Consider the following 115343-nt stretch of genomic DNA (forward strand, 5'->3'; position numbering starts at 1 on the left):
TTCAAACCGGAGATATTGCGGTTCAGTGTTTCCATCTGGTGCACGTAGCCGCGTGAGTTCTGGCTGATACCGTCCGAGTTGTCGGTGATGCTCTTATAAGAGTTAAGCAGCGTGTCCGAAACGTCGGTCAGTGAGTTGGTTACATGACTGAAACGTTCCATGTTTTCCGACATGCCCGACAGTTGTTCCAGGTATTTCTGGGTGGCTTCGGTCAGTTCCGCCATCTTCGAGATCTGTTCGGCTGCACCGCTCAGTTTCTTGATGCTTTCTGAGAGGTTCTTAGTGTCTTCTTCGCTGACGTCGAGGTTGCTCAGGACGGAAGCTCCGCCGAGGTCGCCTGCGATACCTGCTTTTTTGACGCCGCCGACGTTGATGTTGATGCCTGTCGCAGTATTATCGTCTTCCTGGTTTTCAGGAGAATTGATCAGATTGCTCATGCCTGTTCCTGCAAAGTCGGGACGATCCATCGGGTTCTTCGATTTCAGAACCGGGAATACTTCTTCCCAGTGATATTCGTTTGAAGGATGTTCGAACGCAGAGATAAAGAATACCAGTGCTTCCACAGTCATGGCGATAAACAGGATCTGGTTACCATAAGGCAAGTGCAGCAATTTGAACATTGCACCGATGATAACGATAGATGCTCCCCAGCTGTAACAGAAATTCAGTACTCTCTTTCCCATATCGCTGGAAAGGAACATCTCAATTCTGTTTTTATATCTTCTATATTTTCCCATAATGTTGTATGTTTCTTATATTATTTTTTACCTTTTGAACGGGAGAACCCTACTTGTGTACGTGCGCAACGGAAACCGATATATGAACGTGTTTCGTTCTGGAATTCGAACGTACGCATATCCGAACGGATGAACTGTGCGACATCTTTCCATGAACCGCCGCGTACCACTTTCTTCTTCATGGCATAGGGGTCTTCCTTCGCCGCATTGTAACGGAGGTCGGGGTTCATATCGCTCATCTGGCTCGGACCTGATTCCGAATACATGGTAGACGTCCATTCCGCCACGTTACCGGCCATGTCGAACAGGCCGAATTCATTCGGGGCGAAGGAACCTACCCGTGAAGGGATCAGGTGGCCGTCTTCCGTATAGTTTCCTTTTCCGGGTTTGAAGTTGGCCATGAAACAACCTTTGGAGTTTTGCAGCTCGTCGGTCGACCAGGGATATTTGTTCTCGTTCTTACCGGCACGTGCGGCATATTCCCATTCACCCTCTGTGGGCAGGCGGAACGGCTCGATGGCTTGTCCGGACGGGAAGTTCAACGACTGTTTGAACATATCGGTGCGCCATACGCAGAATGCGGTAGCCTGTTCCCAGGAAACACCTACTACAGGATAATCGTCATATCCCGGGTGCTGGAAGTACATGCGCATATAGGGCTCGTTGTAAGCATTGTTGAAGTCGTTTACCCAGCAGGTTTCATCCGGGTAGACATTGACGAAGCGGGTGTGAAGGAAATCCCACGGGCCGCTCAGCGGACGGGTGAGGGTTTCGTTGATGATATTGCCGTCGTCGTCGATGTAGGCCGTATCCTTCGAGATCATGATCACCTCGTTCGGGTTGACCTGGATATCGGTGTTACGCACGCGTTCGCCCGGATCGAGACGGTTCTTGCGGAGGGCGGCTGATGTGTAGTCGTACCACTCATACTTGTAGACCATCTGCTTTTCGTCCAGACGTTTCTCGCCGGTGATCGGGTGCACATAGTAAACGCTCTCGATGGCGCGTAGCTCGTCTTCGTTGGCCCGTTTCCAGGGGATCGGACGGCTCCAGTCCAGATGCGGAGTCACAGGTTCGCCATATCTGTCTTCGGTGATCTTGAACAGATCGTTGCCACCGAAAGCAGGGTCGGCCAGGCGTTCGCGGATGATAGAATCGCGTACCCAGTAGACGAACTGACGGTATTTGGCGTTGGTTATTTCTGTTTCGTCCATCCAGAAAGCGTCAAACGAAACTCCCTTTGTTTCGGGATTGATCCCCCACAACGAGTCTTTGTCTGCCGGGCCCATTTCGAACGAACCTCTTTTGATCAGAACCATGCCATAAGGCGAGGGTTCATTAAAAGCCACTGACCGTACCCCGGTAACTTCTCCTCCCGCTCCGGAAAGGGATTTACCACATGAGGTAAGCAAGGCTACTGCCATAAGTACTAATAATACTTTTTTCATATACTATAATATACGTACACTTTTATGTCTGTTCTTTCCTGTTTTTGTCTTCTTCAACTTCAACTGGTACCGTACTACTACTTCGTGGCTACCGGTACTTGCCTTTAATATCGCCGTGGTAGGGAAATCGTAAGCATATCCAACCTGAAATCTGCCGAATGTGGCTCCCAATAATACTACTACCGATTCATTCACACGCCAGGAAAGACCTCCGTTAAACATTTTATTATATACCATTCGGGCGGTAATGTCCGCCTGAAACGTCTGCATGTCCGTTTTTAGAAATACAGAAGGCTGTAATTCATACAACGGATTATTAAATTGAATATTGTATCCACCTGTCAAATTTAATCCTGTAGACAGGTAGGTATAGGCATTTTCTTCAAATTGCATTTCAGGGGCGGTCAGGTGGGTTGCTCCGAAACCGACGTAGAAATGCTTGTGGGTATAGTAAACGCCGGCATTCACATCGAGTGCCATAGCCTGTACGGATGTACGGGGAATGGCTTCGTCTTCCAGTTGGTGGTAGTCGCTTTCGGGAATATATACCTTTGTCCCGTCGAAAGTTTTATTGAAGATGCCTCCCTGCAGTCCGACACTTAATGTCCCACCGAAAAGTTTCTGCTTATAGGCATACTGAAAGGCGACCTTCGTGTTTTGGTAAAGCCCGATACTTTCCGTGTTGACTACCAGTCCGATACCGTGGTTTGTCTTTCCGAATGTCAGGGGCATATCGGCGATCACAAAGAAGGAAGTTCCGGCCTGGGGCATCCCGATCCATTGCTGGCGGAAGAAGCCGAGCATGTTCAAATCTCCTGTCGTTCCGGCATAGGCGGGGTTGTAATACCCCATACCCAGGAAGTATTGGCTTAACTGCACATCATCCTGTGCCCGCACGCTGACCGTGCAGGTAATCAATGCAATAATAAACAGGAAGACTCTCTTCATTTAACTATAACTAACGAGGTGAAAGAAGTTTCACCCCTACAATAACGCGGCGAAAAGGCATAAATTGTATTTCGCACAAAAAAACAAACGAGGCAGGGAACCGTTAGAGCCCACCACCTCGCTTTTATTTCAATACGTTGTGTTTACAGCACATCAATATTCTTCTTCATTGAAGAAAAAGTCTTCTTTACTTGGATAGTCAGGCCAAATGTCTTCCATACATTCGTAAATCTCGCCTTCGTCTTCCATTTCCTGCAAGTTTTCAATTACTTCCAGTGGCGCACCGGAGCGTTGTGCATAGTCAATCAATTCGTCCTTGGTTGCAGGCCAGGGTGCGTCTTCCAGTTTTGAAGCTAACTCTAATGTCCAATACATAGTTGTCTAGTATTAACAACTGCCTCGAAGGCAGTTTGGTTCTCAAATTTTCCGCAAAAATAAAACAATATTTCTTAGATGCAAGTATAATCCCAAATAATTTCTTTGCCATTATTCTTTATACACTCTTTCCGGGCCAGAACAAACAGATAATCAGAGAGTCTGTTGATAAAAATAAGTACAGGCTCTTCTACCGGATTTGTTTCGGCCAGGCGGTAGATCTGGCGCTCTGCACGACGGCAGACTGTGCGGCAGACATGTGCCAGTGAGGCGGAACGGCTTCCTCCGGGAAGGATAAAGTTTTTCATCTGGGGCAGTTCGCTGTCGATACGGTCTATTTCGCGTTCGATGCGTGTGATGCTCTCGGGGGTGACTTTGCTTTCTATCTTCAGCTCGGTTGTTTCCTGATCGGTAGCCAGGTAGGAACCGATTGTGAATAACTTATGCTGGATGAAAGAGAGGAAGTCGATATCCGCCTGGTCGTCGAGGGCAGTGATAAGCAACCCGATGAATGAATTCAGTTCATCGATCGTTCCGTAACTTTCTATGCGCTGGTGCGCTTTCGATACCCGCTGGCCTCCTACGAGAGAGGTTTTACCCTTGTCTCCGCCTCCGGTGTAAATAATACTTTTCTTCATATACTTCTTTTTTTAATTTTCAACACTCTCTTTTCTGTTCCCGCCGTCAGAAGTAGACGATATAATTCCGTTTATGCAGTTTCTTATTAAAGAATACGATCCCCATTGAATAGAGGTCGATCGTTACCGTTACTTCCGGACGCGCACAGATTTCCTTCCAGAACTCCCTCATTTTCTGATTGGCCTTGATTCCCTCAAAAACAAAGAGAGAGCCGTCGTGTGCATACTTCGTACATTCATTAAACAACCAAACGTTATCAGGTTGTTCATATAAGGTATTAAAAAATACAAAATCCACTTGTTTAAGGTCTTCCAGTGCTTGTGGAAGCAGTTCCTTATTAGACCCGATGCGCAGGTCGACCGGGTTGTGGCCTCCTTTTTCGTAGGCGATCCGGGCGATAGGTGCAAACTCCGGTACGTTTTCGAGGGCGATACATTTCAGTCCGGGGGCATACGAGGTCAGGTAGAGGGTGGATAATCCCATCGACGAACCCAGTTGCAGTATGTTTCGCGATTTGAAATAGTTTGCCAGCCGGAAGAGCAAAGCCCCGTGTTTAGGCTTGATCGCTTCGCGCTCCACTATCTCTCCGACCGTACGGTGGCGCAACTTCCCTTTCTGCTGCCTGTCGGGATAGGCAATGACATCGTCGCGGAAAAGAAGCTGTTTCCGGATCAGCTCTATATCGTAAAAGCTATAATACGAGCAACGTTCCTCAATCACCTTCGTTATCAGGTTGAATACGAATGGTGAATGAACTCCGTAACCGCGGCGGTACCGTATGCCCCGGTATAAGAGTACGCTTTTGCGCAAGGTATTAGCTTTGGGTATTATCTGCATTTCACATTTTGTATTTGCCACACAAAAGTAAGATATTCTTGTTTATTGGCAATAATTAGCATCTAATGATTACGGACAGAAAGAGAATATCTATATATTTGTCGCGGCAATAAGGTTATTTATCATTCTAGTGGAACCATTTGTGAAGGCAGAAAGAAGAAAACAAGTATTCCTGGCGTGGGTATTGCTTTTGGTCATGCTTCCGTTCTTCGTCGTGAAGATCGCGCACCGGCATGAACTGAAAGAGACGACCTGCTGCACTGCTTCACATACCGAAAAAGGGGATACCCATTCGCAGCATCCCGACCACTGTCTGATCTGTAATTTCTTCCTGTCCCCTTTCCTTGAGTCGCATTCACTTGATTTACATTTTATACTGACGCTCAGTCCTGTCGAGCGCATGACTACCCCGAATGGGAAGGCTTTCCAGCTTTCTTATTCTCCTAACCTCCGTGCTCCGCCGGTAGCCTGATACATATTAAATCCATTATTTTCTAAATTAAACAGATTGTATTTATGCGTATCGGAATAATTCCGGGTATGCTTGCGGTATGTCATGTATGTACCCTTCATGCCCAAGATCCCGATTCACTCCGCAATGTGTCGCTTTCCGAGATCGTGGTTACTGAAAATTTCCAGTATCTGCGGAATAAGAATACGACGCTTCATCTGGATGTGGTTGGGAAAGAGTTTCTAAAAGAGCATTTCTCCGGCAATCTGATGCAGACTCTGGAACAACTTCCCGGGGTTCATTCTATGGATATCGGTTCCGGCTTTTCCAAGCCGGTGATTCGTGGTATGGGTTTCAACAGGGTATCGGTTACGGAGAACGGCATCAAGCAGGAGGGGCAGCAATGGGGTGCCGATCACGGGCTCGAAATAGATGCTTTCAATGTGGAGCAGGTTAATATAAGGAAAGGGCCGGCTTCGCTCTTGTACGGGAGCGATGCGATGGGCGGCGTGGTGGAGATCACACAGGCGGCTCCTCCGTTCGACGATCAGGTGTTCGGCGAAGTCGATCTGCTGGGCAAGTCGGTCAACGGCTTGTTCGGTGGTTCTCTCATGCTCGGTGTAAAGAAAGACCGCTGGTATACGAAGCTGCGCTATTCGGAGCAGCATTTCGGCGATTACCGTATCCCGACGGATACGATCAGTTACCTGACACAGAAGATTCCCGTCTATAACCGCCGGCTGAAGAATACCGCCGGGTTTGAGCGCGACGCAAGTCTCTTCACTCAGTACCGGAAGGAGCGTTATATGGGCAACTATGCAGTCAGCAATGCTTATCAGAAGGTGGGTTTTTTTCCGGGGGCTCATGGTATTCCTGATCCGTCGCGGGTGCAGGACGACGGCAGTTCACGGAATATAGAGTTGCCGTATAGTTTTGTAAACCACCTGAAAGCGACTACCCACCAGGAGTATGCGTGGGAGAAGCTGTTGCTTCAGTGGGATCTGGGTTACCAGAATAACCACCGGGAGGAATGGAGCCAGTTCCATACCCATTACGGCACGCAGCCTGTGCCTGACAAAGATCCGGATAAGGAGCTGGCTTTTACCCTGAATACGTTTAGTTCGGGAGTGAAGGTGCGGTTTACGGGATCTCAGGTGTGGGATCATAGTACCGGATGGGATTTACAGTATCAGCGGAATACCATTTCGGGTTATTCGTTCCTGCTGCCGGAATATACCCGTTTTACAACAGGCCTTTCATGGCTGACTACCTATAAGCCGACGGATGTATTTTCGGTCAGCGGCGGGTTGCGTTATGATATTGGGAAAACCGATATCAGTCCTTTTACGGACGCTTATCTCGCCACTTATCTTCAGGAACAAGGATATAGCCAGGAAGTCATAGATATGAATAAGGTTCGCAGCCATGCCGTAGACAGGAGCTTCGGCGATTACTCCGGTTCATTGGGTATCGTCTGGTCGCCGGCAAAGGAGCATCTTCTGAAAGTGAATGTCGGTCACAGTTTCCGTTTGCCGGGAGCGAATGAGCTGGCATCCAATGGCGTGCATCACGGTACTTTCCGCCATGAGCAGGGTGATCCCGACCTCGACTCCGAGCGGGGCTGGCAACTGGATATGGCTTACTCCTTTTTCGGGAAGTTCTTTTCGGTAACTATATCGCCCTTTGCCAGTTGGTTCAGCAACTATATCTATCTGAAACCGACCGGTGAATGGTCTGTGCTTCCTCATGCGGGACAGATCTACCGCTATACGGGAGCCGAAGCCCTGTTTGCCGGGGGAGAAATCTCGGCGAAGGTGGACTTACCGTTGCATTTCACTTACGAGTTGGGTGGCGAATATGTCTATACCTACAACTGCGACGAGCATATACCGCTTAGTTTCTCCCCTCCGGGTTCTTTACGGAACACGCTTTCGTGGGAAAAGAAACGTTTGCGTTTCTATGCGGAGCATCAGTATATAGCCGATCAGAACCGGGTAGCCCGGAATGAAGACCCTACGCCGGGTGCGCAATTATTGCATCTGGGTGCCGGTTTCCGTATTCCTGTGGGAAGCACGGATGTAGAGGTAACCTTGTCTGCCCGGAATTTACTGAATACGAAATATTACAATCACCTCAGTTTTTACCGGAAGGTAGAGATCCCGGAACCGGGACGTAACTTCCAGATTTTAATAAAGATTCCATTTAAAAAATTACTCAAATGAAAACAGCATTTTATCTATCGATAGTAAGTATTCTGGCAGTATCTGCCTTGTTTGTATCATGTTCGGACGATGAAAAAGATGGCGACACGACGAAGCCGGTCATCAACCTGATCGAACCGGAAGAGGGAGCGATGTTGAAGCCCGGTTCTACCATCCATTTTGAAATGGATCTGTCGGACGATGTGATGCTCGGTTCCTATAAGGTGGAGATACATAACAACTTCGACGGACACGACCATACGAAGGCGGCAGCAGATGAAACGGTCGCTTTCGCATTCAACAGGTCATGGGACGTATCAGGCCAGAAGAATACGCATATCCACCATCACGAGATCGAGATACCGGCCAACGCAAAGGAAGGAAATTACCACCTGATGGTCTATTGCACCGATGCAGCCGGCAATGAATCGTATGTGGCAAGGAATATCGTGTTGAGCAAAGATGGTGCGACAGGGGAGCATTGATCTTTAACACAGAAGAGAAAGAGACTGTCCGGTAATGTGGGGGCAGTCTCTTCCTTAATTCATCTATTCGATAACCGGTTATTCGTCTTTTGTAAAAGTAATGCCAGGAAGAGGTATTTCAAACTTTTTCAAGTCTACATTGACCAGCGCAATTTCTTCTGGCAACGTATTCAGTGGTGAAGAAATTATTTGTTCCCAGGTATATCTTTTTCCTGAATAGGCTGATTCACGTGCCATGACAGCGGTTAGGGCAGACGTAGCGGCTGTTTCTGCTATATCCAGTACTTTCCCTTCCCGAATATGGTTTATCAGCATGATATGTTCGAGCGTGTACATATCATGTACTTTGAACTTTGCTTTTGCTTCTTCACGGTCGTATTGCCAGATCACTTCTCCGTTCCTGTTTCGGATGGAAAAGTCACTGCTGTGCCAGGAGCCTTTCTCTCCGTGGATGATGATACCGGCTCCGTTGTCGCAACCATCGATTCTCCGTACCATGCCATCTAATGTGACCCCATTCTCGTATTCAAAATGCATGCTGAAGTTATCGTATACATTCCCGATATTTTTACGTATCCTGGAGCCATAAGCTATGACGTTTATCGGTTTAGACATAGAGAACCAGTTAAATACATCGATCCAATGAACCAGCATATTACTGATCTGGTCACCATTTACCCAGTTCCAGTTGAAATGGGCGCGAATCATGTATTCCATATCTGTCCATTTGGGATGGCGTACGATGTACTGGTCGCGTCCCGTGTGGTAATAGACATATCCAGATATGATCCGTCCGATCATTCCTTCCTGCACTTTCCGGAAGGAAGCGACAAATGGGCGGTCGAAATGGTACTGTGTGCCGGGTAAGATACTGAGACCTACGTTTACAGCTTGTTTAGCTGCTGCCAGAAAGGTACGGTAACCCACCGGATCGATAGCTGCCGGTTTTTCGACAAAGACGTGTTTCCCTTTTTCTATGGCATATTTCATCTGTTCGGGGTGAAAACAGTTGGGAGAAGCTATCAATACAAGATCGACAGGTAGCTCGCAGACCTTCTGATAGGCATCGAAGCCTGTAAAACATAATTCGTCAGGGATATCCACGTTTTTCCCTGTTTTTAGTCGTTGCCGTCCTGCTTCCAGTTTATCCGGGAAAAGATCCGCCAAAGCCATTATTGACAGATCATCTCCTGCCTCTAAAAAGTTGAAAGCTGCTCCGATACCTCTCCCTCCGCAACCTATTAATGCCGCTTTTATCGGTTTTCCGTCAATTGCTTTGTCCGGAAGTTCCGGTATATATAGCTCGTCGACGGGATGCAAAGGAATCTGTTTTTCCTTATCCGAACAGGAGGTGAGCAGTAAACCGGAGCCAATACTGCTGCCCAGGCCCATAGTCGCTATGCCAGCCAAGAAATTACGTCTGGTTAATCCATCTTCTGAAGCCATAGGAAATAAGGTTTAATTTACGATTCTATTCAGTGTTTCGTACACCGTATATAATTTCTCATTGCGTGTACGGTTTATTTCTGCGATCTCTTCGTCGTGTAGAAATCCTTTGTTCAAGGTGAGGAAACGTTTGTCCAGCATCTTTGCTTCCCGGATTAGCGGTTCCAGTTCTTTCAAGAATGTTCTAGCACTCCCCCTTTCAAACCGATCTGACTGGTATCTGTTTTCTATCTCCTTAAAACTTAGGTATTGTACGCGTATATCGTTCATCAGACGCAGATGCTCGAATTCTGTATTGTTTTTTTTCGGTTGCAGTGCAGATAATTGTCTTTGCACGGCAATGGCATCAGTTTTCATCTCTTGGACAGATTTCCCTTTGGGATCTTTTCCTCGAATGACAGTTTCCTGTGGTGCTTTCAGTGCTTGCCACAGTATTTCGCTTTCTTGTGGCGTAAAACCAAAACGTTCCTGCCCGTATTTAACGACAAATGTTTGCGGGTCGATAGGTGTGTTGTTTTTTAGAGATTCTCCGTAGGCTGCAACCAGGATTCGGAAGCCTGATAACGGATATACATATCTGACAGGAAACATTTCGATGACTTCCCAGCCGGTATCGTAACTGAACCCATAAGTTCCGGATGTGGACCAGGAAGTCATGACCATTCCCTGATAGCCGACTTGACGGGCATAAGGTATAAATGTTTTCTGGTTGTTGAAATGCTTTTCCCATTGTGTCAGATAGATATTATCCGGATGGCTTCGGATGGATGGGGCTCCCCAGAAAGTCACTCCGGCATTGAACAGGTTGTCCAGATTCCCGAAATGATTACGGTCCCAGCCGTAATTCCAGTCGACATAGATAATATCTTTAGGCAATTCATTCAGTGCTTCTGGGTATTTCAGGATGATATCTGCCCAAAGGACAGGTTGCTTTCCCATTGATTTGACAATTTCGCACATTGCCTTTACGTAATCGACAAAGAGCTTCGACTTGCCTTCTTTCTGTACTTTTTCAGCACATGCTTTGCAACTGCCTAACAAGTAGGTTTCGTCACATCCGATATGGAAATAACGGGAAGGATGAAGTTCGGCCATATCCTTGAATATTTCTGTGAATATGGGTTTGCATTCGTTTATTTTTAAAGGGCATACCTGTGATACCTCTTTCCTGTCTTCTCTCAGGTGAGTATATCGGTCGTGGCGGAGAATGTATTCGGAATGGCTAAAACAGTTTTGCAGTGGGATTACATCGATACCGAGGGAAGTACAGTAGGTGATAAACGACTTTACCTCTTCACGTGTATAGGCATATTTGTTGGAGATGGTCGCATGTTTGTCGTAAGGAAAGGAACCTTCCCATTCCATAATGATTGTGTTGATGCCGAAGCCAGCTAGTTCTTTAGCAAAGTTTTTCAGAGCAGGCATGGTCATTACCTCGCAACGGAGATCAATGTGGAAACCTTTGACAGTGAAATCCTGTTTATTCATCGCCTTAGGCGATGAATAAACAGATGGACATAACGCGAAGGTAAGCAGTATCAGTATACATATGTACTTCAGGCTATGTATAGGACTTGTTGATATGTTTTTCATATTCATGATTGTTTATAATTTGATATTTATAGAGTAGATAAGCCGGTTTCCGGAACTTCCGCCAATGGTGTTATATTCAACTCCGCTCCTGTATATCCGGGGTTTTGATTGATTCGCCCGGATGAATTACCGTCGATATCGTTCTGTGGTATCGGCCACCAGATATGGTAAGGACTCATTTTAAATTCTGCCCCATTCAATGCTTTCACCCCTTTGTTATAGAAGTTCCCTCTATCCATAATCCGGTCGTAAAAGTAGTTATTTTGTGACAATGTGGCCATACTGTAGGTCCTTCCTTTGTAATCGGACTTTCCTGTTCTTGCATATAACAATGCAATACGGGTTAACTCGATCTTGCGATTTTCTTCGTATAGCAGTTCGCGGGTACGTTCGTCCAACAGGGTTTCCATATTTATTTCTCCAACATTTAACGGAGCAGCACCAGCACGGGTACGTACTGCATTTATATCGCGGGCTGCCGAAGTGGGGTCGTCTTTCCATAGATAAGCCTCTGCACGTAATAGGTAAGTTTCAGCCAGACGGATGATGTACATATCCGAATAACCTCCGTTATATTGGGCGGCTGTGGCTGCGTCAGGTTCTTCAATGTATAATTTGTAATGAGCCCATTCGCCCCAGTTTCTTAGCGTGTCGATACATAATAGCTGTCCGTCGTCGCTCCATAAACGTATCGGTTGGTGGTAATACGGAGTTCCTTTGAGATCCGGATTGTTATAGACGAGATCGGTCATTTTCATCCAGTTACCGGGAGTATGACGCAGGTCGTTGCCATCGTCCCATACTCCATTCGAACTATACCAGGTCAGGCGACAACGTCCGATTCCACGGCCATAAATACCGTTATAATCCAGCTCGGGTTCCTTTAAACGTTTGTCGGACATACCTGGTTTCCCGTCGGGAGTTTGTATACGGTTGGTCGTATTGGCCCAGAATGGAACGAAGTTACGCATTGACAATGTTTTTTGGGAGGATTTGGCTGTTTGATATTCGTAGCGGTCGAGTGTAGCCAATAATACCTCCTTGTTTTCCGTACTGTTTTTGTTCAGTGGGCGGTGTAAGTCCCAAAGAACATTTTTGGAATTATCAGAGGCATCGATACCGAAACGGTTGGTCATTAGGCTATAGCGTCCGTCATCGATAATGGAACTGGTAGCTTTTATTGCTTCATCGAACTCACCCAGCGTCAGGCATATCTTTGCCAGAAGGTGGTAGCAGGCTCCTTTGGAGACACGTCCCCTGTCATTGTTTTCCGCAACCCATTGAGCTGCGAACTCCATATCCGACTTGATCTTCTTCAGTATGCCGTCGCGTTCAACAGAGCAGAGGTTGGTGACTGGTGTTTCCACTTCTGTGAAGATAGCCGGTATATCATTGAATAACATGCAGAGACGGTAATACCGGAAGGCTCTGTGCCATAAAGCCATACCCAGAATGTTGTTGCGTTCGGCTTCGGAACTGTATATTGCATCGTTTATTCGGGTTATAACGGTATTGGCATAACGTATTCCCAGATAATCGTTCGTCCAGTACCAGTACATACGATTTGTCTGGTCCCAGTTATTGTTGGCTGTCGGTAGAATTTTCTCATTCAGGTTCTGAGCAGGTCCGGAGATATCTGTTGTTCCTAATACACATTGTTCCGAAAAAATCATAGCGGTAAGTATAGGGGAGTGCTGCCCCACAAACTCTTCACGCAACAGACGGTCGCAGGAGGTGATAGAACTCAGCATACCTTCTTTATTGATCAACGTATTGCCCGGTGAATAGAATGACAGTGGATCCGGTTCCAACCAGGATTCGCTACAACTTGTAGCCAGAAGTATTGTTGTCAGTGCTGCATATATTATTTTTTTCATGACTGAATAGTGTTATTGAGTTAAATATTAGAATGTTACATTAATGCCCAGTGTATAAGTACGGTTGGTACTGCTTACTGTGTTCGGGTTCTCCGGATCATAGGCTTCGGGATCATAATATTCCCAGTCAGGGGTCCAGCATGCTACATTCTTGATCGTACCATATATGTTCATACCTTCGATATGGAATTTATTCAGGAATGATTTGGGTACGGTATAGCCGACCGAAATATTGTCCAGGCGGATGAATGACAGAGAACGATAGAAATTAGCACCGATATTTTTATCATCCGAATACAGGCGGGCATATTCGTTTGTCGGGTTCTCGGCAGTCCAGTATGGAATTTTGAAGTAGTTTGTTTTTGTCAGTGTACCTGCTTCAAAATGTTTTGCACGCTGGTAAGGAGCCTTATGTCCCCAATATGAATAGAGCATAAAAGAGAGGTTCCAGTTTTTGAACAGGGTGAACTCATTACGGAGGGTCCAACGGAAACGTGGGGTCTTGTAGCCAATGAATTCCTTGTCATTGTTATCGTAAATTTTATTACCGTCCACATCCTTGATCTTCATGTCGCCAGGTCGGAGACCGTACTCTGCGGCTTGTTCAGCTTCGTTTTCCTGCCATACACCGGTTACATTATATGTCCAGATAGAACTGATATCCTTCCCGATAAACCATTCGTTTTTGATATCGTCCATCTCTTTCCGGCCGACTACATTTCCGTTGTCATCCAGAATGTTTTCGTAATCACCGTATAGATGGTTTACTTTGTTCCTGTTCAGGGAAAAGTTGAAGGTGGTATTCCACTGGAAGTTCCTGTTATCGATATTGAGCGTTCTCAAAGCGATCTCGAACCCGGTGTTTTGTACTTCACCCAGGTTGGCCATTACTTCGCCGAAGCCGATCGTTTCTGTCAGACTGCGGTTAATCAGTAAGTCGGAGGTCGTCATTTTGTATACATCGATATTTCCTGAAATGCGGCTGTCGAGAAAACCGAAGTCGAGACCGAAGTTAAAGGAGCTCGTCGTTTCCCATTTCAGGTTTTTATTTGCCATTGTTTTTACATATACAGAGTTCGATAAATTAATATTACCGTTTAGCGTCTGGTATAGATACTGGTCGGTATTCATTTCTGCCAAAGCTGCATACATACCGATATCCCTGTTCCCGTTCTTACCCCATGAGACACGGAGTTTACCGAAATCCATTGCAGAAAATTTGAAAAACGGTTCTTCTGTAAACACCCATCCTAGGGCAACGGAAGGGAAGGTGGCATGTGGGTTGGATACACCGAATGCAGAGTAACCATCACGTCTGACGGAGGCTGTAAGCATGTATTTCTTGTCGAATGAGTAAAACACACGGCCCATCAGGGCATCTCCCGTATTTCTGGTGTCGTTGGATGAAATGGCGGGGACTGTACCTGCCTGCATCCGATGATATCCCAATACGTCACTGGGTGCGAATTGCTGGGTAGTCTGTATCTCCTGCCAGGCTTGGTTTTCCTCGGCATTCTGTAATAAAGTGACTTCCACCTGATGTTTTTTTGCAAAGGTATGTTCCCAACGAATAAGGTTGTCCACCTGCCAGTTATATGCCATTTCACTTCTTCGTTCGGCATCTCCCCCGAAAGATTTCCATACGGGATGCTGTGACGAACGGTGGTTCCTGTAATTGTACAGTAACAGGCGCGGAGAGAAATTCACTTGGTATGAGATACCGAATGGCAATTTGATCTTTGCATACATTGTCCCGGTAAAGGAATTACGTATGGCAGAACGGTCGATAAATGAATCATTGTAGGCTGAGTTGATGGAACTTGCGTTGTCAATTCCTGTCGGATAAAGCATTGGATTACCATCCAGATCAGTAGGAGTGGAGTAAGGAGTGTTTGCCCATATCTGGTTTACACTACGTGGAATGGCTCCCTGGTCGCGGTAAGAATATTGCACGTTCACTCCGGCAGAGAACCAGCTGGTGACATCGAAATCTAGTTTCAGGCGGCTTCTGTAGGATTTGTATTTATCACCGATAACGATACCCTCATTATTAAGATATCCTAATGACCAGTAGTAACTTACTTTATCTTTCTTTCCAGAGATATTGACATTGTAGTCCTGGCGAAATGCTTTCTGGTAAGTCTCATCGTACCAGTCGAATGTTCTTCCGGCGAAATAATTATCGATTTCCGGTTCGAACAGTCCCAGTCGAACCAGCCAATCGTATTCATAATTGCCGGTGGTGGGGCGGTAGGAGATCCAATCTTCCAGGGTTACTCCTGCCGGAAGATTGTTCGGGTTCGAGAACTCGCCAGGTTTATGATCTTCGAAAATACTTTCCTGTACATTTTCCCTCCAGGCCAGGTATTCCTGGGGACTGTAAACGTCCATCTTCTTTGCCAGAGTTGCGATACCTACGCTGGCATTGAATTGAACGGTGGGTTTTTCGGCTGCTCCTTTTTTCGTTGTAATCAGCACGACACCGGCGGCTGATTTCGCTCCGTATACGGCAGCCGAACTGGCATCTTTCAAGACGTCGATCTGGGCGATATCATTGGGGTTGATCTCATCGAGACTGCCGTAGTAAATAATACCGTCTACAACCAATAAGGGTTCGTTGCTGGCTTTGATGGAGCGTTTTCCGCGAATTTCCATACTACCGCCTCCTTTGGCTGAGTTGTCGAGTCCGATATTCAACCCTGCAACATTTGCTCTCAATATGTCTTGTACGGTAGCCGGACGTTCCTTTTCCAGTGAAGTAGCCTTTACCTGGGTCACTGCACCTGTCAGGTCTCTTTTCTTTTGGACACCATAGCCCACAACGACTACTTCTTCCAGATTTAATACTTCCTCCGCTAGGGAGATATTAATGGTCTTTTGTTTTTTTACAGGAACTTCTTTGGTGACGTATCCGATGAAGGAGAAAGCCAGTATCGAATTTCCATTCGTTACGCTTATGGTGTATTGGCCATTGACATCGGTTATCACTCCGTTGGTAGTCCCTTTTTCCATTACATTTACGCCAGGTATTGCATCACCATTGTTATCGGTGACGGTTCCAGTTACTGTTTGCTTTTGCTCGATAGCAGAAGTGTTGTTCGTTGTTTCTTCTGCGAAAACCGGTACTATGGTCATAAATAGGAAGGCCATAATTAATAGATTTAATACCAGTCTTTTTGCATTGTTGATTTTTTTCATACCATCGTACTTTTAAGATTAATAAACTTCCTAATCCTTTGCTGAGGATAATGCTTTTTCATAAATGTCTTTTGTATTCACAGGCTTACCGCCTTGTCGGATACTTTCATTGGCTGTTTCCATGAATGTGTATATCTCGATCGTCTCCTCTTTACTGACAGGTGCTATGCCCGTGCGGAAAAAAGTAAGGATGGACTTCAACAGCCCTTCGTAACCTTCATATCCTCCTGCGGGTACAACTTTCTTTGTACAGATTGCCGTACCACCGTATGTATGTGCACTGTTCCGTAGCCCGCGAAAGGTTCCTATTCTTCCGTCGTTCCATAGTCCGACAGCCAGGCCCGCGCTTTCGTCCGAGATGCAGGAGACAGATTTACATCCGGTCCCCATTAGTGTATACAATATTTCTACTCCATGAATTCCATACCAGAAAAATCCGGCGTGTGAGGGTTCGTTCGTGCAGGGAGAGTAGCAGTCTGCACCGGCGACTTTCCCTTCCGGGCCGTTTCCGGCTCTTAATTCCAGGTTCCGGGGGGAAAAGCGCAATGCCGATGATGAAAAAATGGGAACCTGTTTCTTTTCTGCCATTCCGTAGATACTCAGTACATCGGACAACCGTGCAGCAACCGGTTTGTCGATGAATAGGGGTTTACCATTATTTATCACTTCCTTTGCCTGTTCGAGGTGCAAAGTCCCGTCATTTGTTTCCAGCAATACACAGTCTACCTCTTTCAGAAGCTCCGCGATCGATGAAGTTATACGGACTCCGTGTTGCCGGGCTGCTTCCGTATATTGGGGAATGCGTCTATAACTGGATTCGATGGTCCTGGAGCCGTATGGATAGGCGGCTACTATTTTGAAACCCGTATAATCCGGTTGTGGGTTCTCTCCGTTTATTAATTTGATAAAAGCTTCGGAGTGAGAGGTGTCCAGTCCGATAATGCCTAACCGGATGATCTCTTGCGAGTGAAGTGAAGTTATGGCAAGAAACTGAATAATGAGCAGTAATAATACATTACGTTTCATAAGCTGTTCTTTTTAGGGATTCGTTAATTATTTTCTTGTATTTCTACAGGTAGAAGCGAAGCGCTGTCCATATCCAGATATAACCGGGCGTTTTCTTTATCGCGCAGGATTGTAGAGGGATACTTTTCGCATAGAGGAGCATATAAGGTATTGTAAACAGCCTCTGCCTTTGTGGGGGCTGGAACGATACAGAATGTATATGCGGCAGACATCAGGATCGGGATGGTGAGCGTGAATGCCTGTGTGGGAACTTCGTCGAGAGATTGAAAACAGCCGTCGTGCACTTGCTGTTCCCTACATTGGGGGGCAAGATCGACTACCTTCATCCAGTCTTTGTCGTTGAAATCGGCTACATGCGGATCGTTGAAGGCGAGATGTCCGTTTTCTCCTATTCCCATACAAACGATATCGATCGCTCGTTCTGACAGCAGGCGGGTATAGCGTTCGCATTCGGCTTCAAAACCGTCTTTCTTCATTTGTATATAATAGACCTGTTTGAAGGCTACTTTCGTGAATATATGCTCACTCAGGAAATTACCGAATCCCTGCGAAGCATTGGGTTTCAATCCGATATATTCATCCATGTGGAAAGCATTGATACGGTTCCATTCGATCGATTTATCGGCAATGAGTGCTGCCAAGAAATCATTTTGCGAGGGGGCGGCAGCAAAGATCATATTGATCTCTTCCTTTTCTTTTAATAATTTGCATATAGCTTGCGCAACATCCGATGCCGCACTCTTTCCCATAGATTGCCTGTCAGAGAATACCTGTACAGTAAGCTTGTTCTTTTTTAAATTTATCATATTGATTATTTTTGATTTATACTGTTAGCTAACGTGATCTTTCCGTTTGTTTCATTTGTTTCATACTGGTGAAACATTTGTTCCTCTTAGGTGAAACATAAGTTTCATTAGGAAGAAACTGTTATTAGGCTATAGGAAGTTGGTGTTTGTATTTATACTTTTGATGACCAACTTACGATGCGATATCCCCAGACGGCATACCATATTAGATATAAATAGCAAGGTATCAATACCCAATATCCGGTTTGCAAAGAAGTTATGTCTGCCAGTTTGCCGTAAACAAGGGGAAGGATGGCATTTCCGCACAATGCCATAACTAGCATGGATGAACCAATTTTGGTGAAACGCCCTAGATTCCGGATGGCGTGGGGCCAGATACCTGCATATATCAAAGAGTTCGGTAAACCGAGGGAAGCCAGAAACCAGATGGATAAACCTGCATTGTGTCCCAATAGGGAAATATTCGTATGGGCGAGAATTACTCCTAGAGAGAGGATTAACCCTAAAACTGTACAAACGATCAATGCATTTTTCTGGGATATAAAACGCGGGATTAACAGGATTCCCAGCAAGTAACCCAGAATTGTCGCTCCAAGCGTATAGGAAGGAAAGAACTTGGCGTCCAAAAGTCCTACGCCCATAGAACCTGCATAACTGATGATCGTATCTATAGCCACGACTTGTGTCCCAACATGCAGGAACAGGGCCAATACGCCGAGTAGCAGGTAGGGGAATTGAAAGACGGAGGTTTTTCCGCAATTGGCGGTTGCTACCTCTTCATTCTCCTCTTCAGGGTTGATATCCGGTAATTTTGATTTATAGATAAACAATCCGATTGTGAGAAGGATGAGGCTAAGTATGCTGTAAGGAAGTATTACTCCACGTATAAGTTCATCGAGTGCTGCTTCCTTTTCTATGCCGTTGAGGAGCCCGGATTCGACGGATGTCAGGATATTCTGGCTTTTCCCCAACACGACTGCAGCAAAGATAATAGGTGAAACGATTCCGGCGAACTTGTTGCATACACCCATTATGCTGATGCGCCGGGCTGCTGTTTCAATAGGACCGATGATCGTGATATATGGATTTGCGGCAGCTTGCAGAACCGACAATCCTGTACCCATCGTGAACAGACCGATAAGGAATATCCAGTATGTTCTGTCCAGCGCAGCGGGTACAAATAGCAATGCGCCTGCGGCCAGACAAAAGAAGCCGTACATCATCCCTTTTTTGTATCCCGTCTTTTTTAATAGATAGGCAACCGGAATCGACATGACGAGATAGGCTATATAGAAAGCGAATGTGACAAAATATGATTGATAATTTGTCAATTCGCAAGCAATCCTGAAGTAAGGGATCAGTATTGAGTTAACCCATGATACAAAGCCGATGATAAAGAATACAATTCCGATGATAATGATTCCTGTTATGACTTGCCTTTTTTCTGTTGTATGATGATTGTTTGTCATAATTTTACCTCCCATCCTTCCTGATAAGTTCTTCCCCAGTATTTATCTGCAATTTGTTTGTTTCTGATATGTCCGTTAGCCGGACCTGTTTCCAGTTTTTCTCCTGAACGCTGGGCTATATTCCCTAACTGGACGAGTAATGTACTTATGTGTCCGGACTCTATTCCCGCATTCAGCTTTTCTCCTTTTTTGATTGCATCGAAGAAGTTTTGGATATGGATTGCATCCAATTGCTGCGCCGGATCCATCCGGTTGCGGGGATCGGTTTGTATTTTACTTTCCACCTCGCGGATGATTTGGTTTTTATGGTCCATGATTTTGTAATAATTACCTCCTCCGATCAGCAGGTTGGCTTTCTCCCCGTAGAAAAGTGCACCGACGGAATTGTCTTCTATTTTAAAAGCATTACAACAGTGTCCTTCCCAGATCATTGACTTTTTGTCTCCGAAATTCAGACTGATCACTTGTGTGTCAGGAGTTTCCCAGTCGTCTTGATAATAGTAACGTCCACCCGTGGATTGCACGGAAGTCGGGTAGTCCACTTCCATACCCCATCGTAGCAGGTCTATCATATGGGTTCCGTTGTTTAAGGCTTCACCGGTGCCCCATCGCCAGAACCAGTGCCAGTTATAATGAACGATATTATCCTTGTAGGTTGTCCGTGGAGCCGGTCCCTGCCACAAGTCCCAATCGAGCCAGTCGGGGACGGGAACTTCTTTTCCTCTGCCTATAGGGGCACGGTTGTTCGTATACCATGATTTGCCGAAATAAACTTTTCCTATTGTTCCGGCTTTGATCTCATTGATCGCTTCCACAACATTGGGCCATGAACGGCGTTGGTTTCCCATTTGTACGACCTTGTCGTATTTTTGTGCGGCTTGGATCAGTATTTCGCCTTCTTCTGGAGAGTGGCTGCATGGTTTTTCAAGGTAAACATGCTTTCCGGCTTTCATTGCCAGTAAGGCTGCCGGGGCGTGCCAATGATCCGGAGTTGCTATTACTACAGCATCCAAGTCTTTCTTTTCAAGCATAAGACGCAGGTCTTTATATCCTTTCGGAGTTGTGTCGCTGATGTTTGTAACTTCTGCGATACACTTGTCTAAAGCCCTGGAGTCAACATCGCAAATGTGTTTTACGATGCAGTTTTCTTGCTTGGCAAAATTCCGGGCTAAAGCGGCTCCACGGGAGTTTACTCCTATGCAACCAATCAGGATCCGGTCGTTTGCTCCTACTATGTTTGCATAACTTTTTGCACTGAACCCAGGCAACACGCCACCGAATGATAACATAGCCGTACCGGTTACTGCTTTTTTTATAAAACTGCGTCTCGTTGTCATACTGATTAATTTTTAATGGATCTCAATACGACAAAAGTAAAAGGATGAATTATTCATTTTCTCCCATCTTGCGAAATAAAATCCTCAAAATGCGTCAGAATGGAGAGGCCGGAAATAATGTCTGGAAAGAAGTTATGCCTGGTAAACCGTCTGTCCGTTTATGATGGTACGTGATATCCTGATCTGATTGTCGAATAAAAGAATATCTGCCGTTTTTCCTACTTCTAAAGAACCGATTCTATTTTCCATATGAAGAATACGGGCAGGCGTTGCCGTCATCATTTTTACTGCATCTGTTAAGGATACTTCTGCCAATTGAACCATTGTCTGGACCAGACGGTCTGCAGTTGCCACGCTGCCGGCAAAAGCACTTCGGTCGAGTAGTTTGGCTACTCCCTCTTCTACCATTACAGTTTGTCCTTCCTTTAAACTTCCTAATTTATATACCCCTTCCGGCATTCCGGCGCCGCGCATGGAATCGGTAACCAATGCTATTCTGTCTGCTCCTTTGAATTTATGTATAAGTTGAAGCAGGCTTTTGGGGAGGTGAATGCCGTCGGCAATGATTTCTACATCCATATCTTCCAGTAAGAAAGCGGCTTCTACAGCGCCCGCATAACGGAGTGCATTCCGGCGGGTAACGGTCTGCATACCTGAGTAGAGGTGCGTCATCAGGGAGTATCCGGCCTTATGGGCTTCCATGACCTCTTCGCAAATGGCATCCGTATGTCCGACGGATGGAATTATTTGTTTTTCTTTCAATAGTTTACCCAGGTAGAGGGCACCGTCGAGTTCGGGTGCTATACTCCAACGAATGATATCGTCAGTGGCATTCAATATGCTGGTATAATGTTCGGGAGTCGGTGCCTTCAGATTGGCGGGATCTTGCGCACCACGTTGGCTATAGGCGAAGTACGGACCTTCCAGATGAATGCCCAGAAACTTTGCACCTTTCGTGTTTTGTTTTTTTGCTTGACGGTAGATTTCAAATGTGTGGAAGAGCTCTTCGTCAGGACAGGTCAGCGTGGTGGGTAAAAGGGCGGTTGTACCGTAGCGGGCATGTGTGTTGGCTACGGTCAGGTAAGCATCTACCGTACCGTCCATGAAATCGGCACCTCCGGCTCCATGTGTATGAAGGTCAATAAACCCGGGAGATATATACTGCTGGTCAGCATCGATGATTTCATCGATATCATCCGATGACGGATGGCCTGTGCCGATAGCAGTTATCTTATCATTTTCAATGATGATATAACCATCTTCCAGAATCTTGTCGATCTGGATTAATTTTCCGTTGGTGATGAGCCTGCGGACTACTTTTTTTTCGTGTGATGCTGATATTGTATTCATATGGCACTGTTTTTATTGTTCAAACAGTACAAAGTAAGTAGAATGAATCTTCTTTTTATGTGCTGATTGCGAAATAAAATCCTCAAAAAACGAACGGACCGGATAGAAAGTCGGTACATCTTTTATTTGTTTTTAGAAGTAAATCGTTTCCGATATTGAAAGGGGGTCATTTCCTTTACCTTTGTAAATGTTCGGGAAATGTTCTTGTAATCCGTAAAACCGACTTTAGCAGCGGCTTCTACCAATGGTAGATCAGTTGTAACCAATAAATCGGCAAATTTTTCTATACGCAGTTCCTGAATATACTGGCAGACAGATGTACCTGTTTCCCTTTTGAACTTTTTCTCCAGAACACGTCTTGAAAAGGGGACCATCCGGATAAGGTCGTCTATAGATAGGGGATCCCGGTGGTTGTTATCTATATAATGCAACAGTTGTTCGATATATTTGTCGGAAACGGCAAAGCGTTCGGTGGAAGCGCGAGGGACGATTCGTACTGGCTTTATGATTATATCGACGGGGGTAACGATCTTTTTTTCGATGAATTGGTGAATCAGTTTCCCTGCTTCATAACCTCCGTTCTTGATATCCAGTTCTATGGATGACAATTGGGGGTCGGAAATATTACACAGCAGTTTGTCATTATCTACTCCCAGGACTGCAATTTCCTCCGGAATGCTTATATCATACATTTTACAGACTTCGGTGATTTGCAATGCATAATAATCGTCACAAGCGAAAAGAGCTACCGGTTTTGGCAGGCTTTGTAGCCATTTGCTTACGAGTTCAACATCAAAACTCCACTTTTCACTGGGTATCCGTTTCCGGTTACTGAACTCATAAACGTCATAGCCCTGATTGCTGACAGCTTTCTTAAAGCCTTCGCCTCGTTCACGTCCCCATACTGTATCCGTCAGCCCATAATAGGCAAACGATTTATATCCTTTGTGCAGGAAAAAGTTTGCTGCTATTACACCGGTTCCGAAATAGTCACCAGTCAGGTTAGAGATACCGGGGCTTCGTTCTTTGTAATTTTGGACAATGATCGGTATGTGCAACTGGTTCAGTACAGACAGGTCTATATCTGTGAATTGGGCGATGATGGCATCCGCTCCCCATTTCTTTGCCCACTCCACGACTCCTTCATCACCGTAAAGCTCCCTGAAATACAAGGGCATCCGGTAAAAAGCCCAGGGACCTACTTCCTTTGCATATCTGACTACATTTTCCAGAAGTGATCTGCTATAGCCACTGGAAAAATCGGTTAACAGTAATATCTTTATCATGTCATGGTGTTCATTACGCAGTGCTATCTTGTTCCAAAATTATAGAAATATTTTTTGCTTTAGGTAAGTATTCTCAAATATTTTTATGAATAGTACTTGGTTGTATGTCTGTGATGGCAAGCTTATCTCTCGCCTTAAGGCTTTTTGGCATATTCTTATTTTTTTAAGATCCTTTGATTTTGCTTGTGTATTAAAAGATTTATAAAGATATTTGCCCCTTGATTTTCGGTTTAAACAAGAAAATGATTGAGGGGGTATGTTAAAGCGATTTATTTTAATCATCGGATGTCTCATCTGTATGTTTCAGGTAGTAACGGGGCAAGTCACTACCTCCGGTTTGTCCGGGCGGGTAATTTCTGAAGGGGAAGCACTGGCCGGTGCTACGGTTTTGGCTGTTCATCAGCCGACAGGTACCCGTTATGGGACGATAACTAACCTGGAAGGGCAATACTTTCTTCAGGGCTTGTATACAGGCGGGCCTTATAAGGTGGAAGTTTCCTATGTAGGATGCCAGCCGGTCTGCTATACCGATTTGCGGCTTGTTCTGGGCGAGACGTATGTGCTAAATGTATCCCTTGAAGAATCGACCGAACTGTCGGAGGTGGTTGTTACTGCCAGCCGACGTCCTTTTGCCAGTACGAAGACAGGTGCTTCCAACCATATCAACTCCCGCCAGATCGCGCAGACTCCTAATATCGGACAGACATTGGACGGACTGGTCAAATACTCTGCTTATGCCAATGGGGGAACTTATGCTTTCGGTGGACGCGACCAGCGTCAGAACAGTTTTACTGTCGACGGAGCCAGCTTCAACAATAATATGGGATTGGGAAATTTCCTGTTAGGCAGTAAACCGATCTCTACTGAAGCGCTCGAAGAGGTACAGATCAATATCGCACCTTTCGATGTGCGCCAGAGCAACTTTGTGGGCGGTAGTATTAATGCTGTCACTAAAAGCGGAACCAACCAGTTCAAAGGCAGTGGTTATACCTATATAAGGAATGAGAAATTGAGGGGGAATACGGTAGACGGGTTCGATCTCGGCGAACGTGCGGAAGAAGCCGCTTATATTTATGGGGTGACGCTGGGCGGCCCTATTATTAAGAACAAACTTTTCGTCTTCATCAATGGTGAGATGGATAATTCCCCTAAGCCGATGACCAAGTACACCTATTCGACGGATGGGGTCAGGGATGATGCCAACCTTATTTCGCGGGTAACAGAAGCTGATATGGCAGCCTTTTCCTCCGTCTTGAAGAACCGTTACGGCTATAATACCGGTTCATGGACAGATTTTTCCGGTGGTGAGAAAGCCTACCGGGCTCTTGTGCGCCTCGACTGGAGCATTAATCAGGCTCATAAACTGATGTTTCGCTATAATTATACACAAAACAGCGTTTATAATCCTGTCTACAGCAATGGCCGCGGAGGTGAAGTAGCCATGAACGGTGCCCGTATCGGTCCGTACAGTATGTCTTTCCGCAACTCCTGTTACACGGTCGATAATAATCTCTTTTCTCTCACGGCTGAACTTAACAGTACGCTGGGAAGAAATAAATATAACAAGTTCTCCATTTCCTATACTTCTGTCGAGAATAATCGCCGGAAAGCGATCGACGGAGGGCCTTTCCCTACTATCGATATCATGAAACCTATCGAGGGCGGAAGCCTTTATACCTTTATGAATGCAGGTTACGACCAGTATGCCTGGAATAATGGTGTGCTCGATAAGACCCTTTCGATAAGCGATAACTTTTCCTACAATTTGGGACGTCACAGCCTGACTGCCGGACTTTCGTTCGATCTGATCAATGTATCCAACTCTTATATGAGGAGCGGACTCGGTTATTACCGTTACAATAGTTATGAAGATTTTGTGAATGAGGCAGCTCCCTCTGTTTATACGCTAACCTACTCACTTACCGGCGGTGACAGTCCTACCGCCGAGGTCAAAATGGGGCAGTTTGCCGCCTATCTGCAGGACGAGCATAATGTGAGCGACCGCCTGAAGCTGATCTACGGCCTCCGTATCGACCTGCCGATCTACCTCAGTGATAAGCTGCTTAACCCGGCCGTAGCCGGACTCGACTTTGACGGCCGCCGTCTTTATGCCGATGCATGGCCTGCAACCCAGGTGCTATTCTCTCCCCGCGTAGGTTTTAACTGGGATATCCTGGGCGACCAGTCGCTTAAGCTACGCGGAGGAACAGGCATTTTTACGGGACGCATGCCGCTCGTATTTCTTACCAATATACAGAGTAACAGCGGTATGATACAAAATACCGTTACTTATACCGAAAAGGATAACCAGGCTGCACTCGATAAGCTGGCCGGTGGTATCCGTTCCGCTTCCGAGGTGATCCAATTGCTCGATCTCCCCACAGAGCCCGGTACTGTTAACTCACTAGCTACGCTCGACAAAGATTTCAAGCTCCCTCAGGTATGGAAAACGTCTGTTGCTGCCGATTACCGGTTGGCACTCCCGTTCGATGCCAACTTCACATTCGAAGGCATCTTTATAAAGGATATCAATGCGATTGTGCAGAGTAATTATAATGTGATCTCGCTGGATAACGGGAAGATGCAGCGTTTCAACGGCCCTGACAACCGTTATTTCTATCCGGGCGGTGCTGATAATAAGGTATTGGCGAAAAACAGCGATGCGTTGTTGATGAGCAATACCTCCAAAGGATACAGCTACACCTTGAATACCTCCTTGCAGGCCAGCCCTGTGCGGAACCTGGATCTTCTTGTGTCGTACACGTATACCGGCTCCAAGAGCCTGTTCTATAACCAAGGCAATGACCCTATATCTTCCTGGAAGAACCAGATGTCTGTCGACGGCCCTAATAACCTCTTCCTTCAGAACCCGTCTTTCTTGGCTTCGCCCAGCCGTGTGGTTGCTTCTGTCAACTATACGATACCTTATGCCCGCAAGCATATGGCTACTTCGGTGGCTCTGATCTATACGGGTGAACGTACCGGCAGTTACACCTATTGCTATACCGGCGATATGAATAACGACGGAGTGAGCAATGATCTTCTCTATGTTCCCAAGACAAAGGATGAGTTGACTTTTACGGATAAAAAGGATAAGGACAAAGTAATTTTTACCGCAGCAGAGCAGGCGGATGCTTTCTGGAACTTCGTGAACCAGGATCCATATCTCAGCAAACATAAAGGGGAATATGCCGAGGCTTTCTCTGCTTTTAATCCCTGGGCGCATCGTTTTGACCTGCGTATCCTGCAAAACTTCAGTGTGCAGGCCGGCAAACAGAACAATACATTGCAGATCAGCCTTGATATTCTGAATGTGGGTAACCTGCTTAATAATTCATGGGGACTTTATAAGTCGGCGGCCAAGTCCGGTGGCGGTCGTATCCTGGAACGTAAAGGCGTAACGGCCGATAACGTTCCCCTCTACAATATGACCCACTATGTGGAAGACGGGCAGTTACTGCTTCCCACTCAAACTTTTAGTGCTGTTCAGAGTAGCAGTAACTGCTGGCAGATGCAGATCGGCATACGTTATATGTTCAATTGATACCGGTGGATCATTCGCTGGCTTTCTCCGGATCGGGAGCCACGTAGGTCAGTATCTGGCCGCTCAGTTGCAGCAGGGATACTTCGCAAAGTTTGGTAGAGTATTCCGCGATAGACTGGCGTTCTTCTGCTTCCAGCAAACTGTTCTGTGCTTCACGCAGTTCGATACCCGACAGCTCACCCAGCTTATAGCGGTCGATAGCGATACGGTAGTTCTCCTGTGCGACAACCAGGTTCTCTTTTTCCAGGCTCCACAGGTCGAGGTTGTTCTGGTAAGCCATCCACAGGTTACTCATATCGGCACGTAAGGCGAGTTCCAGTTCCTGCATGCGCAGTTCCTTGTTCTCGATCTCGATACGGGCGTTCCGGCGTTCGCGGCGGCGGTTCAATCCATCGAACAGGCTCAGTCCGACGGTTACACCGTAATTCAGACCCAAACGTTGCTGCAGGTCGGTGGTGCCTACTTCATACCAGTTGGCGGTGTAGCCATAGCCGGCATTCAGTTTGACGTAAGGGTAATTGCGGCTTTTCACCTTTTTATAATCCAGTTCGGAAAGCGTCTTGTTCTTCTGGGCGATCAGCAGGGAAGCGTTCGACTCGATCGTGCTTTTCCATAGCTCCACTTCATCCAGGAAGATATTCGGATAGATCACCGAGTCTTTGACTGCGATATTCTCCTCTACATTCTCGAGTGCCATCAGTTCGTTGAGCCGGATGCGTGAGGTGTTGACTACTTCCAACTGGTTCAGCACCTTCGAACTGTCGGAGTTGAAATCGACTTGTGCCTGCTGCAAGTCCATACGCGAACCGGAACCGATATGGTAGCGTTCTTCTGCAATACGGACACGTTCGCGGGAAAGATCGAGGGACGAACGCAGGTTACGCAGGCGGATATTCTGGCGTATCCGGTTGTAATATTCGGTAGACAGGTCGGCCACGAAATCCTCTATCGTCATGCGCGTATTCAGTTCGCCCATCCGTTGCAATTCCTTCAGGCGGGAGTATTCGGCCTGTATGCCGAAACCGTCGAACACAGTCCAGTTCACGTTCAGGCCGATATTGCCAGTTTCACTGTTTACGCCGTTTTGTTTTTCCGTAGTGCCGTCCATCAGCTTGTTGCGGTTGTTGTTGACCGATCCGCTGAAACCGCCGCTCATATCTACGGTAGGCAGATAACCGGCATTGCCCGGTGTGGCGTTATTATCGCTTATCTGTTGTTCGTTACGTATAATCCGGATGGAGTAGTTGCGTTCCAGTCCGGTTTCGATACATTCTCTGAGGCTGTATACATCCTGCGCCTGTACGCCCAGGTAGCTGGAAACAGCCAATATGATCATTGCTACTCTTTTCATTTTTTCTTTGCTCTGTCTGTTGAGATAAAACTATACATTGCCGGGACGATGAATAAGGTAAGGAAGGTAGATACCAACATACCGCCTACAACGGCAATACCCATCGCGATACGTCCCTGTGCCCCTTCGCCTGTTGCATATACCAGCGGAACCAGGCCGAGGATCGTGGATACACTGGTCATCAGGATCGGACGCAAACGTTGTGTGGAAGCCGAACGGATCGCTTCCGCCATGCTTAGTCCCGCCTCCTGGCGCTGGTTGGCAAATTCCACGATCAGGATACCGTTCTTTGCCACCAGCCCGATCAGCATAATGATACCGATCTGACTGAATATATTCATCGTGATACCCGAATAACTCATAAACATCAATGCCCCCGCAATGGCCAACGGCACGGTGAACATCACCACCAACGGGTCTTTGAAGCTCTCGAACTGGGCGGCAAGCACCAGATAGATCATCAGCAATGCCAGGATCATGGCGAACATCAGGCTGGAAGAACTCTCGCGGAACTCCTTCGACTCGCCCGACAAGGCTGTACGGAAGCTGTTATCCAATGTCTCTGATGCGATACGATCCATTTCGTCCAGACCGTCGCCGATCGTATAGCCTTTGTTCAGACCGCTGGAAACGGTTGCCGAAACGAAACGGTTGTAGCGGTACAACTGTGGCGGGGCCACGTCTTCATGCAGTGCTACCAGGTTGTCCAGCTGGATCATCTCCCCGTTATCGCTGCGTACATAGATGGATTTCAGGTCGAGCGGCGTGTTACGCTGCTGGCGGTTGATCTCGCCTAATATCTGGTATTGTTTACCGTTCATATAGAAATAACCCATACGCTGCCCGCTTAACGCATACTGCAATGTCTGGGCGATGTTGCGGGTACTAACTCCCAGGGAAGAAGCCTTGTCGCGGTCGATCTCGATACGCGTCTCCGGCTTGGTGAACTTCAGGTTCACGTCTGCCATCTGGAATACGGGGCTTTCGTTTACCTTCAGCATGAATTCGGGCAGGTGTTCCGCCAGTTTCTCCAGGCTCGGTGCCTGCAATACGTATTGCACGGGCATACCTCCGCGTCGTCCTCCGAAAGTGGACTGCTGCTGTACGAATGCACGCGCTTGCGTCTCTTTCCTTACGGCGGCCGATAGTTTCTCGGCTATTTCCATCTGCGAACGTTCGCGTTCCTGGATATCCGGAAGGATCACACTGATATTGGCGTTGCTGCTGGATGAACGGTTGGTCAGGAACTTACGTTCGGGAGCGATCGAGTCGGCCAGTTCCGCTATCCGGTCGGAATAATCGCGGATAAACTCGAAGGTGGCTCCCTCCTGGGCACGCATATTGATCGAGATAGACGAACGGTCTTCCAAAGGAGAGAGTTCCGAGCGGATCGTCGTCCAGAAATACCCGATCGAACCGAACAGGATCACCACGATAGGGATAGCCCACCATTTATGGCTCAGGAAATAGTTGAGCGACCGGGAATATATATTATTCAACCCTTCGAAGAAAGGTTCGGTCTTCACATACAGCCAGTTCTTCTTTTCGCGCCTGCGCAGCAGCTTGGTGGCAAGCATCGGTGTAAAGGTCAATGCCACAAAGGAAGAAATAGCAACGGAACCGGCAATCACGATACTGAACTCCTTGAACAAACGTCCGGTCATACCTTCCATAAACACGATGGGAAGGAATACGGAAATCAGGGTGACCGTCGTGGATATTACCGCAAAGAAAATCTCCTTCGAACCTTCTATCCCCGCCTCCTTCGGGTTCATCCCCTTTTCGATACGGACATAGATATTCTCGGCCACCACGATCGCATCGTCCACCACCAACCCTACCGAAAGCACGACGGCCAGCATGGTCAATACATTGATGGAGAAGCCGGAGATATACATCACAAAGAAAGCACCGACCAACGATACCGGAATAACGACACACGGCACCAGCGTCACACGCCAGTCGCGCAGGAACAGGAAGATAATCAGCACCACCAGGGCGAATGCCACATAGATCGTCTCTTCCACCTCATAGATAGAAGCACGGATGAAACGGGTATTGTCGTACACCATTTCGATCGTGACATCCTCCGGAAGGTCTTTCTTCAGCTGTTCGATACGCCGGTAAGCTTCGTCGGCAATCTCTATATGGTTGGCTCCCGGCTGGGGGACGATCACGTCGATCACCATCGGCTCGCCATTCTTACGTAATATACTGCGCAGGTCTTCCGGTGCCAGTTCCGCCCGCCCTACATCCTTGAAGCGGACGATATTGTTGCCGTCTTCCTTGATGATCAGGTCGTCGAACTCTTTTGCCGTATGCATCAATCCCAAGGTACGGATAGACAGGTCTATCGTATTTCCTTCGATACTACCGGAAGGCAGCTCCACGTTTTCCGCATCCACCGCATTCTTCACATCCAGCGGGGTGACACCGTAACCTGCCATCTTGATCGGGTCGAGCCACAGGCGCATGGAATAACGTTTCTGTCCCCAGATATCCACACTACTCACATTCGAGATCGTTTGCAGGCGCTCTTTTACCGTCAGCTCGGCGATCTCACTCAGTTCCATCAGCGAACGCCTGTTGCTCTGGATACCGATCTGCATGATCGGCGACGCATCGGCATCGGCTTTCGATACGGTTGGCGGGTCACAGTCGCGCGGCAGGTAGCGTTGGGCACGCGAAACCTTGTCGCGCACGTCATTGGCAGCCGTTTCCATATCTACCGACAATTCGAACTCGACGGTGATACGGCTGCTACCCTGGCTACTGACGCTACTCAGAGAACGGATACCCGGTATACCGTTGATATTCTGCTCCAACGGTTCCGTGATCTGGTTCATGATAACCTCGGCATTCGCTCCCGGATAGGAAACGTTGACCGAGATAATGGGCTGGTCTACACTGGGGAACTCGCGAACCCCCAGGAACTTGTAGCCGATCATACCGAACAGCAGGATGACAAGCATCATTACTGTCGAGAGAACCGGCCTGTTTATACTGGTTTCCGATATATTTGCCATAGAGGAATTTAATACAGATTATCAATAGTAACTTTCATACCGGTACGAAGTTGCATCACACCGGTAGTGATCAATGTGTCGCCCGGCTGTACACCGTCGAGCACCTGCACACGGCTTTCCGTACGCAGCCCGATCGTGACTTCGGCCGGTTCGGCCACTCCACCCTTATACAGGTAGACCACGTTCTTTCCCATTTCAGGGATCAGCGCCTCGCTCGGGATGGCCAAAGCATTCTTTATCTCGCGTTTGGTGATCTCCACCGAAGTATAACGTCCGGGGAAGATCGACTCGTTGGTGTTTGGGTAAGTGGCACGCACCTTCAGGGTACGGGTCGTCATATCCACTTTACTTTCTACGGCATATACTTTGGCGTTGTAATCGCGCATCTTGCCGTTGGAGTCTTCCAGGCGGAACACGATGGAAGTACCGTCGGTTACGTCGGTCGCATAGTTCTCCGGGATAGAGAACTCGATCTTCAGCGGTGATATCTTCGTCAGCTTGGTGATGAAAGTGGTAGGGGAGACATAAGCGCCTTCACTGACCGAGCGCAGACCGATGATACCGTCGAACGGCGCACGCAATTCTGTCTGTAAGATATTGGCTTTCACCAGGTCGATGTCGGCCATCAGTTTTTCATATTCGGTAGTGACCTGCTCGTAAGCTTCCTGGCTGACGGCATCTTTTTCCAACAGGGTACGTTGGCGATATACCCGGTCTTTAGCCAGCGGAATCTGGGCTTCCAGTTTCCTGAGTTGGGCTTGCAGCGGTTTGTCGTTGATCTTTGCCAGCAGGTCGCCTGCTTTCACATGCGTACCTTCGGTGAAATAGATATTCACCACTTTCCCGGACGACTCGAAGGATAAGTCTACTTCTTCGTCGGGAATGATACTGCCGGTGCTAATGACTTTGTCGGTTAGCGATTGGAATTTCAACACTTCAGCGTTAATGTTCAGTACCTGCTTCCTTACGCTTGTTCCCGGTGCGGGAACAACTTCGGTTGCCTTACCGGATGCTGTCAACTTGGTCTTAATCTGTGGATAGGCAATCATTCCTGCAATCAGCAGAAGGATTGCGGCGGTTACGCCCCACTTCACTCTCTTCGTCATATTTTCAATGGTATCTACTTTAAAACTTATCAATAGGTTTGTAAATATACACAACTCAATCGGAATATAGACAAGAGTAAAAAGAAAAGGTTTAACGGGGCAATTGTAAAAAGTTTTGGCATATTAGCCTTCATTGCCTTCATATAGGAAGATGTCCTTTGATATACAATTGATGTTAGATGAACCCGCTTTTTTGTTTTGCCTTCATACGGCTTTCATTTCGGCTTCATGTGTCTCGCCCTGATTTTGGTTGACTGTGTCCCGTCCTGAAATAGGTTGTCTCGTCCTTGTTTTGCTTGGGCAATATCTCTGCTCCGTTGCTTTTGAGTCTGTGCCGGAAGCTAAGGTTTTTATTCGGGAAGAGTAAGGTCTTAGCATAGGACAATTAATAATTTTACTCCGCTATCTTTAATATGTAATGCATGCTTTACGAATATGTAAAGCTAGAGTTTCTAAAAAGTAAGGCATGCCTTTCTTATTTGTAAAGTATATATTTCGAATATAAAAGTAAGGAGAAAAGGTAATATTTGTAGGGAGTAAAAAGGTTAGTTTTCCCGTGCTGGGAGCTTAGTTCTTGTGAGCGATTTTATTGGGATGGTGAAGAAGGTTGCGGATGCCTTGTGTAATGCCCGGGAAGAAGAATAAAAGGCTGATGGGATGAAGCCGGAATGAAGGCCGTATGAAGGCGAAACAAAAAGTGGGTTCATGCTGGATGGATTGTTATTCAATTCATGTAATGGTGTATGAACCCATGAAGGCTAAATGAGGAATATGAAAGTTCTTCCTTTGTTAGTTCAAACATAAAGTCTTCACCAGTATAATATGAGTCCTGCAATCCCAGCCAGGAAAATCATCAATATAGGATGAACCTTGAACTTCCAGGTGAGGATGAAGGCGGCACCGAAGATCAGGAAGCTTTTGTAATCGATGAAGTTTTCTTTGTTCATCAGCATTAATGCGGCGGCGGCGATCAGTCCAACCGTTGCAGGGCGCAGGCCAGTGAAAGCGGCAACTACGTATTTGTTGTTCTTGAATTTGGCAAAGAAATAGGAGATTACCAATACCAGGATGAATGAGGGCAGGCAGACGGCAAACGTTGTCAGGCAGGAACCCAGAACAGCCATCACAGGAGAATATCCGGCGTTATGAATAGCTGTGTACCCGATATAAGTCGCACTATTGATGCCGATCGGGCCCGGTGTCATCTGTGAGATTGCCACTATATCCGTGAACTCCTGCAGGGAAATCCATTTGTAACGGTCTACTACATCCGCCTGTATCAGTGAAAGCATGGCATATCCGCCACCAAAACCGAAGATGCCGATCTTCAGATAGACATAAAGTAACTGTAACCAGATCATATCAATTCTTCTTTATCTTTAAACCATACACTAATCCTCCGGCAATAGCCGCCAGGATAATCCATACCGGCGAAACGCCCCCCATCCAGATAAGCAATGCCGCCACAATCGGAATGATCATCGTCAGGTAGTTGAGCTTAATGGAGCGTGCCGTAGTAATACAGGGAACTGCGATCAGGGCGACAACGGCCGGACGCAGCCCTTTGAATATCTTTTCCACCCATTCGTTATCCTGAACCTGGGTAAAGAACGTAGCGATCAGCAGGATGATCAGGAACGAGGGCAGGATCGTACCGAGTGCACAGACCACGCTTCCCATGTTCTTTTTCAGCTTGTAGCCTACAAAGATGGATATGTTGACCGCGAAAATACCCGGCAACGACTGTGCAACGGAAAAGAGGTCGATGAAATCTTCTTTGGATAGCCAGCCGCGGTCTACGACTTCCCGCTGTATCAACGGTAACATGGCATATCCGCCGCCTATTGTACCCACACCAATTTTGAGGAAAGTAAGAAAGAGCGTCCAATACATAATAATCCTGTTAAAATCGAGGCAAAGATACGAAAATTAATCAAGCCACGGGGTAGGATTCAGTTTCGTCTTTTCTTTCCAGAGCTGGAAATGAAGGATTGTTGCATTGCCGGCTTCCGTATCGGTGAATATCTTGCCGATAGCCTGGCGGGTACTGACCTTATCGCCTGCCTTTACATAGACCTGGCTCAGGTTACTGTAGACTGTCAGATAGTTACCGTGGCGGACGATCACCGAATTGTTGTAACCGGGCACTACAAATACACGGGTCACTTCACCGTTGAATATCGCGCGGGCATCTCCTCCCGGTGTCGTCTGGATATCGATACCGCTGTTGTTGGTGCGGACGTATTTGAGTTCCGAGTGCTGCTGTTCGCCGAAGGTACCGACAATGGTATAGCGTCCTGATACCGGGAACGGCAGGCGTCCACGGTTGCTGGCAAAGTCGTCGGAGAGCTTTTTCTCCGCCTTGGTCATGGCGTAACCGCCTTTGGTGTCGGCTACACGTTCTTCACGGATAGGTTCCTGCACAGGCTCTTTTCCTTCGGCTTTAGCCTTAGCATTGGCCTTTTCACGGGCACGGCGTTCACGTTCGCGGGCTGCCTTGGCTTCCGCTTCGGCACGGGCTATTTCTTCTGCGATCTGCTTTTCGATCTGGCGGTTCAGGGCGTTGGCCTGTTGCTGTTTCTTCCGGAGTTCGTCCTTCAGTTGCTTTTGTTTCTTGTTGAGTTGCTGTACCTCCACTTTCTGGCTGCTTTCTTCGGTCTGAAGCTTCTGGCTTTCCTGTTCGCGGGTTCCCAGCAAGGCATTCTTTTCGGAACGGGTCTTTTCCAGTTCCCGCTGTTTCAGGTTGATCTCCGTTTGTTTGTCGATGATCTCCGTAGCCTGGTGTTTTTGCCAGTCGGAGTATTCACGCAGGTAGCGCATACGGCGCATAGACTGGGCGAAGTTGTCGGCAGAGAGGATGAACAAGAGCTTATCCTGCGAATTGCGCCGTTTATAGAGGCTTTGTGCGGACTTACCGTAGTTGGTGCGTTTCTCTCCCAGTTCTTTTTCCAGCTTGTTGATCTCGCGGCGGGCGACAGCGATCTGGTTATCTATCTCGCTCACTTCCTGGTTGAGCAGGCTAATCACTTTCTTTCGCGAAAGGATCTGCTGCGAGAGCAGGTTCAGGCGGTTGAGGGAGTTTTGGGCTGTCTGGGTAGTCTCTTTCAGTAACTGGTTTGTCATTTCTATCTCGGCCAGCGCTTTCTTTCGCTGTTCTTCAAGCTGTCTCACCCGGGCGGACTTCTGTCCGAAGGCGGTCAGGGCAGATAACGTGAATATGACAATCCAAATATACTTCATCTCTATTTCTGGCTGTTACTGATTGACTTTATGATTTGTGCAAAGGTAATACGTTTATATTTAGCAGGAATAGAAAAATCGAGATTAACAGGCACATTTGTCTGTATACGGGAGAAACGGAAGGCGATACCTCCCTGTGAGGAGCCGTTCGCCAGTACGTTCACGTCCATCAGCTGGGGGAAAGGTTGTCCGTCCGTTACACGGAAATCGGAGTAGTCCCATTGCAGGGCGTATTGTTCGGACGGGTCTGTGATATAGGTAGACAGCAGTTTCTCCTCGCCATCGGCAAAGAAGGTATAGAGTAGCCCAAGAGCATCTTTTACCTTGATTTCGGCTTTGTCTCCGTCCTGGTTCAACTTGAAACGTTTGAATTGCTTCGGTTCGATTTCCTGATGGCCGGGGAGGAAGATACGGTTGGTGAACAATGCCTGCAGGTTATAGAAGTTGAACTCGATGGGAGTCTGTCCTTTCAGGTCGGCATAGCGTTCGGCTACGTAGCGTTTGTTCATGCGGTCGATTACCTTGATACTGTCGACGGTAAATTCTGCACGGAATACTTCTATCCCGAGGAACGGTTGTACGGATAGCTGGAAGGCACTGTCGCGCACCATCTTCAGGTCTACACGGGAACTCATATTGTTTTTAGGCATCTTCAACTCCGCATTCAGGCGGGCGGTCAGGGTGTTGAACTGAAAAGCCCGTTCTTCCATCAGTTCGAAGAACTCGTTATGTGCCTTGGCTCCGCCGGACACGATCGTTCCGATCTTCTTGGATGACTTACAACCGGAAAAGATTGCCAGAAAGATCAGGAGTGCAGGGAGAAGTTTTGTTATTTTACTCATTCTTTACCTCCTCTTCGATGTATTTGCCTTCGATTATCTTGCGGTCGAGCACTTCGCTTTCCTTACCCAGTTCGCGGGCTTTCTTCCATTGTTCGACGGCTTTGTCTTTATCGCCTGTCATGTAAAGGATGTCGCCATAGTGGTCTACCAGCTCTGCACTTTTCGTCTTATCCTTCTCCAACGCACTTTCGATGTATATCTTGGCAAGGGTGTAATTGCCCTGTACGAAGAATATCCAGGCGTAGGTGTCGAGATAAGTGGCATTGTCCGGTTCGAGTTTGATACATTGTGCACTCATGCGCTCCGCTTTCTTCAGGTCTTTCTTGTCCAAAGAAAGGAAGTAAGCGTAGTTGTTGAGGACGACGATGTTATTGTCGTTATATTTCAATGCTTCGTCGTAGGCTTTATAGGTCTGATCCATTTGCTTCATCTGGTAGTAGATGTCACCGATCTGGCCGTAAAAGTCAGATTTCAACCTCGGGTTCTCCGCAGGGATGATGTCGATACCGGCATAGTAAGTGTTCAGGGCTTCCTGATACTTTTCCTGCTGGTAGTAAGCGATACCCAGGTAGAAATAATATTCCGGGGCATCCGGAAACAGCTCCTGGCATTTGGTACAGATGCGGATCACTTCCGGTATATCTTCGGCTTTGAGCGACATGTTAAGAAGCTGCTGCCAGGCTCCGGCATTCTCCGGTTCCATTTCGGTAATGAGCTGGAATTGGAAACGTGCTTCATCTGTCTTTCCCTGCGAGAGAAGAAGGCTACCGTACATCTGTTTCAGCTCGGTATCTTCCGGATGCTGTTCGAGCAAGGTCTGGAAGAGGGCGTTCGAACTGTCGGTATCTTTCTGCGTCTGTTGCAGTTTCAGGATATAACGGGAGAGGATGCCTACTTTGGTGTCTACATCCAGTTTCTCGTTGACCAGGGCGGTACGTATCTGTTCTTCGGCAGCGTCTTTGTTGCCGGTTGCTTCGTAGTAGTTGGCCATCGATACGATATAGTAGGGATTGGCCGGGTCGATCTCATGCGCTTTGTCGTAGTAGGCACGTGCTTTTATCGTGTCGTTCTTTTCCAGATGAAGGTCGCCCAGGATGATCTGGTAACGGGCTTCCATCGGATATTTGGCTGCCAGCTTCTCTATCTCCTTGAAGGCGGCGTCCGACTGTTCCAACGAATTGTAGAGCTTGTACTTTTGCATGGAGAGGGCTTCGTTCATGCCGATCGACGATTCGAGGGCGTTGTAGGCATCGATAGCCTGTCCGATCTCGCCTTCCTGGGTCAGGGCTTCCGCCAGGTAATAGTTGAGCTCCGGCTTTCCGGGATAGGCTTTGAGCAGTTTCTCGTATTCTTCGGCGGCCTCTCCGTACATACCGAGGTTGCGGGAGATGGTAGCCAGTGCCATGCGGTAGGTGAAGTTGTCGGCACTGTTGGCAACGGCACGTTTCAGCATATCGACTGCTTTCTCGGGACGGTTCAGTTGTATGTAGAACGATGAAAGTTCGTACAATACAGGAGCGGCCGTAGAGTCGATGGCGAGACAGTGGTTAAAGGCGTCGAAAGCGGCGTCGAATTTACCGGCCGTCTTCAGCTTCAATCCTTCATAGAAGAAGTAATCGAACTTCCTTTGTTGGGCTGCATTGAGCTCGTTCGCTTTGGTGGGGACGTCTTTCTTTACTTCTTCAGCGTGCAACGGATGGATGCCCGTAAGCAGAAGGAGTGAAAAGAGTATCCCGTATATTAATTGTTTCAACATATATCTTATTCTATGTTCTTATTTTAATCTGATTTGTTACGGTAGTCGTCAACGGTAACTGACGGCCTCCGTCAACGAGGGGTGACGATCACCGTCAAAAGGAGGGTCTATTTCTTGCCCGTATGTCCGAAACCTCCGGCTCCCCGTTCCGTATCGTCCAGTACCTCTACCGGCTTCCAGTCGATCTGGCTGTAGGTGGCGATTACCATCTGGCAGATACGCTCCCCGTCATTCACGGTGAACGGTTCGGAAGAGAGGTTGACCAGGATAACGCCGATCTCGCCACGATAGTCCGCATCGATCGTACCCGGTGTATTCAACAGAGTGATACCGTGTTTCAGTGCCAGGCCGCTACGTGGACGCATCTGTGCTTCGTATCCTTCGGGAAGGGCGATGTAGAGCCCTGTCGGGATCAGTTTACGTTCCAGCGGTTTCAATACTACGGGTTCTGTCAGGTTGGCACGGATATCCATACCTGCCGATAATTCGGTTGCATAGGCAGGCAGCGGATGATGTGACTTATTAATTATCTTTACTTCCATTATTATATCTTGATTTTGAGGGACGAAGATAGTACAAATATCAGTTCTGCCAGTCTCCGTTCTCTTTTATTAACTGAACTAAACGTTCTACTGCATCTTCTTCAGCGACGTTTTTCAGTACGCATTCCTTGCCTTTGTAAAGGCTGATCTGTCCGCGTCCGGCACCTACATAACCATAGTCGGCATCGGCCATTTCACCGGGGCCGTTTACGATACAGCCCATGATACCGATCTTCAACCCTTTCAGGTGTGAAGTAGCTTCCTTGATACGGGCGATGGTGGTCTGCAGGTCGTAAAGCGTACGTCCGCAGCTGGGGCAGGAGATATATTCTGTTTTGCTGATACGGGTACGGGTAGCCTGCAGGATACCGAACATGCAGCTGTCGGTCGTCGTCGCTTCACAATCGTCGTCTTGCAGCATAAGGCCGTTGCCGAAACCGTCGAGCAACAGTGTTCCGAAGTCGGCAGCCGATTTCAGTTGCAGCGACTCTTTATCCGTCTCATGATATTCACGGTGCAGAATGATGGGGACATCGCAACCGGCAATCATCAGTTTGTGCATGGCGGCACGCTGTGAGCCTACTGCGTTCCGGTGATGCGTGCTTAGCACGACTACGACGGTCGGGTCTTGTTTCAGTATCTCCAGCGTACGGTTTGTCAGGTCGTTGAATGTCAGACGTATGAACTTCAACGGAGAGTTGAACTTCTTCATCTCTTCTATTTCAGAGGCGATGAAGTAAGGGAATGCATTCGGACGTTCTTTCCAGAAATGGGCGTCGACCAGCATGCGGAACGTGTCGGGAAGGTTTTCGGGATCTTCCGCCCCGATATAGATATAGTCCGGCATGGACAAATGATCGAATTCAAAGTCGCCGTTGCTGCGGTCGGAGATCACGATGGGAGGGAAGTTCCCGCCGATGCCTTCCGCTACACGGCTGATGCGGCGGGTGGCGGTGATCGGATCGTAACCGGGGGTGAGGCTGGCAGTGATCGGCTTGTGCCCCTGGCGTTCCAGGATATAGTCGACCAGTTTACGGGCAACCGGCATTTCTGCTTCCGGGTCTTCGCTGAGGGAGACGCGGATCGTATCGCCTATGCCGTCAGTCAGCAAGGTGCCTATGCCGACGGCGCTTTTGATACGGCCGTCTTCGCCGTCTCCGGCTTCTGTTACTCCCAGGTGAAGCGGGTAGTGCATACCTTCGGCTTCCATTGTCCGGACAAGCAGGCGTACGGTCTTCACCATTACGACTGTGTTGGATGCTTTGATGGAGATAACTACGTCCGGGAAATTCTCATCCCGGCAGATGCGCAGGAATTCCATGCAGGAAGCAACCATTCCTTCGGGGGTATCACCATACCGGCTCATGATGCGGTCGGACAGTGATCCGTGATTTACGCCAATGCGGATGGCGGTACCGTGTTCTTTACAGATGTTAAGGAAAGGGACAAAACGGTCGCGTATCTTCTGTAATTCGGCGGCGTATTCTTCGTCGGTATATTCCAGAAGATCGAATGTCTTTACTTTGTCAACGTAATTGCCGGGGTTGATGCGCACTTTTTCCACTTCTTCAGCGGCAGCGTCGGCGGCTCTGGGGTTGAAGTGGATATCGGCTACCAAGGGGGTAGTGTATCCCTGTGCGTTCAGTTCTTTGCGGATTTCTCCCAGGTTGCGGGCTTCGCGTTCGCCCTGGGCTGTGAAACGTACATATTCCGCTCCCGCTTCAATCATGCGGATGGCCTGGCGGACGGCGGCTTCGGTGTCCATGGTCGAAACGTTTGCCATGGATTGGATACGTATCGGATTCTCATCTCCCAGCGGAGTGTTCCCTATGTTGACAACAGACGATTTACGGCGACTGTAATTAAAGTAATCCATCTTTTATAGTTGACAAGTGACAAGTGACAATTGACAGTTGACAGTTGAACCAGCCTTGTGACCGTCAACTGTCAGCTGTGAACTGTCAACTGATTAGTTAGTTTTGTATTTAAAAGATACCTGAGCCAACTCTTCGTTCGCTTTTACGATCTTTTTCTTTAGATTTTCTTTGTAATCGGCCAGCTTGCCCTGAAGTTGTTCGTCTCCGACAGCCAACATCTGGACAGCCAGAATACCGGCATTCAGTGCACCGTTGATACCGACTGTGGCAACAGGGATTCCCGGAGGCATCTGTACGATAGCCAGCAGAGCATCCATGCCGTCGAGTGTCGAGTTGATGGGGACACCGATAACAGGCAGGGTAGTCATCGACGCGATAACACCACACAGGTGTGCAGCCATACCGGCAGCAGCAATAATAACTTTGATACCACGGTCTTTAGCGCCTTTGGCAAAGGCTTCCACTTCAGCCGGGGTACGGTGGGCAGACAAAGCGTGCATTTCGAACGGGATCTCCATCTCGTCGAGCAGCTTGGCCGCTTTTTCCATTACGGGCAGGTCGGAAGTGCTGCCCATGATAATACTTACTACAGGTGTCATTTATTTTGCGATCAATTGTTCGTATTCGGCAGCAGACAACAGTTCGTCCAGTTCAGAAGGATCAGAGATAGAGATCTTGATCAACCATCCGTTTCCATAAACGTCTTCGTTCACTAATTCAGGTTTGTCGTCCAGTTCCGAGTTTGCTTCGATCACTTCGCCACTAACCGGCATGAACAGGTCGGAAACCGTTTTTACAGCTTCGATCGTTCCGAAAACTTCTTCTTTGGCAACAACTTCACCTTCAGTTGTGATGTCAACGAAAACGATTTCACCTAGTTCGCCCTGAGCATAGTCAGTGATTCCGATATAGGCAACATTACCGTCCACACGAATCCATTCGTGATCTTTTGTGTACTTTAAATCAGCAGGAAAGTTCATAATTTTAGTGTTTTTATTAGATGAATAAATAGATATAACTTAATAATGAAGCTACAAAGGTACATATAAATCCGAGACAAAAGCCAGCATATACCTGCATCGGTGTATGCCGTTTTAAAAAGATACGCGACGTACCGACCAAACCGGCCGCCACAAGCACAATTATAAAGCCCCAGTAAGGATTTATAAGGTGGATACGGGCGATGCCCATCATACCTCCCAGTAGTCCTCCGATCCCCAGCGTATGGGCACTGATCTTCCAGTAAAAGTTGATGAACAGGGATATCAGCAACGCGACGCATCCTCCCATCAGCAATGAAAGGAACCAGAAAGGAATCATCATCTTATACATATAAAAGATACAGACCATCATGGACGTGATGATGATCAGGTAGGGAACAACCCGTTCTTTACGGTCTGTCAGCTCCAGGTCGCCGGCCGCTCCGTTCTTGACCATCAGATAAATGAACAGTCCCGGCACTACGGCTGTAGACAGGAACGCACCGCCTACCAGAAACAGTTTCATGGTGGGGGGATAGATGGCAAGATATGTAAATGTCAGAACCAGTATTACTCCATACGTTACCATCAGCAACGGGTGGAACATACCGGATATTATGTTTGAAAACAATCTCATAACGTTTCAACTTTATATTTCTTTTCTAAGCCTTGCTACCGGAATATCCAACTGCTCGCGGTATTTGGCCACTGTACGGCGGGCGATTACATAACCTTTCTCCTTCAGGATGGTGGTGAGTTCCTCATCGGTGAGGGGTTTACGTTTATCCTCGCTGTCAATATGTTCTTTCATAATCTTCTTCACTTCACGGGTGGATATTTCCTCGCCGCTGTCGGTCTGCATCGATTCAGAGAAGAAGAACTTCAGAGGGTAGATGCCGAAGTTGGTTTGCACATACTTGCTGTTGCTAACCCTCGAAATGGTCGATATATCATATCCGGCACGTTCGGCTACATCTTTCAGTATCATCGGGCGCAGGGTGGCATCGTCTCCGGTCAGGAAAAAGTCCCGTTGCAGGAGAATGATGGCTTCCATTGTGCGTTGCAATGTCTCCTGGCGTTGCCTGATTGCATCGATGAACCATTGGGCCGAGTCGAGTTTCTGCTTGACGAACTGCACGGCTTCACGCATCTGGGATGTCTGGTTGGCCTTGTTGCCCGCATAATCCTGAAACATTTCCGCATAATCGCGGCTGATCCTCAGATCGGGGATATCCCGGTTGTTCATGCTTAAAATCAGCTCTCCGTTTATAGCTTCCACCAGGAAATCGGGGATCACCTGGCTCATGGCTACTTCCATAGAACCACCCCAGCTACTGCAAGGTTTAGGATCGAGGGCAATTATTTCGTGAATAGCTTTTTTAAGAATCGCTTCGCTGATGTTCAGCCCCCGCATGATCTTGTCATAATGCTTGCGGGTAAACTCTTCGAAATACTCCGTAAGGATACGGGTAGCCATTTCTACTCCGGCTGTCGGTTCTTTGCGGTTGAGTTGCAGTAATAAGCATTCCTGCAGGTTGCGTGCTCCGACTCCGGCGGGATCGAAGTCTTGTATGATTGCCAGTACTTCTTCTATTTCTTTTTCGTCTACATCCTGTCCGGCCTGAAAGACCAGGTCGTCGGCTATGGCAGAAAGTTCGCGGCGCAGGTAACCGTCGTCGTCGATATTACCTATAATATATTCGGCGATCTTCATCTGTTTTTCCGGAAGGTCGCGTAACCCGAGTTGCTGCAGCAGGAATTCGTTCAATGATTGGCTGACGGAGAAAGGGATATCTTCTTTACGTTCTGTTTTCTCGCTTATTTCGCGTAGTTTGTAATCGGGGATGTCGTCTTCAGTCATATAATCGCCGAGTGAGATATCCGTCTCTGTCTCGCCTGTAGATATATCATCACCACCTTCTTCGTCAGTCCGTTCAATGTCGTCCGCAATATCTTTTCCTTCCTCCAGGGCAGGATTGTCTTCCAGCTCATGCTTTATACGCTCTTCCAGCTCGATGGCGGGAAGCTCGAGAAGCCGGATAAGCTGTATCTGCTGCGGAGAGAGCTTTTGCTGTAACTTTTGTTGTAACTGTTGCTTCAACATATTAAAATCGTCTACATTAGAACATGCAAATATAACTTTTTACGCTGAACAGACTTATGATTAAAAACATAATTGTTCTAAAGAAACGCCGGTACTGGCGGTTATCTTTCAATTTTAACATAGATGTAATGTGATTAATTTCTTGAAATGCCTTAAAAATCAAAACAATTCCATATTTTTGCGTTTATAAAGAGATACCCTATATGATGTCAACGCTAACTAAGAGTAAATATAGTCAGTTATCCAGGGAAGAGCTAATACGATTATTGGAAGCACGGGACAAAGAACAGAAAGCCAACGTAGATACTCCTTCTTCCGGGTTTCCGAATATTAAACGGATTATATCGGAGGTGCTTGTCTTGTTATTTAACGAGGAAGAACAGCCGATAGAGAAGTCGATGAGACTGCTTCTCAACTTTTTCAATGCTGATTGGGGATATGTGGCTATTTTTGAAGAAGATGGCAAGACGGCAGACTTCCCTTGCGAGGTGATGAGCGAATGGGTTGAAGTCCCGAAGGAAGATCATTCCGAGCTAACCTACGAAACGATCCCGTGGATTATGGATACTGTAAAGGCCGGACGCGATATTATAATGTGCAGTATGGAGGATTTACCGCCGGAAGCACATGTCGATAGGCTGTTGTTTGAAATGCAACATCTCAAATCCATGCTTATTATCCCGCTCTCTTTTCATAATCAGGTGAAAGGTTTTATTGGTTTCGACTCAGTACGGGTTCAACGTTCCTGGACTTTGGAAGATATTGAAGACTTGCATATTATCGCCCGTATCTTTTCTATCATTATAGAACGGCTGCAAACACAAAACAGTCTGGAAGAGTCGAGAAAGCATATATCGGAACTCAGTACGAAGTTTAAACAATTTTTTAATAATCTTCCTGTCGGAGTGGAGTTATACGATGCAGAGGGTATTTTGGTTGATCTTAATGAGGCGGATGCTCATATATTCGGTTCTACGCGTAAAGATCTTTTAGGAATTAATTTGTTTTCCCTCCCCATATCCTTACCAATGTTAAACACGGACAGCCGTTCAGTTTCCCTTTGATATATGATTTCAGTGCCATACAAAATACCAGTTATTACTCCTCTGCCTTTGTCGATCAGATAAAATATCTGCAGGTAAAGGGCATCGGGTTGGATGATCCTGAATTTGGGCGGGTAGGATATCTGGTGATCATATCGGATAATACGGATGTCCAGCTAAAAGCCGAACAAACCAGAAATAACCTGGCTATCCTGAAAGCGGTCCTATTGTCGGGACGTTCTATCGTGGGTGAGTACGATGTTGAGGATGACGAGTTGTATATCGATCCGGTTTTAAATGATCATGCGGTAAATAATCCTTTGTTCGACTATCTGAAAATGTACAATTACTTGTCTATCCAGGAGTTGCGTGATCTGGGACAGTTCGGAGAGGAAGAGAAGAATAATATGATACCTCTGCTGAAGGTTATTCGCGGAGAGATAAACAATTGTAGTTTTACCTATAAATTGACTGTCAAAGATAGGCCTGTCTGGATTCGTATCAATGCACAAGCCCATAAAATAAATAAAGAAGGGCAGCCCAGTAAAGTAATCTGTTATATCACTGATCTGACGGAAGAAAAAAGACTAGAAGAAAAACTGCAACAGGCTCGTGATGAATCACGCAGAAATGAGATGGAAATGCAGAAAGCCCGGGAAGCCGATATGCTGAAATCTACTTTCCTGGCCAACATGAGTCACGAAATCCGTACCCCTTTGAATGCAATTGTCGGTTTTTCCGGTATTATAGCCGAAATGGATACTGAAGAGGATAAAAGTGAGTATGTAAAGATTATTAATAAGAATTGCGACCTGCTTCTTCGTCTGATAACGGATATTCTTGATTTCTCAAAGATTGAATCCGGGGTGATGGAATATTCGCTGAGTGATGTCAATATAAAAGAAATATGTAGCGAACAGTACCGGGTACATTCACTAAAGGTGCAGGAAGGGGTGACTATGGTGTGCGATCTGGCTGCTTTGCCTGATGTAACTCTCCATACAGATCCTAAACGAGTTACTCAAATTATCTCTAATTTGTTGTCGAATGCGATAAAGTTTACCGAACAAGGTTCGATTACTCTTTCTTATACTCTAAAAAGAGATCATATCCTGTTCGAGATATCCGATACCGGAATCGGTATATCGGCCAAGCATCTTGAATCTATCTTTGAACGTTTCACCAAAGTGGACTCTTTCAGACAAGGAACAGGGTTAGGATTATCCATTTGCAAAACGATCGTTAAAGCATTGAACGGAGATATCGGTGTAAGTTCTACTCCCGGTAAAGGATCTCGTTTCTGGTTCACCTTGCCTTGTTGACGAGGGCCTCTCTGGTTTGTAGCAATACGGATATGCAGATAAGTCCTAATCCGGTATAAAAAGCCGGATTTAATTCTTTAGCTTCTCCGAAAAACAGCATAGCCAGGATAATACTGTAAACCGGTTCCAGATTATAGCTGAGGTTGACGGTGAAGGCTGATATCGTTTTCAGCACCTGTATTTGCAGCAGGTAGAGTCCGATCGTACAAACTAGGGCCAGCACTAGCAAATAAAGGAAATCACTCATGTCCGGCAGGATTGTTTCGACCGGAAAGAAATAGAGATATACAGGGAGCAAACAGCTTAGTCCCAGAAAACCACCAACCATTTCATATAGCAGCATTATACGTGAAGGATGCCGTACTCCTACTTTTTTATTGGTTATAGTGAATAAAGCTGCTAAAGCCGATGAAATAACGCCCACTATGATGCCTGCACGATAGCGCATATCGAATTGAAAAATCAGCAGGATCCCGGCAACGGTGATCAGGCTGAAAAACAATTCCTTGATTTTAAACCTACGGTGAATGAGCAACGGTTCCAGTAAAGCGGTAAAGAACCCGACCAGCGAAAAGCAAACGACTCCGACAGATACATTCGCCATCTTGATACTTCCATAGAAAAATACCCAATGCAGACCGAGTATAAAGCCGGTACCGGCTATTTTCAACTGTTCCTGCCTGGTGATAGATTGTAGCTTGTTGCTGATTTTCAAAATGATGAATAGCAAAACAGCGGCAAACATCATGCGATACCAGACCAGCAATCCTTCATTCAAAGAAATAAGTTTTCCGAACAGTCCGGTAAAGCCTGCCAGTAAAATAGAGATATGAAGTTTGATAAATGCCTCTTTCATCCTTCGCCCAAAATTTAACGAGTCCGGCAAATATACGACAAATTGTAGAGTAAACAACATCATCTGTCGGCTTACCTAATGTGAACATAATCAAAAGTTTTTAATATATTTGTGGAAGGTGTCAGGTTGTTTTGGCAAGCACACAGCAGGAGTTAAAGACCAATTTTGAATGAAAGATTTTAATATGAAAAATGACGTGTTGTATGAAAACCTTGTGATGGCGATCCGGGAGAAATATCCAGAGCGAGGAAAGCTGACAAATATGTTAGCCGATCTGTTGATGATAGAGAAAGAAGCAGTTTACCGGAGGTTGAGGGGAGATGTCCCGTTCACAATCTTCGAAATTGCAGCTATTGCCAATAAGCTGGATATCTCCCTCGATCATATTATCGGTTGTTCCCTGAAAAAGAGCAGGCCTTTTCAGATGAAGATGGTGAATTTCCTCCATCCAAGGGAGGAGGATTACAGGATGCTGGAACATTTTCTCGATGGTTTGAGGTATCTTAGGGACGATCCGAATTCGGAGGTGGGGGATGCCTTGAATATCCTTCCCCAATCGATCGTGTTGAGTTATAGGAATATCTATCGTTTTTATCTTTTCAAATGGATGTATCAGTGTGGTGATCCTGTACCGGTAAAATATAGTGAAATAACTCCTCCCGACAGGCTTTTGATGATTAATCATGAGATCGTAATGGAAGTAAGACAGGCTGCCAATGCCTATCATATAATAGACAATATGACATTCCGGTATCTGGTGAACGATATTAAATATTTTGCCAGCATCTATCTTATTACCGACGAAGAAATAGAATTATTGAAAAGGGAGTTGCATAAATTCCTCGATGATATGGAGGTTCTGGCTGCTCGTGGATGTTGGGAAGAAGGCAAGAATGTTCATTTTTTTGTCAGTAGTATCAACTTTGAAACCAGTTATAGTTATGTGGAAACCCGTAACAGCCATGTAACTATGCTTAAATCGTTTACCTTGAATGATGCTACTTCATGTGATGAGGAAATCTTTCAGCAGATGAAAAAGTGGTTGCAATCCCTAATCCGGACATCTACCCTTATCTCGAAAAGCGGGGAGAAAGACCGCATCATGTTTTTTGAACAGCAACGAAAAATTGTAGACACACTGTAAGTGCTCTCGATTCGGAAAATCTCCTGTAAAGACCTCTTTTGTGTGTTAATTTTAGTAGTTTTTGATTATAGTGTATATAGTTTTGTGTTCGATAACATTTTTTGGAGAAGAACGCGGCCGGACTTAACATATATTGTCTGTAAAAGACTTGACAAACGCTTGCTACAGCCTTATCTTTGTATCGTGGTTTTTTCATAATAGTATTAGATTTAAGGTTAACAAAGTTGGTTAGGGCTTGTCGTGAGACAGGCTTTAATTGTTTATATACCTTTCCTTATTGCTGAATGATCTCTGTAATTTATTTTCTTTCTATATTGAAAAAGTCCCGATCTTATGTAAGACCAGGACTTTAAAGTGTGTTATGCCAACAAATATGCGATTATATTTTCTTTTCGATAACCGCCTGGACAACATTTAGAATGTAGTCAGCCAATTTTTCAGATTCGGCGATAAGATCCATATAGTAAACACCATCCTGATACTGGTATACTTTGTTGTTTACATCTTCCATATTATGGCTCTTCAACTGATTACGATAATTGTTTATTTCGTTTTCAATATTGTAAGACTGGTTGATGTCGTCATGTTCCACTTCAGGCATATGCAGGATTTGATTCATGCGGGTTAATGCCTTTTCTACCAGGGCGAACATCTGATCTATATTATGATTTTGCCCATCTGTAAACACCGATTTGCCTTCGTTGCGGCGTCTGATTCCGCGTGCCAGGTTATTACAGGAGTCGGCAATACTTTCTATTTCCGTTACTGTACGTAGCATGACGCGGATTTCTTCTTTACCTTCCGAACTCAGACGTCCTTCTGCAACGAATGTCAGATAGTTGGCTATCTCGATCTCCATACGGTCGCTGATGTTCTCGTACTTCTCGATACGGCTGTATATCTTCAGGAAATTGTCTTCGTTCTTTTCGTAAATCAGTTCTTTAACCATTCCGAACATACGTTGTGTACGTTCGCCGAATACTGCGATTTCTTTCTTGGCCTGCATCAATGATAATTCAGAGGTGGAAAGCATACCTGAAGGAATGTATTTCAATTGGAATTCTTCTTCGTCGCTTACATTCTTCGGCTTGATAAGAGCGGAACAAACGTATACGTAGAACTTCACAAACCAGATCATGATACAAACGTTCGTTATATTGAATACGGTATGGAACAGGGAAAGACCGTACGAAACGGAAACTTGTAATGTCATCAGCTGCTTTTGCAAGGCAAGCAGGTGCGGATCTGTGATCTGTGCACTGGAAGTGATCAGCGAGATCGTCTTCGGATCGAGTGTGCTAAGGAACTGGGTCATTTCGTTCGGATCGCCGGGACCGTAGTTGGTTACGATCCAGGAGATCATATTGGTGAACGGATAGAACAAGGCCATCACCCAGCATACACCAAATACGTTGAACATCAGGTGGGCAATTGCTGCACGACGGGCAGAGACGTTGGCCGAAATAGCCGCGATATTAGCGGTAATAGTTGTTCCGATGTTCTCTCCCAATACCATAGCAGCCGCCATTTCAAAAGGAATCCATCCCTGCGTACACATGATCAATGTGATGGCTACGGTTGCACTGGATGATTGTACGATGACTGTGAGGATAGTTCCTAAGAGCAGGAATATAAGGAGGGAAGGATATCCCAGGGAGGTGTAATCTTGTAGAAAAGAAAGGATTTCAGGGTTGCTTTGCAGGTCGGGGACAGAAGATTTCAAATAAGACAGCCCCATGAAAAGGAATGCAAAACCCATTAAAAACTCACCCCATGACTTCCGTTTGCTTTTACCGGAGAATATTAACGGGATACAAATACCGATAAGTGGCAGGGAAAAGACACTGATGTCTACTTTAAAACCAAAGAGTGAGATAATCCATGCCGTAACCGTCGTACCGACGTTGGCTCCCATGATAACGCTGATTGATTGGGTCAGTGTCAGAAGTCCTGCGTTAACAAAACTAACAACCATCACGGTAGTAGCACTTGATGACTGAATAAGTGCAGTGATCAGTATCCCGGTCAGCACACCAGTGAAACGGTTAGTCGTCATTACCGAGAGGATGCTGCGTAGCTTGTCTCCCGCGACTTTCTGTAAACCTTCACTCATCACTTTCATTCCGTATAGGAACATACCTAATGCTCCTACAAGCGTAAGAAAATCAAAAAAAGAATAGTCCATTTATGTAAATTTAAGTGGATAAATATCCGATTAAAATGAATGTATGCATACTATATTTTCTTCTCAACAACAGCTTGGACAACATTTAATACGTAATCACCTAATTTTTCAGCTTCACTGATGATATCCATATAATATACCCCGTCCTGATACTGGTAGTCCTTATTATTGATATCTTCCACGTTATGTTGTTTCAGCAGATTGCGATAATTGTTTATTTCATTCTCGATATTGTACGACGGGTTGATATCGTCACGACTCAACTCCGGCTTTTTCAGTACCGAGTTCATTTGCAGCAGTGCCTTCGTAACCAGCTCGAACATCTTGTCTATACTATGGTTCTGCTTGTCGGTAAAGACAGACTTCCCTTCGTTCCGGTGTTTGATTGTACGTGCCAGATTATTACAGGAGTCGGCTATGCTTTCTATTTCCGAGACGGCGCGGAGCATGATGCGGATTTCTTCTTTACTCTCCGAGCTAAGGCGGTCTTCCGCTACCAGGGTGAGATAGTTGGCTATCTCAATCTCCATATGGTCGCTGATATTCTCGTACTTTTCGATCCGGTTATACGTTTTCATGAAGACATCTTCGTCTTTTTCATAAAATGCGTCCTTCACCATGTTGAACATACGGGTAGTCCGTTCCGCAAACAGAGATATCTCTTTATTTGCTTGTAATATAGATAGTTCGGCTGTGGATAGCAAGCCACCGGTTATATAACGCAGGCGGTACTCCTCGTCTTCCGGCTTTGCTTTGATCACGAAACAAACTAACCGTTCGATCGGTTTTATGAACCATATTAAAATTAATACATTGCAGATGTTAAAAGCAGTATGGAACGCAGAAAGCGTATAGGTAATCGAGATCTCTTTCGGAGTATTCGGAGCCAGATAATTGACGATACCCGAAACGGCATCTATGAACGGATGGAAGATACAGAGTATCCAGATGATCCCGAAGAAGTTGAATATGAAATGGGCGAAAGCAGCCCTGCGTGCCTGGGCATTCCCGGTAAGCGCCGCTATATTGGAAGTCACGGTTGTACCGATATTTTCTCCCATGACTAACGCAATACCCAGATAGAGATCCAGTACCCCGCTCGAACATAATATTAACGTAATAGCCATGACGGCAGCCGACGACTGGACGGCCATCGTTATGATACTTCCCACCAGCAGGAACAACAATACGGAGAACATGCCCCATTCCTTGCAGGAAGTGATGAAAGTAAGGATTGCTTGGTTGTGTTCCAGATCCATATGCATCGCATTCTCCCTCAAGGTCGTCAACCCTAAAAACATAAAAGCGAATCCGAATACGAATTCGCCGAATGACTTGCGTCCGCTTTTCTTCGAAAAAGTTAAAGGAAGAGCTATTGCGAACAACGGGAAAATGATATTGGACATGTTGAACTGGAAGCCGAAAATAGACATGATCCAGGCTGTGACCGTTGTCCCGATATTGGCTCCCATAATAACGGAGATGGCCTGTGCTAAAGTCAGAAGTCCCGCATTCACGAAGCTTACGGTCATAACGGTGGTAGCGGTTGAAGATTGTACTGCGGCCGTAATAAACGCACCCGTGAGCAATCCGGTGAACCGGTTAGTTGTCATGGCGCCTAGGATATTTCGCAAATGATCTCCCGTCAATTTCTGGAGACCTTCGCTCATAACTTTCATTCCGTACATTAATAGCGCAAGTGATCCGAGCAGTTTAAGTACGGTAAAAATTGTATTATCCATCAAAAAATAGTTATACGTAGATGTATATCCGATTAATATTCCTAACTTTAGTGAGCAAAACTACAAATAATAACTGATATAATATGTCTGAAACAATCACAATTTATTGCAAAAATAACAATACTTATAAAGAAGTCCCTATGGGCTCTTCTTTATTGGATATCTATACGACGATGGGAGCGCCTTTGCGTTACCGTCCGATGAACGCAAAAGTGAATAACAAGGTAGAAGGGCTGAATTTCCGTTGCTGGCATCCGAAGGATGTTGAGTTTGTGGATTATACGCAGTCTTCGGGGCTTCGAACTTATGTCCGTTCCCTGTGCCATATATTCTCTAAGGCGGTGAACGATGTGCTTCCTTCCGCCACGTTGAATCTGGAGCATCCGATATCGAAAGGTTACTACTGTGTAATCCATAACGGTAAGAAGATCGATACCGAAACGATTGACAAGATAAAGAAGCGGATGCGTGAGATTATCGATGCCGATCTGCCTTTCCTGCATAAAACGGTTCGTACGGTGGACGCTACGGTCTTGTTCCGTGAACGGGGCATGAATGATAAAGCCCGTCTGATCGAAACAGCCGGAATGCCTTATACCTCATATTACGAACTGGACGGATATATTAACTTCTTTTACGGCTGTCTGACTCCTTCGACCGGCTATGTCCAGCTGTTCGACATCGTCCCTTATTTCGACGGCGTATTACTCCAGATACCCAAAAGAAGCAATCCGCTGGAACTGGAACCGGCTATCCAGCAGGATAAGATGTTCGAGGCTTATAAGCAACACCTTACCTTGCAGCGTACACTGGATTTGAATAACGTAGGCGATCTGAACCGTGCCATTGAACAAGGCCATACCTCCGAACTTATTATGGTTTCGGAAGCGATGCAGGAAAAGCAGGTGGCCAAGATTGCAGAGGAAATAGCGGAGAGATATAAGGAGGGCGTCCGTATCGTCCTGATCTCGGGGCCGTCGTCTTCCGGAAAAACGACTTTCTGTAAACGTCTGGAAGTCCAGCTGATAACGAACCTGGTTCATCCGGTAGCCATCTCACTCGACGATTACTTCCTGAACCGGGAAGATACGCCGAAAGACGAAACCGGAGAGTATGACTTCGAGTCGCTCTATGCCCTCGACCTACCTTATTTCAACAGTGAGATGAAAGACTTACTGTCTGGAAAGGAAATAGAAGTGCCCACTTTCGATTTCGGAACAGGCAAACGGATCTATAAAGGCAAAAAGCTGAAGATGCAGGAAAACTCAGTCCTGGTGATAGAAGGTATCCATGCCTTGAATCCCGAACTGACCTCGATGATAGACGATAAGTATAAGTACATGGTTTATGTCTCCGTTCTTACCTCTATCTCGCTGGACAACCATAACTGGATACCGACAACCGACAACCGCCTGTTGCGCCGTATCATCCGTGACTACCGTTTCCGGGGATATTCGGCAAAAGACACGATTGCCCGTTGGCCGAGCGTACGCCGGGGAGAAGACAAATGGATTTTCCCTTATCAGGAGAATGCGGATGCCATGTTCAACAGCGCCATGTTGTATGAGTTGGCAGCCCTGCGCAAGTTTGCCGAGCCGATCCTGGCCGAGGTACGTGAAAGCGATGACGAGAATGCGGAAGCCTACCGCCTGTTGCGCTTCCTTCGTTATTTCAACTATATCCCGGATGTAGGACTGCCCGGTACATCGCTTCTGCGTGAGTTCCTGGGAGGAGGAAGTTTCAGATATTAAGCTTCTTATGAATCCGTTTCACTAATTCATTAAAATCTTCTTTATCGGGGATGAATTCAGATAACCGTGTTCTGTTTTTTCGGCAGAATACGGTTATTGAGAATGTCAGCATGGCACAGAATGCAATACTGGAAGTGATGGCTGCCCCGACCACTCCGTAGATGGGTATCAGTATGTATCCGGCTATCAACAACGTGATAAGCCCTATGCTTGAACTGTAAGCGCTGTAACGTATTTTCCCGCTTCCTATAAAATAATGGCTTAATATGCTGTTGCAACCTAAAGCAACAATCCCGGTAGCCAGACCGAAGATCACTTTCCGCATGCCTGTAAATTCGGGACTGAACAGATATTCGGTATAAACCCATTCCGGAATAAACAGAATGCAGATGGTGGTTGTTGCAATGGCACAAAAGGTAAGTTTGAATAACTTCAGCGTAATCCTTACCTGTTTGTCGGGATCGGTCGTCTGGGCTACGCTGCTGTATTCGATAAAGCTGACGCTCCGGCTGATATGCCAGACACTTTCCGAGATCTTTGTACCGGCATCGAGCAAACCTACACTTCCCAAGCCCGCGAAACGCTGTATCAGGAAATAATTCAGGCGGGTAGTCAGTACTTCTGCTATATTGTCCGCACTTCCCCATAGTCCGTAGGTGAACATCTCTTTTAATATGGAGAAGGCGGTTTTGTTGGCCGGCTTATCTTCCTTTTCGGTCAAATAAGGATATAGCAGGATGCAGCTGCCTACTAATGCAATCCCATAGGTAATATATAATCCGTAAACGTAAGAAGATACTTCCTGCAAGCCGGCTATATAATAAAAGTATAGGAGAATGAAGAACAACAGCCCGCCCTGCATCATATAAGTCAGGTTAAAACCAGTGATGTTATCTTTCCCGAGCAGGAAACGGGCGTTAGTCGTTATAAAAGAAGATATAATAGATAACAGGTAAATATCAATGAAGTATTCCTTTGGGAACAAGCCGAATAATAACATGGCACCGCAGGCAATGCCTGAACCGGCCAGCGGCCAGATGTAAGCCGGGAGCAGGATCGTATGCATGGAATAGCGGTTCATGAAATATACGATCGTATTTCCGGAAAGTACCCCGTTAAATACAACCGCTATGCTGATCGATGCCAGAATAATACCCACCAAACCGACACCTTCCACCCCTAATGCTTTGGCATTAATGAAAATAAGCATCAGGTTCAGGAAAGCAATCAGGTAGCGTGTGCCTATTGTCCCCAGTATCTTTTTCAGCATATAATTATAGTTTCAATCCATCCAGCAAACGCACATACGTGTCGATCGCTTCCCTGATCTCCATTAAACCGATATACTCGTCTGCCGCATGCGAGCGGGCGGAGTTTCCCGGGCCGATCTTGACGGAAGGGAATGGCATCAGTGCCTGGTCGCTCAGCGTAGGGGAACCGAAAGGTTCTTTCCCCATCATGACAGCCCGCTGAACGAACGGGTGATTCAGGTCTGTCCGTGTCGAGTTGAGGCGGTAGCTACGGGCTTTCACTTCGCAACCGACCTGTTCCCGGATCAGTTCGAATAACTTTTCGTTGGGATAGAATTCGTTGGTACGGATATCTACGGTAAACTCGCAACGGTCGGGCACGACATTATGTTGCGTACCGGCATGAATGATCGTCACACTCATCTTTACCGGCCCCAGAAAGTCGCTCTTCTCCGGGAATTGATACGTGTTGAACCACTCTATCTCTTTCATGGCCAGGGTGATTGCGTTGATACCTTCGTTGCGGGCAGCATGTCCGGCTTTCCCTATGGAAACACAATCGAGCACCATCAATCCTTTTTCAGCAACGGCCGGCTGCATGCCCGTAGGCTCTCCGACAATGGCGAAGGCGATAGGCGGAAGATCCGCCAGAGCGCTTTCAATACCGTTCTTGCCCGATACCTCTTCTTCGCATGAAGCCAGAAAGATCAGGTTATAAGCCTGCTCTTTTTCGATCAGCCGGGTAAAGGCGGCATACAGGGAGACTACACTGGCTCCCGCGTCATTACTTCCAAGGCCGTATAACTTCTCATCTTCACTCTCTTCGGGATTGAAAGGATCTTTTGTCCAGCCCGATGCCGGTTTTACGGTGTCGATGTGGGAATTGAGCAGTAGGGTCGGCTTATCCAGATTAAAATCGGGAGAGACAATCCACAGGTTGTTACCTTTACGATGTACCGTATGTCCGGCCGACTGCCATGTCTGTTGCAGAAAGTCGGCTACCGCCGCTTCGTCCCGGCTGAAAGAAGGCCGGCTGATCATTCCTTTTAAAGTATCTATTGCTTCGTAGTAAAGTTCCATCTTGTTTATTCCGTTAATAATTTACCGACCGTATTCCGGTCTTTACCCAATTGCTCTTTCAGTTCTTCCAGCGAACCGAATTTGATATCTCCCCGTACATAATATATAAACGCAACGGTTATTTCGTTATTGTAAATATCTCCGGAGAAGTCCAATATATTCACTTCCAGCGTGATATTGCTGCCATTGTCCAGTGTGGGGCGGTCGCCGATGTAAAGCATCCCCTTATATTTCTCCCCATTCAAGTACACCCATACGGCATAGACACCGATACCCGGAACGATCTTGAAAGGCTCGTCCACCTGTATATTGGCAGTCGGAAATCCCAGTTTACGCCCTACTTTATAGCCGTTTACAATCGTCCCCCGTAGTTGATACGGGTAAGTAAGCAACTTGTTCGCCTCTTCCACCCGGCATTCCGTCAGTAATTTGCGGATCTCGGAAGAGCTGACAGCCGTACGCCCTTCGTCGTAGGGAGACGCTTTTACCACTTCCATCCCGCAGGCGGCTCCATAGGTGACATACTGCTCGAACCCATCTGTCCGGTCATGCCCGAAACGATGGTCGTAACCGATCAGTAAGGTTTCCACATGCAGCTTGTCGGCCAACACGTTGCTGATAAATTCACGGGCAGTCAGGTGCGATAGTTCGATCGTAAAGTCGAGCACGATACAATAATCGATCCCCGTCGAGGCCAGCTGTTCCAGTTTCTCCTCAAACGAATTGAGTAACTTCGGCTGATAATCGGAATGCAATACGGCACGGGGATGTTCCGGGAATGTGATCACGGCCGAAGGCAGATCGCGCGCCTGCGCAACCTCTTTCAGTTCATTAATAAGAAACCTGTGTCCAAGGTGTACACCGTCAAAGAATCCGATGGTGGCAGCCAGTTTCTTCCCTTTCAATAACTCCGTATCTCTAACAACTATCATTTTTCTTTTCTTTCGCTCGTTCAATGGAAAGACAAAAGTACATAAAGAAGGAAATTAATCGTACATTTGACCTATCTATTAACAGATATATCTAAATATTAGTTATGAAAAGAGTCTTTTATCTTCTGGTTAGTCAGATTTTTGCGGTGTCGTTGCTTTTTGCCGGCCCTATACAGACAGAGAAGCGAACCGTCGTTTTCACTCCTTCCGGCGGTGAGAAGGTTTATTTATTAACTCCCGGAAACAGTATTACCGAAGATGTTTCGTTTCAGCAGGCGGATTATCCGACGCGGAAATTCCTTCGTGTGGTAGGTGGCGTGAAGATGCCTGCTCCTTTCCAGAGTAGGGGGGAAGAGATGTTCCGCCGCTCCGAGTTCTATATCGATGATAATCTCGACTCCGTTCATGTAAAGAAAGATAAGTATTCCCTTTATTTCAAGGGGGAAGACAATAACTTCGAGCGTCATGCCTATTACCGTATTTCGGGAGACTTGCTGAAACCCGGCGAGCTGGTTGTTACCTTACCGGTCATTCAACGGCAGAACCTGTCGGTCTCTTCCGGTGGCGACTTCGGCGTGGAGATAGAACTCTTTTATAAGAAACCGGGGCGTTATAAGGATGATATCTACGACCGTCCGGACTCCCTGCTATATTTCAGTGTACCCGAAGGAACAGGCAAATACCGGGATGTAATCGCGAAGTTTATCCTTCCGGAGAATGTGGCTTGTGCCTTCCTGCGTATCGGTGGAACTTATTTCAGCGGCGAATGCTGGGTGGAAGCTCCCCGCCTGATGCAAAACAAGAAACCGGTTTGTGCTATCCCTTTTACTAAGTTTGCCGATAAAACCGACGATTATAATTACTGGACAGGCTGTAACCTTTCTACCCGTAGCTGGCCGCGCTGGAAACTGGATTATAACGGTACGACCGTGTTTGAAGGCAATATCTTCGACCGTGCTTCCGACGTAGCCGACTTTTATATCCCTCTGCCTGCTTCCGTCGGGGGAAAGGGCGACCTGAAACTAACCCTATTGAAAGAAGATAACCGTGCCGCTTATCCCTACGAACTCCGTTCCCTGGAGATCATAGAAGAGAGCGCGCGTGACTATGAAATAGTATCTGTTCCCGAATATGTATCTGCCGGGAGTGCTTTCGGAGTGCTGCTGGAAACGAATAAGCCGAATGTAAAACTGAAGGTACAGGCTCCGGCTTCCGTCTCTCCTTCCCAACAAGAGATAGAACTGAAGGAGACAGGCCTGCATGTCGTCGAGTTCAGGGCGGATGAGTTTGCTTCGGCCGTGCCGCTGGTTTTCGACGATGGTTCCCGCAAGGCGGAAGTTTCGATCCGCCAGATCATTCAGAAGGAACCGGACGAGGTGTATCTCTCTTCCGGGGATGAAATTCATATCGATAAGGAATATACTCCGTATGACTATTTCTTTAAATGGTACGTTTCAAACCGTATCGGCAACTGGTACCAGTTCCGTCCCTCGTACCAATGGAGCGGTTTCCGTGTCGCCAATCCGGAAATTATCCGCCACTATACCGATTTGTTGAATAAGCTTCAGATGCCTTACGCCTGGCAGGTGGAAGGCCGTACGCTGGCCGGAAAACGTATTAATCCCGACCTCGAAACACTCGCTTCGCCGATGTTCCGTGGCAAGCAGGCGCACGAGAATGATGGCGGTTACTATTACTGGCAACATTTCCTCTATCAGGGAGTCTTTTCCGATATGGCTGCCCGCAACCGTCCTTACGGCGGTATCTTTGCCAAACATCGTCCGATCTATACCGACCACGGCGTCTTTATCCATTACGATCCCGAAGGTGTGAAAGATATGGCCGACGGTGCCCGTAAACTGGTGGAGAACTTCCGTTATTCGAAAGGAGAAAGTACCCGCCATACCGGTCCGTCTTCCCTGTTCCGTTATCTCTATCAGGCAGGTTACAATTGGCTCGGAGCCGAACAGATGTACGGCCCCGAAGAAATCATCCTTTCTTCCCTTCGCGGGGCATCCCGTGCTTACAGCCGGCCGCATTACGGTTCGTTGCATGCCATGCAATGGGGCTCCCGTCCGTTTACTGATCCGAAACATGCACTTCGCCTGTATATGTCGCTGGCGGTTGCCTATATGCATGGTTCGTCCCATATAAATACGGAAGAGGCTTTGTGGACAGACGAATATGCTAACGATCGTTTTACAAAATCCGGCAAGGAGCATCTGTATGCCCAGCACCGCGTACTGGATTTTATCGAGACGCACACCCGCCGTGGCGAACAGAAAAGCAATATTGCCGTGATCCAGGGAAGAAACGACGCCTGGAAGTCTTTCGGACGTTCCAGCCTGTGGTCGCAGAAAGGCGATAAGTGGGCGTTCAACAAGGCTACCGAAAGCTTCGACCTGCTGAATGTTTTCTATCCGGATAATATCGTGGATGCTTGCGGCCCGCAAGGTTGGTTTACGGCTACTCCGTACGGAACTGTCGATCTCTTGCCGGTGGAAGCTCCTCTGGATGTAATGAATAAGTATAAAGCAATGGTCTTTCTGGGTTGGAACAGCTTCGACGAGAACGATTTCCTTCGTATCCGTAACTATGTATTCGACGGTGGAACGCTTGTGCTGACCGCCGCCCATCTGAATGCGGAACTTCAGCCGGATCAACCTGTCCGCTTCCCGGCCAACGATGCCGTTATCCGTGAAATGCTGGGCGATAACTACCAGTCGCTGACGGCCAAAACGGAGATTGCCTTCGGAAACGGAAAGATCGTCTATTTCCCGTCTCCCGCTTATCCGGCAGAAACTTCCCTGCGAAGCCGGTACGAAACAACCCTGCGTGAGATCGGCGAAACGACCGTTGCCGCGGAACAGACTGCCGGCTGGATCGAGTCTGCCCCTTCCATCGGCTTTACCGTTTGGGACAGCAAAGACCGCCGCACCATCTATCTGCTGAACACCGACTGGCAGAGCAACGAAGAACAGCATACCGCTACTTTCGTCTGCAACGGCAAGAAATTCCCCCTCGACGTAAGACGTTATCATATCGAAACCGTCCATTACGCCCACGGCCTGGCAATCTCTCCCGGCAGCAACACAACGGATATCCTGTCGATCGACCGCGAAGCTGACGGCTGGAAAGTAACGATCCAGAATACGGAAAAAGATACGATCCGCTGCTTCAACACCGAAACGGGTACGATCGACTCTATCTCTTTCGAAGAACCATCCGTACATATTATTTATGTAAAGTGACCTTATTTTTGTTTCACTTAGGAGAAACAAGTGTTTCATTAGGGTGAAACAAGTGTTTCTCCTAAGTGAAACAACTCTTATACTTAACTATTTGAGCGGGCAATATGCGTTAAAAGCTGGCGAAGTTGCGGAATAATACCTGATATTTTATATGTTTGCAAGATGGAAGTGAAAGATCAGACCACGAATTGCTATCAGCGCATATATCTTGAATATGCTCCAATGCTACTTCGCTTTGCGGGTAAGTTTGTTTCCGGTTTCTTTGCTGAAGATATCGTGCATGATGTCTTTCTAAAACTGTGGGATAGGCAAGTATTTCTTCTTCCGGATGACGATCTGAAACGTATTCTCTATGTTGCTGTCCGTAATGCTTGTATCGACCATCTGCGTCGTTCAAATGTAGAACAGGAAATTTTGGATATCCGTGCCGTGCAACTCAAACTGGATGAGTTGGATTATTTTGAATCGTCCGATGAACTTTTCATGAGGAAAGATCTTATGGAACTTCTTATGAAGAAAGTGGAAGAATTACCCGAACGTGGACAGGAGATCTTTCGTCTTTCTTATTTGAAGGGCATGAAAGCGGCTGAGATAGCTGATCAATTGGGGCTTTCTGTCCGTACTGTCGAGAATCAACTGTACAGGTCATTACTTTATTTACGTAAACATTGTTCCCATCTGTTTTTCTATTTCTTTACATTGATTTGAGCTTTATTCCATCTTTATCATTTCTTTTGAAAAAAAGTTCGTTTTCATGTGAGTACTTTTTTCCTACCGTTCGTTAAGGAAATAAAGGGGTAAGTCACCCCATAGGAAAAAGCTTAGGAGATATATCATGGAAAACGAATATACAGAATTAATCATTGGCTATTTACAAGGTAATCTCTCTGAGAAAGAGATCGATCTTTTTTATGATTGGGTAAATGAGAGTGCCTCAAACAAGGAACTGTTCTTTGAGATAAAGGCAATGTACGATGCCGGCATTTCCTTAGGAAACGCTTTGAATGTAGATGAAAGTTGGCAACGCTTGCTTAATAAAAAGGAAAAGCCACAAGCCCGCAGATTTAGTCTTTGGTACCGGATTGCTAGCTATGCTGCTGTCGCTTTAATTGCTGTAGCGGTTAGTTCTACGTATTTCTTTTTCTATCCAGCGAAGGTGGAGAGTGATTTGTTTACCAAATATATAGGAGGTGATGGCCTGGAGGCTGATATTGTAGAATTACCGGATGGTACACAAGTTTGTTTAGGTGCGAAAACAAATTTCTATTATGATAAGAATTATGGCAAAAGCCAACGCATTGTTTATTTGGAAGGTGAAGCTTATTTTGAAGTAGCTAAGCAAAAGGAGAAACCGTTTATCGTTAAGACCATGGAGCAGGATATCGAAGTTCTCGGAACCAAATTTAATGTAATGGCTTATCCGACAGATTCGCTGGTCATTACCACTTTGTTGGAAGGCTCTGTGCGTTTAATGACTTTAGGCGGTGGCCGGGAGACTATCCTAAGACCTGATCAGCAGTTTATTTATAACCGAAACAGGAAAACTGCCTCTTTGAATTATGTGGATGCCCGGCAATATACATCATGGACAACCGGCTACTATTATTTTTCGGAACAAACATTGGATGCTATTCTCGACCGGTTGAGTCATGTTTACGGAGCTGAATTTACCGTTCTCTCAAAATCATTGAATAAACGAACTTTTACCGGTACATTCTATCGGGGAGAAAGTATAAAAGATATTATGGAGGTCATTAACCTGTCTGTCCCGATCAAATATAAGATCGACAAACGACATGTTACAATTTCGGAATAAGAGGTATGGATTAGTTAACCTTTAAAATTAAATGTATGAGTGGATAAAGTAAAAAGTAAGAAGTTGGGAAAAATATCTTGCCGGATACCCTTTTCTAAAATGTGTGATTCAATTAAACTTCCATTGCCGTGGAAAATGTGTTTAATCTTAAAACTATTAGAGTATGAATAATCAACGTATAGTTGCTTTTGTAAACCTGAAAAGAGCTATAAACATTATGAAGTTAACCGTGTTAATGCTAACTGTTTGTCTGTCGCAGGTGTTTGCCGCAACCTATGCACAGACAGCCAAACTAACAGTTTCTGCCAAGAATGAAACGTTGGAGAATGTACTGAAACAAATAGAAAAACAATCCGAATTCCTGTTTTTCTATAATCTGGAAGAGATTAATAAGAATGAGAAAATCTCTATAAATAAGGAGGATGTTAATATTCAGGATTTACTGAATACAATATCGGCAAATACCGGGCTCCGGTATGCGATTAAAGATCGCCATATTGTATTGTATAAGGCTGAAGTAATATCTTCTCAGCAAAGTGGAAAAAAGACAATCACTGGAATCGTTAAAGATGTGAGTGGCCCTATTATCGGTGTAAATATTTTGGAAGAGGGTACCTCGAACGGTACTATTTCTGATATGGATGGCCGGTTTACTTTAGAAGTTTCGGAAGATGCCGTGTTGAAGTTTACGTATGTAGGTTATTTACCACAGGAAATAAAAATAACCAATCAGAAGTCGTTGAATATTGTGATGAGAGAGGATAGCCAGACGTTGGACGAACTGGTTGTGGTTGGATACGGTTCAGTGAAGAAAAGCGACCTGACGGGATCTGTATCCTCTGTTAAAGCCGAAGATATTACGAAAATAGCCACCAGTTCACCGGTTGCGGCATTACAAGGACGGGCTGCCGGCGTATCTGTTTCGCTAGGTTCAGGCTCTCCGGATGCGACGGCATCTATTCAGATCCGTGGGGTGGGTACTCCGAACGATTCTTCGCCATTGTATGTAGTCGACGGTTTTCCTATGAGTGATATAAATCATCTAAGTCCTAACGATATCGAATCGATCGAGATATTGAAAGATGCCTCAGCCTGTGCCATCTACGGTTCACGTGGTGCTAATGGTGTGGTAGTAATTACGACTAAAAAAGGGAAAGCAGGTGATTTGAAGGTTAATTTCAATGCTTATTATGGTATTGAACACCTTGCTTCAAAACCGACGATGCTTAATTCTTCACAATATGCGGAACTATCGAATATCGCGTACCAGAATGCCGGTGAAGGGCCTTTGTATTCAAGCACTACCAATATGCCTTATAATACGGATTGGTATGATACCGTATCTCATTTAGGCCAGTTCCAGAATTATAATATCAGCATGACAGGTGGAGGCGAGAAAGTACAATCTGTTTTCAGTGCCAATTATTATAAACGGGAAGGTATCGTCAAATCTACGGATTTTGACCGTATATCGTTAAACCAGAACAATGTGTTCAAAGCAACCAGCTTTCTGAAATTCACGACATCGCTATCCGTTGCTATGACCAATCATAAAAGATTGGATCCTACCAGTATTTTCCTGTCTTCTTTGATTGCTCCTCCTGATATTCCAGTTATCGATCCGGAAACGAACTATTATACAGGTATCCGTAAAATGAGATTGGAAAATCCGGCCGGGCGTATCGCCAGGAATAATGGTAACAATAAACGCCTTTATTTTGTAGGTAACTTTAGTGCCGATCTTAATTTGACGAAAGATCTGGTATTTACTTCCCGCTTTGGTATAAAGTTCAGAAATAATCATGATAGTGATTTCCAACCTGTATTTTATGAAACAGCCGATAATTCGACATTAATGAATACGGTTACTAGAAAAACAGCTCGGACAATAGACTGGACATGGGAGAACATGTTGACATATCATCATAATTTCAATGAGAAACACGATTTGACAGTGATGGCTGCTATGTCTGCCCGGAGTTATACAAACGATGCTTATGAAGTGACTAAACAAAATGTTCCGATCGAAGATGAGGAGTTCTGGTATTTTGATGCTGCTACGGAAAATCCTCTGGCAAAAGGTGATGGTGCGGAACTGACTATGTTGTCTTATCTGGGACGTATCAATTATGGCCTTTTGGATCGTTATCTTATTACGGCCAGTATTCGTGCGGATGGTTCTTCCCGCTTTATGAAAAATAACAGATGGGGATACTTCCCTTCTGCTGCCCTTGCCTGGAAATTATCAGAAGAAAACTTCTTTAAAAACTGGGAACAGAGTGTCTTAAGTTCAGCGAAGGTAAGGGCTGGTTATGGGGAGATCGGAAATGAAAATATATCTTCTTATTATCCGTATTTGACTCCTATAGCGCAACAGAGGTATTATACTTTGGGACAAAACCAGGACAGAGTGAATGGTTCGTTACCTTCCGGTATCGGTAATGTCGATGCTAAATGGGAAACTTCCACACAGTTGAATTTCGGTGTAGATTTAAGCTTGTTTAATAACAGGTTCAGCCTTACGGCTGATTATTATATCAGAAAGACAAAAGATATTTTGTTGACACAACAGATCCCCCGGATTTCAGGATTTGGAAGTATGGTTCGTAACGTAGGTGGTATGCAGAATAAAGGATTTGAGTTTACACTTGGGTTTAAAGGGAATAAAGGTGATTTCTCTTATAGTCTGAATGGAAATCTGGCACTGGTTAAAAACGAAGTAACCAGTTTAGGTACTTCCGAAGCCTTAGTGGCTAGTTTCCCTTACGATTATACGTTGATTGATTTACAGGGTGCATTAGGAAATATAATTCGGAGTGAAGTAGGCAAACCTTACGGACAATTCTATGGTTATGTGACGGATGGCATATTCCAGAATCAGGCCGAGATCGATGCTTATGTGAAAGACGGTAAACTGATCCAACCGGATGCCAAGCCTGGTGATCGTAAGTTCAAGGACTTGAATAACAACGGAAAGATTGATGACGGCGATATGGATTTTATAGGTAATCCTATTCCGGATATTACTTATGGCTTGTCATTTGATGCTAGTTATAAGAATTTCGACTTGAGTATATTATTCCAGGGGGTTGCAGGAAATCAAATATATAATGCTGCCAAGTATTATTATATGCGTTTCGACGGGAAGCAGAATGTACGTGCGGAATATCTGGATGATTATTGGAGAGGAGAAAATACATCGAACACCCAACCTATCCCTACCAAGGATCTGACAAGAAATAGCCGTAACTTCCGTAACTCTGATTATTATGTTGAAAACGGATCTTATCTTCGCTTGAAAAATATCCAGTTAGGATACACTTTCTCTCCAAAGCTTGCTGAAGGATTTAAGCCTTCTATTCGTCTTTATATTTCAGCCCAGAATTTATTTACTATTTCCGGTTATAGCGGATTTGATCCGGAAGTCGCAACAGACTTGTCGGTGGATAGAGGGCAATATCCGCAGGCTCAGTCATTTATGGTCGGAACAGTTATTAACTTTTAAGGAGATTTGTATATGAAAACACAAAATATATTAGTAGGATTATCATTGTTGTTGCTGAGTTCGTGTTCGGATTTTCTGGATAAGACTCCTTTGGTTCAGACCTCGGTTCAAACTTATTACTCGACAGATGATGAGGCAAATACGTCTATTATCGGTATTTATTCTATTATGCAGAATGAATCTTTTCAATTGGCTCCTTTTATGATTATCGGAGATGATTGTTCGGACGATTCGGATCTGGGAAATAGCAATAGTGAAGCTTTTTCATGGCTTGGCTCTGTTGCTCAATCTTTACAGAAGTTTGATAACTTGCCGACTAATTGGGTAAGTAATGCTTTATGGGCACAGGCTTTTAGGGGTATTTCTGCTGCTACCCAGGCAATAGAAAGTATAACTGCCAATAGTGAGCATCTATCTCCGGCAAAGAAAGATCAGTTTTTGGGCGAAGCATACTTTTTGCGGGCTTTTAATTATTTCTTCCTGACTCGTCAATATGGTCGGATGCCTATTATCGATCATGTGCTAACTTATGATGAATATTATACACCTCGTGCCTCTATCGAAGAAACATGGGAGTTTATGGTACAGGATTTGAAACAGGCGATAGAGCTTTTACCCAAGAAAAGTGAGTATCAGGCTGCAGATTTAGGTCGTGCAACACAGGGAGCTGCTTATGCAATGCTTGGTAAAGTTTATATTTATCAGGGGAAATTTCAGGAAGCATACGAGGCTTTAAAGGAGGTTGTTAATTCTGGAGAGTATGGTTTGGAACCTAACTATGCCGATGTCTTTACCTTAGAACATGAAAATGGAATAGAATCCCTTTTTGAGATTCAGCACGGTATAAGTGGTACTGGCTGGGCGGATGACAATGAAGGGTCGATCCTGTCGTTTTATGAACATGATGCAGATCCTGACGATCCTGTAAAATGGCATAATGGCTGGTCTATGCATTGTCTTACTGCGGATTTGGTAAATAGTTATGAAGATGGTGATCCTCGTCTGAATGCAACGGTTATTTTCCCCGGCGAATTCTTCGACGGACGTATCAATGAGAATAAAGCCAGTTCTACCGGATATCAACCAAAGAAATGGTATATTCCTTATGCTCAGCGTTCCCAGGTTGACCAGAGTGATTGTCCGAAGAATATAATTTTCTACCGCTATGCAGATGTACTATTGTATATGGCAGAGGCCGCCAATGAGTTAGGTAAGACTACTGAAGCGTTAGACTTTTTGGAACAGGTACGCTCGAGAGCCCGCCTGAATGCAACCCAAGAGAATGTATTACCTAGAATAACGGAGACTGAAAAATCGAAGTTGCGTGATCTGATTTGGCATGAAAGACGTGTTGAACTGGCCGGTGAAGGACAGCGTTTCTGGGATTTGGCCAGACAAGGCCGTTTGGGTAAGGTCATGAAAGCTTATTCTCAGAAATACAATTCTATAAAAGGACAGAACTTTGTAGAGGGGAAAAGTGAATTGCTGCCTATTCCTGAAGATCAGGTGACTCTCTCTAATGGTGCTCTGGAACAAAATCCGGGTTATTGATTCCGATCTTGTAGCACAAACAGGTGTGTTTTAACATTTATTTATGAGGGGTATATCAACAACGTTGTCGAGGTGCATGTGAACAGCATTATCGAGTAGCATGTGAACAACGTTGTTGAGGTATATGGGAACAATGCTGTCGAGGCAGGTGTCAATAACATTGTTCCCATACTACCTCTCCTATGTATTCCTCTTCAGTAAGTAATTAATACTAATATCATGAGCATGAAGAAGATTTTATTAACAGTATGCCTGATTTTTACGGCATTGGCTGTATATAGCCAGAATAAAACATATTTTGTCTCTCTGGACGGTAATGACAATGCTTCCGGATTATCTATTAAGGATGCGTGGAAAAGTCTGGATAAAGTAAACAATACTACGTTTCTCCCTGGCGACAAAATCTTGTTTGAATCGGGAGCTGTCTGGTATGGACAGTTAAAATTGAAAGGTTCGGGAGCCGAGGGAAACCCTATCCTTCTTTCCAGTTATGGGGGTGAGAACCGACCCGTGATTAACATAGGAAAGGCCGAGGGGGCTGGTATCCGCCTTTATAATCAATCTTGGTGGATTGTGGAAAATATGGAAGTTACCAGTGGTGCAGCCCCGGAGCTGGAAATCGGACGGCAGGGAATTGTCGCACTGGCTCAGGGGGAAGATCAGCATGTGGAACATATCATTGTGCGCAATTGCCATATCCATGATATTTGGGGGCAGCTCGGTGGTAATACGGAATATACAGGCTACAACAGTTGTGCCATATTGGTACAGATACAAAATAAAAGAGGCGGGATGAACAACAATCGTCTGAATACAAGCCTGAATGACGTACTGATCGAGAATAATCGTATCGAACGCTTTGATAAGTGCGGGATTATCGTTCGCGGATGTAAAAATAATCTGAATGTCCGTTATAATTATATGGAGAATTTGGGGGGCGACGGTATTTTTGTAGGAGGTTGTTACAGAGGTATGATCGAACATAATGTGGCAAAACGTACCTGTATGCGTTCAGGATACTTGGATTTGAAAGGTGGCGAAACATGGTGGCCTCATACGGCAGCGATCTGGATACAGGATGCAGAAGAAACGATTATGCAGTATAATGCTGTTTATGATACTGGTCGTCAACCCGGTAACGGAGATGGATTTGCTTATGATTTCGATTTTTATTGTAAACGCTGTATAGCGCAATACAATTACAGCCGTAATAATCATGGCTTCTTATTATTGATGAATCGTACTTTTGAAAATGTAACCCGCTATAATATCAGTGAGAACGACCAGACTCATCTGGTTCAGATGCAGTGCGATATCAGTGATCGTAATGTATTGTACAATAATGTATTTTATATTGACTATGGTACAGTAGATCTGGATTTTTTCTGCGGTAATGATGGTTCTGCGGATAAGAGTAAGCTGGGGGCTGTATATTACAACAATATTTTCTATGCGTCCGGGCAGAGCTATTTCAGAACAGCTTATTCCACAGGTGAGGTATTGAGTCGAACTTTTGATGAATCGGTTAAGCCCGAAACTGGAGCATTGGACAAATTATTCTATCATAATTGTTATTTTGGCCCCTGGAAAAACGGTATACCGGATGATCCTGAAAAGTTGGTTGCCGATCCGTTATTTGTTGCTCCGGGAAGTGGTGGTGAAGGATTGTGTTCATTAAAAGGTTATCAGCTACAACCTAATTCTCCGTGTATTAATACAGGAGTTTATGTCCCGTTATCCGGTGAACATGACTTTTGGGGAAATCCTCTGGATGATGGTCATACAGATTTTGGAGCTTACGAACAGATTGGATCCGGCGTTTTTGCCGACAAGGTAAAACTGGAAGGCGCGGATCGGAAGTATACCAAAGAATCGACTATGGCCTGGGCTAAATGGAGCTTCCCCTTGCAAATACAGGTGGAAGAAGAAGGTAACATTATAAATATCAGATTGCTGGATCCACTAGATGAAAACGTGAAAGGCACGATAACGTGGATCGATCCAGAAGGGAAGAAGGTTGTTCAGGTATTGGATAAACAGAAAAAACGGGATGAGTTTACTCTAAAGGTAAAAGCAGATAAGGCTACTTTACTGGCTTCTTCGGTGCAGGTAGATTTGCAGTATGAAGATTTGGAGGAAACATGGAATATTCCGTTTACAGAAGGAAGGAGGAGATAGTCTATGAAAAAGAATAGTATAAGTACTTTTATCTGGGGCATACTGGGTGTATTGTTTGTTTCGTGTAATTCGCAGACTGGCGGAGTACAGCAATTTGATATGCAGAAAATAGCTGCACACTATTCCAATGCAGAGACAAAGGTGAAAGCAAGCGATATCTTTGGAAAGGATATATTGTATATTTCGCCGGCAGATGGTAATGAGGGTGTGGTGATCTGGGAAAAAGGTGATAAGCCTGCCTGGGATAAAGGTAATTATCTGGTTTTCGAAGTGTATGGCGAAGCAGAATACAGCGGTGTTATCAATATTGAGTTTTATAAGGATATGAAAAATTTCGTTGCTGAAAAGATTGTTTTGCAAGGAGGGGAAACATCCGGCACGGAGAAGGATATGCCGTGGATATCTTGTTTGATGGGGACATTACCCCAATTGAAGACTCAGGTCGTTTTTCCTTTGTCTTATTTGGATGCACAGCAATTGTTTGTTCCCCGTTCTCCACGCCAGTTGAAAGGGACTGTAAGTGGTAATCGTTTGGCTCCTGAAGATATCGTCAAGGTAGTTCTCCGTTTCGGACCTTACGACGGTACAAACTATCTACCTTCTTATGAGTTGGCTTCCATTTTTATTACAGACTCCTTGCCTGAACCTTACCCTGATATTTCAACACCGGTTATAGACCGGCTCGGACAGTGGAAAGATAAAGAATGGCCGGGTAAGCTGAAAGATGAGAAAGACATGGTTCTGCAAAATAAAGAGATGGCTAAAAAGATTGAGAATGCCCGATTCCCATCGGAGTGGGGGCGTTTTGGTGGTTGGAAAAAGAAACCGTTTAAAAGTACCGGTTTTTTCAGAACCCAGCATGACGGAACCCGTTGGTGGCTGGTAGATCCGGACGGTTATGCTTTTTTGAGTGTCGGTATTGATTGTATCGGTCCGAACTCCAGTGGCCCGGTTAATGGTATTGAAGATTTGTTCGATTGGCTTCCCGGGGATAATGATTCTGAATACGCAGAAGCTGTAAAAGAGCGTAGAGGGTTTAAAACAGTAGACTTTTATGTGGCGAATATGATCCGTATATATGGACAGGACTGGAGAAACCAATGGGATAAGGTGACAGAGAATTTGATGAAGAAAATTCGGTTTAACACGGTTGGCAATTGGTCGGATATTGATTTTGCCCGTAAAAGCCGCATTCCGTATGTTTTACCTTTGCGGGATTTTCCAAGCACGGAAGTTTCTATTTATCGCGATTTCCCGGATGTGTTTTCCGATGAGTATCTGCAAAATGCAAAGGAATTTGCACAGCAACTGAAAGCTTATAAAGATGATCCGTATATGGTTGGTTATTTTTTGAGAAATGAACCTCAATGGGCTTTCGGCTATCATAATCTGGCTTATGAAATGTTTGCGACCCAACAAGTTTCCCACACAAAAGATGAGTTTATTAACTGGTTGGAAAAGAAGTATCAAGGGAATGTAAAAGAGGTAAATGCCAAATGGAATTTAGATCTTAAGGATTTTGCCTCTTTGAAGGATCGTACGTTTAAAGAATATCCGTCGGAAGTGGCCAAAGATGATTTTCATGAATTCTCAACCATTATGGTCAAGATGTATGTCGATATTCCTTGTGATGAAGTGATTAAAATAGATAAGAACCATCTGAATTTAGGGATGCGTTATGCCTGGTTAAGTTCCGACCTGCTTTATAAGGCGGGAGAACGTTTTGATGTATTTTCTATCAATGGTTATGGTCTGGTTCCTCCTCCAACGGCCGAGATTGCCGAACGAAGCGGAAAACCGGTAATGATCGGAGAGTTCCATCAGGGGGCAGTAGACAGAGCATTGCCTGCAACCGGTATTATTGGGGTATTGAATCAGCAGGAACGTGCCGCCGCTTACCGGAATTATATCGAACAGGGCTTTGCAAGGCCAGAATTGGTCGGTATGCATTATTTTCAATGGATCGATCAGCCTTATTATGGCCGTTTCGATGGTGAGAATTATAACATAGGTGTTGTTACGGCTTGTAATATTCCTTATCCGGAATTAACAGAGGCTATGACAATAACGAATGAACGCATATATGATGTGGCAACAGGTAAAGTTGAACCATATAGTGTCGATATTCCTAAAACACCGGCTATCCATTATTAATTGTAACATTAAATAGATTTGTCTATGAAAAATACACTTTTACTGGGACTGTCCTTATTATTGTCAGTCCCCCAACTATCAGCTCAAACCGTAAAGGTTACGGAGAAACCTTTAGTTCTTCCCACCTATGAGATAGGTGCGCCGGATGTCAATCCGATATTTTTTACAGGCCGTGTTTATCAGGGAGCACAGGGACATATTTATCCATATCCCCTGTACGATATATTAACGGATGAAAAGATTGATAAAACGTATGATGCTGTTTACCTGGATAATGAGTATGTCAATGTCTGTGTTTTACCGGAAATTGGCGGTAGGATACTATCGGCTACGGATAAAACGAACAATTATGAAATATTTTATCGGCAGACAGGAATAAAACCAGCTTTGATCGGCATGCTCGGAGCTTGGTTGTCGGGTGGGGTAGAATGGAATATACCGCATCATCACCGCCCTTCCAGTTATATGCCGATCGATTGGAAAATCGAAGAAAACAAAGATGGAAGTAAAACGATCTGGGTGGGTGAAATGGAATTACGCCATCGTATGAAATGGTCGGTTGGTGTAACAGTTTATCCGAATCGTTCGTGGGTGGAAGCACGGGTGAAGATCATCAACCGTACTCCATTTGTGCAATCCATTCTTTATTGGGCGAATGTGTCAGTACATTGTAATAAGGATTATGAAGTAATTTTCCCACCGGCAACACAATTCGGAACAGACCATTCGAAAGTGTATTTTACAAAGTGGCCGATGGGAGAAGCTGTTCGTGGCAGTGGTAACGATGTTGAACTTGCATGGTGGAAGAACTATACCGGTAATTCACGTTCTATCTTTGCCTGGAATTTTGAGGATGACTTTTTAGCTGGTTACGATCATGGCAAACAAGCCGGTACTGTTCATGTAGCTAATCACCATATTGTAAATGGGAAGAAATTCTTTTTGTGGGGCAATAACCCCAGTGCAGAAATGTGGAATAAAATGTTGTCGGATAAAGATGGTCATTATCTGGAGTTGATGGTGGGTGCCTATTCAGACAATCAACCGGATTATAGCTGGGTAGGACCGGGGGAAACTCGTGAATTCGTGCAGCGTTGGTATGGCATCCGTGATATCGGTTCTGTAAAGAATGCGAATGACGATGCAGCCGTTAATCTGGAAAGACGGGCACCGGATAAAGTATTCCTGGGTTTTAATGCAACGACTAAATATACGGATGCAAAAGTCTTGTTGAAACAAGGTGGCAATGTCTTGTTTGAGAAAGTTATTTCTATTGATCCTGCAACACCTTTTACTGCTACTCTACCTGTCCCTAAAACGGTGAAAGATGCCGATCTATATGCTGTTTTACTGGATAAGCAGGGTAATGAGTTAGTTGCTTATCAGCCGGTAGAACTGGATAATAAGGAACTCCCGTCTGTTGTTGAAGGTACAAAGCCGGTTAAAGAGTATCAGACTGTGGAGGAGTTGTATTATGCAGGGCTCCGTGTCGACCAGTTCCATAATGCCCGTTTAAATGCAATGGATTTTTATAATGAGGCATTAAGCAGGGATTCACTCGATTCGCGTGTCAATACTGTTGTAGGTATACGATATGCAAAAGCCGGACAGTGGGATTTGGCAGAAAAACATCTGAAAAGGGCGTTGGTTCGTCCGGCCAAGGATTATACGGTGGTGAAAGACCCGGAACCTCATTATTATCTGGGTTTGATCTATCAGATGCAAGGTCGTTACAAAGAAGCGGCAGACCAGTACTGGAAGGCTACCTGGTATCCGACTTTCCAGCATTCGGCTTATTTGGCATTGGCACAGCTATCCGGTCTGAAAGGTAATTTACCGGAAGCACTGGCGTTAGTTGACCAATCACTGGCTGTCGGAGGAAGGGATACGAAAGCTCTTACATTAAAAGCTTATTTGCTAAGAAAGCTGGGGCAGGCTGATGAGGCTGCCAAACTGCTAGAGTTGGTTATGGAGATCGATCCATTGGATTATTGGAGCATGTCGGAGCAAAGTCTGTTGAATGGTAATGGAGTAAACTTCCTGGATAAAGCAGAGAAACAACGTGGTGAAGGTATTATCCGCGTTCAGGAATTGTTGGAAATGTCTTTGGAATATGCGCATGTGGGAGCTTATGCAGAAGCAACACATTTGCTGGATAAAGCACTGCAGATAGGTGAACCTTATATTTCATCTCCATTGGTTTATTATTATATGGGTTATTACGATCTGCAATCAGGAAATAAGGAAGCTGCATTGGCACAATGGAAGAAAGCTTCTTCATTGTCCACTGATTGGTGTTTCCCGTTCCGCCTGGAAGAAATAAATATCCTGAATACTGTATGCTCGGAATCTGTTGCTGATGCCCGTGCTCCTTATTATCTGGGTAATTTGTATTATTTCCTCGGACAAAAAGAAAAAGGAATGGTTTGTTGGGAACAGGCTGTATCAAAAGATACCCAATTTGCTCAGGCTTGGCGTAATTTAGGCTTTGGTTATAATCGTCAGAATGAACCGGGTAAAGCAATTGCCGGCTATGAAAAGGCTATCGCATTTAATAATAAGGATCCTCGTATTTTCCAGGAGCTGGATATATTATATGAAAAGAATAAAAAACCGGCAACAGAACGTCTGGCTATACTCGAACAAAATATTCAGACTGTAATGAAACACGATGAGGCTGTAATGCGTTTGCTGACATTGTATAATGAAACCGGCGCTTATGATAAAGCGATCGATATTATGGCAAACCGTCATTTCCATGTCTGGGAAGGCGGCGGAGAAATTCATGATATTTATGTCGACTCCCATTTACTGAAAGGGATGGATCTGCTTAAATCCGGAAAACAGAAGGAGGCTATCAGTGAATTTGAGGTGGCCGATCTCTATCCGGAGAATCTGGAAGTCGGAAGACCGGAAACGGGTGGTCATAGTGCAAAGGGTTATTATTATATGGGTAAAGCTTACCAGGCATTAGGTAACAAAAAGAAAGCCAAAGAATGTTTTGAAATAGCAGCAAACAGCCAGGTGAGAAGAAGACGAGTGCAGTTGGCCTCGGAAAATACATTGTTCAATGCCTTGGCTATGGGTGAGACTGGAAGAATGGCAGAGTCGAAAGATTTGTTGCAGAAGCTCTCGGCAGAGATCGACGGGCAATTGGCCGGACGTGTATCTGTTGATGCCTATTCCAAATTTGGTGAAGATGGTTCAAAGGATGAGCGGATAGCGAATCTGAACTATCTGAAAGGTCTGCTGGAATGTGCAAACGGTAATGACAGTTCCGGAAAGGCATTGCTTCAGAAGGCGATAGATCTGAATCCGAATCTGATTTGGGCGAAACAATTCCTGAATCATACATTCTAATAAGTAATAATGATATATCTTTGGTGGTCAGGAGGTTTTAGCCTCTTGGCCACATTTGTCTTTAGAACATCTAAATTATGAAAAACATGAAATATTGGGTTGTGTTATTGCTGATGCAATTATTCTCTGTTAATGTTTGGTGCCAGGGTTTTGGCAAAAGTGAACAGATTAATCATGATTGGTTCTTCTATCCGGGTGATACTAAGTATGCAGGAGCTGAGTATTTTGACCATTCCGGTTGGCAAAAGCTGGATATCCCTCATGACTGGAGTGTTGAACAGATTGCGAGTCCCGGTAATGCCAGTTGTACGGGATTCCTGCCAGGAGGTATTGGATGGTATCGTAAAGATCTGGATATTCCTGCGGATAAGGAAGGACAAAACCTGTATGTCTATTTTGAAGGTGTATATAACAACAGCGAAGTCTTTATAAATGGTAAATGGATTGGGAAACGACCCAACGGATACATCTCTTTTATGTATGACCTTACTCCCTACATCCATTGGGGAGGGCGTAATGTTTTGGCTGTAAGAGTCGATCATTCGCAGTCTGCTGATTCGAGGTGGTATACCGGATCCGGAATTTACCGGGATGTTTATTTAGTTTATGCAAATCCTGTACATATTAATTTGTGGGGAGTGAGCTATGTTGCTGAAGTAAAAGGAAAGAATGCTGCTCTCACTATTCAGACGGAAATAAACAATACAACGGATAAACCTGCTGCATTAACAGTGAAACAGGAAGTGTTTAACCGTGAAAACCATAAGGTCGGTGAAGTTTCCAAAAGCCTTAGTTTACCGGCAAACTGTGTGGAGAAATTGGAACAGTCGTGTACGATCAACTCTCCGGTTTTGTGGGATTTGGATAATCCTTATTTGTATACGATAAAAACGCATATTTCTCAAAATGGGAGACAGATAGATGGCTCGGAAACACGTGCTGGTATTCGTACCCTGCATTTTGATCCGGATAAAGGGTTCTCATTGAATGGACGGAACATGAAGATAAAAGGAGTCTGCATACATCATGATGCCGGATGTTTGGGAGCAGCTGTCCCGAAAGAAGTTTGGCGTCGCCGCTTATTAATTCTAAAGGAAATAGGTTGCAATGCAATTCGAATGAGTCATAATCCCCAAGCTCCTTATATGTATGACTTGTGTGACGAATTAGGATTGTTGGTTAAAGACGAGGCTTTTGATGAATGGGAATATCCTAAGAAAAAATGGATTACCGGTTGGAATCGTGGTATCCCTGGTTTTCAGGGATCTGCCGACTATTTTCGGGAATGGGCGGAACGTGATCTGGCTGATATGATCCGTCGCGATAGAAATCATCCTTCCGTTATTATGTGGAGTATAGGAAATGAGGTCGATTATCCAAATGATCCTTATTCACATCCAGTCTTGGATCAGGAAGGCATCGGACAACAACATGTCAAAGGGTATCAGAAAGAACAACCGTGTGCGGAACGTTTGGGCGAGATTGCCCGCAACCTGGTGCGTGAAGCTAAAAAGTATGATTTATCCCGTCCGGTCACTGCTGCTTTGGCGGGTCCAGTCATGTCTAATGAAACGGATTATCCGAAAGTATTGGATGTGGTAGGATATAATTATACGGAAAAGCGTTATCGGCAAGATCACGAGAAATATCCGGATCGTATTTTGTATGGAAGTGAAACAGGACATGGGTTAGAACCTTGGAAATATGTACGGGATAATGATTATATTTTTGGACAGTTTATATGGGTAGGATATGACTTCTTAGGGGAAGCTGGTCCCTGGCCCTCGCGTGGGTCGACTGCCGGATTAATAGATATGGCTGGAAATATAAAACCTGGCGGATATTATCAACGTGCTTTATGGTCGGAATCCCCGGTTGTCTATGTGGGTACTTATAAGCCTGAAGAGCGGAATCGTTGGCTGATGACAAATGCCCCGGCCGTATGGAATTATGAGAAGGGGGAGACGATACGTGTCGTAACTTATACGAATTGCCAGGAAGCTGAACTTTATTTAAACGGGGAGCTGGTAGGAGTTCGTAAACCTTATGATGACGAGACTGCTGTTATCTCCTGGGATATACCTTATATCTCAGGTGTTTTGGAAGTCGTTGGCTATAATAACGGGAAAATCGTATCGAAAGACAAGATACAGACTTCCGGACGTCCTTATGCGTTGAAAGCCGTATTCTTAGAGGAAGAACATATTGGAAAAGACACAATGTTGCAAATGCTGATCCGTGTTGTGGATGAAAATGATATTCCGGTTGTTCTGGCAGATAATGAAGTTACCTGCCATTTGGAAGGTCCGGTTCGTCTAATTGGTCTTGAAAGTGGGGATGGGAATGTGACGGACAATTACAGAGATAACAAGCAGCGGTGCAGATCAGGTAAACTTGTCGGTTATCTGAAAGTGACGGACAATGCCGGTTCAGTAAAGGTAAAACTGACATCTCCTCTTTTACAATCAACGGAAGTAGAGCTGTCAATCAAATGAAATTATAAGACTATTTATCAAAAGAAAAGGAGATAACTCTGAAATTAATGGAGTTATCTCCTTTTTATATTCCGTCCGTAAATATATCTTTGTGGAGATATTTAATAAATCTAATGAAATGAACATGAATAACTCGATGAAAGCTGTTTTCTTGTCTTTACTTATCCTTTTAGTGGCATTACCCTGCCGGGCTGCTGGTAAATACGAATCCCGGATATCATCCCTGGAAAATGAGAAATGGTGGGGAGGTATGGTGGCACTTGGTTCTCAGATGCCGTTTAAAGAGAATCTGCGTTTGTTCGATCTTTCGGCAGAAAACCTGAATAATCAGAATGTCCCTCTTCTATTATCTTCCGAAGGACGCTATATCTGGAGTGATAAGCCATTTTCTTTCAAGGTGGAAAATGGGAATATACATATCTACTCCGATTACGAGAAGATGGAACCTGTATTGGCCGGCAGCACATTGAAGGAAGCCTATCTGGCCGCTGCTGCCAAACATTTTCCTCCTTCCGGCCAACTGCCTGACTCGTTGTTCTTCTCCATGCCGCAGTATAATACCTGGATCGAGTTGATGTACAATCAAAACCAGGAAGATATCCTGAAGTATGCCGACAATATATTGACCAATAAATTCCCGGTTGGAGTATTCATGGTAGATGACAACTGGCAGAAGTATTACGGAAACTTTGATTTTAAGCCGGAACGTTTTCCAGATCCGAAAGGAATGATCGACCGGTTACATAAAGACGGGTTCCGTATTATGTTGTGGATTTGTCCGTTTGTCAGTCCGGATAGCCCTGAATTCCGTGAGTTGCAACAAAAGGGATACCTGATCAAACAAAAGGGGACAAAGCAGGCAGCCATCATTCCCTGGTGGAATGGATATAGCGCTTGCTATGACTTGAGTAATCCGGCTGCAGCCGAACATTTGAAGTTGCAATTGCGCACAATGCGGGAGAAATACGGAGTTGATGGTTTTAAGTTTGATGCTGGTGATATTGGCCATTATAATGATCCGAACCTGGAATTTTATGATAAGTCAGCGACTTCTGTCGATATGTGCGAATATTGGGCCAAGATCGGTTTGGACTTTCCTTTCAATGAATATCGTGCCGGTTGGAAGATGGGTGGACAGGCACTGGTACAGCGTCTGGGGGATAAAGATTACTCCTGGAATGCTGTAGGGCTTTTGATCCCGGATATGATTGCAGCCGGACTGATGGGGTATGCATATGCTTGCCCGGATATGATCGGTGGAGGTCAGTTTGGTTCGTTCCTCGGTGTCGATCAGACGAAACTCGACCAGGAGCTGATCGTCCGTTCCTGTCAGGTACATACTTTGATGCCTATGATGCAGTTCTCTGTGGCTCCTTGGCGTATTTTGGATGAAAAGCATTTAGCTATTTGCCGTGAATACGCTCATCTGCATGAAAAGATGGGTGGATATATTCTGGAACAGGCACGTCATTCGGCACAAACTGGTGAACCGATATTGCGCCATATGGAATATGCATTTCCACATCAAGGGTTTGTAGACTGTAAAGACCAGTTCATGCTGGGCGATAAATATCTGGTCGCACCGATCCTGACCAAAGAACATACACGTCAAGTGATGTTGCCCAAAGGACAATGGAAGGATGATACTGGTAAGAAATTCCGCGGACCTAAGACAATAGAGGTGAATGCTCCTTTGGAACGTCTGCCCTGGTTCGAGAGAATAAAATAAGAAGAGTATCTGGTCAGACTAAAGAGTTTCACCTTTTTCAATAGGGCGAAACTTTTGTTTCCTACCGATGAAACATTTGTTTCATCGGCGGGAAACTTTTTCAAGGATGGCAAGGTCTCAACGACAAGTGTGTGGGAAAATCTCCTTGAATATACGTTTTACTGTCGAAATACAATCACCTTCCGGTTTAAATGAATACGGATTAGTTGCCTTTGTCCAGGGTTCTTCCAACGCATAAAAGTCTATCTCTTCCGTTTTTTCTCCTTCCATCTTCAGGGAAAGATTATCGAAATAATGTTTCCATCGCATATAATAAAAATCTTTCAATATCCCGTTCCATTCTTTGTGCGCATAATCTCTTAAGCCACCTTCATCGGCAGCCTGCCGATTGCCCCAGGTTGTTATTTGTACTCTGGCATTCCATTCATATAAATCCTTTTCTTCCGGTGTATTTCCCAGGTTGCGGGCCTGATTGATCCAGTTACCTACCATAAACTCCCGGCGGGTTCCCAATAACTCATCCTGTAGAAGGATCAGTTGCAAGAAATGTTGGGAAGCAAGGTTGAACAGTGGTTTATCTCCTGAAGCATAAGCTGCCATAACCGCTTTATATAAAAGGCGTCCTTTTTCCGCAATAGCCTGGCGAACGATATCAACCAGGTCATATTCGAAGTTATTGTTTCCTTTATATTGATCGGCAACCGATACCATCAGGCGTGCGGCACGTATAACATCCTGAGGATTGTAATAGTCGGACATCTCCGACCAACTGGATGCCTGATAAGCATGTTCCGACGGGCGGGCACAAAAGATAGACTCATGTGTCCCCTGCTGTACGGACTGTGGCGGACAGTTGTAGATAGAGTTGCTAAGTATCGTCCAGGCCTCTTCCACTGTTTTGTTTTCTGTCCCGTAACGGGCACGGATATAACTTGCCAACCATTCATCTTTACAGAACTTGTCCTTCCTCCAGGGTAATTCGGTTAATAATTCGTACATGACCGGATTGTTCTCGCTACCCTCCATCGTCATACCGACACCGCATAGTGTTTTACCGGAAGAACTCTCTTTCGCCTTATAGTATTCATCGATTACATGAGCCATCTTTCCATGTAGACCGATATTACCACCATAATTCAGCAGCATACAATAGATCCATTTATGTTGGCCGAATCCGTTTTTACGATACCATGTCGACTCCGGATCTCCCCATTGCGGACGACTTTCAGCAAACAAATCCAGAACGATCATGTCTCCTGCATTCAGATGTTCTATCATTTGAGGACGTGGATTGGCTTGCCATGCCTGTGCTACCCAGACTGCTTTCGGGTTGGTTTTCTTCATGGCGGACATGATTGCTTTTCCGGCAGCATCCAGGTCTACTCCGGCAACGCTGCCTCCTTCATGGAATGGATCCATGCTGTAATAGTTTGCTTTACCGAATAATTTCTCCATCTCTTTGTAATAGAGAGAGGCTATTTCCTGAAAGCGAGGATCTGTAGGTTGAAGGAAAGCCGGACGACGATAACCGCACCATAATCCGGGATCAGAGACATTCAGCCCCAGTTTTTCTTTTGCATTGTGAGGAACCATCCCGGAGTAGCCGGGCAATACCGGTTCAATACCGTATTCACGCATGCGTTTCAGTATCTTTTTTTGCAAAGCAATCTGTTGTTGATACCAGCTGTCGGGATTAGGGCCTCCCCAACCTTCCAGGTTGTTCATCAGCCACCATGCCATAAAACCGGGGCCGGCGATAAATTCATTGATCTCCTCTTTGGTGTATCCTAACTTTTTCAAGACATTATACCAGACGCCTTCTACACCCGTCATAGCCAGTGGCAGGTTAATGCCATGCAAAGCCATCCAGTCGATTTCTTCCTCCCAACGGTTCCAGTCCCAAAAGGCCATCGTATAGGAGAATGTGCAATAATTGAAATCATACCGAAGCTTCATCTCTGTCTCGTGCCTTTCTTTATTTGACACCGCCGGAAGAATTTCCGGAAGTTTAGCCTGCATACCGTTCCAGGACAGATGGATACCGGCATGATATTTCAGATACCAGTTTATTCCGGTTGCAATACTTACATAGTTGTTACCGCGGATGACAACTTTCTCTCCTTTTTGATCCAGTTCAAAAAAGTCGGTGGGTGATTTTACTTGTTCGATAATGAACTTACGGGAGGCGCCTTTGTCTATGCGCTCCAACAAACCGTCTATCGGACTTGCCTGTAAAGAAAAAGAGAAACAGGCAAGAAAAAATAAGATTAAGTGTTTACTGTTCATGGTAATTTAGTTTTTAAAAAAGAAAAGCCGTTTTTACAGACATACTTTTCTTATGATGCAAATATAAGTTTTATTCTTTAAAAGGTGCGATTTAATATTCCTGCATCGGCCGAAGATCAGTTCTCCGATGGATAATTCAATATTTTTATGCTTCTTTTTAGGTTTGCAGAAGCAAGTATACGTCTATTATTCATACTTTTGAGCGTTTTAAGATTAAACATTATTCCACGGCAATGGAAGTTTAATTGAATCACGCATTTTAGAAGAGAGGATCCGGCAAGATTCTCTCTTCTTTATTTATATAAAACTGAATGCAAAGAAGCGGAAGGCCCCCCCGTTTTTGTAAGCATTAGATAATTTCCATATATTTGTCGTTTTATTTATAAGCTTATTATGGTATAAAAGAGTAGAATGTTTAATCCCTCTTTTTATGGCAGATTTTACCGACGAGAAAATATTACTGAAAGAAATAAAGGATGGAAATGATCAGGCTTTTGAATTTCTTTTCAAAAGCTATTATCCTCGTTTGCGTGGATATGCATCTCGTTTTGTGGAAGATCAGGAGGCTGTGAGGGATATTATTCAGGAAAGTTTCCTGAAATTCTGGGAAAAGCGTGAGTTGATAGAAGCCATATCCGTCTCTGCCCTTTTGTTTGCTATGGTTCGGAATGCCTGTCTGAATTATCTGAAACATCTTCAAATAGTAGAACAACACAACGTAGAACATCTGGCCTCTATTGCCGGGAGAGAGGAACTGTATAGCCTTGATTTTAATCCTTCTCCGGAATACACTTTATTATACAACGAATTGCAGGAACAAGTGAATGTAGTTATAGACACGCTGCCTACGCGTTGCCGTGAAGTATTTATTATGAGCCGCTTTGATAAAAAGAAGAATCGTGAGATAGCAGAAGCTTTAAGTATCTCTACGACTGCTGTGGAAAAGCATATAGCCAAAGCATTAACGACTTTCTCCAAACACTTTAAAGACAAGTATCCTCTCGATATCTATATTGTTATTATTGCATGGTTGCTATCTGATTAGCAAGAAACAGGAGACTTGCTATTACATTTCTCCCTATGTTTTAATTTTTTGACCTTGGTAGTAAACGTTTGTCACCTTGGTAGTAAACGTTTTTGACCTAGGTGGTAAATCTTTTCGACCTTGGTCAAAAATATAAAACGTCCGGTACTTTATATTAGTAGGCAGGCAGAAAGAAAAAAAGGGATAAGGAGAAAAAAAATAGAACATCAGGGGTTGGGTAAAAAAAGAATGGGTTGTTACATCATATAGAAAGAGGAAATTATGGAATTGGAAAAGGAGAATATTCATCAGTTAGCCGTACACTATTTTGAAGGGCGTATTACTTTGCAGGAGGAGGAAGAACTCTTTCGCTTTGTGAATGCCTGTGCGGATAATTATGAGATGTTCCGTCGATGGGAAAAAGAATGGATGCAATCGGCTACACCCGACCTGGGTGTGATCAGCGAATGGAAGCATTTACAACGGCGTGTTCAGATACAACGCAATATGCCGGATATGTTCGGACATAAGAAATATAGCCTGCGTCAGGTAGTTGCCGTGGCTGCTGTGGTCGTGGTGGTCATGTTGAGCGGCGCTTATGGGGCATTGTCTTTCTTCAAAAAACAAGCCGATCCGAATTATTTCGCTCTGGTCACTGCTTATGGTGAGAAGAGCAAAGTGATACTAACCGATGGAACGGTCGTTTGGTTGAATGCCGGATCGACTTTGCGGTATGCGGATAACTTTAATGCAAGCAACCGGACAGTGCAACTGGAGGGAGAAGCCTATTTTGAAGTAGAAAAGCAATCGGACGAATCGCCGTTTCTGGTTAAGACAAGTTGTTACGATGTATTGGTGAAAGGTACAAAGTTCAATGTGACCTCTTATGCTGAAGATCCTTTTTCTACAACTACTCTATTGGAAGGAGCTGTCAATGTTTTGTACGAAGGAAGGCAACTGGAAGTAAAGCCCGGCGAATTACTTTGCTTCGATAAGGAGAAAAAAGATTTTTCCAGCCACCATGTACAGGCTTCGCAATACCGGTCGTGGATTGAAGGAAGAGTTGAATATGACGAAATAGCATTAGGCGAACTGGCTGTCCGCCTGTCAAGGAAGTATGATGTGAAGATACATCTGGATACTGCGCTTGATGAAGACGCCACTTTCAGGGTCTCATTGCGGAACGAAGAGACTATCGGCCAGTTCCTGCAGGCACTTTCCGATATCATTCCGATACGCTTTGAGCGGCAGGGAGAAGATATTTATATCAAAAAACAATAGCGCGCTTTGTTTATATATGTATTAAATCTAATAACTAACTATCTATCTTATGATGTACAAAAAGCATGTGGGAAGGTCTTTAATATTGGCCTTGCTACTTTCCGGCTCATTATCGGTGGACGCTCAGAAAATCACTCAGCAGTTCAGGAACGTCCCTTTGAAAACAGTACTGGAGGAAGTGGAGAAACAGCTCCAGTATTCAGTCATCTATAAAAAAGATGAAGTGAATGAGCAAAAACAGATCAATCATAATTTTAAGGATGCATCTGTCGAAGAAGTCTTGTCGGCTATCCTGGATAAAGGATTAAGCTACTCTATTCAAGGGAAAATGATCGTTATCTCGCAAAAGACCACTAAAGCGTCGGCTCCGCAGCAACAGAAGAAAGTAACAGGTGTTGTGAAGGACAAAACCGGAGAACCGGTGATTGGAGCCAATGTAATAGAACGCGGAACAACAAACGGTACGGTGACAGACCTCGATGGGCGTTTTACGTTGGAAGTTCCCCTGAATGCCGTTTTGCAAGTTTCCTATATCGGCTATATGGAACAGGAAATCCCGGTGAATAACCGGAGCGATATCTCTGTCTCTCTCCTGGACGATACACAGAATCTGGATGAGATCGTTGTTGTCGGTTACGGAACACAAAAGAAGGTGAACCTGACTGGTGCTGTCAGCAGTGTAAAGGCTGATGTGCTGGAGAACAGAACGACTTCCGACCCGGTCAATATGCTGACTGGTAACGTATCGGGTGTGACCATTGTACAGAATGCCGGACAGCCGGGAGCCGACGGAGCTGCTTTGCGTGTCCGTGGTGTCGGTACGCTGGGGAATTCCGAAGCGATGGTTATCATCGATGGTGTGGAATCGTCGATGAGTAATGTCGATCCGAACGATATCGAGAATATTTCCGTATTGAAAGATGCTGCGGCAGCTTCTATCTATGGTGTGCGTGCGGCAAACGGCGTTGTGTTGATTACTACCAAAAGAGGTGCTGTGGGCAAGCCCGTGATCTCCTATAACGGATATGTTGGCTGGCAGGAAGCGACCCGCTTACCGAAATATCTGGACTCGTATAATTATGCTGTCCTTCTGAATGAGGCTTATAAGAATGACGGATTGGAGGGATTATATTCAGACCCTGACCTGCAAAAGTTTAAAGATGGTTCCGATCCGGATCATTTTGCCAATAGCGATTGGTTGGGTACGTTATTCAGCGAAAACGGGCTGTTTCATAATCACCATTTGAGTGTGAACGGTGGGTCTGAGGCAATTAAATATTCTCTTTCCTTTGGTTATCATAATAAGGAAGGGTTGATGCCGAACACTGAATATAATAAGTTCAATGTCCGTTCGAACCTCGATGCGAAGATCAACGACCGGTTGAATGTCTCTTTGAACCTTTCGGCCTATCGTAGCCGTATGGCAGCTCCTGCTACCGGCATGACCAGTATAATGTATTATGCATTTCGTGAAACGCCGGTTACTCCGATCCAGTTCCAGAATGGAAATTACGGATTATTCAAGAACGAACATAACTCAGTCGCTTCTGCCCGTGAAAGTGGTCTGGCACGTACCTACAATAATAATTTCCAGGGAAGTGCTTCCTTTACCTATAAGATCATCGACGGATTGTCCTTGCGTGGAAATGCTTCAACGACATTCAATCTGAAAGACGAACATACTTTCCTCAGAAGTATGAAGTTTTATACCGCCGAGTCTGTCGATCCTATCCGTACGACTCGCAGTGAAGTGGAGAACAAGGATAATAAGATGCTGGAAGTAAATCTTCAGGCATATCTGGATTATGCAAAGAGCTTCGGTAAACACGACCTGAAAGGTTTGTTGGGATATTCCCAGTTATATAACCAGTATCGCATCTTAGGAGCATCCCGTAAGGATCTACCTTTGAATAACAGCCTGGGTGAAATTAATGCGGGCGATATAACGACACAGACTTCCGAGGGGAATATGGTGGAATACGCTTTGCGTTCAGCCTTTGCCCGTGTGAACTATACATTCGACAACCGCTACCTGCTGGAAGCGAATATCAGATACGACGGTACTTCACGTTTCCCGAAAGATAACCGTTTCGGTGCATTCCCTTCTTTCTCTGCCGGATGGCGTGTGTCTGAAGAAAGTTTCTTCACGGCTTCCTGGATCGATAATCTGAAGTTACGTGCTTCCTGGGGACAATTAGGTAATCAGGAGATTGGCGATTATGCCTTCTATAATACCTATATGTTCGGCCAGAACTACAACTTCGGTAATATGTTATATCCGGGTATTTCAATCAATGAAAAGATGGCTAACTCGATCATTACCTGGGAAAAGACAGACCAGATTGATATCGGTGTCGATGCGGATGCTTTCGGTGGCAAGCTGAGCTTCACCGGTGACTTCTTCGTTAAGAACACAAAAGATATCCTGCTGGAGTTGCCTATCCCGGAAATCGTAGGGGTGAAACCGCCGATGCAGAATGCCGGTAAGGTTCGTAATACAGGTATGGAAATGCAGATCAGCCATAACAACCAGATCAATGATTTCAAGTATTATGCAACATTCAACTTCAGCTATGTGCATAATGAAATTACCGACCTGAGCGGAGGTGATACTCCCGGACGTTCTGTAGGCGATCCTATCAACAATATCTATGGATATGTTTGCGAAGGAATCTTCAAAGACCAGGCGGAGATCGACGGACATCCTACACAGATCTGGGGTGCTAAACCGGGCGATCTTAAATATAAGGATTTGAACAATGATAAGAAGATCGATGAAAACGACCGTCAGTCGCTGGGTACTTATTTCCCTAAAATAAACTACGGGCTTCGTCTGGGCTTCGAATATAAGAACTTTGACTTTTCAGCCTTGCTGCAAGGTGCCGGAATGGTTAATGCAATAGTGAAGGATGAGATCAACAAGGCATTCTACAATGGAGGTAAAGTGACTGAATATCACCTGGATCGCTGGACGCCGGAAAACCTCGATGCTACATATCCCCGCTTGTCGATGAAAGATTCTAAAAAGAACTGGATGACTTCTACTTTCTGGATGCAGAATGCTTCTTATCTGAAGATGAGAAATATGCAACTCGGTTATTCATTGCCTAAACAGGTACTGGCCGGTTCGGGTATTACCCGCCTGAGAGTATACTTCAGTGTCGACAACCTGTTCACTATTACCGGATTTGACGGTGTTGACCCGGAATCAGCTTACAACATGAAAGACTTATCCGTGGTTAGTAGCTATTATCCGCTGACAAGAAATTATTCATTTGGTGTTAACCTTTCATTCTAATAAAACTGTAGACGAATTATGAAACTAAAATATTTATTTATATCGCTTATCTCGTTATTCGGAACCGGTTGCAACGACGGGTTTCTGGATAAGATCCCGACAGACCAGCTCTCCGACGAGTCTTTCTGGATGGTAAAAGAAGATGCCGTGAAATATTCGGCAGCTACTTATCGCTATCTTGTCCAGTCGGGAAACCATATGGTCATGCTCGATTGCTATACCGATAATGCCATTCCTGTTCATATCCATGCGGAGCAGGGGGATATCTCTTCTTGTACGGCAACGGCTTCAAACCCTCACTTTAAACAGGTTTGGCAGGATGCTTACCGTGGTATCCGCCGTTGTAATATCTTCCTTGATAATATAGCCAAGGTGGAGATGAAAGAAGATGAGAAAACGATCCTGATCGGTGAGATTGAATTCTTACGGGCTTATTTCCATGCCACTTTATTGAAATTCTATGGGGGTATTCCTATCCTGACCCGTGCTTTGGAGTTGAACGAAACGATCCCTTCACGGAATACGGAAGAAGAAGTCTATAAGTTTATTGTAGAGGAATGCGATAAGGCTGCACAAAAGTTACCGTTGACCCGTTCCGATAACACGGAACTAGGACGTGCCAACAAGGGGGCTGCATTAGCATTGAAAGCTCATATCAGTTATCTGATGAAGAAATACGATGTAGCGGCCAGCGCAGCTAAAGAAGTGATGAACCTGGGTGTTTACAACCTGTATGGTAATTACGGCGATCTGTTCTCTGCAGAACATGAAAATAACAGCGAAGTGATATTCGATCATCAATATATGGAGAATGCATTGGATTATGATTATACCGGCAGTTGGATCGACCAGTTCTTCTCTCCGCTGATGATGGGAGGCTGGGAAGCATTGTCGCCGACACAGGATCTTATCGATGCATACGAATGTACGGATGGGAAATCCATTGGTGAGTCGAAGCTTTACAATCCTGAAAAGCCGTTTGAGAACCGTGATCCCCGCCTGGCCTATTCTATCCTGTGGCATGGTTGCGAGTTCGGAGGACAGATTTATAGTACAGAAGGGACAATGGGGAATGGTAATGCCACCCGTACCGGATATACGATGCGTAAATATATTAATCCAAAGAATGTAGGGAATGAATATCCGGGCTGGATTAACTATATCCTGTTCCGTTATGCAGAAGTCTTACTGATCTATGCGGAAGCACAGAATGAATTGAGCGGGCCGGATGCATCCGTATATGAAGCTGTCAATAGGATTCGCCAACGTCCGAGCGTGGAACTTCCGCCTTTACCGGCTAATCTGACAAAAGACCAGATGCGCGAAGCTATTCGCCGAGAACGCCGTGTTGAGTTTACGTTTGAAGGCATTCACCTGTTCGAGACCCGCAGCTGGAGAACGACGGAAGCCTGTGTAAACAAACCGGCTTACGGCATGACTTTCGACGGGAAAAAGGTTTTGGTGGAACAGCGTAAGTTCGATCCGGAGAAGAATTACTTATGGGCAATTCCCCTGACTGAAATTGATTTGTCTAAAGGAGCGTTGGTGCAGAATCCGGGATATTGATCATCTATTAATAATAAAAGCCTCTGGTGGGACTTCTCCTGTCAGGGGCTTTTTGTTTTATATCGATTTTAAGCCGGTAAATCCCTGAAACAGTCAAAATAACCACGAATATTGAAAACTCCTGCAGTTCTCTATCCTTTATCTTTGTGATACTTAATCTAATATAGAGAAGAATATGAAACGTTATGGGAGTATTATCGGTGTAAAGCCGGAAAAGCTGGAAGAATATAAGAAGTTGCATGCCGCCGTATGGCCGGGTGTGTTGGCAATGATCAGGGAATGCAATATCCGTAACTACTCGATCTTTTATAAAGACGGGATATTGTACAGTTATTATGAATATATCGGTGACAACTACGAAAAAGACATGCAAAGGATGGCGGCAGACCCGACCACGCAGGAATGGTGGAAGCTGACCGACCCTTGTCAGCAGGCAGTAGAAAATCGTGCTCCCGGAGAATGGTGGGCGGCAATGGAAGAAGTATTCCATACGGATTGAATCTATATTCTCTCTTTTTCGAAATAAACAGGCTTTAAATATAATAGAACATGAATGACATTATTAGTAAACTTGGCGAATGCGTGGAATTCGGCAAGATCAATCTGGCATCACCTTATCCACCGACAATGAAAGGACTGCCCGGTGCAGACGAACTGACCCGTGAGGCTTTGGAGAATGGTATCTCTCCCCAGTCTATCCTGAGTGAATCACTGATCCCGGCCATGAACCGGGTAGGCAATAAATTTACCGAAGGCAAAATATTCGTACCACAGATGTTGCTGTCGGCCAAAGCGATGAACAGTGCGATGAAGCATCTGAAACCCTATTTCCAGAGTGGTGAGATCAAGCGTAAAGGAGTTTTCGTGATCGGAACCGTGATGGGAGACTTACATGATATAGGAAAGAACCTGACAGGAATGATGGTGGAAGGTGCCGGCTGGGAAGTGATAGACCTGGGAACGGATGTACCGGCAGAGAAGTATATCGATACCTTGAACCAGCATCCGGGAGCTATCTGTGGAATGTCTGCCTTGCTGACAACAACCATGAGTAATATGCAACCCATGATCGCCAGTATCCGTGAGAAGCATCCAGATACAAAAGTAATCGTGGGGGGAGCTCCTTTGAATGCCACTTTTGCTCAGGAGATCGGTGCGGATGCTTATGCCCGCGACCCGCAGGATAATATCAACTGGTTGGACTCAATCGTAGCCTGAACGCGTATGAATAGTTTTATCCAACAACTACTGAATAGCGATAAGCGGATAGCTATCCCTATCATGACACATCCCGGTATTGAAGCGATCGGAAAGAATGTGATCGATGCCGTAACAGATGGTGAAGTTCATTATCAGGCCATCAAGAATGTGACGGAAACGTATGATACAACGGCTTGTACCGTTATTATGGATCTGACGGTCGAAGCGGAAGCATTCGGTTGTGCGATCAGCATGCCGGAACATGAAGTGCCCAGTGTTACAGGCCGGTTGGTCTGTGATGAAGAGTCTGTGAACCGTTTGCAGGTTCCCTCTTTGTCGGCAGGGCGAATGCCTGAATATCTGAAAGCGAACCGCCTGGCGGTTGAGAATATAAAGGACAAGGCTGTATTATCCGGTTGTATCGGCCCTTTTTCCCTGGCCGGCAGGTTGTACGACATGTCGGAGATCATGGTCGGGATCTATATAGAGCCGGATGTGATCAAAACATTACTGGATAAATGTACCGAATATATAACCTTATACTGTAAGGAACTGAAAGCAATCGGTGCAACAGGAGTTATCATGGCGGAACCTGCTGCGGGACTGCTCTCCAATGAAGATTGCCTGGAGTACTCGACCGTCTATGTCAAGCGAATCGTTGAAGCCGTACAGGATGATAACTTCACCGTTGTTCTGCATAATTGCGGGAATAAAGGCCACTGTACACAAGCTATGATCGATTCGGGTGCGGCTGCACTTCATTTCGGTAATGCGGTGAATATGGTGGAAACCCTGGAACAGTGTCCGTCAAATCTAGTTGTGATGGGTAATATCGATCCGGTAGGAATCCTGAAGCAGGCAACGCCGGAAGAAGTATACCGTATCACAGCCGATCTGCTGGCAAAGACTGCACAATATAAGAACTTTGTTATCTCTTCCGGATGCGATATGCCGCCATTTGTTCCGGATGTAAATATCAAGGCTTTTTACCGGGCTATCGCTGACTTTAACGCTGTATAATCATGTTCCGCTCTTATACATTTACTTTCGATGAGGGCAGGCCGGATGAAAAGGTGCTGATGGATTATCTTCAGATACCGGATAACGACAGTTACCCGTTGGTTGCCGGGATCGTGGAGTCCACCTTTGCGGCCTTGAAAGACTCCCGCGAGATCATTGGCGGGTACCGGATACTGGATTACGGGGATGTCGTGTTACAACCCGGCCGAAGGATCAGCGGGTATATGGCAGGAGCTTCGGAAATAGCCCTGTTCATTTGTACGGCTGGTGCCGCTTTCACGGATTTGTCCCATGCCTACCAGCAGAATGGCGATTTTCTGGAAGCTTTTGTAGTCGAATCGATCGGGTCAGCTACGGTAGAGAACGCAATGGATAAAGTACAACGCTGCCTGGAAGAAGAAATGTCAAGAGAAGGAAAGAAGATCACGAATCGGTACAGCCCCGGTTATTGCGAATGGCCCTTATCCGGGCAGCGTGATCTCTTTGCTTATATCGGCGACCATCCTACAGGCATAACCCTCAATGAATCCTGTCTGATGCAACCGATCAAGTCGGTAAGCGGGATAATCGGTATAGGCGACGCCGTTAAGAAACGTCCCTATGGCTGTGAAATATGCAATAGTGCAACTTGTGTGTACAGAAGAATAAAACGTAAAACCCATTAATAGAATATGACCATTGAATTGTTTTTAGGAATCGGATTGATTGCCATCGGTGCATTCTCTTCCGGAAGTTTTTCCATCCCGTTCGGGAAGACCCGGGGGTGGGCGTGGGAAAACTATTGGCTGATATATAGTTTGTTTGCTTATGTACTCGTTCCGGCAGTCGCTTGCTGGGTGTTTTGTCCCGGTTTTATGGATGTCTTGTCGGGTGTGCCGTCGGGCACATTGGCCTGGATATTCCTGCTGGGTATTATCTATGGCATCTGTAATTTGACCTTCGGGTTGTCTTTGCGTTACCTGGGATTGTCGCTCGGCTTCTCGCTCTCTTTGGGCTTGATGATGATCTTAGGGACGATCATTCCACCGGCTATCGACGGACGGCTGGCGGTTATGCTGCAACAATCCGGCGGGACGATGTTGATTGCCGGGCTGCTGATCGCTGCTGTCGGTATCGGGTTAAGCGGCTATGCCGGTTACAGGAAAGATAAGGGAGCCGGGCCGGAAGCCAATTCAGAGCTGAACTTCGGTAAAGGATTGATACTGGTATTCTTTGTCGGTATCACCGGAGCTTCACAAGCCCTGGGGATAGAACAGGGAAGTGGTATTTCTTCTTCGTTGGTGGCATCGGGTATCGATCCGTTGTTTCAAACCTTACCTGTCTTTCTCTTGATGTTCGGCGGTTCTTTTGTGGCGACTGCGCTTTGGTGCCTGTTCCTTGCCGGAAAGAATAAGAACCTGAAAGTATTTACGAAGACAAAAGAGATTGCCGTTTCAAAGAATTACCTGTATTGCGGACTGGCGGGTTTCCTGTGGTTCGTAAACTTTATCTTCTACGGTATGGGGAAAAGCCGCATGGGTGAATTCTCGTTCACGGCCTGGGGGATACTGATGTCGTTGACCATTGTTTTTGCTACCCTTTGGGGATTGTACCGGGGAGAATGGAAAGCAACTGACCTGAAGACAAAAGGATGGATGTATGCCGGGCTGGTCGTACTGATCGCTGCTTCTTTCATTATCGGAATGAGCGGCGGTGAATAAAGAATAGAATAACAAATAAATAAATAGTATTTCAATGACTTCAAGAGAACGTGTCTTATCAGCTATCGCACATAAACAACCCGACCGTGTCCCGGTCGATATGGGGGCAACTCCCAGTTCGGGCATCTCAGCTATCGCCTATTCAAACCTGCTGAAACATCTGGGGCGGACTGAACTTCCCGTACAAATATACGATGTCGTACAGCAACTGGCGCAGCCGGATATGTCGATCATCGACCAGTTTGGAATCGACGTGCTCGACATTGGCCGTACCTTCAACCTGCAGCCTTCCGACTGGCAGGAAACCATACTGGCAAATGGTGATAAGGCCTTATATCCCGCTTGGTTCAATCCTGTTCTTCAGCCGAACGGATCGTATCACTGTTATGATACGGACGGGAAACGTCTCCTGGCTATGATGCCGAAAGGAGCTACTTTCTTCGACCAGTCTTATTTCCCTTATGTAGACGGCTACCCGGATAATTACGAGGGATTGGATGAGGAAATGGGACGTGTCCTCTGGTCGCGTTACGTACATAGTCCCTGGGATCATGCAGCCGACTCAGGCTTTTGGGAACAGCTACGGAAGAATGCCATCCATCTGCGGGAAACGACCGATAAGGCATTGATGATCGTCTGCGGCTGCAACCTCTTCGAATGGGGAACCTTCCTGCGCCGGATGGATAACTTCCTGATGGACTTGCTTTGTGATCCCGACCAGGTAGAACGGGTATTGGACGAATTGTTGAAGCGTCATCTGGCTACACTCGAAAAGGTCTGCTCTTCCGTTGGCGATATCGTCGACATCATCCGTTTCGGGGATGACCTGGGAATGACTACCGGCCCTTTCATGGATGTGGATACCTATAAGACCCTGTTCAAACCCCGTCATAAACAATTATGCGATTACGTCAAATCGCATAGCAAGATGCATACCTTTATCCACTCCTGCGGTTCCATCTCTGCACTGATGCCCGATATGATCGAAGCCGGTATCGAAGTATTCAATCCGGTTCAGACAAATGCCCTGAATATGGAGCCGGAGTTCCTGAAGAAAGAATTTGGACAGGATTGTACCTTCTGGGGTGGTGGTGTGGAAACTGTCGGCACACTGAATAACGGTACGCCGGAACAGGTGCGCGAGCAGGTATTGCAACGGCTGGAGATTATGTCGGCCGGTGGTGGCTTTGTCTTTAATACCGTACATAATATCCTTCCCGATGTTCCACCGGCTAATATTATTGCTATGTTTGATGCGGTAAAAGAGTTTAATGATCGGTAATAGGGTTCAGTGTTCATGAAAATTCCATATATTGTGGCAATAAAGTGTCACAATATATGATATTTAAATGTTATAATATATGATACTACAGTATCATAATATATGGCACAGTAGTAACCATATATCAAATCTGCGTTAATCCACATCATCCGCGTCCTGGTTCTTGGTTTTATGAGCGCTCAGCAACTATCTTCATCGTTCTATGACGGTCAAATGAAACCTCTATGAAGCCGAAACGGAATGTGGATTCATCCGATATCTATTATTAATCAGTGGATGCAGGTGTGTATGAAGGCATGAACGCGACTACTGGAACCAGTATTAGATATTTGACACGCCGTATTCGTGGAAAGAACACCTAACTATCCGGAAATTTCCGTACTTTTGTGTTCTCATTTTAACGAACAGACAAAAGCAATGAAATATCTGATAAAAAGCCCGGAAGACGTACTTCGGGCTTCCGTACAACTCCCTGCTTCCAAGAGCATCAGTAACCGTGCATTGATATTGAATGCCCTAAGCTATAGTCCGTATGACATACAGAATCTTTCCGACTGTGACGATACGGAAGTGATGATCAAAGCGCTTAACTCCAACGGTTGCGATTTCGATATTAAAGCAGCCGGTACAGCGATGCGTTTCCTTACCGCTTTCCTATCCAAAGTGATCGGCGAATGGACGATTACCGGGACAGAACGGATGAAGAACCGTCCTATCAAATTGCTGGTGGATGCGCTCAACTCGCTCGGAGCCCGCATTGAATATATCGAAAAGGAAGGTTATCCGCCTTTGCGTATCTTCGGAAGTGCTTTGCAGGGAGGACAGATCTCATTGGCCGGAGGTGTCAGTTCGCAGTATATATCCGCTTTGCTGATGATCGCCCCGTTGATGGAGAATGGCTTGACGCTGAACCTGGAAGGCAATATCATTTCCCGCCCTTATATCAATCTGACCTTGCAGTTGATGGAACAATTCGGTGTGAAAGCAACTTGGAACGGACAAACGATCAAGATACTTCCTCAGGAATATAAACCGATTCTTTTCACTGTCGAATCAGACTGGAGCGCTGCCTCTTACTGGTATGCAATGATGGCTTTGTCGAAAAACGCCGAGGTCGAATTGCTCGGACTATTTAAAAACAGTCTGCAAGGAGACGCTGCCGGAGCACAACTGTTCGCTCAGTTGGGAGTAGGAACGACTTTTTCCGACCGTGGTGTCCGGTTGAAACATAACGGAAATGTGGTGAAGAAACTTGTTTATAATTTCATAAACGAACCCGACCTGGCGCAAACATTTGTCGTGGTCTGCGTGTTACTAAATATCCCCTTCCGCTTCACCGGATTGCAATCGCTGAAGATAAAAGAAACCGACCGTATCGAAGCACTGAAAACGGAACTTCGCAAGCTCGGTTATCTGCTGACCGACAGCAACGACAGCATCCTGGAATGGAATGGAGAGCGATGCGAACCGGAAGCCGATCCGGTTATCGCCACTTACGAAGATCACCGGATGGCGATGGCTTTTGCCCCTGCCGCTTTGGTCTTACCGCAGGGAATTACAATAGCCGATCCGGGAGTGGTGACCAAGAGTTATCCGACTTTCTGGGATAATCTCAGGAAAGAGGGCTTTACAGTGAAGGAGGTTTAATATGTGGTATATCGTCATAGGTATAATCGTGCTGGGGGTAATTGCCGCCGTAGCCGGTTATTTCAGGAATAAGAAATTGCAGAAGATGCTGGAACGCGGGGAGATCAGTGAGATCCCTGAAGCCCGCGAAATACCGGAAGAGTGTTGCGGACAGCATGAAACCTGCGAACGCGACAGCCTGCTGGCTGCCGTAAGTAAAAAAATCGAATATTACGACGATGAGGAACTGGATCGTTTCCGGGGACTGGAAAGCGACGAATATGATGAAGAGTCCGTCAACGAGTTCCGCGAAGTGCTTTACACCTTGCGGTCGGAAGAAGTGGCCGGATGGCTCCGCAGCTTGCAGCTTCGTGCCGTGAACCTGCCGGATGCGCTGAAAGATGAAGCGTTCCTGATCGTTGGGGAACGGAGAATACATTAAATATGGATTTACTACAATATACTTTTTTTCAACATGCACTGATCGGTAGCCTGCTTACCGCCATCACCTGCGGAATAGTCGGGACATACGTTGTCGCACGCCGTCTGGTATTTATCAGTGGCGGTATTACCCATGCTTCTTTCGGAGGTCTGGGGCTCGGTTTCTATCTGGGAACGAACCCTATCCTGATGGCGATGGTTTTTTCCGTCCTTTCCGCATTCGGGGTAGAGTGGGCCAGCAAGACGCAGAATGTCCGTGAAGACTCGGCGATAGCCGGTGTCTGGGCGCTGGGGATGGCACTCGGGGTCATCTTTATTTTCCTGACCCCCGGATATTCACCGAACCTTTCCGCCTATCTGTTTGGAAATATCCTGACAATCTCTATGTCCGATATCATCTGGATAGCGGCCTTTGCCGTGGTGCTGATCACCGTTTTTACCCTTTATCTCCGGGAAATCGTATATGTGGCTTTCGACAGCGATTTTGCCAAAACGCAACATATCCATGTGAAATGGATCGAATATATGATGATGTTCTTTATAGCCGTCACCATCGTGTTGTCGATCCGGCTGGTCGGTATCATGCTGTTGATGAGCCTGCTGACCTTGCCGCAGATCACAGTGAACCTCTTCACATCCGACTTCAGGAAGATCATCCTGGGTAGTATCGTCCTGGGCTTCCTGGGATGCGTAACCGGCCTGGTTCTTTCTTATTTTCTGAACGTGCCTTCCGGGGCGTTTATCATCCTGGTGCTGGTGCTGGTCTTTCTGATCCTTAAAGGCGTATTATTCTTTACAAAAAAGCAATAAAACAGGTTATTCTTAGTTTATTATATGATAAAGAGCTATCATAATACGTGAAGAAAGGTTTTTACTATATAATTTCGATATTCGTAGTACTCTTACTTTGGTCGTGCAGCACGAAGAAAAACACCAAGGCAAGCCGGTTCTACCATGCTTTTAACTCCCGCTATAACATCTACTTTAACGGGAAGACTTCTTTCGATGAGGCCTTGTTGGGGATGCAGACCGGCTACAAGGAAAGTTTTTCTGAAATGATCCATATGTACCCGATCAGTGCACAGCCGAAGGACAAGAAGGAGACCGGAGGGCCTTTCGACCGAGCCATCGAGAAAGGCAACAAAGCGATCAAACTGCATTCCATCAAAGCGAAACCCGCCAAGAAACCCGGTTGGCGAAATGATCCCAAGCAACGTGCTTTCCAGGAGCAGGAGGAATACAACCCTTTCCTGAAGAAATGCTGGTTGCTGATAGGGCAGGGGCAATTCTATAATGCCGACTTCCTGCAAGCTTCCGCCACCTTTTCTTATATTGCCCGCCATTATGCACAGGATGAAGAAATGGTTGCCGAGGCTCGCCTGTGGCAAGCCCGCTGCTATTCGGAAATGGAATGGTTCTATGAAGCCGAAGATATTCTGGGTAAGCTGAATACGAACGGGATACCTAAAAAGAACCTGAAACAGTATGCTTCCGTATATGCCGATTATCTGGTGAAGAACAAGCAGTTCGACGATGCCGTTCCCTACTTCAAGTCGGCCATCAAGTCGGAAAAGAACAAGCGGCAGCGTACCCGTATGAAATACCTGTTGGGACAGATCTATGCTGCACAGGATCAGGACGGAATGGCCTATAAGATGTTCAACGAGGTAGCCAGGGCCAATCCACCTTACGAACTGGAATTTGCCGCCCGTATCCGTCAGACTGAAGTTTTTACCGGCGCCAACTACCAGAAGGTAGTCAAGATGCTTACACGTATGGCGAAGAGTGATAAGAATAAAAACTATCTGGATCAGGTATATTATGCCTTGGGAAATATCTATCTGAATCGTGAAGATACTGTAAACGCCATTAAGAACTACGAACTGGGTATCGAAAAGAGTACACAGAACGGATTGGAGAAAGCGATCTGCCAGATCAAACTGGGGGATATCTATTTCACCATGCGTGACTATGTAAAGGCACAACCTTGTTTTAGCGGAGCCTTATCGGGTATCCAGAAAGAATACAAAGACTTTAAGCGCGTCTCGAAACTGTCGGCAGTTCTCGACGAACTGGTCGTGCACGTAGAAGCCGTGCATTTGCAGGATAGTTTGCAGACCTTGGCTAAGATGCCGGAACCGGAACGTCTGGCTGTGATCGACAAGATCATCGAACAGGTAAAGAAAGAGGAAGAAGAAGCCAAGGCGCTGGCTGAGAAGGAAGCCTATCTGGCAGACCAGGCGGCGAAAGGCTCAGGTATCGACCGCCCCGGAACAGAAACAGGTGGTATTGTGCTGCCGACTACAGCCGGTGGAGCTACTTTCTATTTCTATAACCCTTCTACCGTCTCGCAGGGTAAAGCGCAGTTCCAGCGTAAATGGGGACGACGCGCCCTGGAAGATAACTGGCGCCGCCGTAAGAAAGAAATGTCTACTTTCAATGAAGAACCTTTGGAAGAAGGAATGGAAGAGGCAGACTCTCTAACAGTAGGTGCAGACGGTCAGCCGCTCGCTGCCGATTCGCTGGAAGCCGGCTTGCCCGGAGTAGCTGCCGATGATCCGAAGTCACGCGAATATTATATACAGCAATTACCGTTCACCGAAGAAGAGGTAGCCGCATCCAATATTATTATAGAAGACGGCTTGTATAATATGGCCATGATCTATAAAGATAAACTGGAAGATCTGCCCTTATCGATAGAAGCGTTCGAGGAACTGGAACGCCGTTTTCCGGATAACTCGCATCGTCTGGAAAGTTATTACCAGGTCTACCTGATGGCACTCCGTACGGGTAATACCACATTGGCGGCCGAGTACAAGACCAAAATGACGAATGCTTTCCCGGATGCCGATTACACGATCGCCATATCCGATCCGAATTACGAATATAATATACGTATGATGGACTCCGTACAGGATTCTATCTACCAACAGACGTATAATAGCTTTCTGGCAAGCGACACGAGTGCCGTGCGTAAAAACTACCGCGAAGTCACAAGCAAATACCCGCTGGCAACGCTTATTCCTAAGTTCATGTTCCTGGAAGCATTGACTTATGTGCAAGCCGGCGACGCCGAGGGCTTTAAAGCAGCCTTGAAAGAGCTTGTTGAAAAATATCCGACAGCCGACGTAACGGAATTGGCCGGCGAAATGCTGAAAGGTATCCTTCGTGGCCGTACGTTGATGCAGGGTAGCGTAACCGGTATGAGCTGGAACCTGCGCTTCGGCCTGGGTGAAGACGGTTCATTGTCGGCTGCAGACTCGGCACGAACTTTCACTGCCGAACCGAATACTTCGTATCGCATGATCCTGGTGTATCCGACTGGAAGTGTGGATAAGAACCAGTTGCTGTTTGCCGTAGCCGCTTACAACTTTGCCAACTTTATGGTGAAGGAGTTCGACCTGACCTTTGAAGAAACAGGCCCGATGTCGATGCTGAACATCAGTGGATTTAACGGAATCAATGAAATACTCCAGTATTATAAGATGATATATGGTAAGGACGGTTACGCCCAGGCACTGGATAAGAATGTGGCTATTCTTCCGATCTCCGACGACAACTACGAAACGTTGATGCGCGGAAAGACGTTGGAAGAATACATCAACTTCTTTGATGAAAACTACGGTGAAGAAGTCCCCGAACTGGCTGCCCGCTGGCAGAACCGTATGGAAGCCGAAGAAGAGAAGGCGGAAGAAGCCGCAGCTGAAGAACAACAATCGGAAGAAGTTCGTCCGGAAGAAGATGCTCCGGCCAAGGCGACTGAAGCTGAAGAGCCTGCCCGTCGTGAAGAAGTTCCGGCAGAAGCCGAAAGACCGGTAGAGCAGCCAACTGAGAAAGATACCGTCATCCCGGAAGTCACGATTCCTGACAGTATTGCAACTGTTCCTGTCCCTGTATTGCCGGTCGATACTGTCTCTGTACAACCAATTATACCGGAAACAGTAACTACCGTAACACCGCAGGATACTGTTCCTGCCGTTCAGGCTCCGGAAGAGAAAGAGCTCACATTAAAAGAGATCGAAGCCATCCGTAAGCGTGAAGCCGAAGAGGAAGCCGCTCGTAAAGAGGCTGCCCGCAAAGAGTTTGAAGCACAACAGAAAGCTGAAAAAGAATTGCAGGAACAAAAGGCCAAGGAGCGTGCGGACGAACTGAAGAAGCAGCAGGAAGAAGAAAAAGCCCTTCTGAAAGCGAAGGCTGAACGTGAAAAACAGCTTGAACAAGATCGTAAGAATAAGCTGAAACAGGCAGAAGCCGATCGTAAAGTCAAGATGAAAGCCCGCGAAGAATTGCGTAAGCAGAAGGAACGCGATTATAAGGAAAAGCAGAAGCAGAAAGAAAAAGCACGCAAGCAAAAGGAAAAACAGTATCGGGAGACACTCAAAGCCAAAGAGAAAGCCCGCCGTGAAGCCCAAAAGGCCAAAGAGGCGGCAGCTCGTGCTCGTAAGAAATAACGAAAATAGGAAATAATAGAAAAAGGTGTATCTGATAGCATTGCTATTTCGATACACCTTTTATTATGCTAAAAACTATCAATGGTCAAAATCCGAAATACTGCTTTGCATTGTTGTAGCTGATATCCTCTACCATCTTGCCGATGAAAGGTAGTTCGGAAGCTGGCAGTTCTCCGTTTTCCACCTCTTTCCCCAACATATTGCAGAGGATGCGGCGGAAGTATTCATGACGCGGATACGACAGGAAGCTGCGTGAGTCGGTCAACATTCCGACAAAGCGGCTCAGTAATCCCAGGTCGGAAAGCGTGTTCATCTGGTCTTCCATACCGTGGATCTGATCCAGGAACCACCAACCGGCACCGTATTGCATTTTGCCCGGCAGTGAACTGTCGTTGAAGCTATACGCCGTTGTCATCATCACGGCACTGTCTTTCGGGTTCAGGTTGTAGAAGATTGTCTTTGTCAACAATCCTTCTGCTTCCAGGCGGCTGAGGAAACGGATCATCGGTTCGGCTATTTCAAGGTCACCGATCGCATCATAACCAGTATCCGGGCCCAGTTTCTTGAACATGCGGGCATTGTTGTTACGGGTCGGGCCGATATGGAACTGTTGCGCCCAGTTGCTGCGGGCATCCATAACAGCCAGTTCGTAGAGCATGGCGGAGCGGAACTTATCAATTTCCTCACCTGTCAGCACCTTATTCATACGGGCTTTCATAAAGATAGCCTCTATTTCCGCATGGGTATAAGGAGTAGCATAGAATGTGCTCAACCCGTGATCCGATACACGGCAACCGATCGATTCAAAGAAGTCGTGACGCTTTTGCAAAGCAGCCAGCAAATCTTTGAAAGACAGGATCGATATACCGGAAGCGGCTTCCAGTTTAGTCAGATAGTCATTGTAAATGGCCACGTTTTCAATAGCCATAGCTTTGTCCGGACGCCAGGTCGGAAGCACTTTCGTGGTCAGGCCGGTGTTGCGGATCGCCTGGTGATATTCCAGTGAGTCGATCGGATCGTCAGTAGTACAAACCACTTCCACGTTCATACGCTCCATAATGGCCTGGGCACGGAATTCGGGCGTTTGTAGTTTGGCTGTACATTCGTCGTATATTTCACGGGCTGTCGAAGGGTTCAACACCTTATCGACACCGAATATACGGCTGAGCTCCAGATGTGTCCAATGGTAAAGCGGGTTGCGCATAGCGTGTTGCAAAGTATCAGCCCACTTCTGGAACTTCTCGAATGACGGTTTGTCGCCGGTGATATATTCTTCGGGGATACCGTTGGCACGCATGGCACGCCATTTGTAATGATCCCCACCCAACCAAATCTCTGTCAGGTCGGCAAACTGGTAGTTGTCGGCAATCTGCTGCGGGATCAGGTGACAATGGTAGTCGATGATCGGCATTTTCGCTGCGTGTTCGTGATACAGCTTTTTGGCTGTTTCCGTTTGAAGCAGGAAATCTGAATCAAGAAATGGTTTCATATCTTAACGGTATTTTTTGATAATACTTAATGCATTGCTGCAAAGAGCCGTGATCGCTTTCCAGTCTTTTGCGGCGATGGCTTCTTTCGGGAACAGGTTGGAACCCATTCCTACACAAGTTACACCCGCTTTGAACCAGGCTGACAGGTTTTCTTCCGTCGGCTCTACCGCACCTGTAGCCATGATCATAGACCAGGGCATCGGGGCTTTGATATTCTTGACAAAAGAAGGGCCTCCCACATTGCCTGCCGGGAATACTTTACATAAGTCGCATCCCACTTCCTGTGCAAAACCTATTTCGGAAACAGAACCGCATCCCGGTGTATAAGGAACCAGACGGCGGTTGCATACTTTAGCGATTTCCGGATTGAACAGCGGGCCTACCACAAAGTTTGCCCCCAATTGCAGGAACAAGGCTGCTGTAGCCGGATCGACGATCGAACCGATACCCAGCACCATTTCCGGACATTCCACGGCAGCATATTTTACCAGTTCGGCAAACACCTCATGGGCGAAGTCCCCGCGGTTGGTAAATTCAAATGCACGCACACCACCCTCATAACAGGCTTTCAATACCTGTTTGGCTGTTTCTATATCTTTATTATAATAGACAGGTACCATCCCGGTGCTGATCATCGCATCCAATACCTGCATTTTACTAAATCTGGCCATTGTAAATAATTATTTAATGTAATTGTTATCTTGAAACGCGTCCGGAACCGTCGCCTTCCATCAGTTTCTCCACTTCGTCTACAGTTACCTGGTTGAAGTCCCCGTAGATGGTATGTTTCAGGCAGGAAGCAGCAACAGCGAAGTCGAGCGCTTTCTGATCGTCAGTTGTATAAGTGAGCAGACCATAGATCAGGCCTCCCATGAAAGAGTCGCCACCACCTACACGGTCTACGATATGTGTGATGTCGTAACGGCGTGACTGATATAGTTTTCCGTCGGCATACAGAACACCGCCCCATGTGTTATGGTTGGCATTGATAGATCCACGCAGGGTGATGATCACTTTCTTTGCACGCGGGAATTTCTTCATTAACTGTGTACAAACCGATTCGAACTCGGCAGCATTTACCTGACCGGCCGTCTGTGCCACGTCAAATCCTTCCGGTTTGATTCCGAATACTTTTTCCGCATCTTCTTCATTTCCCAGGATAACATCGCATCCGGCAACCAGTTCGGGCATTATTTCGGATGCTGTCTTTCCGTATTTCCATAAGTTTTTGCGGTAATTGATATCACAGGATACCGGAATACCCAGTTTGTTGGCCGTCTGTATAGCTTCCAGGCAAGCATCGGCTGCACCTTGTGAGATAGCCGGAGTGATACCTGTCCAGTGGAACCAGGAAGCATCTTTCAATACCTCTTCCCAGTTGATCATTCCCGGCTGGATTTCAGCGATAGAAGAATGTGCACGATCGTAAACAACCTTGCTGGCACGGGCTACGGCTCCTGTTTCCAGGAAATAGATACCCAGGCGGTCGCCTCCATAAACAATATGTGAAGTACCGACACCATATTTCCGTAAATCCATTACACAGGCACGTGCAATATCGTTTTTCGGTAAACGGGTAACAAACTCTGCCGCAATCCCGTAGTTTGCCAATGATACGGCAACATTGGCTTCACCACCGCCAAAGGTGGCATTCAGTTGATTACTCTGACTAAAACGGAGATAATCTGGTGTGGCCAGTCTGAGCATTATCTCTCCAAAGGTTATTACTTTTTTATTCATGGCATAAACTTTTATTATCCAGTGCAAAAGTAGTAGATTATATTTAATTTCCTACAATGTGTGTGCGAAAACATTTACACAAAAAGGAATAAAAACAAGCATGTCTTGTTTATAATTGTCAATTCTTATCTATCTCCGAAGCAAGCAGTGATACCTGCAAACATTTGTCTCCTGCACTAAGGATTGTCTTCTTTGGGTGTTCGATCCATATCGAGAGAGGATGAATGATGTAATCTCTGTCTATCGGCTCATGTCTTTGTTCTGTGTCGTGAAAGTAGGTGCTATAATCTTTTCCGGGTTCAGTAATTTCGTCTATCCGTAGCGAAGCAATCTCATCGGGTGATAGACAGACCTTCTTTTCCCATCTTTTGCCGACAAAAGTTTCTTGTTCCAGTCCCTCGTCATCCGTGTAAGTGACAACTATCTTGCGCGGAAGCAATGTCTGTACGGCTACATGATAAGTCACACAAAACGGCTCCTTTTCTTTCTTTTCATAACTCTTCCAAAGAGTTAACAGGGATAGGGCTAACGCCATTAATAGTAGTGTGTATATTTTATTCATAACAACTCTTTGTGCAAAGGTCAGCATATAATTTTGAATAGCTATATAAGATTTACTTGTAAAAAACAAGTAATCTACTTGTATTTTACAAGTTCGTACAAGGTGCAGAAAGACCGGATATTTTGTTATATCCCTGCATCTTCATCGAAATATGGAGATTTGTTCATATATTTGTTTCACTCTTAAAAGAAAGTAGATAGCATGGAAACAGAAAACGTAAAGGATAAGAAAGTTCATCAAGGTTTAAATGTCAGTAAGATACGCCGGTATGAAGATATAAAGCAAGAGGATCTGGCAGAAAAGTTAGGCGTTAGCCAACAGTTTATCTCTCAATTGGAACAACAGCGTGAGATAGGAAGAGATTATCTGGTAAAAATTGCTGCTATCCTGAAAGTTGCACCGGAAGTGATTGAAAATATGGAAGAAACTCCGGTTTCTGTTGTTATTGAGAATAATAATTTTGAGAATGGTGGTATAGGTTATATCGGTGAAGTTAACGAATTGAACCAACACCCTGTTGAAAAGATCTTCGAACTGACCAAAGAAAATACCTCCTTATATGAACGTATGCTAGCGAATGAAAAAGAGAAAGTAACTTTACTTGAAAAGTTATTGAACGAAAAGAAATAGATGGTCTGTGTTCTTTAGTGATTGGGAGAAATCCGATATAGCATTTGTATCTAGGAAAAAGCGAGTCTATTTGGACATAAACAATCTATCATAAATAAGACAGTCCTAGTTACAGGTTCATTTGCCGTCAGCTGAAGCAGACGGCAAATGAACCTGTAATGGCCAAGTGACTTTGACGATGGGATAGTTCTATTCTGGCAATATGTAAAAGACTCACCTCTGTCAATAAATGAACTTCCTAGCAATTGAACAATCTATATAATAAAAGTTTTCTAAAATAAATCCTTCATTTATTCAGGCTTGTTGTTATTGCGTTGATAATCTATTATTTAAGGCTGAAGGAAAATGATTTTGCTGAAGGAATTGTCCTGGCTTTTGAGTTTTTTTATTCATAAACAGCAACTTTCGGTAGTATAAAAAGAGCAAATAACTTCCGGCCGATTATCTGTTAACCTATTTTATTCTAACGCATGAGTTGTAACCTTCTAGCCCTATTATCCTTTCCTTTTTTCTGTTTGTCAATTGTCGAACGCTTGTTTGTCAGCTGTCAAACGCTTGTTCGACAACTGTGATACAAGTGTTCGACAGCTGACAAACAATGAAAAAGTACTAACCTGCATGATAACAGTATATTATATATCCTGTTATTAGTCATTCCTCCAGCTTTACTCTTTGCCTAAAGGAATGGACTAAGAGAGGTATTGATTTTGGCCGGGAATATGAAACATTAATCTGAAAATAAAGCCGTTTCCTTCATTCAGTTGAAAATTCCTTCAGCTTTAAATAATAGATAATCAGTTATATAGCTGCAATGCTGAATGAATGAAGGATTTATTTTAGAAAACTTTTGTTGATGTATTTCCGTTTCTTCCTCTTTATGAATATTGTATTTAAGACGCCTGATGTTGCTTCTCAAAGTCTTTGGGCGTAACACCGAATTGTTTGAGGAAGATTTTACTGAAATAGGATGGCGAATTGATACCTACCAGATAACAAACCTCTCCAATGCGGTGTTTACCGTCGAGTATCAGTTCGGCTGCCTTTTTCAGGCGGATCAGACGGATGAAGTCGTTCGGCGATAGTCCGGACAACACCTTGATCTTACGCAGCAGGCTTGAACGGCTCATGTGTAGGATTTCCGCCAAACGTTCTACGCCGAAACTCTCGTCGGCAATATTCTCATGGATGACGGCAATAATGTGATCCATAAACTCTTTGTCGGCCGTATTCATTTGCATATTATTGACCGGGAAGAACGGACGTTTGGCAAAAGCCTCGCGTTCTTTGCGGCGGTTATTCAACAACGAGAGGATCTGTGTCGTCAGGTAATTAAACGAGAAAGGCTTCTCTACATAAGCTTCTGCTCCCAGTCGCAGTCCGTTGATCTTACTATCGAGGTCATTCTTGGCTGTAAGGAAGATAACGGGGATATGGCTGAGGTCGATGTCTGCTTTGATCTCGCGGCAGAGTTCAAGGCCATTCATAACAGGCATCATAATATCGCTTACAACAATGTCTATGCTATGGTCGCGTAGTATTTCCAGGGCTTCCCGTCCGTTGGTGGCTATTTCGGTGATGAATAGTTCACTCAGCTTTTCAGACAGGAAAGAGCGGAGGTTCTCGTTATCCTCTACCAAAAGGAGCGTATGATTCCTGGTGTCAGCGGTAGTTGCCATTTCTTCTTCCGGATAGATCATTTCTTCGTGTATGGCTATTTCTTCCTGTACACGAACTTTTTCCTGCATTAGAGGTAGAGTGAGGACAAAGGTGTTATTGGATAGATCGTCATCCAGATATAGTTTCCCGGAATGAAGTACCGCTAACGAACGTGCCAGCGGTAGACCGATACCTGCACCTGATGAGGTGTTCTCTTTTTTGTTTATCTGATAGAAAGGTTCGAATATCTGTTCGCTGAGATCGGCAGGGATACGGTCGCCGTCACTTGTCACACGGATGCTGAAGGTTGTGTCGTTGCGCTCCAGATAGACAAGTATGGAGTGTTTGGAATATTTAAGTGCATTATTCAGCAGGTTACTCAGTATCTTGGTAACCGCTTCCCGGTCGATGGCCGCAATGATCTCCTCCTCGGGAATTTGCAACGATAACTCTTTCTTCTGCTGGGTGATCGTTGGATCGAAACGTTGGATGGTTTCATTCAGCAGGGCTGTGACATTAACCATCGTGAAATCCATCTTGAATTTATTGGCTCCCACTTTGCGGAAGTCGAGCAGTTGACTGGTCAGTTCGAGCAGACGTTTGGTGTTTTGCGCAATAACGTTCAGGTTACGCGTGATCTTGTTATCCTGGATATTCATATCGAGAATGCTTTCGAGCGGCCCGTTTATCAGGGTAAGGGGGGTGCGTACTTCGTGAGCGATCTCGGTAAAGAACTCTACTTTGGCTTCGTAAAGCTCTTTTTCCTTTTCTATCTCAAAGAGTTTCTGCTTTTCTTCCATCTGCCGTTCCTTGCGGCGTTTGTACCAGCGGAACCAACCATATATAATACATAGTACGATTATTACATATATTATATAGGCCCATGTGGATAACCACCACGGGGGAAGGATCGTGATACGCAGGGATGTGATGGGAGGATCGGTATGCTCGTTCTCGTGCCGGGCTTTTACCTGGAATATATAATTTCCGGGAGGTAGTTTGGCATACGAGATATTTTGGTTATCCCCGGATTTGACCCAATCGTTGTCGAGCGGTTCCATCTTATATAAATATTGGTTGGAACGGGTCGACGAGTAGGAAGGGATCGCTATATCGAAACTGATATTCGACTGGTCGTGGGGTAAAACGATCTTTCCGGTATGTACGATGCTTTTCGTGAGCGGTGAGTTTGGGGTATGTACGGTTACTTCCTTATTATATATGTTGAAACGGGAAATATAAACAGGAGGAATAAACTCTGAGTCTTCGTCGTCATCGGGATTGAAAGCTATCAGACCGTCTATACTGCCGAAATAGAATTTTCCGTCAGAGGCTTTCAAAGCTGAATTATAACTGAACTGGTTACCGGTCAGCCCATCCTCGGTGGTGAATACACGGATATCTCCTGTTTCCGGATTGAATTTAACCAGTCCTTGGTTTGTACCGAACCAAAAATTGTGGTTGCGGTCTTCCAGTATCTTATAGGCTACATCATCCGGCAATCCCTGTTCTTTAGAGAAGGTCGTGAAGTTGTCGTCCGCTTCATTGTAGCGGCATATACCGCCACGATCGGTCGAAAACCATATTTGTCCCCGGCTGTCTTCCATAATGGAACTGACGGAACTAGAACTCAGACTGTTCGGCTTTTTGGGATCGTTGTCGTATTTCTTGTATGAGTTGTCTTTCGGATCGTATTTCCATACACCGCTTCCCATCGAGGCAACCCATATCCGGCCCCGGCTGTCTTCCATCAGGTGGAAGATCCAGTCGAGTCCTACTTCGCTGATCTTACTGAATTGCAATGATCCGGCTTCGGCACGGTAAAGCCCCCATCCGTTGCCTAACCAAGTCTGTCCTTTGCTATCTACCAAAAGGGCATAGACGCTTTCTTCATCGATATTGAGTGCCTGGTGACTGTGGTGTTTTATACGGCGGTTGTCGATATCAATCACGTCGAGCCCATATTTGAAGAGGCCGCAATAAACCTGTTTGTCATGCAGGATCATAGAATGTGTCATCAGGTGATTTTTCTGTTCGGCAGCCGGATAGTTGAGTTGCGACACTTCCCCGGTACGCGGATCGAGGATATTGATTCCGTTATCTTCCGTTCCAATCCATATATCACCATTAGGTGCTTCTACCATTTCACGGATACGCCGGGTATTGAGGGAGGTTTCGGAACTGGAAGGTACGTATTTCTCAAACAACAGCTTATGGTTTGGCAGGTAATTAACCCCGCCGAATTTCGTGCCGAGCCAGATACCGCCTTCCCGGTCTTTATAGATACAGAAAATGATATTGTCGGAGAGGCTGTAAGAGTGCATCAGGTCTTCCTTCAGATGGGTCACTTTTCCTTCCGGTTCATTGACGATGAATAAGCCGGCATGAGAGCACACCCACAATCGCTTACCGTCGAAGCTGGTTACATCACGCAAGACTGTATGATGGACGCCGGGAGCGTTTATGGTCTGTAAGGTGTTTGTGGAAGGATTGTATTTCTTTAGTTCTCCGTCATGGATGGCCAGTGCAATCCAATCGCCGTAGTCGCACATCGCGAATATATACTCCCCCATCAGGGTATTGCCATCCTTATCGGTATGGTACTGGGTAAACGAATCTGTCTTAGGATCGTAAAGGAAAAGACCTACGCCGGCCGTACCGATCCAGACCTCGCCGTTTTTGCGTACGCAGATAGCACCGGGACTTTCGCGTTTGATGTTATCCTTGTTAGTGATGGCATAATAGTAGAGTTTCCCTGCTTTATAACGGAATACACCCTGGTCGGGGATTAGTACCCAGATATTACCAGCCTGGTCGGAGGTAATACGGGCCACCCAGTTTCCCATCCGTTCGCCGTTTTCTGTTTTCAGGTCGACAAAAGTGAAGATGTCATATACCGGGTCGTAAATATATACCCCCCGGTCGGTGCCGACCCATAGCTTTTTCTGTTCGTCTTCAAACAGGGCGGATATGTTATGGTTGCCCGTCCCTGCTATATAATCGTCGCAGTTGATAGTGCGTATCGAGGTACCATCGTAACGATTGAGTCCGTTTTTGGTTCCAAACCACATAAACCCGTAGCTATCCTGGAGGATCACTTTTACCTGACTCTCCGACAAACCTTCTTCACTCGAAATATGAGAAAAGTAATAGTTGAACGGCTTTCTGTCTGCAGCTTGTATCCCAGACAAGAAGAATATCAGCAGAAGAATGCTAAGAATGTGTTTTTTCATAAACCTGCTTAATCTTATGTTTCATGAAACCTTATACAAAGGTGCTAAAAATAACTATATCCCCCAATAGTCTAATAAGAATTTGATAAAATATTAATAAACGTGTATTCGCACACACAATATGCTTTGTATTTAAAAAAAATGATATATATTTGCCGCAAATCATGAAAAACCAGTAAGAAATGAGCACATTAGGCAATGTAGGTCAGAAAATGACCCAGTACAGATGGACAATCTGTGCGATGTTGTTCTTTGCAACAACAGTAAACTATCTCGACCGTCAGGTCTTATCCCTTACCTGGGACGAATTTATTAAACCCGAATTTCATTGGAACGAATCACACTACGGTACGATTACATCTGTCTTTTCTATTGTATATGCTATCTGTATGTTGTTTGCCGGACGGTTTATCGACTGGATGGGAACAAAAAAAGGATATCTCTGGTCGATCGGTGTCTGGTCGGTAGGTGCCTGTATGCATGCCGGTTGCGGTATCGTGACAGAACATTATGTAGGAATGAACAGTGCTGCCGAACTGATCGCAGCAACAGGGGATGTGGTCGTAATCCTGGCAACTGTCAGTATGTATTGCTTCCTGGTAGCACGTTGTGTACTGGCATTGGGTGAAGCCGGGAACTTTCCGGCTGCCATTAAGGTAACTGCCGAATATTTCCCGAAGAAAGACCGTGCTTATGCGACTTCAATTTTTAATGCCGGTGCTTCTATCGGTGCGTTGATCGCTCCGATCTCTATTCCCCCGTTGGCAAAATGGCTGGGTTGGGAAATGGCTTTCATTGTGATTGGTGCGCTTGGTTTCATCTGGATGGGTATGTGGGTGTTCATGTATACGACTCCTGATAAGAGCAAGCATGTAAATGCAGCGGAGTTGGCTTATATCGAACAGGATAAGGATGAAGATGGCGGTATCGTAAAAACGGAGGAAGAAGAGAAGAAGATCGGTTTCCTGCAGTGCTTCAGCTACAAGCAGACTTGGGCATTTATTGCCGGTAAATTTATGACAGACGGTGTGTGGTGGTTCTTCCTTTTCTGGACACCTTCTTATCTGAATACACAGTTCGGGATCAAGACGTCCGATCCTCTGGGGATGGCGCTGATCTTTACTTTATATGCCGTTACGATGCTTTCCATCTATGGAGGTAAACTTCCGACGATCTTTATTAACCGTTTGGGACTGAACCCATATGCTGCACGTATGAAAGCGATGTTGATTTTTGCTTTCTTCCCGTTGGTGGTGTTGTTGGCGCAACCGTTGGGTACTATTTCCCCGTGGTTCCCGGTTATCCTGATCGGTATCGGTGGAGCGGCTCATCAGTCCTGGTCGGCTAATATCTTTTCTACCGTAGGGGATATGTTCCCGAAATCGGCTATTGCAAGTATCACGGGTATCGGTGGTATGGCCGGTGGTGTCGGCTCGATGATCCTGCAGAAAGTGGCCGGTAACCTGTTCGTTTATGCTGATGAAACTCAAATGACCTTTATGGGATTTGAGGGTAAACCGGCCGGTTATTTCATTATCTTCTGTGTATGCTCTGTTGCCTATCTGATCGGATGGGTGATCATGAAGGCATTGGTTCCGAAGTATAAGGTGATTACGTTAGAATAAAACAAAATAGCAGTCCCGCTGTTAAGAAATACTGACAAAGCGGACAGTATAGAAAGAACGCAGACTCATGCAGATATTATTAATTTTTCGGTTAATAAGTCTGCGTAAGTCTGCGTTTTTTGCGTCTTATCTCTTTTGTTATTAGAAAATATATTATTTATTTCCGCTTCTGTATGTAATAATAGTACGAAATTTGCTCTAATATATTAAAATTATTTTATTAAGGGTTTTGTTTTGTGGAAACTATAACTATATTTGTGTTTATCTACTGATTTTTTCGTTATCGGAATGATATTCAAGAAGGGAGACGATGAGATAATACTATGGATGAAACGAGACAAAACGATGTTGAATGCTGGAACGACTTCCTGCAGGGGGATGAGATAGCTTTTGGAAAAATCTATCGTCGCTTCTATTCTTCATTGTATGCATATGGCATCCGTATGGTTGGAAACCGTGAAATGGTGATCGATACGATTCAGGACCTTTTCGTCAAACTTATTCTGAACTGTAAGAATCTGCACTCTACCGATAATCCTGAGGCCTATTTGCTTTGTGCTTTCAGAAATAAACTGCTTGACGCTATTCAGTCTTCACGTCGGATGGAGACGATTGAGGAATACCAGGACTTTTTTTCGCTAAATGAAGAAATTATCAATTCTTTATTTGCAAAAGATGATACAGACGTAATCAATGAGAAGAAATTGGCTTCCGCGATCGCCTCTTTATCTACCCGCCAGCGTGAAATCCTATACCTATATTATATAAGGGAATTAAGTTATAAGGAAATCACAGCCATTTTGGAAATGAATCTGCAATCGTGCCGAAATCTTTTGTCACGGACGTTAGTGCATCTGCGTGAATATTTTTTTTCCGATGATGGCGAAAAAAAATGATCTGATTGAAATTTTCTTTTCTTTTTTTGAGTATGTTTTTTTCCCAGCACCGTTTTCCTGTAAAAGAAGTGCAGTATGAAAAAAAATAAACCGACATTTTCTCCGGACGAGTTTCTACAAGCAAGTCGTAGGCTAGCTGAACGGATTCGGAAAGCCGACACGGTTGACGATCGTGAAATCGACGATTCTTTCCGGCTTGTGATGGGGCAGGTGAAGGAGATCCGGTCGCATTCGAAGTTGCGCCGGCTTTATTGGTGGGCTGCTTCTGTAGCGGCCGTTGTCGGACTACTGTTTGTTGCAACCTGGTGGGTTGCCGATACTGCCACCCCCTCCGGATTAGACATCGCTTTATTGAACGATACAACGACTATAAATAATGGAGAGGTAACTCTGGTAGTCGGTAATCAGGCGGTGAACCTTAAAAACGAATCCTTTCTGAAATATGATGCGGGTGATAGTTTAAACCTTGGACAATATGTTTTAGATAATCAGACAACGGAAGCGCCTGTTCTGAAAAATGAAATGCATAAAATTGTCGTGCCCGATGGTAAACGAGTGGACATCGTCTTTTCAGATGGGACGAAAATGTATATAAATTCCGGCAGTAAGGTTATTTATCCGGCAGTGTTTGCTGACGATAAACGCGAAATACTGGTGGAAGGCGAAGTATATCTGGATGTCGCGAAAAACCCCCATTGTCCGTTTATAGTCAAGACAAAAAGATTTGATATCCGTGTGTTGGGTACATCCTTCAATGTTTCGGCTTATGGAAAAGAGACTTCTGCATCGGTTGTGCTGGTACAGGGAAGTGTCGTGGTGACTACGGAAGACAAGCACGAAGTACAACTGAAGCCGAATCAGCTGATCGACATTAAAGGAAATCAAACGCAGGTACGCGAAGTGGATGTTTCCGAGTATATCAGTTGGAAAGAAAACATGCTTAAAATAAATCAGAAGCATCTCGATGAAGTTTTCAGTAAGTTGGCCTTGTATTATGGTTACCGGATTCAGTATACGTCGGGAGTGGCTGCCATGTCGATTACCGGTAAACTGGATCTGCTTCCCGATATCAAAGATGTGTTGGATAATCTTTGTTTGTCATTCCCTTTAAAATATACAATGAACGAATCGAAAGAAATATATGTGAGCCTTAAAAAATAGTATAAACCATAAAAACATTTGTTGCCTATGATATAAGTGAAAAAGTAGTAGAATGAACAAACCAGATAGTATTTGCAGTACTACCTGGTTTAGAAAGTGATCTAATTATTTTCCTCGAAATAATAGAAAAAACAATCGAATATATGAAAAAGAATATAAATAGAATAAAACTCATGCCTGATTTCACAAAATGTATGAGTTTGGCGATTTTTTTAACATTTTACGGCAATTCTAATGCCAACAATAGTGAACTGACTTATGCAGAACAAACCAATTTCACCATTTCCATGGAAAACCAAACGCTGAAAAGTGTTGTGGAGTGGATTGAAAAGAATAGTCAGTTTATTTTTATTTACGATACGGACCTCGATCTGTCTCACCGCGTAAGCGTAGATGTATATAATAAGCCTGTAGAAGAGATTCTTAAACAAATTTTTTCCGGTACGAACCTGGAATATAATATTCGCAACCGGCAGGTAATGATCCGCAAAGCGGAAGTTGAGACAGCTCCGGTAAATCAGTTTGTACAACAGGAAAAGGTTACGATAAAAGGTGCCGTAACCGACATAAAGGGGGAGGCTATTATCGGTGCTAACATCATAGAGGATGGAACGACCAACGGAACCATAACTGATATCGACGGACAATTTAGTTTGCAAGTCGATAAAGGGGCGAAGCTGATAATCTCGTATATCGGTTATATGACGCAGACTCTGCCGGTGGGACAAAAACATTTTTTTAAGATATCTCTCAGAGAAGATAACAAAACATTGGAAGAAGTTGTCATCACCGGGTATGGTGGAACGCAACTCCGCTCGAAAATGACCAACTCTATAGCTAAGGTCGATAACTCGGTATTAGCCAACGGTACTTATACCAATCCTGCACAGGCATTATCTGGAGCAGTGGCTGGATTGAGAGTGCAGCAGACAAGCGGTAAGCCGAATGCAACACCGACACTGGTTCTGCGTGGAGGAACTAACCTGGATGGTAGCGGTTCGCCTTTAATTATCATCGACGGAGCGGTTCGTGAATCGTTGAGCGATGTTAATCCCGAAGATATCGAATCGATGGAGGTGATGAAAGATGCCGGTGCTACTGCAATTTACGGGGCACGTGCATCCAACGGTGTTGTCCTGGTCACAACCAAGAAAGGAACAGCAGGCCGGACGGAAGTGAATCTGAGTGCTAAAGTCGGATTGAATTTCTTTCATAGCCAATATGAATTTTTAGATGCGCACGATTATCTTTATTATATGCGCTCGGCTTTTCATCGTTCTTCTCATATCTGGCAGGATCAATCGGGAAACTGGCGTGGTTTTGCCAGTGATGCAACGCTTTCTGGTACACAGCCTTATGGTACGGGAAACCGTTATTTTGATGCTAACGGGAATATACTGAACGGAAACAAAGATAATACGGCTGTTTGGGGCGTAATGAATTATACCGACGACCTGGCTTTTCTGTTGAAGCAGGGTTGGCAAACAATGGATGATCCTGTTAATCCGGGTCAGAAGCTTATCTATGCCGATAATCAGCTAAAGGATTATAATATTAAATCGCCGGCTATTTCGCAGGATTACAACCTGAGTGTTTCGGGTGGAAATGATAAAGGACATTATTATGCCAGCCTGGGATACAATCATAGTGAAGGTAATGCTGTAAATAACTGGTATCGCCGGTTGAACTTTACCATCAATGCCGACTATAAGATCAAGCCTTGGCTGACTTCCAATTCCTCTTTATCGTTTACCGATTCAAAATGGGACGATGGTGCTGCCGGATATGCCGGTGAGACAAATTTCTTTAGTACCACATTATCCGTGCCTCCAACTTTCAGGGTAAAAAGTCCTGATGGTGATTGGTTGGCCGGACCTGCCGTGGCTTCTTACGCACGTGGTTGGACCACAGCAAAGGTGTATGAAGATGCTTTGAATTACGATAATAACACCGA

The 115343-nt window shown here is 45.4% G+C and carries 79 protein-coding genes (2 of these 79 only partly in view); 37 read left to right on the plus strand and 42 right to left on the minus strand.

The window, feature by feature from the left end; genetic code table 11:
- The 6 genes from gldL to HMPREF1212_RS22515 all read right to left on the minus strand — a co-directional run.
- A protein-coding gene (gene gldL / locus HMPREF1212_RS22490) for a type IX secretion system motor protein PorL/GldL (protein WP_232430185.1) crosses the window boundary here: on the minus strand, positions 1-737 show its 5' portion. Its footprint begins 376 nt before the window's first position; the window shows 737 of its 1113 coding nt (coding positions 1-737); the start codon lies at positions 735-737; the stop codon falls past the left edge of the window.
- Positions 738-757: 20 nt separating this feature from the next.
- Complete coding sequence (locus tag HMPREF1212_RS22495) at positions 758-2185, minus strand: T9SS ring complex lipoprotein PorK/GldK (RefSeq protein ID WP_046151165.1); 1428 nt, start codon at positions 2183-2185, stop codon at positions 758-760.
- A 3-nt stretch (positions 2186-2188) separates the two neighbouring features.
- Positions 2189-3133: a PorP/SprF family type IX secretion system membrane protein gene (locus HMPREF1212_RS22500; protein ID WP_028730278.1), complete on the minus strand. Its 945-nt coding sequence runs from the start codon at positions 3131-3133 to the stop codon at positions 2189-2191.
- A 153-nt stretch (positions 3134-3286) separates the two neighbouring features.
- Complete coding sequence (locus HMPREF1212_RS22505) at positions 3287-3508, minus strand: DUF2795 domain-containing protein (RefSeq protein ID WP_005633363.1); 222 nt, start codon at positions 3506-3508, stop codon at positions 3287-3289.
- A 74-nt stretch (positions 3509-3582) separates the two neighbouring features.
- Entirely contained in the window at positions 3583-4146 is a 564-nt protein-coding gene (locus HMPREF1212_RS22510) for a cob(I)yrinic acid a,c-diamide adenosyltransferase (RefSeq protein WP_028730279.1), read from the minus strand.
- A 46-nt stretch (positions 4147-4192) separates the two neighbouring features.
- Positions 4193-4984: an O-methyltransferase gene (locus HMPREF1212_RS22515; protein WP_046151166.1), complete on the minus strand. Its 792-nt coding sequence runs from the start codon at positions 4982-4984 to the stop codon at positions 4193-4195.
- A 130-nt stretch (positions 4985-5114) separates the two neighbouring features.
- On the opposite strand from HMPREF1212_RS22515, the gene HMPREF1212_RS22520 reads away from it, so the two are divergent.
- The 3 genes from HMPREF1212_RS22520 to HMPREF1212_RS22530 are packed head-to-tail and all read left to right on the plus strand — an operon-like array spanning position 5115 to position 8121.
- Entirely contained in the window at positions 5115-5456 is a 342-nt protein-coding gene (locus HMPREF1212_RS22520; RefSeq protein WP_198293296.1) for a hypothetical protein, read from the plus strand.
- Between the two features lie 44 nt (positions 5457-5500).
- A complete protein-coding gene (locus HMPREF1212_RS22525; protein WP_046151168.1) occupies positions 5501-7657 on the plus strand; it encodes a TonB-dependent receptor in 2157 nt (718 codons plus the stop codon).
- Positions 7654-8121 carry a DUF4625 domain-containing protein gene (locus HMPREF1212_RS22530; RefSeq protein WP_046151169.1) on the plus strand — a complete coding sequence of 156 codons (468 nt, stop codon included), beginning with the start codon at positions 7654-7656 and terminating at the stop codon, positions 8119-8121. The genes HMPREF1212_RS22525 and HMPREF1212_RS22530 overlap by 4 nt, the downstream gene beginning before the upstream one ends.
- A 78-nt stretch (positions 8122-8199) precedes the next feature.
- On the opposite strand, the gene HMPREF1212_RS22535 is transcribed toward HMPREF1212_RS22530, so the two are convergent.
- The 10 genes from HMPREF1212_RS22535 to HMPREF1212_RS22580 form a co-directional block, all read right to left on the minus strand.
- On the minus strand, positions 8200-9567 hold the full coding sequence (locus HMPREF1212_RS22535) for a Gfo/Idh/MocA family protein (protein ID WP_046151170.1): 1368 nt from the start codon (positions 9565-9567) through the stop codon (positions 8200-8202).
- Positions 9568-9579: 12 nt separating this feature from the next.
- Positions 9580-11160 carry a beta-N-acetylhexosaminidase gene (locus HMPREF1212_RS22540; RefSeq protein WP_198293297.1) on the minus strand — a complete coding sequence of 527 codons (1581 nt, stop codon included), beginning with the start codon at positions 11158-11160 and terminating at the stop codon, positions 9580-9582.
- Positions 11161-11186: 26 nt separating this feature from the next.
- Positions 11187-13037 (minus strand): RagB/SusD family nutrient uptake outer membrane protein, encoded by a 1851-nt coding sequence (locus HMPREF1212_RS22545; protein WP_046151171.1) that lies wholly within the window; start codon positions 13035-13037, stop codon positions 11187-11189.
- A gap of 27 nt (positions 13038-13064) precedes the next feature.
- A complete protein-coding gene (locus HMPREF1212_RS22550; RefSeq protein ID WP_232430186.1) occupies positions 13065-16235 on the minus strand; it encodes a SusC/RagA family TonB-linked outer membrane protein in 3171 nt (1056 codons plus the stop codon).
- Between the two features lie 30 nt (positions 16236-16265).
- Complete coding sequence (locus HMPREF1212_RS22555; RefSeq protein ID WP_046151172.1) at positions 16266-17261, minus strand: Gfo/Idh/MocA family protein; 996 nt, start codon at positions 17259-17261, stop codon at positions 16266-16268.
- A gap of 23 nt (positions 17262-17284) precedes the next feature.
- Positions 17285-18076 carry a 6-phosphogluconolactonase gene (locus tag HMPREF1212_RS22560; protein WP_046151173.1) on the minus strand — a complete coding sequence of 264 codons (792 nt, stop codon included), beginning with the start codon at positions 18074-18076 and terminating at the stop codon, positions 17285-17287.
- A 143-nt stretch (positions 18077-18219) separates the two neighbouring features.
- The gene (locus HMPREF1212_RS22565) at positions 18220-19536 is read right to left on the minus strand and encodes a sugar MFS transporter (protein WP_046151314.1); all 1317 of its coding nucleotides are present in this window, start codon (positions 19534-19536) and stop codon (positions 18220-18222) included.
- A complete protein-coding gene (locus HMPREF1212_RS22570) occupies positions 19533-20873 on the minus strand; it encodes a Gfo/Idh/MocA family protein (protein ID WP_046151174.1) in 1341 nt (446 codons plus the stop codon). The genes HMPREF1212_RS22565 and HMPREF1212_RS22570 overlap by 4 nt, the downstream gene beginning before the upstream one ends.
- Before the next feature lie 132 nt (positions 20874-21005).
- Positions 21006-22223, minus strand: a complete 1218-nt coding sequence (gene nagA / locus HMPREF1212_RS22575; protein ID WP_046151175.1) for an N-acetylglucosamine-6-phosphate deacetylase — start codon at positions 22221-22223, stop codon at positions 21006-21008.
- 122 nt (positions 22224-22345) lie between these two features.
- Positions 22346-23509 (minus strand): AraC family transcriptional regulator, encoded by a 1164-nt coding sequence (locus tag HMPREF1212_RS22580; RefSeq protein ID WP_028730290.1) that lies wholly within the window; start codon positions 23507-23509, stop codon positions 22346-22348.
- A gap of 256 nt (positions 23510-23765) precedes the next feature.
- Here HMPREF1212_RS22580 and HMPREF1212_RS22585 point away from each other — a divergent pair, with 256 nt between their 5' ends.
- A complete protein-coding gene (locus HMPREF1212_RS22585; RefSeq protein WP_046151176.1) occupies positions 23766-27053 on the plus strand; it encodes a TonB-dependent receptor in 3288 nt (1095 codons plus the stop codon).
- A gap of 10 nt (positions 27054-27063) precedes the next feature.
- Here HMPREF1212_RS22585 and HMPREF1212_RS22590 read toward each other — a convergent pair whose 3' ends face one another.
- The 14 genes from HMPREF1212_RS22590 to rpoN all read right to left on the minus strand — a co-directional run bounded on the left by HMPREF1212_RS22590 (position 27064) and on the right by rpoN (position 43877).
- Positions 27064-28404 (minus strand): TolC family protein, encoded by a 1341-nt coding sequence (locus tag HMPREF1212_RS22590; RefSeq protein WP_046151177.1) that lies wholly within the window; start codon positions 28402-28404, stop codon positions 27064-27066.
- A complete protein-coding gene (locus HMPREF1212_RS22595; RefSeq protein ID WP_028730293.1) occupies positions 28401-31430 on the minus strand; it encodes an efflux RND transporter permease subunit in 3030 nt (1009 codons plus the stop codon). Before HMPREF1212_RS22595 ends, HMPREF1212_RS22590 begins: the two co-directional genes overlap by 4 nt.
- A gap of 8 nt (positions 31431-31438) precedes the next feature.
- A complete protein-coding gene (locus HMPREF1212_RS22600) occupies positions 31439-32536 on the minus strand; it encodes an efflux RND transporter periplasmic adaptor subunit (RefSeq protein WP_028730294.1) in 1098 nt (365 codons plus the stop codon).
- A gap of 809 nt (positions 32537-33345) precedes the next feature.
- Positions 33346-33897, minus strand: a complete 552-nt coding sequence (locus tag HMPREF1212_RS22605) for a chromate transporter (protein WP_028730296.1) — start codon at positions 33895-33897, stop codon at positions 33346-33348.
- 1 nt (position 33898) lies between these two features.
- The gene (locus tag HMPREF1212_RS22610) at positions 33899-34429 is read right to left on the minus strand and encodes a chromate transporter (RefSeq protein ID WP_028730297.1); all 531 of its coding nucleotides are present in this window, start codon (positions 34427-34429) and stop codon (positions 33899-33901) included.
- A gap of 36 nt (positions 34430-34465) precedes the next feature.
- Positions 34466-35776, minus strand: a complete 1311-nt coding sequence (locus HMPREF1212_RS22615) for a murein hydrolase activator EnvC family protein (protein WP_046151178.1) — start codon at positions 35774-35776, stop codon at positions 34466-34468.
- 2 nt (positions 35777-35778) lie between these two features.
- Positions 35779-36618 carry a lipoprotein insertase outer membrane protein LolB1 gene (locus tag HMPREF1212_RS22620; protein WP_046151179.1) on the minus strand — a complete coding sequence of 280 codons (840 nt, stop codon included), beginning with the start codon at positions 36616-36618 and terminating at the stop codon, positions 35779-35781.
- Complete coding sequence (locus HMPREF1212_RS22625; protein WP_046151180.1) at positions 36611-38374, minus strand: tetratricopeptide repeat protein; 1764 nt, start codon at positions 38372-38374, stop codon at positions 36611-36613. Before HMPREF1212_RS22625 ends, HMPREF1212_RS22620 begins: the two co-directional genes overlap by 8 nt.
- Before the next feature lie 107 nt (positions 38375-38481).
- Positions 38482-38916 carry a dUTP diphosphatase gene (gene dut, locus HMPREF1212_RS22630; RefSeq protein ID WP_028730301.1) on the minus strand — a complete coding sequence of 145 codons (435 nt, stop codon included), beginning with the start codon at positions 38914-38916 and terminating at the stop codon, positions 38482-38484.
- 40 nt (positions 38917-38956) lie between these two features.
- A complete protein-coding gene (locus HMPREF1212_RS22635) occupies positions 38957-40792 on the minus strand; it encodes a 4-hydroxy-3-methylbut-2-en-1-yl diphosphate synthase (RefSeq protein WP_046151181.1) in 1836 nt (611 codons plus the stop codon).
- 93 nt (positions 40793-40885) lie between these two features.
- Positions 40886-41392: a 5-(carboxyamino)imidazole ribonucleotide mutase gene (gene purE / locus HMPREF1212_RS22640; protein WP_028730303.1), complete on the minus strand. Its 507-nt coding sequence runs from the start codon at positions 41390-41392 to the stop codon at positions 40886-40888.
- On the minus strand, positions 41393-41773 hold the full coding sequence (gcvH, locus tag HMPREF1212_RS22645) for a glycine cleavage system protein GcvH (RefSeq protein ID WP_028730304.1): 381 nt from the start codon (positions 41771-41773) through the stop codon (positions 41393-41395).
- Positions 41774-41789: 16 nt separating this feature from the next.
- A complete protein-coding gene (locus HMPREF1212_RS22650; protein WP_028730305.1) occupies positions 41790-42410 on the minus strand; it encodes a hypothetical protein in 621 nt (206 codons plus the stop codon).
- A 12-nt stretch (positions 42411-42422) separates the two neighbouring features.
- Positions 42423-43877: an RNA polymerase factor sigma-54 gene (rpoN, locus tag HMPREF1212_RS22655; protein WP_046151182.1), complete on the minus strand. Its 1455-nt coding sequence runs from the start codon at positions 43875-43877 to the stop codon at positions 42423-42425.
- A gap of 203 nt (positions 43878-44080) precedes the next feature.
- On the opposite strand from rpoN, the gene HMPREF1212_RS27430 reads away from it, so the two are divergent.
- Positions 44081-44941 carry a GAF domain-containing protein gene (locus tag HMPREF1212_RS27430; RefSeq protein ID WP_232430187.1) on the plus strand — a complete coding sequence of 287 codons (861 nt, stop codon included), beginning with the start codon at positions 44081-44083 and terminating at the stop codon, positions 44939-44941.
- The gene (locus tag HMPREF1212_RS27435; protein WP_232430188.1) at positions 44938-46242 is read left to right on the plus strand and encodes a PAS domain-containing sensor histidine kinase; all 1305 of its coding nucleotides are present in this window, start codon (positions 44938-44940) and stop codon (positions 46240-46242) included. The genes HMPREF1212_RS27430 and HMPREF1212_RS27435 overlap by 4 nt, the downstream gene beginning before the upstream one ends.
- Here HMPREF1212_RS27435 and HMPREF1212_RS22665 read toward each other — a convergent pair.
- Positions 46226-47098, minus strand: a complete 873-nt coding sequence (locus HMPREF1212_RS22665; RefSeq protein ID WP_046151315.1) for a DMT family transporter — start codon at positions 47096-47098, stop codon at positions 46226-46228. The two genes, HMPREF1212_RS27435 and HMPREF1212_RS22665, sit on opposite strands and share 17 nt — an antisense overlap.
- A gap of 169 nt (positions 47099-47267) precedes the next feature.
- On the opposite strand from HMPREF1212_RS22665, the gene HMPREF1212_RS22670 reads away from it, so the two are divergent.
- Positions 47268-48242, plus strand: a complete 975-nt coding sequence (locus tag HMPREF1212_RS22670) for a helix-turn-helix domain-containing protein (RefSeq protein ID WP_232430189.1) — start codon at positions 47268-47270, stop codon at positions 48240-48242.
- 379 nt (positions 48243-48621) lie between these two features.
- Here HMPREF1212_RS22670 and HMPREF1212_RS22675 read toward each other — a convergent pair whose 3' ends face one another.
- Positions 48622-50427: a Na/Pi cotransporter family protein gene (locus HMPREF1212_RS22675; protein ID WP_046151183.1), complete on the minus strand. Its 1806-nt coding sequence runs from the start codon at positions 50425-50427 to the stop codon at positions 48622-48624.
- Positions 50428-50477: 50 nt separating this feature from the next.
- A complete protein-coding gene (locus HMPREF1212_RS22680) occupies positions 50478-52169 on the minus strand; it encodes a Na/Pi cotransporter family protein (protein ID WP_046151184.1) in 1692 nt (563 codons plus the stop codon).
- An 83-nt stretch (positions 52170-52252) separates the two neighbouring features.
- Here HMPREF1212_RS22680 and HMPREF1212_RS22685 point away from each other — a divergent pair, with 83 nt between their 5' ends.
- Positions 52253-53920 (plus strand): nucleoside kinase, encoded by a 1668-nt coding sequence (locus HMPREF1212_RS22685; protein ID WP_028730312.1) that lies wholly within the window; start codon positions 52253-52255, stop codon positions 53918-53920.
- Here the strand turns inward: HMPREF1212_RS22685 and HMPREF1212_RS22690 are convergent.
- Genes HMPREF1212_RS22690 through ribF form a run of 3 tightly spaced genes read right to left on the minus strand, consistent with a single transcriptional unit; the run spans position 53910 to position 57182 of the window.
- Positions 53910-55190 (minus strand): lipopolysaccharide biosynthesis protein, encoded by a 1281-nt coding sequence (locus tag HMPREF1212_RS22690; protein WP_046151185.1) that lies wholly within the window; start codon positions 55188-55190, stop codon positions 53910-53912. The genes HMPREF1212_RS22685 and HMPREF1212_RS22690 overlap by 11 nt on opposite strands.
- A gap of 4 nt (positions 55191-55194) precedes the next feature.
- Positions 55195-56250, minus strand: a complete 1056-nt coding sequence (locus HMPREF1212_RS22695) for a M20 family metallo-hydrolase (protein WP_046151186.1) — start codon at positions 56248-56250, stop codon at positions 55195-55197.
- A 5-nt stretch (positions 56251-56255) separates the two neighbouring features.
- Positions 56256-57182 (minus strand): riboflavin biosynthesis protein RibF, encoded by a 927-nt coding sequence (gene ribF / locus HMPREF1212_RS22700; RefSeq protein ID WP_046151187.1) that lies wholly within the window; start codon positions 57180-57182, stop codon positions 56256-56258.
- 104 nt (positions 57183-57286) lie between these two features.
- On the opposite strand from ribF, the gene HMPREF1212_RS22705 reads away from it, so the two are divergent.
- The 10 genes from HMPREF1212_RS22705 (at position 57287) to HMPREF1212_RS22750 (ending at position 79221) form a co-directional block, all read left to right on the plus strand.
- Entirely contained in the window at positions 57287-60433 is a 3147-nt protein-coding gene (locus HMPREF1212_RS22705; RefSeq protein ID WP_046151188.1) for a hypothetical protein, read from the plus strand.
- A gap of 162 nt (positions 60434-60595) precedes the next feature.
- A complete protein-coding gene (locus HMPREF1212_RS22710; protein ID WP_046151189.1) occupies positions 60596-61141 on the plus strand; it encodes an RNA polymerase sigma-70 factor in 546 nt (181 codons plus the stop codon).
- A 127-nt stretch (positions 61142-61268) separates the two neighbouring features.
- A complete protein-coding gene (locus HMPREF1212_RS22715; protein ID WP_028730318.1) occupies positions 61269-62249 on the plus strand; it encodes a FecR family protein in 981 nt (326 codons plus the stop codon).
- 163 nt (positions 62250-62412) lie between these two features.
- A complete protein-coding gene (locus HMPREF1212_RS22720) occupies positions 62413-65754 on the plus strand; it encodes a TonB-dependent receptor (RefSeq protein WP_028730319.1) in 3342 nt (1113 codons plus the stop codon).
- A gap of 12 nt (positions 65755-65766) precedes the next feature.
- Positions 65767-67305, plus strand: a complete 1539-nt coding sequence (locus HMPREF1212_RS22725) for a RagB/SusD family nutrient uptake outer membrane protein (protein WP_028730320.1) — start codon at positions 65767-65769, stop codon at positions 67303-67305.
- Positions 67306-67530: 225 nt separating this feature from the next.
- Positions 67531-69483 carry a right-handed parallel beta-helix repeat-containing protein gene (locus HMPREF1212_RS22730; RefSeq protein ID WP_157317112.1) on the plus strand — a complete coding sequence of 651 codons (1953 nt, stop codon included), beginning with the start codon at positions 67531-67533 and terminating at the stop codon, positions 69481-69483.
- A 3-nt stretch (positions 69484-69486) separates the two neighbouring features.
- Complete coding sequence (locus tag HMPREF1212_RS22735) at positions 69487-71637, plus strand: hypothetical protein (RefSeq protein ID WP_046151191.1); 2151 nt, start codon at positions 69487-69489, stop codon at positions 71635-71637.
- Positions 71638-71661: 24 nt separating this feature from the next.
- Positions 71662-74997: a tetratricopeptide repeat protein gene (locus HMPREF1212_RS22740; protein WP_046151192.1), complete on the plus strand. Its 3336-nt coding sequence runs from the start codon at positions 71662-71664 to the stop codon at positions 74995-74997.
- Positions 74998-75074: 77 nt separating this feature from the next.
- Entirely contained in the window at positions 75075-77492 is a 2418-nt protein-coding gene (locus HMPREF1212_RS22745) for a sugar-binding domain-containing protein (protein WP_028730324.1), read from the plus strand.
- Positions 77493-77628: 136 nt separating this feature from the next.
- On the plus strand, positions 77629-79221 hold the full coding sequence (locus HMPREF1212_RS22750; RefSeq protein ID WP_046151317.1) for a glycoside hydrolase family 31 protein: 1593 nt from the start codon (positions 77629-77631) through the stop codon (positions 79219-79221).
- Between the two features lie 117 nt (positions 79222-79338).
- On the opposite strand, the gene HMPREF1212_RS22755 is transcribed toward HMPREF1212_RS22750, so the two are convergent.
- On the minus strand, positions 79339-81507 hold the full coding sequence (locus HMPREF1212_RS22755; RefSeq protein WP_046151193.1) for an alpha-N-acetylglucosaminidase: 2169 nt from the start codon (positions 81505-81507) through the stop codon (positions 79339-79341).
- Positions 81508-81937: 430 nt separating this feature from the next.
- Between HMPREF1212_RS22755 and HMPREF1212_RS22760 the strand changes: the two genes are divergently transcribed.
- The 14 genes from HMPREF1212_RS22760 to HMPREF1212_RS22825 all read left to right on the plus strand — a co-directional run bounded on the left by HMPREF1212_RS22760 (position 81938) and on the right by HMPREF1212_RS22825 (position 100396).
- On the plus strand, positions 81938-82552 hold the full coding sequence (locus HMPREF1212_RS22760; protein WP_028730332.1) for an RNA polymerase sigma-70 factor: 615 nt from the start codon (positions 81938-81940) through the stop codon (positions 82550-82552).
- A 261-nt stretch (positions 82553-82813) separates the two neighbouring features.
- Positions 82814-83812, plus strand: a complete 999-nt coding sequence (locus tag HMPREF1212_RS22765) for a FecR family protein (protein WP_232430190.1) — start codon at positions 82814-82816, stop codon at positions 83810-83812.
- Positions 83813-83864: 52 nt separating this feature from the next.
- Positions 83865-87110, plus strand: coding sequence for a TonB-dependent receptor (locus tag HMPREF1212_RS22770; RefSeq protein WP_046151195.1), 3246 nt, complete (start codon positions 83865-83867; stop codon positions 87108-87110).
- Positions 87111-87128: 18 nt separating this feature from the next.
- Positions 87129-88676 carry a RagB/SusD family nutrient uptake outer membrane protein gene (locus HMPREF1212_RS22775; RefSeq protein WP_046151196.1) on the plus strand — a complete coding sequence of 516 codons (1548 nt, stop codon included), beginning with the start codon at positions 87129-87131 and terminating at the stop codon, positions 88674-88676.
- A 175-nt stretch (positions 88677-88851) separates the two neighbouring features.
- Positions 88852-89175: an L-rhamnose mutarotase gene (locus HMPREF1212_RS22780; RefSeq protein WP_028730336.1), complete on the plus strand. Its 324-nt coding sequence runs from the start codon at positions 88852-88854 to the stop codon at positions 89173-89175.
- A gap of 50 nt (positions 89176-89225) precedes the next feature.
- Positions 89226-89894, plus strand: a complete 669-nt coding sequence (locus tag HMPREF1212_RS22785; protein WP_046151197.1) for a corrinoid protein — start codon at positions 89226-89228, stop codon at positions 89892-89894.
- Between the two features lie 6 nt (positions 89895-89900).
- Positions 89901-90896: a methylcobamide--CoM methyltransferase gene (locus HMPREF1212_RS22790; RefSeq protein WP_046151198.1), complete on the plus strand. Its 996-nt coding sequence runs from the start codon at positions 89901-89903 to the stop codon at positions 90894-90896.
- A gap of 2 nt (positions 90897-90898) precedes the next feature.
- Positions 90899-91561: a vitamin B12 dependent-methionine synthase activation domain-containing protein gene (locus HMPREF1212_RS22795; protein WP_046151199.1), complete on the plus strand. Its 663-nt coding sequence runs from the start codon at positions 90899-90901 to the stop codon at positions 91559-91561.
- 6 nt (positions 91562-91567) lie between these two features.
- Entirely contained in the window at positions 91568-92596 is a 1029-nt protein-coding gene (locus tag HMPREF1212_RS22800; protein ID WP_028730340.1) for an L-rhamnose/proton symporter RhaT, read from the plus strand.
- A gap of 34 nt (positions 92597-92630) precedes the next feature.
- A complete protein-coding gene (locus HMPREF1212_RS22805; protein WP_046151200.1) occupies positions 92631-93878 on the plus strand; it encodes a uroporphyrinogen decarboxylase family protein in 1248 nt (415 codons plus the stop codon).
- Between the two features lie 417 nt (positions 93879-94295).
- Positions 94296-95525, plus strand: a complete 1230-nt coding sequence (locus tag HMPREF1212_RS22810; RefSeq protein ID WP_046151201.1) for a 3-phosphoshikimate 1-carboxyvinyltransferase — start codon at positions 94296-94298, stop codon at positions 95523-95525.
- Position 95526: 1 nt separating this feature from the next.
- Positions 95527-95946, plus strand: a complete 420-nt coding sequence (locus tag HMPREF1212_RS22815; RefSeq protein ID WP_046151202.1) for a hypothetical protein — start codon at positions 95527-95529, stop codon at positions 95944-95946.
- A gap of 2 nt (positions 95947-95948) precedes the next feature.
- Positions 95949-96755, plus strand: a complete 807-nt coding sequence (locus tag HMPREF1212_RS22820; protein WP_046151203.1) for a metal ABC transporter permease — start codon at positions 95949-95951, stop codon at positions 96753-96755.
- Positions 96756-96802: 47 nt separating this feature from the next.
- A complete protein-coding gene (locus HMPREF1212_RS22825; protein ID WP_046151204.1) occupies positions 96803-100396 on the plus strand; it encodes a type IX secretion system periplasmic lipoprotein PorW/SprE in 3594 nt (1197 codons plus the stop codon).
- Between the two features lie 85 nt (positions 100397-100481).
- On the opposite strand, the gene uxaC is transcribed toward HMPREF1212_RS22825, so the two are convergent.
- The 4 genes from uxaC to HMPREF1212_RS22845 form a co-directional block, all read right to left on the minus strand.
- Positions 100482-101885, minus strand: a complete 1404-nt coding sequence (gene uxaC / locus HMPREF1212_RS22830) for a glucuronate isomerase (protein ID WP_046151205.1) — start codon at positions 101883-101885, stop codon at positions 100482-100484.
- Positions 101886-101888: 3 nt separating this feature from the next.
- A complete protein-coding gene (locus HMPREF1212_RS22835; protein WP_028730347.1) occupies positions 101889-102557 on the minus strand; it encodes a bifunctional 4-hydroxy-2-oxoglutarate aldolase/2-dehydro-3-deoxy-phosphogluconate aldolase in 669 nt (222 codons plus the stop codon).
- 25 nt (positions 102558-102582) lie between these two features.
- On the minus strand, positions 102583-103626 hold the full coding sequence (locus HMPREF1212_RS22840; RefSeq protein ID WP_046151206.1) for a sugar kinase: 1044 nt from the start codon (positions 103624-103626) through the stop codon (positions 102583-102585).
- A gap of 118 nt (positions 103627-103744) precedes the next feature.
- Positions 103745-104188: a hypothetical protein gene (locus HMPREF1212_RS22845; protein ID WP_046151207.1), complete on the minus strand. Its 444-nt coding sequence runs from the start codon at positions 104186-104188 to the stop codon at positions 103745-103747.
- Between the two features lie 201 nt (positions 104189-104389).
- On the opposite strand from HMPREF1212_RS22845, the gene HMPREF1212_RS22850 reads away from it, so the two are divergent.
- Complete coding sequence (locus HMPREF1212_RS22850) at positions 104390-104818, plus strand: helix-turn-helix domain-containing protein (protein ID WP_046151208.1); 429 nt, start codon at positions 104390-104392, stop codon at positions 104816-104818.
- Positions 104819-105708: 890 nt separating this feature from the next.
- On the opposite strand, the gene HMPREF1212_RS22855 is transcribed toward HMPREF1212_RS22850, so the two are convergent.
- A complete protein-coding gene (locus HMPREF1212_RS22855; RefSeq protein ID WP_046151209.1) occupies positions 105709-109707 on the minus strand; it encodes a hybrid sensor histidine kinase/response regulator transcription factor in 3999 nt (1332 codons plus the stop codon).
- 182 nt (positions 109708-109889) lie between these two features.
- Here HMPREF1212_RS22855 and HMPREF1212_RS22860 point away from each other — a divergent pair, with 182 nt between their 5' ends.
- The 4 genes from HMPREF1212_RS22860 to HMPREF1212_RS22875 form a co-directional block, all read left to right on the plus strand.
- On the plus strand, positions 109890-111332 hold the full coding sequence (locus HMPREF1212_RS22860; RefSeq protein ID WP_046151210.1) for an MFS transporter: 1443 nt from the start codon (positions 109890-109892) through the stop codon (positions 111330-111332).
- 323 nt (positions 111333-111655) lie between these two features.
- The gene (locus HMPREF1212_RS22865; protein ID WP_046151211.1) at positions 111656-112228 is read left to right on the plus strand and encodes an RNA polymerase sigma factor; all 573 of its coding nucleotides are present in this window, start codon (positions 111656-111658) and stop codon (positions 112226-112228) included.
- Positions 112229-112303: 75 nt separating this feature from the next.
- On the plus strand, positions 112304-113389 hold the full coding sequence (locus HMPREF1212_RS22870) for a FecR family protein (protein ID WP_046151212.1): 1086 nt from the start codon (positions 112304-112306) through the stop codon (positions 113387-113389).
- Between the two features lie 143 nt (positions 113390-113532).
- Positions 113533-115343, plus strand: the beginning of a protein-coding gene (locus tag HMPREF1212_RS22875) for a TonB-dependent receptor (RefSeq protein ID WP_046151213.1). 1930 nt of this gene lie beyond the right edge of the window; only the first 1811 of its 3741 coding nucleotides appear in the window; it begins with the start codon at positions 113533-113535; the stop codon falls past the right edge of the window.

Origin of the sequence: Parabacteroides sp. HGS0025 (genome assembly GCF_000969845.1) — a bacterium.
GTDB lineage: Bacteria > Bacteroidota > Bacteroidia > Bacteroidales > Tannerellaceae > Parabacteroides > Parabacteroides gordonii.

Excerpts from the sequence above, each read along its gene's own strand:
- HMPREF1212_RS22530 (WP_046151169.1), top strand. The coding sequence starts at position 7,654 with ATGAAAACAGCATTTTATCTATCGATAGTAAGTATTCTGGCAGTATCT.
- HMPREF1212_RS22780 (WP_028730336.1), top strand. The coding sequence starts at position 88,852 with ATGAAACGTTATGGGAGTATTATCGGTGTAAAGCCGGAAAAGCTGGAA.
- HMPREF1212_RS22680 (WP_046151184.1), bottom strand. The coding sequence starts at position 52,169 with ATGGATAATACAATTTTTACCGTACTTAAACTGCTCGGATCACTTGCG.
- HMPREF1212_RS22720 (WP_028730319.1), top strand. The coding sequence starts at position 62,413 with ATGAATAATCAACGTATAGTTGCTTTTGTAAACCTGAAAAGAGCTATA.
- HMPREF1212_RS22690 (WP_046151185.1), bottom strand. The coding sequence starts at position 55,190 with ATGCTGAAAAAGATACTGGGGACAATAGGCACACGCTACCTGATTGCT.
- HMPREF1212_RS22820 (WP_046151203.1), top strand. The coding sequence starts at position 95,949 with ATGGATTTACTACAATATACTTTTTTTCAACATGCACTGATCGGTAGC.
- HMPREF1212_RS22605 (WP_028730296.1), bottom strand. The coding sequence starts at position 33,897 with ATGATCTGGTTACAGTTACTTTATGTCTATCTGAAGATCGGCATCTTC.
- HMPREF1212_RS22860 (WP_046151210.1), top strand. The coding sequence starts at position 109,890 with ATGAGCACATTAGGCAATGTAGGTCAGAAAATGACCCAGTACAGATGG.
- HMPREF1212_RS27430 (WP_232430187.1), top strand. The coding sequence starts at position 44,081 with ATGATGTCAACGCTAACTAAGAGTAAATATAGTCAGTTATCCAGGGAA.
- HMPREF1212_RS22525 (WP_046151168.1), top strand. The coding sequence starts at position 5,501 with ATGCGTATCGGAATAATTCCGGGTATGCTTGCGGTATGTCATGTATGT.
- HMPREF1212_RS22540 (WP_198293297.1), bottom strand. The coding sequence starts at position 11,160 with ATGAAAAACATATCAACAAGTCCTATACATAGCCTGAAGTACATATGT.
- HMPREF1212_RS22600 (WP_028730294.1), bottom strand. The coding sequence starts at position 32,536 with ATGACGAAGAGAGTGAAGTGGGGCGTAACCGCCGCAATCCTTCTGCTG.
- HMPREF1212_RS22815 (WP_046151202.1), top strand. The coding sequence starts at position 95,527 with ATGTGGTATATCGTCATAGGTATAATCGTGCTGGGGGTAATTGCCGCC.
- HMPREF1212_RS22685 (WP_028730312.1), top strand. The coding sequence starts at position 52,253 with ATGTCTGAAACAATCACAATTTATTGCAAAAATAACAATACTTATAAA.
- HMPREF1212_RS22495 (WP_046151165.1), bottom strand. The coding sequence starts at position 2,185 with ATGAAAAAAGTATTATTAGTACTTATGGCAGTAGCCTTGCTTACCTCA.
- HMPREF1212_RS22850 (WP_046151208.1), top strand. The coding sequence starts at position 104,390 with ATGGAAACAGAAAACGTAAAGGATAAGAAAGTTCATCAAGGTTTAAAT.
- HMPREF1212_RS22810 (WP_046151201.1), top strand. The coding sequence starts at position 94,296 with ATGAAATATCTGATAAAAAGCCCGGAAGACGTACTTCGGGCTTCCGTA.
- HMPREF1212_RS22515 (WP_046151166.1), bottom strand. The coding sequence starts at position 4,984 with ATGCAGATAATACCCAAAGCTAATACCTTGCGCAAAAGCGTACTCTTA.
- HMPREF1212_RS22730 (WP_157317112.1), top strand. The coding sequence starts at position 67,531 with ATGAAGAAGATTTTATTAACAGTATGCCTGATTTTTACGGCATTGGCT.
- HMPREF1212_RS22570 (WP_046151174.1), bottom strand. The coding sequence starts at position 20,873 with ATGACAACGAGACGCAGTTTTATAAAAAAAGCAGTAACCGGTACGGCT.
- HMPREF1212_RS22765 (WP_232430190.1), top strand. The coding sequence starts at position 82,814 with ATGGAATTGGAAAAGGAGAATATTCATCAGTTAGCCGTACACTATTTT.
- purE (WP_028730303.1), bottom strand. The coding sequence starts at position 41,392 with ATGACACCTGTAGTAAGTATTATCATGGGCAGCACTTCCGACCTGCCC.
- HMPREF1212_RS22580 (WP_028730290.1), bottom strand. The coding sequence starts at position 23,509 with ATGATAAAGATATTACTGTTAACCGATTTTTCCAGTGGCTATAGCAGA.
- HMPREF1212_RS22695 (WP_046151186.1), bottom strand. The coding sequence starts at position 56,250 with ATGGAACTTTACTACGAAGCAATAGATACTTTAAAAGGAATGATCAGC.
- HMPREF1212_RS22725 (WP_028730320.1), top strand. The coding sequence starts at position 65,767 with ATGAAAACACAAAATATATTAGTAGGATTATCATTGTTGTTGCTGAGT.
- HMPREF1212_RS22590 (WP_046151177.1), bottom strand. The coding sequence starts at position 28,404 with ATGAAAAGAGTAGCAATGATCATATTGGCTGTTTCCAGCTACCTGGGC.
- HMPREF1212_RS22795 (WP_046151199.1), top strand. The coding sequence starts at position 90,899 with ATGTTCCGCTCTTATACATTTACTTTCGATGAGGGCAGGCCGGATGAA.
- nagA (WP_046151175.1), bottom strand. The coding sequence starts at position 22,223 with ATGAATACAATATCAGCATCACACGAAAAAAAAGTAGTCCGCAGGCTC.
- HMPREF1212_RS22870 (WP_046151212.1), top strand. The coding sequence starts at position 112,304 with ATGAAAAAAAATAAACCGACATTTTCTCCGGACGAGTTTCTACAAGCA.
- HMPREF1212_RS22745 (WP_028730324.1), top strand. The coding sequence starts at position 75,075 with ATGAAAAACATGAAATATTGGGTTGTGTTATTGCTGATGCAATTATTC.
- HMPREF1212_RS22755 (WP_046151193.1), bottom strand. The coding sequence starts at position 81,507 with ATGAACAGTAAACACTTAATCTTATTTTTTCTTGCCTGTTTCTCTTTT.
- HMPREF1212_RS22565 (WP_046151314.1), bottom strand. The coding sequence starts at position 19,536 with ATGACAAACAATCATCATACAACAGAAAAAAGGCAAGTCATAACAGGA.
- HMPREF1212_RS22740 (WP_046151192.1), top strand. The coding sequence starts at position 71,662 with ATGAAAAATACACTTTTACTGGGACTGTCCTTATTATTGTCAGTCCCC.
- HMPREF1212_RS22750 (WP_046151317.1), top strand. The coding sequence starts at position 77,629 with ATGAAAGCTGTTTTCTTGTCTTTACTTATCCTTTTAGTGGCATTACCC.
- HMPREF1212_RS22610 (WP_028730297.1), bottom strand. The coding sequence starts at position 34,429 with ATGTATTGGACGCTCTTTCTTACTTTCCTCAAAATTGGTGTGGGTACA.
- HMPREF1212_RS22625 (WP_046151180.1), bottom strand. The coding sequence starts at position 38,374 with ATGTTGAAACAATTAATATACGGGATACTCTTTTCACTCCTTCTGCTT.
- HMPREF1212_RS22775 (WP_046151196.1), top strand. The coding sequence starts at position 87,129 with ATGAAACTAAAATATTTATTTATATCGCTTATCTCGTTATTCGGAACC.
- HMPREF1212_RS22675 (WP_046151183.1), bottom strand. The coding sequence starts at position 50,427 with ATGGACTATTCTTTTTTTGATTTTCTTACGCTTGTAGGAGCATTAGGT.
- rpoN (WP_046151182.1), bottom strand. The coding sequence starts at position 43,877 with ATGTTGAAGCAACAGTTACAACAAAAGTTACAGCAAAAGCTCTCTCCG.
- HMPREF1212_RS22785 (WP_046151197.1), top strand. The coding sequence starts at position 89,226 with ATGAATGACATTATTAGTAAACTTGGCGAATGCGTGGAATTCGGCAAG.
- HMPREF1212_RS22855 (WP_046151209.1), bottom strand. The coding sequence starts at position 109,707 with ATGAAAAAACACATTCTTAGCATTCTTCTGCTGATATTCTTCTTGTCT.
- uxaC (WP_046151205.1), bottom strand. The coding sequence starts at position 101,885 with ATGAAACCATTTCTTGATTCAGATTTCCTGCTTCAAACGGAAACAGCC.
- HMPREF1212_RS22805 (WP_046151200.1), top strand. The coding sequence starts at position 92,631 with ATGACTTCAAGAGAACGTGTCTTATCAGCTATCGCACATAAACAACCC.
- HMPREF1212_RS22835 (WP_028730347.1), bottom strand. The coding sequence starts at position 102,557 with ATGGCCAGATTTAGTAAAATGCAGGTATTGGATGCGATGATCAGCACC.
- HMPREF1212_RS22770 (WP_046151195.1), top strand. The coding sequence starts at position 83,865 with ATGTACAAAAAGCATGTGGGAAGGTCTTTAATATTGGCCTTGCTACTT.
- HMPREF1212_RS22650 (WP_028730305.1), bottom strand. The coding sequence starts at position 42,410 with ATGAGATTGTTTTCAAACATAATATCCGGTATGTTCCACCCGTTGCTG.
- HMPREF1212_RS22585 (WP_046151176.1), top strand. The coding sequence starts at position 23,766 with ATGTTAAAGCGATTTATTTTAATCATCGGATGTCTCATCTGTATGTTT.
- HMPREF1212_RS22715 (WP_028730318.1), top strand. The coding sequence starts at position 61,269 with ATGGAAAACGAATATACAGAATTAATCATTGGCTATTTACAAGGTAAT.
- HMPREF1212_RS22760 (WP_028730332.1), top strand. The coding sequence starts at position 81,938 with ATGGCAGATTTTACCGACGAGAAAATATTACTGAAAGAAATAAAGGAT.
- gcvH (WP_028730304.1), bottom strand. The coding sequence starts at position 41,773 with ATGAACTTTCCTGCTGATTTAAAGTACACAAAAGATCACGAATGGATT.
- HMPREF1212_RS22550 (WP_232430186.1), bottom strand. The coding sequence starts at position 16,235 with ATGAAAAAAATCAACAATGCAAAAAGACTGGTATTAAATCTATTAATT.
- HMPREF1212_RS22845 (WP_046151207.1), bottom strand. The coding sequence starts at position 104,188 with ATGAATAAAATATACACACTACTATTAATGGCGTTAGCCCTATCCCTG.
- HMPREF1212_RS22670 (WP_232430189.1), top strand. The coding sequence starts at position 47,268 with ATGAAAGATTTTAATATGAAAAATGACGTGTTGTATGAAAACCTTGTG.
- HMPREF1212_RS22800 (WP_028730340.1), top strand. The coding sequence starts at position 91,568 with ATGACCATTGAATTGTTTTTAGGAATCGGATTGATTGCCATCGGTGCA.
- HMPREF1212_RS22840 (WP_046151206.1), bottom strand. The coding sequence starts at position 103,626 with ATGAATAAAAAAGTAATAACCTTTGGAGAGATAATGCTCAGACTGGCC.
- HMPREF1212_RS22500 (WP_028730278.1), bottom strand. The coding sequence starts at position 3,133 with ATGAAGAGAGTCTTCCTGTTTATTATTGCATTGATTACCTGCACGGTC.
- HMPREF1212_RS22790 (WP_046151198.1), top strand. The coding sequence starts at position 89,901 with ATGAATAGTTTTATCCAACAACTACTGAATAGCGATAAGCGGATAGCT.
- HMPREF1212_RS22505 (WP_005633363.1), bottom strand. The coding sequence starts at position 3,508 with ATGTATTGGACATTAGAGTTAGCTTCAAAACTGGAAGACGCACCCTGG.
- HMPREF1212_RS22710 (WP_046151189.1), top strand. The coding sequence starts at position 60,596 with ATGGAAGTGAAAGATCAGACCACGAATTGCTATCAGCGCATATATCTT.
- HMPREF1212_RS22635 (WP_046151181.1), bottom strand. The coding sequence starts at position 40,792 with ATGGATTACTTTAATTACAGTCGCCGTAAATCGTCTGTTGTCAACATA.
- HMPREF1212_RS22595 (WP_028730293.1), bottom strand. The coding sequence starts at position 31,430 with ATGGCAAATATATCGGAAACCAGTATAAACAGGCCGGTTCTCTCGACA.
- HMPREF1212_RS22620 (WP_046151179.1), bottom strand. The coding sequence starts at position 36,618 with ATGAGTAAAATAACAAAACTTCTCCCTGCACTCCTGATCTTTCTGGCA.
- HMPREF1212_RS22555 (WP_046151172.1), bottom strand. The coding sequence starts at position 17,261 with ATGAAACGTAATGTATTATTACTGCTCATTATTCAGTTTCTTGCCATA.
- HMPREF1212_RS22535 (WP_046151170.1), bottom strand. The coding sequence starts at position 9,567 with ATGGCTTCAGAAGATGGATTAACCAGACGTAATTTCTTGGCTGGCATA.
- HMPREF1212_RS22545 (WP_046151171.1), bottom strand. The coding sequence starts at position 13,037 with ATGAAAAAAATAATATATGCAGCACTGACAACAATACTTCTGGCTACA.
- HMPREF1212_RS22705 (WP_046151188.1), top strand. The coding sequence starts at position 57,287 with ATGAAAAGAGTCTTTTATCTTCTGGTTAGTCAGATTTTTGCGGTGTCG.
- HMPREF1212_RS22735 (WP_046151191.1), top strand. The coding sequence starts at position 69,487 with ATGAAAAAGAATAGTATAAGTACTTTTATCTGGGGCATACTGGGTGTA.
- HMPREF1212_RS22665 (WP_046151315.1), bottom strand. The coding sequence starts at position 47,098 with ATGAAAGAGGCATTTATCAAACTTCATATCTCTATTTTACTGGCAGGC.
- HMPREF1212_RS22510 (WP_028730279.1), bottom strand. The coding sequence starts at position 4,146 with ATGAAGAAAAGTATTATTTACACCGGAGGCGGAGACAAGGGTAAAACC.
- dut (WP_028730301.1), bottom strand. The coding sequence starts at position 38,916 with ATGGAAGTAAAGATAATTAATAAGTCACATCATCCGCTGCCTGCCTAT.
- ribF (WP_046151187.1), bottom strand. The coding sequence starts at position 57,182 with ATGATAGTTGTTAGAGATACGGAGTTATTGAAAGGGAAGAAACTGGCT.
- HMPREF1212_RS22865 (WP_046151211.1), top strand. The coding sequence starts at position 111,656 with ATGGATGAAACGAGACAAAACGATGTTGAATGCTGGAACGACTTCCTG.
- HMPREF1212_RS22615 (WP_046151178.1), bottom strand. The coding sequence starts at position 35,776 with ATGAAGTATATTTGGATTGTCATATTCACGTTATCTGCCCTGACCGCC.